At 34.5% G+C, this 115343-nt stretch carries 102 protein-coding genes and 2 other RNA genes (2 of these 104 cut by a window edge); 60 read left to right on the top strand and 44 right to left on the bottom strand.

Annotated elements, in window-relative coordinates:
- From E0F98_RS11020 to E0F98_RS10975, 10 genes are all read right to left on the bottom strand, one after another.
- Nucleotides 1-328: the 5' portion of a Crp/Fnr family transcriptional regulator gene (locus E0F98_RS11020; protein WP_132111395.1), read on the bottom strand. Its footprint begins 236 nt before the window's first position; the window shows 328 of its 564 coding nt (coding positions 1-328); it begins with the start codon at nucleotides 326-328; the stop codon falls past the left edge of the window.
- A 591-nt stretch (nucleotides 329-919) separates the two neighbouring features.
- Complete coding sequence (locus tag E0F98_RS11015) at nucleotides 920-1600, bottom strand: copper homeostasis protein CutC (protein ID WP_132111393.1); 681 nt, start codon at nucleotides 1598-1600, stop codon at nucleotides 920-922.
- 3 nt (nucleotides 1601-1603) lie between these two features.
- The gene (locus E0F98_RS11010) at nucleotides 1604-2602 is read right to left on the bottom strand and encodes an isoaspartyl peptidase/L-asparaginase family protein (protein WP_132111391.1); all 999 of its coding nucleotides are present in this window, start codon (nucleotides 2600-2602) and stop codon (nucleotides 1604-1606) included.
- Between the two features lie 313 nt (nucleotides 2603-2915).
- The gene (locus tag E0F98_RS11005) at nucleotides 2916-3770 is read right to left on the bottom strand and encodes a glycoside hydrolase family 16 protein (RefSeq protein ID WP_132111389.1); all 855 of its coding nucleotides are present in this window, start codon (nucleotides 3768-3770) and stop codon (nucleotides 2916-2918) included.
- A gap of 71 nt (nucleotides 3771-3841) precedes the next feature.
- Nucleotides 3842-4693, bottom strand: a complete 852-nt coding sequence (locus E0F98_RS11000; protein ID WP_132111387.1) for an endonuclease/exonuclease/phosphatase family protein — start codon at nucleotides 4691-4693, stop codon at nucleotides 3842-3844.
- Between the two features lie 135 nt (nucleotides 4694-4828).
- The gene (locus E0F98_RS10995; RefSeq protein WP_132111385.1) at nucleotides 4829-6826 is read right to left on the bottom strand and encodes a glycoside hydrolase family 2 protein; all 1998 of its coding nucleotides are present in this window, start codon (nucleotides 6824-6826) and stop codon (nucleotides 4829-4831) included.
- 95 nt (nucleotides 6827-6921) lie between these two features.
- Nucleotides 6922-7929, bottom strand: coding sequence for a LacI family DNA-binding transcriptional regulator (locus E0F98_RS10990; RefSeq protein WP_132111383.1), 1008 nt, complete (start codon nucleotides 7927-7929; stop codon nucleotides 6922-6924).
- Nucleotides 7930-8174: 245 nt separating this feature from the next.
- Nucleotides 8175-9143 (bottom strand): type I phosphomannose isomerase catalytic subunit, encoded by a 969-nt coding sequence (locus E0F98_RS10985; RefSeq protein ID WP_132111381.1) that lies wholly within the window; start codon nucleotides 9141-9143, stop codon nucleotides 8175-8177.
- A gap of 180 nt (nucleotides 9144-9323) precedes the next feature.
- Nucleotides 9324-10496 carry an acyl-CoA dehydrogenase family protein gene (locus E0F98_RS10980; RefSeq protein WP_132111379.1) on the bottom strand — a complete coding sequence of 391 codons (1173 nt, stop codon included), beginning with the start codon at nucleotides 10494-10496 and terminating at the stop codon, nucleotides 9324-9326.
- 66 nt (nucleotides 10497-10562) lie between these two features.
- Nucleotides 10563-10766 carry a hypothetical protein gene (locus E0F98_RS10975; RefSeq protein ID WP_132111377.1) on the bottom strand — a complete coding sequence of 68 codons (204 nt, stop codon included), beginning with the start codon at nucleotides 10764-10766 and terminating at the stop codon, nucleotides 10563-10565.
- Between the two features lie 336 nt (nucleotides 10767-11102).
- On the opposite strand from E0F98_RS10975, the gene nhaA reads away from it, so the two are divergent.
- On the top strand, nucleotides 11103-12404 hold the full coding sequence (gene nhaA / locus E0F98_RS10970) for a Na+/H+ antiporter NhaA (RefSeq protein WP_132111375.1): 1302 nt from the start codon (nucleotides 11103-11105) through the stop codon (nucleotides 12402-12404).
- A 71-nt stretch (nucleotides 12405-12475) separates the two neighbouring features.
- Here the strand turns inward: nhaA and E0F98_RS10965 are convergent, their stop codons facing one another.
- The gene (locus E0F98_RS10965) at nucleotides 12476-13297 is read right to left on the bottom strand and encodes an alpha/beta fold hydrolase (RefSeq protein ID WP_132111373.1); all 822 of its coding nucleotides are present in this window, start codon (nucleotides 13295-13297) and stop codon (nucleotides 12476-12478) included.
- 409 nt (nucleotides 13298-13706) lie between these two features.
- On the opposite strand from E0F98_RS10965, the gene E0F98_RS10960 reads away from it, so the two are divergent.
- From E0F98_RS10960 to E0F98_RS10890, 15 genes are all read left to right on the top strand, one after another.
- Nucleotides 13707-14366 (top strand): toxin-antitoxin system YwqK family antitoxin, encoded by a 660-nt coding sequence (locus E0F98_RS10960; RefSeq protein ID WP_132111371.1) that lies wholly within the window; start codon nucleotides 13707-13709, stop codon nucleotides 14364-14366.
- A 401-nt stretch (nucleotides 14367-14767) separates the two neighbouring features.
- Nucleotides 14768-15262 (top strand): rhodanese-like domain-containing protein, encoded by a 495-nt coding sequence (locus E0F98_RS10955; protein ID WP_132111369.1) that lies wholly within the window; start codon nucleotides 14768-14770, stop codon nucleotides 15260-15262.
- Nucleotides 15252-15860, top strand: coding sequence for a TIGR04282 family arsenosugar biosynthesis glycosyltransferase (locus E0F98_RS10950; protein ID WP_132111367.1), 609 nt, complete (start codon nucleotides 15252-15254; stop codon nucleotides 15858-15860). Before E0F98_RS10955 ends, E0F98_RS10950 begins: the two co-directional genes overlap by 11 nt.
- Nucleotides 15861-15882: 22 nt before the next feature.
- Nucleotides 15883-16755, top strand: coding sequence for a sterol desaturase family protein (locus E0F98_RS10945; RefSeq protein ID WP_132111365.1), 873 nt, complete (start codon nucleotides 15883-15885; stop codon nucleotides 16753-16755).
- Between the two features lie 66 nt (nucleotides 16756-16821).
- Nucleotides 16822-17583 carry a DUF547 domain-containing protein gene (locus E0F98_RS10940; protein ID WP_132111363.1) on the top strand — a complete coding sequence of 254 codons (762 nt, stop codon included), beginning with the start codon at nucleotides 16822-16824 and terminating at the stop codon, nucleotides 17581-17583.
- Nucleotides 17576-18268, top strand: a complete 693-nt coding sequence (locus E0F98_RS10935; protein ID WP_132111361.1) for a TIGR04283 family arsenosugar biosynthesis glycosyltransferase — start codon at nucleotides 17576-17578, stop codon at nucleotides 18266-18268. The genes E0F98_RS10940 and E0F98_RS10935 overlap by 8 nt, the downstream gene beginning before the upstream one ends.
- An 83-nt stretch (nucleotides 18269-18351) precedes the next feature.
- Nucleotides 18352-19107 (top strand): hypothetical protein, encoded by a 756-nt coding sequence (locus E0F98_RS10930; RefSeq protein ID WP_132111359.1) that lies wholly within the window; start codon nucleotides 18352-18354, stop codon nucleotides 19105-19107.
- 88 nt (nucleotides 19108-19195) lie between these two features.
- On the top strand, nucleotides 19196-20491 hold the full coding sequence (locus tag E0F98_RS10925; protein ID WP_132111357.1) for an NAD(P)/FAD-dependent oxidoreductase: 1296 nt from the start codon (nucleotides 19196-19198) through the stop codon (nucleotides 20489-20491).
- A 1-nt stretch (nucleotide 20492) separates the two neighbouring features.
- The gene (locus E0F98_RS10920; RefSeq protein WP_132111355.1) at nucleotides 20493-22085 is read left to right on the top strand and encodes a 4Fe-4S binding protein; all 1593 of its coding nucleotides are present in this window, start codon (nucleotides 20493-20495) and stop codon (nucleotides 22083-22085) included.
- 74 nt (nucleotides 22086-22159) lie between these two features.
- Nucleotides 22160-22849 carry a glycosyltransferase family 2 protein gene (locus E0F98_RS10915; protein ID WP_132111353.1) on the top strand — a complete coding sequence of 230 codons (690 nt, stop codon included), beginning with the start codon at nucleotides 22160-22162 and terminating at the stop codon, nucleotides 22847-22849.
- A 4-nt stretch (nucleotides 22850-22853) separates the two neighbouring features.
- On the top strand, nucleotides 22854-24335 hold the full coding sequence (locus tag E0F98_RS10910) for a cellulose synthase family protein (protein ID WP_132111351.1): 1482 nt from the start codon (nucleotides 22854-22856) through the stop codon (nucleotides 24333-24335).
- Nucleotides 24332-25672, top strand: a complete 1341-nt coding sequence (locus E0F98_RS10905; protein ID WP_132111349.1) for a glycosyltransferase 87 family protein — start codon at nucleotides 24332-24334, stop codon at nucleotides 25670-25672. The genes E0F98_RS10910 and E0F98_RS10905 overlap by 4 nt, the downstream gene beginning before the upstream one ends.
- Before the next feature lie 303 nt (nucleotides 25673-25975).
- A complete protein-coding gene (locus E0F98_RS10900) occupies nucleotides 25976-27040 on the top strand; it encodes a DUF2652 domain-containing protein (protein ID WP_132111347.1) in 1065 nt (354 codons plus the stop codon).
- A 122-nt stretch (nucleotides 27041-27162) separates the two neighbouring features.
- Nucleotides 27163-28191 (top strand): glycoside hydrolase family 113, encoded by a 1029-nt coding sequence (locus E0F98_RS10895; protein ID WP_132111345.1) that lies wholly within the window; start codon nucleotides 27163-27165, stop codon nucleotides 28189-28191.
- Between the two features lie 14 nt (nucleotides 28192-28205).
- Entirely contained in the window at nucleotides 28206-28895 is a 690-nt protein-coding gene (locus tag E0F98_RS10890) for a haloacid dehalogenase type II (RefSeq protein WP_132111343.1), read from the top strand.
- A gap of 81 nt (nucleotides 28896-28976) precedes the next feature.
- Here the strand turns inward: E0F98_RS10890 and msrB are convergent, their stop codons facing one another.
- From msrB to E0F98_RS10860, 6 genes are all read right to left on the bottom strand, one after another.
- Entirely contained in the window at nucleotides 28977-29519 is a 543-nt protein-coding gene (msrB, locus tag E0F98_RS10885; protein WP_243699233.1) for a peptide-methionine (R)-S-oxide reductase MsrB, read from the bottom strand.
- 5 nt (nucleotides 29520-29524) lie between these two features.
- On the bottom strand, nucleotides 29525-30163 hold the full coding sequence (gene msrA, locus E0F98_RS10880; protein ID WP_132111341.1) for a peptide-methionine (S)-S-oxide reductase MsrA: 639 nt from the start codon (nucleotides 30161-30163) through the stop codon (nucleotides 29525-29527).
- 132 nt (nucleotides 30164-30295) lie between these two features.
- Nucleotides 30296-31264 (bottom strand): arsenosugar biosynthesis arsenite methyltransferase ArsM, encoded by a 969-nt coding sequence (arsM, locus tag E0F98_RS10875; RefSeq protein ID WP_132111339.1) that lies wholly within the window; start codon nucleotides 31262-31264, stop codon nucleotides 30296-30298.
- Between the two features lie 26 nt (nucleotides 31265-31290).
- Nucleotides 31291-32109, bottom strand: a complete 819-nt coding sequence (locus E0F98_RS10870) for a purine-nucleoside phosphorylase (protein WP_132111337.1) — start codon at nucleotides 32107-32109, stop codon at nucleotides 31291-31293.
- Nucleotides 32110-32126: 17 nt separating this feature from the next.
- Nucleotides 32127-33182, bottom strand: a complete 1056-nt coding sequence (arsS, locus tag E0F98_RS10865; RefSeq protein ID WP_132111335.1) for an arsenosugar biosynthesis radical SAM (seleno)protein ArsS — start codon at nucleotides 33180-33182, stop codon at nucleotides 32127-32129.
- Nucleotides 33183-33206: 24 nt separating this feature from the next.
- Complete coding sequence (locus E0F98_RS10860) at nucleotides 33207-33542, bottom strand: arsenosugar biosynthesis-associated peroxidase-like protein (RefSeq protein WP_132111333.1); 336 nt, start codon at nucleotides 33540-33542, stop codon at nucleotides 33207-33209.
- A gap of 454 nt (nucleotides 33543-33996) precedes the next feature.
- Here E0F98_RS10860 and E0F98_RS10855 point away from each other — a divergent pair, with 454 nt between their 5' ends.
- Entirely contained in the window at nucleotides 33997-35100 is a 1104-nt protein-coding gene (locus tag E0F98_RS10855) for a DUF3667 domain-containing protein (protein ID WP_132111331.1), read from the top strand.
- Between the two features lie 63 nt (nucleotides 35101-35163).
- Here E0F98_RS10855 and E0F98_RS10850 read toward each other — a convergent pair whose 3' ends face one another.
- Entirely contained in the window at nucleotides 35164-35520 is a 357-nt protein-coding gene (locus E0F98_RS10850; protein WP_132111329.1) for a hypothetical protein, read from the bottom strand.
- 269 nt (nucleotides 35521-35789) lie between these two features.
- Here E0F98_RS10850 and E0F98_RS10845 point away from each other — a divergent pair, with 269 nt between their 5' ends.
- The 5 genes from E0F98_RS10845 (at nucleotide 35790) to arsB (ending at nucleotide 38749) form a co-directional block, all read left to right on the top strand.
- Complete coding sequence (locus tag E0F98_RS10845) at nucleotides 35790-36035, top strand: heavy-metal-associated domain-containing protein (RefSeq protein ID WP_132111327.1); 246 nt, start codon at nucleotides 35790-35792, stop codon at nucleotides 36033-36035.
- Between the two features lie 169 nt (nucleotides 36036-36204).
- Nucleotides 36205-36537, top strand: a complete 333-nt coding sequence (locus tag E0F98_RS10840) for an ArsR/SmtB family transcription factor (protein WP_132111325.1) — start codon at nucleotides 36205-36207, stop codon at nucleotides 36535-36537.
- Nucleotides 36538-36555: 18 nt separating this feature from the next.
- A complete protein-coding gene (locus tag E0F98_RS10835; RefSeq protein ID WP_132111323.1) occupies nucleotides 36556-37026 on the top strand; it encodes a DUF6428 family protein in 471 nt (156 codons plus the stop codon).
- Between the two features lie 18 nt (nucleotides 37027-37044).
- Complete coding sequence (locus tag E0F98_RS10830; protein ID WP_132111321.1) at nucleotides 37045-37677, top strand: arsenate-mycothiol transferase ArsC; 633 nt, start codon at nucleotides 37045-37047, stop codon at nucleotides 37675-37677.
- 1 nt (nucleotide 37678) lies between these two features.
- The gene (gene arsB, locus E0F98_RS10825) at nucleotides 37679-38749 is read left to right on the top strand and encodes an ACR3 family arsenite efflux transporter (RefSeq protein WP_132111319.1); all 1071 of its coding nucleotides are present in this window, start codon (nucleotides 37679-37681) and stop codon (nucleotides 38747-38749) included.
- Nucleotides 38750-38828: 79 nt separating this feature from the next.
- Here the strand turns inward: arsB and E0F98_RS10820 are convergent, their stop codons facing one another.
- Complete coding sequence (locus E0F98_RS10820; RefSeq protein WP_132111317.1) at nucleotides 38829-39203, bottom strand: hypothetical protein; 375 nt, start codon at nucleotides 39201-39203, stop codon at nucleotides 38829-38831.
- 230 nt (nucleotides 39204-39433) lie between these two features.
- Here E0F98_RS10820 and E0F98_RS10815 point away from each other — a divergent pair, with 230 nt between their 5' ends.
- From E0F98_RS10815 to E0F98_RS10775, 9 genes are all read left to right on the top strand, one after another.
- Complete coding sequence (locus tag E0F98_RS10815) at nucleotides 39434-40477, top strand: glycosyltransferase family 9 protein (protein WP_132111315.1); 1044 nt, start codon at nucleotides 39434-39436, stop codon at nucleotides 40475-40477.
- A 224-nt stretch (nucleotides 40478-40701) separates the two neighbouring features.
- A complete protein-coding gene (gene panB / locus E0F98_RS10810; protein WP_132111313.1) occupies nucleotides 40702-41520 on the top strand; it encodes a 3-methyl-2-oxobutanoate hydroxymethyltransferase in 819 nt (272 codons plus the stop codon).
- A gap of 99 nt (nucleotides 41521-41619) precedes the next feature.
- The gene (locus tag E0F98_RS10805) at nucleotides 41620-42309 is read left to right on the top strand and encodes an RluA family pseudouridine synthase (protein WP_132111311.1); all 690 of its coding nucleotides are present in this window, start codon (nucleotides 41620-41622) and stop codon (nucleotides 42307-42309) included.
- 73 nt (nucleotides 42310-42382) lie between these two features.
- A complete protein-coding gene (locus tag E0F98_RS10800; protein WP_132111309.1) occupies nucleotides 42383-43711 on the top strand; it encodes an aldehyde dehydrogenase in 1329 nt (442 codons plus the stop codon).
- The gene (locus tag E0F98_RS10795) at nucleotides 43702-44439 is read left to right on the top strand and encodes a nitroreductase family protein (RefSeq protein ID WP_132111307.1); all 738 of its coding nucleotides are present in this window, start codon (nucleotides 43702-43704) and stop codon (nucleotides 44437-44439) included. The genes E0F98_RS10800 and E0F98_RS10795 overlap by 10 nt, the downstream gene beginning before the upstream one ends.
- Nucleotides 44440-44481: 42 nt before the next feature.
- Nucleotides 44482-45252, top strand: a complete 771-nt coding sequence (locus tag E0F98_RS10790) for a hypothetical protein (protein WP_132111305.1) — start codon at nucleotides 44482-44484, stop codon at nucleotides 45250-45252.
- A 693-nt stretch (nucleotides 45253-45945) separates the two neighbouring features.
- Nucleotides 45946-49443, top strand: coding sequence for a PAS domain S-box protein (locus tag E0F98_RS10785; RefSeq protein ID WP_165929313.1), 3498 nt, complete (start codon nucleotides 45946-45948; stop codon nucleotides 49441-49443).
- An 89-nt stretch (nucleotides 49444-49532) separates the two neighbouring features.
- On the top strand, nucleotides 49533-50393 hold the full coding sequence (gene ypfJ / locus E0F98_RS10780; protein ID WP_132111301.1) for a KPN_02809 family neutral zinc metallopeptidase: 861 nt from the start codon (nucleotides 49533-49535) through the stop codon (nucleotides 50391-50393).
- A 279-nt stretch (nucleotides 50394-50672) separates the two neighbouring features.
- Entirely contained in the window at nucleotides 50673-51956 is a 1284-nt protein-coding gene (locus E0F98_RS10775) for a DEAD/DEAH box helicase (RefSeq protein ID WP_132111299.1), read from the top strand.
- Between the two features lie 219 nt (nucleotides 51957-52175).
- On the opposite strand, the gene E0F98_RS10770 is transcribed toward E0F98_RS10775, so the two are convergent.
- Nucleotides 52176-52724, bottom strand: coding sequence for an REP-associated tyrosine transposase (locus tag E0F98_RS10770; protein WP_132111297.1), 549 nt, complete (start codon nucleotides 52722-52724; stop codon nucleotides 52176-52178).
- Nucleotides 52725-52807: 83 nt separating this feature from the next.
- Nucleotides 52808-54343: a YifB family Mg chelatase-like AAA ATPase gene (locus E0F98_RS10765; protein ID WP_132111295.1), complete on the bottom strand. Its 1536-nt coding sequence runs from the start codon at nucleotides 54341-54343 to the stop codon at nucleotides 52808-52810.
- 172 nt (nucleotides 54344-54515) lie between these two features.
- Between E0F98_RS10765 and E0F98_RS10760 the strand changes: the two genes are divergently transcribed.
- The 9 genes from E0F98_RS10760 (at nucleotide 54516) to E0F98_RS10720 (ending at nucleotide 67457) form a co-directional block, all read left to right on the top strand.
- Nucleotides 54516-55718 (top strand): NAD(P)/FAD-dependent oxidoreductase, encoded by a 1203-nt coding sequence (locus tag E0F98_RS10760; RefSeq protein WP_132111293.1) that lies wholly within the window; start codon nucleotides 54516-54518, stop codon nucleotides 55716-55718.
- A 369-nt stretch (nucleotides 55719-56087) separates the two neighbouring features.
- A complete protein-coding gene (locus E0F98_RS10755) occupies nucleotides 56088-57563 on the top strand; it encodes a sodium:solute symporter family protein (RefSeq protein ID WP_132111291.1) in 1476 nt (491 codons plus the stop codon).
- Complete coding sequence (locus E0F98_RS10750; RefSeq protein ID WP_132111289.1) at nucleotides 57541-57975, top strand: GNAT family N-acetyltransferase; 435 nt, start codon at nucleotides 57541-57543, stop codon at nucleotides 57973-57975. Before E0F98_RS10755 ends, E0F98_RS10750 begins: the two co-directional genes overlap by 23 nt.
- A gap of 6 nt (nucleotides 57976-57981) precedes the next feature.
- Nucleotides 57982-59136: an amidohydrolase gene (locus tag E0F98_RS10745; protein WP_132111287.1), complete on the top strand. Its 1155-nt coding sequence runs from the start codon at nucleotides 57982-57984 to the stop codon at nucleotides 59134-59136.
- A complete protein-coding gene (gene alr, locus E0F98_RS10740) occupies nucleotides 59126-60277 on the top strand; it encodes an alanine racemase (RefSeq protein ID WP_132111285.1) in 1152 nt (383 codons plus the stop codon). The genes E0F98_RS10745 and alr overlap by 11 nt, the downstream gene beginning before the upstream one ends.
- The gene (locus tag E0F98_RS10735) at nucleotides 60277-61350 is read left to right on the top strand and encodes an alanine/ornithine racemase family PLP-dependent enzyme (protein WP_132111283.1); all 1074 of its coding nucleotides are present in this window, start codon (nucleotides 60277-60279) and stop codon (nucleotides 61348-61350) included. The genes alr and E0F98_RS10735 overlap by 1 nt, the downstream gene beginning before the upstream one ends.
- A 174-nt stretch (nucleotides 61351-61524) precedes the next feature.
- On the top strand, nucleotides 61525-64515 hold the full coding sequence (locus tag E0F98_RS10730) for an amidohydrolase family protein (RefSeq protein WP_132111281.1): 2991 nt from the start codon (nucleotides 61525-61527) through the stop codon (nucleotides 64513-64515).
- Between the two features lie 46 nt (nucleotides 64516-64561).
- Nucleotides 64562-65866: an amidohydrolase family protein gene (locus E0F98_RS10725; protein WP_132111279.1), complete on the top strand. Its 1305-nt coding sequence runs from the start codon at nucleotides 64562-64564 to the stop codon at nucleotides 65864-65866.
- 277 nt (nucleotides 65867-66143) lie between these two features.
- A complete protein-coding gene (locus E0F98_RS10720; RefSeq protein ID WP_132111277.1) occupies nucleotides 66144-67457 on the top strand; it encodes an ammonium transporter in 1314 nt (437 codons plus the stop codon).
- An 88-nt stretch (nucleotides 67458-67545) separates the two neighbouring features.
- Here E0F98_RS10720 and E0F98_RS10715 read toward each other — a convergent pair whose 3' ends face one another.
- The 3 genes from E0F98_RS10715 to E0F98_RS10705 are packed head-to-tail and all read right to left on the bottom strand — an operon-like array spanning nucleotide 67546 to nucleotide 72226.
- Entirely contained in the window at nucleotides 67546-69582 is a 2037-nt protein-coding gene (locus E0F98_RS10715) for a protein-disulfide reductase DsbD family protein (RefSeq protein ID WP_132111275.1), read from the bottom strand.
- On the bottom strand, nucleotides 69582-70892 hold the full coding sequence (gene tilS, locus E0F98_RS10710) for a tRNA lysidine(34) synthetase TilS (RefSeq protein ID WP_132111273.1): 1311 nt from the start codon (nucleotides 70890-70892) through the stop codon (nucleotides 69582-69584). The genes E0F98_RS10715 and tilS overlap by 1 nt, the downstream gene beginning before the upstream one ends.
- A gap of 47 nt (nucleotides 70893-70939) precedes the next feature.
- A complete protein-coding gene (locus E0F98_RS10705) occupies nucleotides 70940-72226 on the bottom strand; it encodes an anthranilate synthase component I family protein (protein WP_132111271.1) in 1287 nt (428 codons plus the stop codon).
- Between the two features lie 247 nt (nucleotides 72227-72473).
- Here E0F98_RS10705 and E0F98_RS10700 point away from each other — a divergent pair, with 247 nt between their 5' ends.
- Nucleotides 72474-72851 carry a DoxX family membrane protein gene (locus E0F98_RS10700; RefSeq protein ID WP_132111269.1) on the top strand — a complete coding sequence of 126 codons (378 nt, stop codon included), beginning with the start codon at nucleotides 72474-72476 and terminating at the stop codon, nucleotides 72849-72851.
- Nucleotides 72852-72937: 86 nt separating this feature from the next.
- On the opposite strand, the gene lpdA is transcribed toward E0F98_RS10700, so the two are convergent.
- Both lpdA and E0F98_RS10690 read right to left on the bottom strand, forming a co-directional pair.
- Nucleotides 72938-74341, bottom strand: a complete 1404-nt coding sequence (gene lpdA / locus E0F98_RS10695; protein WP_132111267.1) for a dihydrolipoyl dehydrogenase — start codon at nucleotides 74339-74341, stop codon at nucleotides 72938-72940.
- A 155-nt stretch (nucleotides 74342-74496) separates the two neighbouring features.
- Nucleotides 74497-74955: an Lrp/AsnC family transcriptional regulator gene (locus E0F98_RS10690; protein WP_132111265.1), complete on the bottom strand. Its 459-nt coding sequence runs from the start codon at nucleotides 74953-74955 to the stop codon at nucleotides 74497-74499.
- A gap of 285 nt (nucleotides 74956-75240) precedes the next feature.
- Between E0F98_RS10690 and E0F98_RS10680 the strand changes: the two genes are divergently transcribed.
- Entirely contained in the window at nucleotides 75241-76440 is a 1200-nt protein-coding gene (locus tag E0F98_RS10680) for an aminotransferase class I/II-fold pyridoxal phosphate-dependent enzyme (RefSeq protein WP_132111263.1), read from the top strand.
- Nucleotides 76441-76653: 213 nt separating this feature from the next.
- On the opposite strand, the gene wrbA is transcribed toward E0F98_RS10680, so the two are convergent.
- From wrbA to E0F98_RS10665, 3 genes are all read right to left on the bottom strand, one after another.
- Nucleotides 76654-77820: an NAD(P)H:quinone oxidoreductase gene (gene wrbA / locus E0F98_RS10675; protein ID WP_132111261.1), complete on the bottom strand. Its 1167-nt coding sequence runs from the start codon at nucleotides 77818-77820 to the stop codon at nucleotides 76654-76656.
- A 191-nt stretch (nucleotides 77821-78011) separates the two neighbouring features.
- Entirely contained in the window at nucleotides 78012-79052 is a 1041-nt protein-coding gene (locus E0F98_RS10670) for a PLP-dependent cysteine synthase family protein (protein ID WP_132111259.1), read from the bottom strand.
- Nucleotides 79053-79122: 70 nt separating this feature from the next.
- On the bottom strand, nucleotides 79123-81183 hold the full coding sequence (locus E0F98_RS10665) for a S9 family peptidase (protein WP_132111257.1): 2061 nt from the start codon (nucleotides 81181-81183) through the stop codon (nucleotides 79123-79125).
- A gap of 140 nt (nucleotides 81184-81323) precedes the next feature.
- On the opposite strand from E0F98_RS10665, the gene E0F98_RS10660 reads away from it, so the two are divergent.
- On the top strand, nucleotides 81324-81644 hold the full coding sequence (locus E0F98_RS10660) for a YbaB/EbfC family nucleoid-associated protein (RefSeq protein WP_132111255.1): 321 nt from the start codon (nucleotides 81324-81326) through the stop codon (nucleotides 81642-81644).
- A 65-nt stretch (nucleotides 81645-81709) separates the two neighbouring features.
- Here the strand turns inward: E0F98_RS10660 and E0F98_RS10655 are convergent, their stop codons facing one another.
- Nucleotides 81710-82729 carry a threonine aldolase family protein gene (locus E0F98_RS10655; RefSeq protein WP_132111253.1) on the bottom strand — a complete coding sequence of 340 codons (1020 nt, stop codon included), beginning with the start codon at nucleotides 82727-82729 and terminating at the stop codon, nucleotides 81710-81712.
- A 90-nt stretch (nucleotides 82730-82819) separates the two neighbouring features.
- Between E0F98_RS10655 and prfB the strand changes: the two genes are divergently transcribed.
- From prfB to E0F98_RS10615, 8 genes are all read left to right on the top strand, one after another.
- Nucleotides 82820-83921 (top strand): peptide chain release factor 2 gene (gene prfB / locus E0F98_RS10650; RefSeq protein WP_132111251.1). Its coding sequence is split into 2 segments (ribosomal slippage): nucleotides 82820-82882 and nucleotides 82884-83921, totalling 1101 coding nucleotides; the frame shifts between segments, so codons are not numbered across the junction.
- 95 nt (nucleotides 83922-84016) lie between these two features.
- Complete coding sequence (locus tag E0F98_RS10645; protein WP_132111249.1) at nucleotides 84017-84721, top strand: energy transducer TonB; 705 nt, start codon at nucleotides 84017-84019, stop codon at nucleotides 84719-84721.
- A gap of 492 nt (nucleotides 84722-85213) precedes the next feature.
- A complete protein-coding gene (lpxD, locus tag E0F98_RS10640; protein WP_132111247.1) occupies nucleotides 85214-86212 on the top strand; it encodes a UDP-3-O-(3-hydroxymyristoyl)glucosamine N-acyltransferase in 999 nt (332 codons plus the stop codon).
- Nucleotides 86213-86365: 153 nt separating this feature from the next.
- Nucleotides 86366-87994 carry an acyl-CoA carboxylase subunit beta gene (locus tag E0F98_RS10635; RefSeq protein WP_132111245.1) on the top strand — a complete coding sequence of 543 codons (1629 nt, stop codon included), beginning with the start codon at nucleotides 86366-86368 and terminating at the stop codon, nucleotides 87992-87994.
- A 907-nt stretch (nucleotides 87995-88901) separates the two neighbouring features.
- Entirely contained in the window at nucleotides 88902-89087 is a 186-nt protein-coding gene (locus tag E0F98_RS10630; protein WP_165929312.1) for a hypothetical protein, read from the top strand.
- A 93-nt stretch (nucleotides 89088-89180) separates the two neighbouring features.
- Nucleotides 89181-89693 (top strand): GNAT family N-acetyltransferase, encoded by a 513-nt coding sequence (locus tag E0F98_RS10625; protein WP_132111241.1) that lies wholly within the window; start codon nucleotides 89181-89183, stop codon nucleotides 89691-89693.
- Nucleotides 89694-89771: 78 nt separating this feature from the next.
- On the top strand, nucleotides 89772-91355 hold the full coding sequence (locus E0F98_RS10620; RefSeq protein WP_132111239.1) for a S41 family peptidase: 1584 nt from the start codon (nucleotides 89772-89774) through the stop codon (nucleotides 91353-91355).
- Between the two features lie 348 nt (nucleotides 91356-91703).
- A complete protein-coding gene (locus tag E0F98_RS10615) occupies nucleotides 91704-92129 on the top strand; it encodes a DoxX family protein (RefSeq protein ID WP_132111237.1) in 426 nt (141 codons plus the stop codon).
- 182 nt (nucleotides 92130-92311) lie between these two features.
- Here E0F98_RS10615 and E0F98_RS10610 read toward each other — a convergent pair whose 3' ends face one another.
- Nucleotides 92312-93358 (bottom strand): AMP-binding protein, encoded by a 1047-nt coding sequence (locus tag E0F98_RS10610; protein ID WP_132111235.1) that lies wholly within the window; start codon nucleotides 93356-93358, stop codon nucleotides 92312-92314.
- Nucleotides 93359-93389: 31 nt separating this feature from the next.
- A complete protein-coding gene (locus E0F98_RS10605; RefSeq protein WP_132111233.1) occupies nucleotides 93390-94310 on the bottom strand; it encodes a CPBP family intramembrane glutamic endopeptidase in 921 nt (306 codons plus the stop codon).
- Between the two features lie 114 nt (nucleotides 94311-94424).
- Between E0F98_RS10605 and arsC the strand changes: the two genes are divergently transcribed.
- Together arsC and E0F98_RS10595 are read left to right on the top strand one after the other, a co-directional pair.
- Nucleotides 94425-94766, top strand: a complete 342-nt coding sequence (gene arsC / locus E0F98_RS10600) for an arsenate reductase (glutaredoxin) (RefSeq protein WP_132111231.1) — start codon at nucleotides 94425-94427, stop codon at nucleotides 94764-94766.
- 98 nt (nucleotides 94767-94864) lie between these two features.
- Nucleotides 94865-97333, top strand: coding sequence for a TonB-dependent receptor domain-containing protein (locus tag E0F98_RS10595; protein ID WP_394345849.1), 2469 nt, complete (start codon nucleotides 94865-94867; stop codon nucleotides 97331-97333).
- 133 nt (nucleotides 97334-97466) lie between these two features.
- Here the strand turns inward: E0F98_RS10595 and E0F98_RS10590 are convergent, their stop codons facing one another.
- Nucleotides 97467-97634 carry a hypothetical protein gene (locus tag E0F98_RS10590; RefSeq protein ID WP_132111227.1) on the bottom strand — a complete coding sequence of 56 codons (168 nt, stop codon included), beginning with the start codon at nucleotides 97632-97634 and terminating at the stop codon, nucleotides 97467-97469.
- 255 nt (nucleotides 97635-97889) lie between these two features.
- Here E0F98_RS10590 and fumC point away from each other — a divergent pair, with 255 nt between their 5' ends.
- A complete protein-coding gene (gene fumC / locus E0F98_RS10585) occupies nucleotides 97890-99287 on the top strand; it encodes a class II fumarate hydratase (RefSeq protein ID WP_132111225.1) in 1398 nt (465 codons plus the stop codon).
- Between the two features lie 112 nt (nucleotides 99288-99399).
- On the opposite strand, the gene E0F98_RS10580 is transcribed toward fumC, so the two are convergent.
- Entirely contained in the window at nucleotides 99400-100602 is a 1203-nt protein-coding gene (locus E0F98_RS10580; RefSeq protein WP_132111223.1) for an NAD(P)-dependent oxidoreductase, read from the bottom strand.
- Nucleotides 100603-100847: 245 nt separating this feature from the next.
- Between E0F98_RS10580 and E0F98_RS10575 the strand changes: the two genes are divergently transcribed.
- Together E0F98_RS10575 and ssrA are read left to right on the top strand one after the other, a co-directional pair.
- Nucleotides 100848-102044 (top strand): serine hydrolase domain-containing protein, encoded by a 1197-nt coding sequence (locus tag E0F98_RS10575; RefSeq protein WP_132111221.1) that lies wholly within the window; start codon nucleotides 100848-100850, stop codon nucleotides 102042-102044.
- A 97-nt stretch (nucleotides 102045-102141) separates the two neighbouring features.
- Nucleotides 102142-102538, top strand: a transfer-messenger RNA (tmRNA) gene (gene ssrA, locus E0F98_RS10570).
- A gap of 103 nt (nucleotides 102539-102641) precedes the next feature.
- Here ssrA and E0F98_RS10565 read toward each other — a convergent pair.
- The 6 genes from E0F98_RS10565 to glyA all read right to left on the bottom strand — a co-directional run bounded on the left by E0F98_RS10565 (nucleotide 102642) and on the right by glyA (nucleotide 108317).
- Nucleotides 102642-103142: a GNAT family N-acetyltransferase gene (locus E0F98_RS10565; protein ID WP_132111219.1), complete on the bottom strand. Its 501-nt coding sequence runs from the start codon at nucleotides 103140-103142 to the stop codon at nucleotides 102642-102644.
- Nucleotides 103143-103271: 129 nt separating this feature from the next.
- Nucleotides 103272-105065 (bottom strand): ATP-binding protein, encoded by a 1794-nt coding sequence (locus E0F98_RS10560; protein WP_132111217.1) that lies wholly within the window; start codon nucleotides 105063-105065, stop codon nucleotides 103272-103274.
- Nucleotides 105066-105079: 14 nt separating this feature from the next.
- Nucleotides 105080-105532, bottom strand: coding sequence for a response regulator (locus E0F98_RS10555; RefSeq protein WP_243699232.1), 453 nt, complete (start codon nucleotides 105530-105532; stop codon nucleotides 105080-105082).
- Nucleotides 105533-105579: 47 nt separating this feature from the next.
- Entirely contained in the window at nucleotides 105580-106137 is a 558-nt protein-coding gene (locus E0F98_RS10550; RefSeq protein WP_132111215.1) for a helix-turn-helix domain-containing protein, read from the bottom strand.
- A 179-nt stretch (nucleotides 106138-106316) separates the two neighbouring features.
- Nucleotides 106317-106910 carry a tRNA-(ms[2]io[6]A)-hydroxylase gene (gene miaE / locus E0F98_RS10545; RefSeq protein ID WP_074722355.1) on the bottom strand — a complete coding sequence of 198 codons (594 nt, stop codon included), beginning with the start codon at nucleotides 106908-106910 and terminating at the stop codon, nucleotides 106317-106319.
- A gap of 132 nt (nucleotides 106911-107042) precedes the next feature.
- Nucleotides 107043-108317, bottom strand: a complete 1275-nt coding sequence (glyA, locus tag E0F98_RS10540) for a serine hydroxymethyltransferase (RefSeq protein ID WP_132111213.1) — start codon at nucleotides 108315-108317, stop codon at nucleotides 107043-107045.
- A gap of 107 nt (nucleotides 108318-108424) precedes the next feature.
- Here glyA and fahA point away from each other — a divergent pair, with 107 nt between their 5' ends.
- Entirely contained in the window at nucleotides 108425-109708 is a 1284-nt protein-coding gene (gene fahA / locus E0F98_RS10535; RefSeq protein WP_132111211.1) for a fumarylacetoacetase, read from the top strand.
- A gap of 107 nt (nucleotides 109709-109815) precedes the next feature.
- On the opposite strand, the gene fsa is transcribed toward fahA, so the two are convergent.
- From fsa to ffs, 3 genes are all read right to left on the bottom strand, one after another.
- Nucleotides 109816-110472, bottom strand: a complete 657-nt coding sequence (gene fsa / locus E0F98_RS10530) for a fructose-6-phosphate aldolase (RefSeq protein WP_132111209.1) — start codon at nucleotides 110470-110472, stop codon at nucleotides 109816-109818.
- A 160-nt stretch (nucleotides 110473-110632) separates the two neighbouring features.
- Nucleotides 110633-111436: an SDR family oxidoreductase gene (locus tag E0F98_RS10525; RefSeq protein WP_132111207.1), complete on the bottom strand. Its 804-nt coding sequence runs from the start codon at nucleotides 111434-111436 to the stop codon at nucleotides 110633-110635.
- Between the two features lie 124 nt (nucleotides 111437-111560).
- Nucleotides 111561-111658: signal recognition particle sRNA small type (gene ffs / locus E0F98_RS10520), an RNA gene on the bottom strand.
- 87 nt (nucleotides 111659-111745) lie between these two features.
- On the opposite strand from ffs, the gene E0F98_RS10515 reads away from it, so the two are divergent.
- Together E0F98_RS10515 and hutI are read left to right on the top strand one after the other, a co-directional pair.
- Nucleotides 111746-112819 carry a glutaminyl-peptide cyclotransferase gene (locus tag E0F98_RS10515; RefSeq protein ID WP_132111205.1) on the top strand — a complete coding sequence of 358 codons (1074 nt, stop codon included), beginning with the start codon at nucleotides 111746-111748 and terminating at the stop codon, nucleotides 112817-112819.
- 13 nt (nucleotides 112820-112832) lie between these two features.
- Entirely contained in the window at nucleotides 112833-114071 is a 1239-nt protein-coding gene (gene hutI, locus E0F98_RS10510; protein WP_132111203.1) for an imidazolonepropionase, read from the top strand.
- A gap of 51 nt (nucleotides 114072-114122) precedes the next feature.
- Here hutI and E0F98_RS10505 read toward each other — a convergent pair whose 3' ends face one another.
- On the bottom strand, nucleotides 114123-115007 hold the full coding sequence (locus tag E0F98_RS10505) for a hypothetical protein (protein ID WP_132111201.1): 885 nt from the start codon (nucleotides 115005-115007) through the stop codon (nucleotides 114123-114125).
- Between the two features lie 98 nt (nucleotides 115008-115105).
- Between E0F98_RS10505 and E0F98_RS10500 the strand changes: the two genes are divergently transcribed.
- A protein-coding gene (locus E0F98_RS10500) for a formimidoylglutamase (RefSeq protein WP_132111199.1) crosses the window boundary here: on the top strand, nucleotides 115106-115343 show its start. The gene runs 800 nt beyond the window's last position; only the first 238 of its 1038 coding nucleotides appear in the window; its start codon is at nucleotides 115106-115108; its stop codon lies off the right edge, out of view.

The raw sequence follows: 115343 nt of genomic DNA, 5'->3' as shown, positions 1-115343 counted from the left end.
TTTGTAAATTACTTATTTTCAATTCATATAGCTCGCAGTCTTCTAATAGTTCAATGTCTTCATATCCTTTTTGATTTTCAACATAACTTTTCATTGAGAGAATAGTATCACCTTCTTTTCCGAACCAAAAAGTTATCTCGTTGTCCCCTGTTTTAGAATAAGCCCTAACAATTCCTTTTTTTATAAAATAGATGCTATTTTCAATTTTGTCAGCTCGTAACAAAATATGCCCTTTAGGATAACTAACTTTTACAATACTTTGGTAGAGTTTTAGCTTTAAAGCGCCTGGGAGCAGATATACCTTATCAAGAATTTGTTCAATGTTCATTTAGTACGGTGTCTTTTCAGCATAGCACATAACATCAGTCTGTGGAAATACCTTTGTTACGTTCTTTCAAATATAATACATATTCCTTATACAAAAGCAAGAAAAGTTGTATCTTTAATAATGCAACACATTACTGGAATTCCTCGCAATCAGATGGTTTTTTTTCTAGTTTAGAAGAAACTATTTTAACAGAAAACCCCGTTCGTTTTGTAGACGCTTTTGTGGAATATATAAATTTTATAAAACTAGTTTTTTCAGTTCAAACACTTAAAAAGAAGGTTGCCCGAGTTATGATAGCAAAATATTTCTAAAAATCTATTATTAGGACGATCTCAAAGCCGAATGCAATTCCTGATAATAGCTTTAGAACAACTACTAGTAATTCGAGGTCAGGATTAAACAAAAAAAATAAATCTAAATCAATAATACACAAAATTATAGTTAAATATTTAAACATTAAAAAAAATTAGAACTACTATCTATTTCAATAAAAAATTCGTCCTAAAAACCGACTTCATTTACACGGAATCGATTTTTACAGACGAATTTTTACTTTTATTATCTTACTAATAATTTATCTTGAAAACTATCTTATATACATTCCAATTTCCTTTTTAAGGCTTTCACTTCATCTCCATTTGCGGTTTCTCCTGAATCAGTAACAGCAGAAGAATGGTAAAATACAGCCTTCGTTTTTTCTTGAAGTAAGCCAACATTCGTAGAGCGCAATCCGCCGCCTGGCATAATTGTTATTCTTCCATTAGCTTTAACAACTAATTCAGCTAACACCACAATACCTTCTACTACATTTTGCTCTTGCCCAGAAGTAAGTATTGTTTTAAATCCGCAGTCAATAACCGTTTCAAGCGATTGATATACATTATTTACCACGTCAAAAGCACGATGAAAAGTACATGGAGTTGGACTGGCTAGAGCCACTAATTCACTGTTCTGTTCTATATTAATATTACCTTCTTTATCTAAAATCCCGAAGACAAAACCATCTATATTTAATCTTTTAAATGCTATGATTTCTTCTTTCATTTGTTCGAATTCAGCATTCGTGTAAACAAAATCTCCACCACGCGGACGAATCATTACATTCAAATCAACAGAGAGTTCCTTTCTTGCTTGTTCTGTAATTCTAAAATCAGGAGTTGTTCCGCCCTCCTTCATACTAGCACACAATTCTACTCTGTCTGCACCATTCGTTTGCGCTATAATTGCAGATTCTAGATTAAAACATGCAATTTCTAATTTGTCGTTTTTCATTTATTATTTTAAAAAATATTCGGTATCAATTAATCTATTTCCTGTATCGTCATGAACGGCATAATTAAATCCTCCCTGAATACAGTAAGATCCATACTCTCCTTTTTTATTCAAGGCTATAAAACCTACCTGAATATCTTTTAATTCCTTGCCTCTGTTTCTAGTCAATTTTACGATTCGCGAGACTGCTTCTTCACAAGCTTTTTGGGGTGACTTCCCCTGACGCATTAACTCGACAACCAAATGGCAGCCAACAATACGAATCACTTCTTCACCGTGACCAGTAGCTGTCGCGGCACCAATTTCGTTATCTACAAACAAACCCGCGCCAATGATAGGAGAATCCCCCACTCGACCGTGCATTTTGTAGGCCATTCCACTAGTTGTACAAGCTCCTGAAAGATTCCCATCAGCATCTAACGCAATCATACCGATGGTATCGTGATTTTCAATATTGGCAATCGGTTTGTACTGACTGGTTTTCAGCCATTCTTTCCATTCTTTTTCAGATTCTTCGGTCAATAAATTCTCTTTTTTGAACCCTTGGGCTAATGCAAATTGTAAAGCGCCTTCTCCCACTAACATCACGTGTGGCGATTTTTCCATCACTCCTCTCGCAACAGATATAGGATGTTTGATGTGTTCTAAGCAAGCTACTGAACCTATATTCGAATATTCATCCATAATACAGGCGTCGAGCGTTACACGTCCTTCTCTATCCGGGCGTCCGCCAAAGCCTACACTGCGTTCTGTAGGATCTCCTTCAGGGATTTTTACTCCAGCTTCGACAGCATCGAGAGCGCGCCCTTTAATTTTCAATATTTCCCAAGCTGCTGCATTAGCTTCAATACCAAATCTCCAAGTAGAAAGAACTATAGGCTTTCTTCCTTTTTTTGATGCAACAATATTATTTTCTTCTTCGGGCTTCCCTACAAAAGAATTCAGTCCAACAGCCATCGTCGCCATTGCTGCCGTCTTTAAAAAATTTCTACGGTTACTCATCTTATTATTTTTATTTATCTATAATTCTGTACCAAAACTAAAAATAGGATTTCTAGCATTATTTGTATTTCTTATCTCAAAGATATTATTTTGAATTTTAAAATAGCACTATGAACTTATCAGTGGCTAAAATTCAACTTTGTTTTTTTTATTGGCCTAATTGTATTTTAAACTACCGCTAAAGTAACTATTCTCTTCTGCTGAACTTCTAGACGCCTGCTCTTTTTACAACTAAAAAAAGACTGTCTCTACATCTATATCTTAATTTCCTCAGTAAAAAAAACTGAGTTTTTAACTCTTCAATACTTCAAAATCATCTCTTTTCATAAACTCTTACGTAGTCTACTAAGAATTTTTGTGGCAAAATCGTATCGTCAATTGGTCCAGGCCAGTTCGCTCCCATTGCCAAATTCAGCAATAAATAAAATGGTTTACGAAAAGGATTATCATCACCCACTCCCGCTGAATCAACTGAAAAACTATGATACTTTTTATCATCAAAATAAACATCAATCGTTTGCTCATTCCACTCTATGGCATAAACATGAAAGTCAGCGTCTAAATTTTCGACAACTATCTTATTCCCATTCGATTTATTCCCTTTGCCTAGAGGATCAGGAAAATGCATCGTTCCATAGATTTCTTTGGGTTGATTTCCCACAAATTCCATAACATCAATCTCACCACATTTTGGCCAACCTATTTCAGATCTATTCGTTCCCATCATCCAGATCGCTGGCCATATTCCTGCGCCTTGAGGAAGCTTAGCTCTGACCTCGATTCTTCCATATTTCCAACCTACTTTCCCGAGAGTATTGATACTAGCGGAAGTATATTGGGCGGTAGGATTTTCGGTTTTCCAAGTCTTATCTTCTTTAGAATAGAACTCATTGGGATAGCTTTCCTTTCTGCCTGTAATAGCCAAAACTCCTTTACTTACCCACACATTTTCTTGTCTAGCATTTGTATAATATTGTTGCTCATTATTTCGAATGTGTCCTACTTCGTAACTCCATTTTGATGGATCTGGAAGTCCGGTATAATTAAATTCTTCTTTCCATACTAATTTCCATTTTTCCTTTTTTTGCGCGTTTAAAGAAGCGCTACCAATTAGTATTGCTACCAAAAACAATTTACTGAAAGCTGCTATTTTTTCATTCTTAATCATACTTTTTCATAATTTCATAAGTTGTACGCTTCTATTATTTTATAATTTACTCTACAAAAATCAACTAAATATCAAATAGAAACTACGATAAATACAGCAGAATGATCTGAAATGAACATCCCATTTGCTGTTTCAGAAAGAATATTGTGTTTCTTAACTTTTACATCTTTATTGACAAAAATATAATCTATAATTAGCCGCTGCTGAACAGGAACTTTTCCAAACCCGTTAAATGTCCAAGACTCCCCATACATCTTTGAAGTCCTAGAACGTGAATCAAAAATAGTTATAGCCTCAGCAGAGGAAAGCATTTGCTTTACAACACTTGATTCAGGTTCTGCATTAAAATCTCCCATAATAATTAGAGGTAAACCTTCACTTAAAAGCGCCACTTTCTCTTTTATTAATTTAACGCTCTCTTGCCTAGCAATCATTCCTTCGTGATCAAAATGGGTGTTAACTACAAATAACATTTTATTTGTTTTAATATCTTTTAACTGAGCCCAAGTTGCAATTCGCTCGCAAGCAGCATCCCATCCTTTTGACGGTTTCTCAGGTGTTTCACTCAACCAAAAATAGCCTGATTTGACTACCGTAAATTTATCCTTTTTATAAAATATTGGACTGAATTCACCTTTCTCCTTTCCATCTTCTCTTCCTACTCCAATTGCATTATAGTCGGGTAATTTCTCCGAGATGTCTTTCAATTGATTCGCTAAAACTTCTTGAGCTCCAAGAATATCAACTCCATTAGAACGAATCATTTTTGTTACTTCTTCTTTTCGATACTTCCAGTTATTTTTATTATCATCTGGGTTATCGTATCGAATATTAAAAGTCATAATCTTCAAGTCAAGATTAGATCTATCCATCGTACTTGACGATAGAGAAAAAAATAACACTAAATAAAATATGTTTTTCATATGTTGCTACTTTTTATTAGCGATGGTGAAATGAATTTGCTTCTACTATTCGATAAAACTTTGACTGAACAGCTATTCGCCGTTTCTCCTTTAATTATTTCGAATCTAAGTAATGTTAATAACAATTTATAATATTCAATTGTATCTATTAAGAACATCATACAAAGACGTTACACGAATAACTGGCTTCTCTAATCTACCTTCATATGAAATTTTCAGTTCTTTTCCAGCCTCTAAATCCACGTAGTTGTTACTTAATTTACCGGTGTAACCTTCAATTTCTACATAGACATACTTTGCTGCATTGGTCGCTTTTAATGTGATTTTATTGCCTCTTCTTTTCCAAGTTATATTTGGGTTTTCCAATTTCAAATCGATAGGACGAGTTAAGTCAATATCAGGAACAATATCATCGCGATAGGCTTCTCGAATGGCATACCAAGCCGCTTTAGGTTGGCGATTGTAATAATCAGTAACACTCCAGCTGGCTACAGGCCAACAATCATTTAACTGCCACACCAAAGTTCCCATATTATAAGGCGCCTTAGAACGATGAATTCCTATAATATTTTTTAGAGAATAATACTGCAAGCATTGCGTTAGATACGTATAATCCTTAAGTTCCATTTTCTCGACTTTAGTCGAATCAATAAAATACCGATTTAAATAAGAGTTCAGTTTCGTAAAACCTTTGCCCGCTTTTTGATGTGCTTTTAATACATCCGAAAATAAATGGCGGTCTTCAGCAGCAGTAAACTTTTCTATAGCTGAGTAGTTTGGCATCGCTAGCATACCGTATTCACTCACAAAACGACCAGTTTTATTCTGTACTGCTTCGATATCTGCTAGTCCCCACCAAGTTCCCCAATAGTGACTATCGCCCTCAGAATAACTCTTTTTTCTTCCCCAACCAAACAACGGTGAACTGCTAATATATGGTCTTGTAGGATCAACTTCCTTAACCCATTTTGGAATACTGTCTTGAAACAATCTTACATAATCTTTCCATAAACGAGTCGAATCCTGTTTGGACATTTTCATTTTTTTCTGCCAACCCCAGTTTTTAAAAGCTTCGTCAACTTCATTATTTCCACACCATAAAACGATGCTCTTATGGTGGCGTAAACGCTTCACCTGGTATTTTACTTCTTCTCTTACATTATCAAAAAAAGCTTCATCGCCAGGAACCATTGCTCCAGCAAACATAAAATCCTGCCAAACATTAATTCCGTATTTATCACATAATTCATAGAAATAATCATCTTCATAAATACCTCCGCCCCAAACACGAAGCATGTTCATATTGGCATCTTTGGCCATTTTAATCACTTTCTCGTATTCCTCTTTTGTTACTCTTGAAAGCAAAGCATCTGAAGGTATATAGTTAGCGCCTTTCATATAAACTGGCTTGCCATCGATTTTAAAGTAAAACGATTTCCCCAAACTGTCTGGCTGCTGTACTAATTCGACTTTTCGACTTGGCACATATTCTTTCTCCTTTGGATTTTTGTTGTAGGCCTCGAGTCTTACTTCTTTCCAAACGCCGCAAGTGGTTAATTTAGGTCCCCAATCCCAACCAAAATGATACTGGGCTTTTCGAACATAAGCACGTGGATTATCTGGAATTATAAATGGTAGCTCTTTTTTGGCCAATGAATCAACCACATTTTGTGCCGATTGAAATACAATCCTCAATTGATTTTCACCTAAACGCAAATGAGGCTTGACATCAACTCTCCATTGCCGAAACATATTATTAGCTTCTAGTACTAATTTGTCATTAAGGTAAACCGTAGCATAGGTATCCAGTCCGTCGAAAACTAATTCTATATGTTTTTGTTTTTGAGTTTTGGGAATTACTGAAAAGGAAGTTTTATATTCCCAGTTTTCTTTTTCAACCCATTGAACCTTCTTTTCGTTGTCGCGATAGTAAGGGTCTGGAATCATTTTGTTATTCAACAAATCAGAATGAACCTCACCAGGTACCGTTGCTGCATTCCAATTAGTAGCTCCCTGCTGACGAAATTCCCAACCACTTTTTAAAACCATCACGCTCTTTTGAGCATGCACTGCCAATGAAAAATTTGTCAAACAAATGATCACTAACCAATAAAAACCTTTTCTAAAATTCATTATAATGGCATTTTTAAACCTTTTGAAGTAAACTAGAGCAGCTAGATTTTTTTTTAAATTTTCCTTGAAAAAAAATTAATATTAGAAAATTTTAATCACACTGATTCTCTCACTATTATATTCCCTTTTAAAACAACTTTTTCGACCACAGCATGATCATTTATCATTTGATCCATAAGCAATTCAACAGCTTTTACTGCAATAGTATTTATTGGCTGTTCGACAACGGTGATCGTTGGTGAATGCAGTCTAAAACTATAATGATCATCATAACTAATTATAGCCAAGTCGTCAGGCAACTTTAAACCTATTTTTTGAAAAGCCTGAAGACCTGCGAGACCCATATAATTTGTTAAAAAAAGCACACCGTCAATTGTTTTATTATTTCTAAAAAAACTAATCAGCTCTTCTACTTTTTCCTCCTCGCTACTGTGGTAATCAAGGTGAAGAATCAATTTTTCATCGTAAATACCAGCTTTTTTCAATGCATCAACATATCCTTTTTCTCGCAATTGCATTTGAACCATGCCAGAATTATTGTTAATCAAAGCTATTTTACGTCGCCCCTTTTCGATTAAAAAATTTGTTGCTGAAAAAGCTCCTTCATAATTATCCATCACCACATGACTCACTTCTTGTCCTGGAAAATACCTATCGATTAAGACAACGGGTTTTTTCATTTTTAAAAGCTGATCAATACTTTTGTCGAGCTTCTCTGTTGGAGTAATAATAAAGCCATCCACATTTGCCTGAAGTAGACTTTGCACCAGCTCTGCCGACCTTTCCTCATCATTTCCTGTACTGCAGTAAAAAACTCTATACCCTTTCTTCTTCGCCTCTTCTTCAATTACTCTGGCAAGAGAAGAGAAAAACTGATTTGCAATATTTTCAACTATAAGTCCTATTGATTTTGTCTTTCCAGTCCTTAGACTAGTTGCGATCATATTAGGCCTGTAATTTAACTTAGCTGCGATGTCTTGAACTTTTTTTATGACCGCTGGACTAATGCCCATTTTCTCCCCTTTATCATTGAGTACAAAAGAAACCGTAGAGATAGAAACCTGAGCTTCTAAGGCAATATCTTTGATAGTAATCTTCTTCATCTAATAGGTTTATTTTCTCTTAATATTATCCCAAATATATATAAAAACTTCTACAAAAACGTTTTAGTAAATATTTACTTTGAATAATATGTTTTTTTTATTGTTAATAAACTATCAAAACAATAAGCAAAAACTTTGGAATCCGTCACTATCATAAAATTATGTAAATCAAAAAAAAAGTATAGAATCCGCTTTATGGCGAATTCTATACTTTTAATCTCTTTTAATTTATTCGAAAAAAACAATTATGAAATGTAAACTTCTAAAATGGAAGCCTTCCCTTTGAGTAGGTAATTTTTCATCGCTGCAGGAATTAAAATTGTATCCCCTTTTTTATAACTAAATGTCGAATTATGATATTCAATTTCAAAATCACCTTCGATACACATATACACTGTAAATGTTTCTCCGTTTTTATTCAAGATAATTTCTCCATTCAACGGAACGAAATTAGTAGTGAAATAAGGGCAATCAACAATAGAATTAGATTGATTTATCTCTTTTGTGTATTCCTTAAAAGTATCTACCTTATCATAGTTGATCGCATCAAGAGCTAAGTCAATATGTAGCTCTCTTGTATTTCCTTGAGCATCTTTCCTGTCAAAATCATAAAGACGATAAGTAATATCTGAAGTTTGCTGAATCTCAGCAACTACTAGTCCAGCTCCAATGGCGTGAACCGTTCCTGTTTCTAGAAAGAAAACATCGCCTGCTTTTACTTTTACATCATCGAGCAAATTCAATAATGTTTTATTTTCGAGGCTCTCGACATATTCCGCCTTGTTTGAATCTTCTTTGAAACCTACAATTATTCGCGCATCAATATCAGCTTGCATGATGTACCACATTTCTGTTTTACCAAAAGAGTTGTGGCGTTCTTTAGCCAATGCATCATTCGGGTGAACCTGAATCGACAAATCTTCGCGTGCATCTAAGTATTTAAAAAGCAATGGAAATTGTTTTCCAAATTTCGAATAAACTGCTGTTCCTAAAATTTCGTTTGGAAACTCCTCGATAATTGCTGTCAATGATTTTCCTTTCAAAACTCCATTTGCAATAGTACTTACATCGCCTTCTACAGTTGATAATTCCCAACTTTCTCCCGTTATTTTTGACTCAATTGGTTTATTAAGAACCGTTTTTAGCTTTTCACCGCCCCAGATTCTTTCTTTTAAAATTGGGTCAAATTGCAAAGGATATAATTCTGTATTCATTTATTTATGATTTTAATGGATATTGGCTAATGCAAATCTAAAATAGAATTAGTTAACATCATAATTTTGAAAATTAAGATATTCTAAAACGTTTTAGCAAATATATTAAAAAATCACTAGTATCAAAAAACAGCATTCAAGTTCGAGAAATGAAGTTCGATATTTAGGTTAAATACAAAATCATTCCAATTTTTCTTTAAACAGTCCTCGTGCAATTACTATTTTCATGATTTCATTTGTTCCTGCATAGATACGAGCAACACGATTGTCAGCATACATACGAGCTATTGGGTAATCCCACATATAACCATAACCGCCAAACAATTGCAAACACTCATCTACTACACTGCCACACATATCAGTAGCCGAATATTTAATCATCGAAGCGGTTTCAGTGGTTAATTTATGATCCACTAACAATTCAATACATCGATCTAAAAAAGCCTGATGTATTTGCAATTGGGTGGTACATTCCGCTAGTTTAAATTGGGTATTTTGAAAGCCGGAAATGGTGGTATTAAAAGCCGTTCTTTCGGTGGTGTAGGCGATTGTATTTTCGATAGCTCCTTGAGCAGTTGCAACTGCTGTAACACCAACCGTTAGCCTTTCCCGAGCTAATTCCTCCATCATTATCTTAAAACCCATTTTTTCATCACCTAATCTGTTTTCCTTTGGCACTTTCACTTTATCGAAAAACAATTCACAGGTATCCTGAGATTTCATCCCGATTTTTTTAAAGGGAACTCCTTTGCTAAATCCTTCCATCGAGGATTCCATAATAAGTAAGGTCACTCCTTCTTGATCAGTATTGACATTTGTTTTTACCGCTACAATTGCCATATCGCACATAAAGCCGTTAGTGATAAATGTTTTTTGTCCGTTTACTAAATAATGATCGCCTTTGTCTTCAGCTGTGGTTCGAAGGGCTTTCAAATCACTTCCGCAATTTGGTTCCGTCATCCCTATGGCGGTAATCATATCTCCTTTGGCCATTTGTGGTAAATACTTTTGCTTTTGTCCCTCCGTTCCATATTTTAATAGATAAGGAGCCACAATATCAGAATGCAAGGAGAAACCAGGGCCACTAATTCCTTTTTTAGCAAATTCTTCGATAAACAAAGCGTTAAAAGAAAAATCTAATCCGCCGCCACCATATTTTTCAGGCATATCTATACATAACAATCCTAATTCGCCAGCGCGTTTCCATATTTTGCGACTAACCATTCCTGCTTTTTCCCATTCCTCTAGCTGATCCATAATTTCATTCGAAATGAATTCCTTGATCATTTCTTTCATCATCTTATGTTCTTCCGATGCGTAAATCTTTCGTTCAATTAGTACTTTTTGTAGCATATTTTTACTGTTTAAGATTTTTAAAGTAGGCTTGAAATAGTAAAGATACAGAAACACAATTACTCTTTATGATGTTAAAATCAAAATACAGTAATACAATAGTTGAGCACAATGTCCTGACTGCAAATCAGTTTTGCAATGAATGTCAATTTTTTTGACTATTTCTTTTTCAAAACCATCATACTGATCCAAACTAAAGGCTATTGAAATCATAAAATCAATTTCGAGTAGAGATAATACCACAAGTGATACTGATGCATTACTTTCCATTTCTACCTTTATTTTAAACTTAGGCTCCTTTTTTCAACTTTCTACAAACCATAAGTGACCAATAATTCGTTTAGAAGAAAAAGTCTTCGCACAGACTCAATGTTAAACTTAAGTGAAACTTTAGCATTATTGGGTGTTTCAGCCTCCATCTACTTTTAATTTTTTTTTATTTTTCGTATGTTTGGAGATTAAGCACTCTGAATAGTATCCGATTAGAAAATATAAAGCTTCCTAAATTACAGCTAATAGCTTTATAAGTATACTATAAAAAATAATCTTCGTTTAAAGTCCGCGGTCTAAAGCCCTATTGGATTTTTCCAAAAATTAAAAACAACTATGATAAAAAAAGTACTCCTTACTCCTATTCAAAAATTTATTAAGATTGAAAGTTTTAGTGGAATTTTATTGCTCACCGCGACACTTACTGCACTTCTTTGGGCCAATTCCTCAGCTGGAGATTTATACCAGGATATTTTGCAGTATAAAGTTGGTTTTTCCATTCATAATTTCGAATTATATAAGCCTCTAATACTTTGGATCAATGACGGTTTAATGGCCGTATTCTTCTTTTTAATAGGATTAGAAATTAAACGAGAGTTCCTCATCGGCGAATTGAATTCAGCTAAAAAAATAGCATTTCCATTATTAGGAGCAATTGGAGGAATGGCGTTTCCAGTTTTGTTTTTTACTGTTCTAAATCAAAATCCTGAAACTCAAAGTGGCTGGGGAATACCTATGGCCACTGACATTGCCTTTTCGCTAGCCGTACTAAAGATTTTAGGAGATCGCATTCCGCTTAGTCTTAAAGTTTTTCTAACTGCTTTTGCAATTGTGGATGATTTGGGAGCGGTTTTAGTAATCGCATTATTTTACAGCGCTAATATTAACATCATGCTGTTAGTTGCGGCACTTGGGCTATTAGCTGTTTTATATATCGTCTCCTTTAAAGGGTATTATTCGAAAATAGTAATGATTCTTTTTGGGATTGTTATTTGGTTTTTATTTCTAAAATCAGGAATACATCCTACACTTGCGGGAATACTTTTAGCCTTTTCTGTACCGATCAGACAAAAAATTGATACTCCTGAATTTCTAGATAATTTAACTGCAATAACTGATAAAATTAAAGGAGCTGTAGTTCTTAAAAAACCAATTCTCTCAAAAGAACAACTGCAGCAAGTAGATAATTTAGGGGAATGGACTGGAAAGTATCAATCTCCGCTTCAAAATCTTGAACACAGCTTGCATGGCTGGGTCGCTTATTTTATTATTCCCGTTTTTGCCTTAGCAAATGCTGGTGTAATGATTAGCAGCGATATTGATCTGGATACTGATTTGATGAGAAATATAATTATAGCCTTGGTCTTTGGTAATAGTATCGGAATTACTTCTCTTGTTCTTATAGCAAAAAAGGCAAAACTTATTGAAGTGCCAAAAGATATTAGCAACCGCCAAATTGTGGGAGTTTCATTCTTAGCTGGTATCGGATTTACGATGGCGATTTTCATAGCAAGTTTAGCACTCGAAAGCAGTCCGCTTTTTCTTGACTCGGCTAAAATTGGAGTTCTAATCGGTTCTTTAATATCTGCTATTATAGGTTTATTAATTTTGAATTCCAAGCAAACAAAAACAACGTAACGGCTTTCGATAGGCTCGGATCTCTCGCTCTAATATTAATATTCTAAATAATCACAGTAGACCGTCGTTTCTTAACTTAATTCGTTTAGAAAATTACTCAGGTAATTATTGAACTCTGCCGGTTGTTCCAAATTGGATACATGTCCTGCGTTATCAATAACTTTCAGTTTAGAATTTTTAATTTTCCCATTCATAAATTCCGATTGCTCAAGCGGAGTTAGTTCATCTTCCCTTCCGCAAATAATTAGCGTAGGTATTGAAATTTGACCTAAAGTGCTACAGGTTTCAGAGCGTTCTGCCATGGCAATAAGTCCTCTAGTAATACTTGATTGGGAATTAGAAAAGACAACAGTACTTAGGTTTGCAACAATTTCCTTCTTGCTGCTTATTGAGTCTTTATGGAAAAGTTTTTTAATAAACCCTTCATAGAATTCGGTTAAACCACCATTTTCTATTTCATCAATAGCTTTGTAACGCTTTTCCTTTCCTTCTGCGGTGTCTGCGATACATTGGGTATCACACAAAATCAAAGCTTCAAAACGTTCTGGGTATTTGTGTATGGCATTTAGTGCTATGTATCCGCCCATCGAAAGTCCGCATATAATTGCTTTTTCGATGGCGAGTTTATCCATGAATTCGATTAAATCGGAAGTAAATAAATCAATGCTTAACGCTGTTTTTTCGTCATGCGATTTTCCAAATCCACGAAGATCAAAAGCGATTACCCGCCTTGATGATTGTAAACTTTCCAATTGACTTTTCCACGTTGATTTATTAAATGGAAAACCGTGAAGAAAAATTACAGGAATTGCGCCTTCACCTAAATCATCATATGAAATTGAAACATTTTTAAGGTCGATAGTTCTATTAAATCCGTTAGCAGCTGTTTTCATCTTAGTTTTTTAATTATTATCCTTGTCACAAAGTTGGCATATCTCATTATAGAAACTATTACATAAATTGTAAAAGGATTTATATAATTAACACTTTAGCCCTTAAAAAATTATACAATTACAAGCATCTGATGATAGATAAGTTCTAGAAGTAAATTTTTTTTTATACTTGTAATTGCTTAACAATGTTCAGATAAAAACACTTTGCACCCCAATCTTATATATTGTTTCGTTATCTAAAATTCAATTACGATTTGCTTTTCAAAAGTATATAAAGCGCACTAACCTTGGGTAAAACAATATTTATTTTACAAAGTGCGCTATTTTATTTATACTTTAGCTATTGTAATCTTCTATAAAGTTTGTCATTCACGCAAACAGTCAATATAACCCGTAGCGAAAAAGAATTATGAAAAATCTGTCCCTCTTAATTATAATATTTTTTTTGACATTCACTTCTTGTACCATACAGAAGGACTTCTATCAAAATGGAAATCTAGAAGCTAAGGGAAAAATTACCCAGGATATCAAACATGGAAAATGGAAGTATTTTTATAAGAACGGAAATTTACATCAAATTGGGAAGTACTCAAACGGAATGAAAACTGGCGAATGGAAAATGTTTCACACCAACGGGAACTTGGAAGCAATTGGGACTTTCATAGAAGGTGTTAGAGTTGGAGTATGGAAATCGTATCACAATAGCGGTACGATATATACCGAAAAGGAATGGGACAATGGAATGTTAACTAAAACTATCGCTTGCTATGATGAAGAAGGCTACAAAGTGAATAAAAACACTTTTAGCGGTAGTACAGAATCAAAGAAGGCATCGGATATTAGTAGTACTTTAAATTTCATTATTCACGGAATAGATAATAAGGTACCTCAAGAATATCTAAATTTCAAAACGAAATATGGAATTGGACTGATCATAGAGAATTGTGCCGTTGATCCTTTTTCCTTTAGCAGAGCATCTAAAAACAATCGCATGATTTCAGAATATTTAAATACAAAATATGGCAAAGCATGGCTAAATGAATTGTCATTAAAACCGTACGGAATATAATGAGCTTACAAAATCGTTTAAGAAGCAGTTGGATTTTATAATTATTTTCCTCAAAAATCCGCTCTTCTAAGAGATCTCATTTACAACGTCTACATCAAAATAGCTCTCTACGAGTTGTTTTTTGAAGTGCCGAATTTAAGTTTTTTCTGTAATATTCTGTTTCACGTATTAACGACCAGAAAAACTAATAGTGTGATTTAATCGTATGTTAATTTGTATGGGGTTTTCTTTATTTAAAGGGAAGTTTCCCAGTAAATAGTAGATTGAACTATTTTTTCATAGATCGAATAAGGGAGCCCGCATAAATAATTCGTCTACTGCTTGATAATTAAATTAACTTTTCTGTAAGGAAATTAGTTTTTAGACGTCTAATAAATTAAATACCTTTATAAAAAAATAATATGCGCCACTATATTTATTTTATTGCTTTCTTATTTTCAATAACGCTTCATGCGCAAAATAACATTGAGCAAGCATTGAAAAAATTCAATAAAGAAACGGTTCCATATATTAAAGTGAATGAACTGAAAGAGAAAAAAAACTTAGTTTTCTTAGACGCTAGAGAACCACAAGAATACAAAGTGAGTCACATTCAAAATGCTATTCCCGTAGGTTTCGATCACTTTAATTCCAAAAAAGTTACTGCAAACCTAAAAGATAAGAATGCCACTATCATTGTCTATTGTTCTATTGGTGTCCGAAGTGAACAAATAGGTGAAAAACTACAAAAACTAGGATACAAAAATGTCTACAATTTGTACGGAGGTATTTTCGAATATAAAAACAATGGCGAAAAAGTAGTAAACAATCAAAATAAAGTTACAGACAGCATACATACTTACAACAAAGCATGGAGTATTTATTTAAAAAAAGGAATTAAGGTTTATGAAAACTGATGCACTTATAATTTTTACCCGAAATCCTGAAATAGGAAAAGTAAAAACCCGATTGGCAAAAATCATTGGTGACGAAAAGGCCTTGACTGTTTATAACGATTTGCTATTGCATACTAGAAATGAAACCCAGGCTATCGACTGTGATAAATTTGTTTTTTATGATACTAATATTATCGAAGAGGACATTTGGTCTCTTGAGTTTTATCAAAAAAAGCTACAATCTGAAGGTGATTTAGGACAAAGAATGTATCAAGCTTTTGAGAGTCTTTTCAAAATGGGGTATCAAAACTGTATCATTGTAGGCAGTGATTTATTCGATCTGAAATCGATTATAATTGAAACAGCGTTTAAAAAACTTTTAAATCATGATGTGGTAATTGGTCCTGCTGAAGACGGTGGTTACTATTTATTAGGACTAAAAAAAGGAAATCCAGCGGTATTCAAAAATAAAGATTGGGGAACGGATTCGGTTTTTGCAGCTACGATGAGCGATTTTAAGCATCAGAAAGTAGGCGTTTTAGACATATTAAATGATATTGACACCTTTGAAGATTTAGAAAAAAGCCAGTATAATATAGCTGCCTTAAACCTGCTATAGTAAATAAAAAACATTACCAATAATGGAAAAATACATTGATATACTACTAAATTCTTACAGCGGTTATTTTAATTATCTGAAAAATGAAATTTTATACTGGAACTGGGACAACTACTTTTATGGATTAATTGCCATTTCTCTGGTTGTATGGTTCCTTGAACTTACTTTTCCTTGGAGAAAGCAACAAGCTATTTTTCGAAAAGATTTTTGGCTGGATTTATTCTATCTCTTTTTTAATTTTTTCTTGCTCAATTTAATTCTTCTCATAGCATTGTCTAATGTAACTGAACAGTTAATTAATGACGGACTCCATTTGTTTGGATTGGAATTAACGTCTATACAGCTGTTTTCTATCTCCGAATTACCAAAGCCTTTAGCTTTGTTTGTATTCTTCCTCATAAGCGATTTCCTGCAATGGAATGTTCATCGCTTATTGCACATGATTCCTTTTTTATGGAAAATTCACAAGACCCATCACAGCGTGAAGGAAATGGGTTTTGCGGCCCATTTTAGATACAACTGGATGGAACCTATCGTGTACAAATCAATTCTTTACATTCCTATAATTCTTATTGGTGGTGTAAATCTTGAAGATGTCTTTATTGTGCATTTCATCGCCATTGCAATAGGTCATCTAAACCACGCTAATATAGGTTGGGACTATGGTTTTCTAAAGTACATCTTTAACAATCCAAAAATGCATATTTGGCATCACAGTAAAAAAATACCCAATAAACACGGTGTCAACTTCGGAATCTCACTAAGTGTATGGGATTATCTATTCAAAACCAACTACATACCTACAGACGGAAGAGATATCGAACTTGGTTTTCACGATGAAACTGAGTTTCCAACAGATTTTATCAAGCAAGAAATATATCCTTTTAAAAAATAGTTTCTTTCTGCTATCAGGAACAACTTCTATGACTGTCTATTCCCTTATAATTTAATAAATGTACCCATGAAAAAATATTTTATAATACTCATTCTACTACCACTACTTTCATGTGGAAAAACCAAACACAATCCGGAAATTCCAACCACTGCAAATCAAACTAGTACTGCAACAGCAGATTTTCAAAGTATGAATCATGCTAAATGGAATGTATTATTACAAAAAAATGTTTCTAAAAACGGCAATGTAAATTATAAGGCCTTTCAAAAAGACAGCAAAGAACTTCAGGCGTATCTTAATGAATTATCGGGAAATGTTCCTACAAAATCATGGTCAAAGAATGCTACACTTGCCTACTGGATCAATGCCTACAATGCCTATACCGTTAAATTAATTTTAGACAATTATCCAACTAAAAGTATAAAGGAAATTAATGATCCGTGGGGTAAAAAGTTCATTTCATTAGGAAACAAGAAATACAATCTAGAAGAAATTGAGCACGAAATACTTCGTAAAATGGATGAACCAAGAATACATTTTGCCATAAACTGCGCTTCTTTCTCTTGCCCTAATTTACTAAATGAAGCTTACACTGAAACGAAATTAGAAAAGCAATTAGTAGCTGTTTCTAAAAGTTTTATTAACGATAAGACGAAGAACACTATCACTGCAAATAAAATCGAAATCTCAAAAATATTTGATTGGTTCTCCGGAGATTTTAAGAAAAAAAGTTCTGTAATTGATTTTTTAAACCAGTACAGTACTATCAAAATTAGTAGTAAAGCAAAAGTGAATTACAAAGACTACAATTGGAAATTGAATGAATAAAATTTCGATAATAATTCCTATTTTTAACGAGGTAAGTCGCATAAGTAAGCTATTATCGCATCTTGAAAATCATGCTTTTCAAAACCATAAAATCGAAATCATAGTCGTCGATGGCGGAAGTACGGATGGTTCTCAAGATACAGTAAGTACTAATTCAAAGATTAAATTAATTCAAGCTGCAAAGGGAAGAGCCAAACAAATGAATGTGGGAGCCAAAGCCGCTAGAGGAAACATTCTCTATTTTTTACATTGTGATAGTTTTCCGCCGACTAATTTTGACCGTATTATCAATGATGTAGTCCAAAAAGGGAATCAGGCAGGTTGTTTCAGAATAAAGTTTGATTACGAACATCCGGTTTTAATGGTTTCGCAGTGGTTCACGCGATTCAATCACATTTCCTGCCGTGGCGGCGATCAATCGTTATTTGTAACCAAAAGATTATTTGAGGAAATAAAGGGATTTGATGAGCAATTTATGATTTATGAGGATAATGAAATAATTTCTAGGCTTTACGCCAAAAAGCAATTTATCGTCATTCCAGACTATGTAATTACATCGGCCAGAAGATATCAACAGAATGGGGTTTGGCGTTTACAATACCATTTTAGTATCATTCATCTTAAACGCAAACTAGGACATTCTACTGAAAGTATGCTTGAGTACTATAAAAAAAACATCCTGTAAACGGATAATTATTTCGTGACAATAAATTAGATGGCATAAAAAACACAATAATAACAATCAATATAATAATTAAACAATTCATAATGAACAAAATTGCCCTCGTTTTAACCGCAATCCTTCTTACAGCAGTAGGATGTAAACCGAATGAAGAAAACTTAAAATTTACAGATAAAGTTGAAAATGCACATCACAAACAGGATTTTTTAGCTAAAGAAGCCGTGCAGTTTGATTTTAAATTAGAGTTTGGAGGAAAAGAAAGAATGGATGCTAAGTTCACTACGCTCACCAATTCTACTGAAGGCGTAATTGAATTTAAAAATGGTTCGAAAATAATATTCAATAAAGATAAAGTGTACTACTCCCCTACAATTCCTAGTGAGGAATCAGTTCGTTTTGATGCGTTCACCTGGAGTTATTTTTTCCTTTTCCCTTATAAATTATCTGATCCGGGAACGATATGGAATGCGTATGCTAATAAAGAAAAAGATTTTGAAAATTATAACACTGAAAAATTAACTTTCAAATCAGGAACCGGTGACGCACCAGATGATTGGTACGTAGTTTATGCTGATAAAACGACAAATTTACTAGAAAAAGCAGCTTATATTGTTAGCGTAAAATCGGGTAAAGAAGAAGCTGAAAAAGATCCTCACGCGATTCAATATTTAGATTATAAAATGGTCGATGGTATTCCTATGGCCACTAAATGGGTTTTCTGGGGATGGAAAGATGGAAACGGACTTACCAATGAGTTAGGACTTGCTACTTTATCTGACATAAAATTTGTTAAAGTAGATGCTGATTATTTCAAGCCTGGAGCCGACTTTAAAACGAAATAGAGTATTTATCCATAGGATTTAATTGCCTAACTTTAAAAGTCATTAGACCCTCTTTAGATTGAAAACATAACAAACAAATTCATTGTTTATGGAAAATATTGTCATTATAGGAAACGGAATTGCCGGCGTTACACTTGCGCGTCACATTCGAAAAAAATCGGATTCAAAAATTACTATTGTTTCTTCTGAAACTGAATTTTTCTTTTCGCGCACCGCTTTAATGTATGTATTCATGGGGCATATGAAGTTTGAACACACCCAATCCTATGAAAATGATTTTTGGAAAAAGAATAAAATTGATCTAGTTCAAGGAATGGTTACGGCGGTAGTGCCTAGCGCCAAAGAAATTGTCTTATCAAATAATGAAAAGATAAGCTATGACAAACTAGTACTAGCAACTGGATCAAAACCCAATAAATACGGATGGCCAGGACAAGATTTGCAGGGTGTAACTGGTCTTTATCACAAACAGGATTTAGAAGCTTTAGAGAATTGGGCACCTAGTACCAAACGTGCTGTAATTGTAGGTGGAGGTCTAATTGGTATCGAATTAGCCGAAATGCTTCGCTCCCGTGATATTCAAGTTACTTTTTTGGTTCGGGAACAAAGCTTCTGGAGTGGTGTTTTGCCTTTTGGCGAAAGCCAGATGATCAACCGCCATATTTTAGAACATCATATCGACTTAAGATTAGACACTAATTTGGTTGAAATTCTTTCGGATGAAAAAGGACACGCCAGAGCAGTCGTAACAGATAAAGGAGAGACTATTGCTTGCGAGATTGTAGGGTTGACGGCTGGTGTATCACCAAACATTGATTTCTTAAAAGATTCTGGCGTAGAATTAGGAAAAGGAGTGAAAGTGAACCGTTTCTTAGAAACGAATATAAAGGATATTTATGCCATTGGTGACTGTGCAGAACAGCATGAAGCCATTGATTTTCGAAGACCAATAGAAGCTGTGTGGTACACAGGTCGAATGATGGGCGAAGTTTTAGCTCAGACATTAACGGGAACACCTACTCCTTATAAACCGGGACATTGGTTTAATTCGGCTAAGTTTTTAGACATTGAATATCAAACCTACGGCTGGGTTTGGACAGTGCCAAAAGAAAATGAGGGCCATTTTTACTGGGAACATGCGTCGGGTAAAAAAGCAATTCGAATCTCATTTGACAAAACAAACCGAACTTTTTTAGGGATCAATACCTTTGGAATACGCATGCGTCATCAGTTTTTTGACACAGTGCTCACCAATAAAGAAACTGTTGATTATGTAATTGCTAATTTGAAAAAAGCCAACTTTGATCCAGAGTTTTATACTTCATACAACGCCGAAATCCAAAAACAATTTAGTAGCCAATTCGTTGCTGTAAAAACAATATAAGATGAGTAAATCAATCAAAAATATATCTATCGCGTCTCATGAAAACATGCAGATGGATGGCATCCAGAAATTAGGAATTGCACTTGGATTGCTTGGTCTTTTTATAATGATACTAGCCCTGTTTAATGTTTCTTTCCCAAACAAAGGAATTTGGCTCACAGGATCGATTGTAGCCATTTTTGCCGGAATTGTAGTCTATGCAAACAGAACGTACCTCAACCAGCCAAAGGGAATAAAAAATAACGGTGTATGGCATAGAGACTTTACTAACAAAGGAAGTTGGGCTTGGATGGTAGGTATTATTCTAACTGCTTTTTACATTGTTTTGTACTGGTTTCCGCAATACTTAGGTCTTAATGAAACTGGCGGTAATAGCACTGGAATAGTTGGCTTTTTTGATCCTTTAAGTTATATTTTAAATGGAAAAGCGGCTAGCCAATGGTTTGTATATGGAACACTTTATACCATTGCAATTCTGGGCCTTGGCTATAAGTTCATCTTAAAATACAGACACAATAAATACCAATTAGTACGCACCATTTCAGTGATGTTTTTCCAGTTGGGTTTTGCTTTTTTAATTCCGGAGATACTCGAAAAATTAAATCCGGAGAAAGCTTATTTCGCAAAGGATTTAAAAAACATGTGGCCACTAAATTATTATTTCTTCAATGACTGGCATTTAAAAGCGATGCTTGAAGGAGGCAATTTAGGAATGTTCATGCTCATTTTTGGGGTTGCGATGATTTTTATTATCTCCCCTATTCTAACCTATTTTTATGGTAAACGCTGGTATTGCTCTTGGGTTTGTGGTTGTGGAGGTTTGGCTGAAACAGCTGGAGATAGCTTTAGACACCTATCTAGTAAAACTGATATCGCTTGGAAAATTGAACGATGGATGATTCACTCCGTATTAGTATTTTCATTTGTAATGACCATTGCAGTTATCTTTACTTTCTTATCTAATAATCCCGAAATGAGCTTTATTACAAGAGACCAATTTATCTGGGGAATTATAGCTTTTCTAGTAGTTTTTACAGCGGCCTTGTACATCTTTAAACGAAAAGATTTAGATACTGACGCTGTTTACACAATGCTTTCATTAGTAGCCATTATCATCATTTCATTATTAATTAATTATTTTTCTGGGAATCAAAACATTCTTTTTATCGATAGTAATTCGCTAAGAGAATGGTATGGCTTTGCCATTGGTGCCGCTTTTAGTGGTGTTGTGGGTGTGGGGTTTTATCCTATCATGGGAAATCGAGTATGGTGTCGTTTTGGTTGTCCTATGGCGGCAATCTTAGGATTGCAACAACGCTTGTTTTCAAAATTCAGAATTACAACTAATGGCGGTCAGTGTATCTCATGCGGTAACTGTTCTACCTATTGCGAAATGGGGATTGATGTAAGAAGCTATGCCGAAAAAGGAGAAAACATTGTTCGCTCTTCCTGTGTGGGTTGTGGTATATGTGCCGCAGTATGTCCTAGAGGTGTATTGAAATTAGAAAATGACACTCCAGCAGGCCGAATCAATTCAAATGATATCTTATTAGGGAATGATGTTGATTTAATGGATTTAATTAACCAAAAATAGGCTAGACCTTTTTACAATTATCCCTATTTTCGCCCAAGCAATCAGTCTTTTTTTTAAAAGACTCAAAAAACACTATGAAAAACATTAAAGTAATTATTCCTGCTTATAACGAAGAAAAAGCTATTGCCAATGTTATTAAAGAAATTCCAAATTCTGTTAATGAGGTCATTGTCATCAGTAACAATTCGACAGATAATACCATTAAAGTAGCGACAGAAGCTGGCGCAACAGTACTTTCAGAAAGCAGAAAAGGGTATGGCTATGCGTGCCTAAAAGGAATGGAATACATTTCGACTCTAGAAATAAAACCTGATATTGTTGTATTTTTAGATGGCGATTATTCTGATTATCCTGAAGAATTGACTAAAATAATTGCTCCGATACTGGAGAATAATATAGATTTTGTTGTTGGCTCCCGTGTGGCATCGTTAAGAGAAAAACATTCGATGACGCCGCAGCAAATCTTCGGAAACTGGCTGGCGACGACTTTAATGAAAATTTTCTTCAAGGCAACATTTACAGATTTAGGCCCTTTTAGAGCCATTAAATATGAAAAGTTATTGACCTTAAAGATGGAAGATAAAACCTATGGATGGACTGTAGAAATGCAGCTTAAGGTTTTAAAACAAAAAATGTCTTACCTAGAAATTCCTGTTCGCTATAAAAATAGAATTGGAGTTTCAAAAGTCTCCGGAACTGTCAAAGGAAGCGTAATGGCTGGAGTAAAAATAATAGGATGGATTTTCAAATACACCTTTAAATAATAGCATGCTACAACTTTCATATATCATTGTAATTCTATACGGCGTCTCTATTTTACTGCTGTTTTTCTATAGTTTAGCTAATTTTAACTTACTACTGAATTATTTGAAAAGTAAAAAAAATACGGATAAATCTGTACAATTTGACCTTTCTAAACCAAGTGAAATTCCATTTGTCACCATACAACTTCCCATTTATAATGAGAAGTATGTGGTGGAGCGTTTATTGACTACAATCGCAGAAATGGAATATCCAAAAGATCGATTGGAAATCCAAGTTCTTGACGATAGTACTGATGAAAGTGTCGCAGAAACGGAAGCATTGATTCATAAAATTGCACAATCAGGACTAGACATAAAACATATTAGACGTAGCAATAGAACGGGCTTTAAAGCAGGCGCTTTGAAGGAAGGTTTGCTTAGCGCCAAAGGGGAATTCATCGCGATCTTTGATGCTGATTTTGTTCCACAAAAAGACTGGCTCTATAAAACGATTCCTTATTTTAAAAATCCAAAAATTGGAGTAGTTCAAACTCGATGGGGACATTTGAACCGCAATTATTCGATATTAACAAAAATTCAGGCTTTTGCTTTAGACGCCCACTTCACTTTAGAACAAGTAGGTCGGAATTCTAAATTGCATTTCATTAATTTTAATGGGACTGCCGGAGTATGGAGAAAGCAGTGCATCCTAGAAGCAGGAAATTGGGAAAGTGATACACTCACCGAAGATTTAGATTTGAGTTATCGCGCTCAGTTAAAAAACTGGGAATTTAAATATCTTGAAGGTGTGGTTACCCCTGCTGAATTGCCTGCAATAATTAGTGCCACGCGTTCTCAACAGTTTAGATGGAATAAAGGCGGTGCAGAAAATTTTAGCAAAAATGCCGCTCGAGTGTTACAGTCAGAATCTATTGGATTCAAGACAAAAGCGCATGGAATGTTGCATTTATTGAATAGCACCATGTTCTTGGCGATTTTTACAATGGCCGTTTTAAGTGTGCCAATGCTCTATATCAAGAATGAGTTTGCCGTATTTGAAAAAGTTTTTGATTTACTAATCTTTTTTGTAATTACTTCTATTCTCTTTTTTATAAGTTACTGGGCGACTTACAAAAGTATTCATGGCGGAGGTTTCAAGAACTTTCTAAAATACATGGCTTTATTTATCACCTTTTACACCATTGCAATGGGTTTTTCATTTCACAACACCATAGCGGTATTAGAAGGTTTATGGGGTAAGAAAAGTGAATTTGTGCGCACTCCAAAATTAAATATTGAAGGACTTAAGGAAAAATGGAAACAGAACACTTATCTTTCGAATACCATTTCAAAAAATACCATTGTTGAAGGAATATTAATCTTCTACTTCATTTTTGCGATGTATAGTGCTTTTCTATTGAATGACTACAGCTTGATCGCCTTGCATTTAATGCTTTTTGTCGGTTTTAGCTATGTATTTGTCAAATCAATACAAACTAATAGATGAGTTGGAACACTTCAAATAACCTGAAGTCCTATGGCTTTCTTATACTAAGCCTCTTTATTTATGCCTATATCGCTTATGTTTTAAATCGCACCGAATTTCTATTTTTAGTGACATCTTATAGTTTTTTGTTTGTCTCTTTTTACCAAATTATAAAACGACAAAAGGATAATCTTCCTTTTTTAATTGGAACAGCACTACTATTGCGATTGGTTTTTCTGGTGGCTTTACCCAATTTATCCCAAGATTATTTTCGGTTTATATGGGATGGAAACCTAATTCTTGAGAATATAAATCCTTATTTACAGTTACCAAAGGACTTAATCAAGCAAAGCAACTTTGTTATTCCAAATGCTACTGATTTATACAATGGAATGGGAAGTCTAAGCGCGAGGCATTATTCTAATTATCCTCCTGTTAACCAATTTTTATTTGCTGTTGCAGCATTTTTTAGTAATCAATCTATACTAGGGACTGTAATAGGAATGCGACTATTGATTATCGCGGCAGATTTTGGTACATTATATTTTGGTAGTAAATTACTTGTTCGTTTAGGTATGGAGAAGCACCGTATTTTCTGGTATATACTCAATCCCTTAGTACTTGTTGAGCTTACTGGAAATTTACATTTTGAAGGAATTATGCTTTTCTTTTTTGTTTGGGCAATGTATCTATTGGAACAAAATAAATGGAAATTAGCTGCTGTAGTTTTAGCATTATCCATCTCTGTCAAATTATTACCGTTATTACTACTACCGCTATTTTTTAAAAATTTAGGCTGGAGAAAAGCCGTTTTATTTTACATCATTGTTATTGGCGTAAATGTGTTACTCTTCCTCCCCTTTCTTTCGAATGAATTAATTCAGAATTATAGCGAAACTATCGGTTTGTGGTTTACAAATTTTGAGTTTAATGCTAGTATTTATTACATCATTCGTGAAATAGGTTTCTGGATTACTGGATACAATATCATTCATATCACCGGAAAAATTATTCCTGTATTCATTGTGCTTTTCATATTATATCAAACCTTTATTCCAAAAAATAAAACGACAATTGATTTGTTCCAAAGTTTTCTTGTTGTTCTAACCTTCTATTTTTTAAGTTCAACTACTGTTCATCCTTGGTATATAATTAACCTGATTCTTATTGGTGTTTTCACAAATTACAAATTCCCAATTGTATGGAGTTTCACAGTGATTTTGAGTTACAGCGCTTATATGAATCCTGAATTCAAAGAGAACTTCTGGCTCATCGCTTTAGAATATATAATAGTTTTCGCTTTTATAATTTATGAAAAACGAGGGTGTAAAAAAAGTCAATTTATTAGCATAGAATAAAGACTAGAATTAATTCATGCGAATAAAAAAAGAAGAAAAAAAAGCATTCGGCATTTGAGTTATGAAATTTAGCAATGAGCTGTACTTATGGGCTTTTTACACAACTTCTACTTAAAAAGCTACCGAAGATCTAGCTCCAGACGCTTAGCTGTCTGCTTATTAAATAATCGAAGGATTCGAAAATACACTTTAAAATAAAAAGCAATAAATGTTACCTTTTCCCTTCAACTATTTATCTAATAAAGCAAAAACGATTAAATAAAGTGTTAAATTACAACTACTTAACATAAAACAGAAATTATAATGGCTGAAGCACTGTATTTTATGCCAGATATAAGTGGCTTTTCAAAATTTGTAAATGATACAGAAATAGAGCACAGCATTCATATAATAGCCGAATTGCTAGAGCTTTTACTAGACAACAATATGCTCGAACTTCAACTAGTAGAAATTGAAGGCGATGCCTTATTCATGTTCACCACAAAGATTCCAACTTATAAAGAGTTGATGCAGCATACAAAAACGATGCTTGAAGAATTTCATAAACATACTAAAGAGTATGATTTCAAACGAATTTGTAGTTGTGGTTCTTGTAAGACTACCATCGATTTAAACCTTAAGTTTTTAGTGCATTACGGAGAACTAACGATGATTAAAGTCAAAAACATAATTAAACCTTATGGAATGGAAGTCATTCAAATCCATAGATTGCTGAAAAATCAAGTACCCGTTCAAGAATATGTTTTATTTACGGAGAGTCTGTCTGCGCTTTATCAAGACAATATGATCGAAAGTTGGACAAAAAATACCGAGATGTATGATTCCCGTAATTTAAATTATTACTACAAGGTTTTAGACAATATAAAACTCGAAGTACAAGCAACGGCAGAGCGAGAAGTAGATAAAAATGAGGATTTCACTGTTCCTAACGCAGTAATAAATAAAACATTTAATGCAAACATAGAAAAGATTTACCGATACTTAAGTGAATTAAAATACCGCCATATCTGGGATAAAGAAGTTATGAAAGTTGAATTTGATGAAAATGAAGTCAACCGAGTGGGCACAGAACACAATTGTGTTTTAAAATTAGGAACTTTAAAGTTTAAAACCATCAGCAGGCCATCAAAAGACAGCTTGATTTATGGTGAAACAACAGAGAGCATTATTTTTCTTAAAAATTTCTATTACCTCGTAAATTTACATACGCAAGATTTAAACACCACCGAAGTAAGTCTGAGCTTGTATCTTGAATACACCTTCCTAGGTAGTTTTATAAAACAAAGTATATTAAAACAAATTACAAAAATCTGGCGAAAAAAATTAGAATCCTTGCATCAAGTTACGCAGAGTGAAATCTTTCCATAGCACTATTTTAGTTCGCTAACCTACGAATGTGATAAGCTCATAATATTGCTTTAAAAGCAGAAAAAATATTAAATTTTTCATACAATTTAGTATTCTCTTTTTTAATAAGTAACTTTACTGTTATGAAAAAGACGTTTCTTATACTCGCCGCATTTTTACTCATAATCGGTAGTGGATATGCTTTTTATCATTTCAACACTACCTTCAAAACCGCTGCTGTAGCTAAATTAGAATACAAAGGCATGAACTTGGTCGCGCCTATCAAGGAATTAAAAAGCACGACGTTCGACGAATTAAAAGCGCATCATATCAACTCGGTTTCTTTAATTCCCTATGCTTTTGTGGATGTCGAAAATGCCTCTGTTCACTATAATAATAAAAGACAATGGTGGGGCGAAAGAACAGAAGGAATTATCGCCAGTAATCAACTAGCCCATGATTATAAAATGGCTGTAATGCTAAAACCTCATCTTTGGGTAAATCATAATTTCTACACCGGTGACTTGGATTTTTTAACTCATGCCGAGTGGGAAAAATGGGAAGCTGATTATGAGAAGTATATTCTTGATTTTGCCCAACTTGCGCAAAAAGAAAAAATAGAACTTTTTTGTTTTGGTACTGAATTAGGGAATGCTGTAGCAAAACGACCAGAATACTGGTCACAGCTAATCCAGAAAATCAAAAGAATCTATAGCGGAAAACTTACCTATGCCGCAAACTGGGATGATTTTGATAAATTTCCTTTTTGGAATGAGTTGGATTACATCGGGATTGACGCCTATTTCCCATTGTCTGATGCTACAACACCAGCAGTAGCCGATCTTAATGAAGCATGGCTGCAACACATTCTAAAAATGGAGAAGCTTCACGCCAAAACAAAGAAGAAGATACTGTTTACAGAGTTTGGTTACCGAAACTCAGACCAAGCAGCCAAAGAACCCTGGACTGAAAATCAAAAAAACATTAATAATTTAGCGCAAGCCAATGCCTATGAATCCCTATTTCAAACCTTAACAAAAAAAGCCTGGTTTGCCGGAGGTTTCGCCTGGAAATGGTATGCCGATGATTATCATAAGGAGAATAAAAATAGTGTAGATTACACACCGCAAGACAAACCTGCCCTGGAAACCATAAAAAAATGGTACCAATAATATAAAATTAAATAATGACAATACAGAAAATAAAACCCGTACTTGTTTTTGATGTAAACGAGACCTTACTCGATATGACTCCTCTGAAAAAAGCAGTTAATATACTTTTGAGCGAAGAGCAAGGATTCCGCATCTGGTTTGGGATGCTCTTACATTATTCCACAGTTTCAAACAGCATTAATGAATATCATAATTTCACTACTATTGCAGCTGCAACACTGGAAATGACAGCGACGTCAATGCATAAAAAAGTAACGGAAGAGAAAATTAAAGAAACTTTATCGGTTATTAAATCACTACAAACCTATCCTGATGTTATTAAAGGCTTGCAACTTTTAAAAGAAAATGGTTTCCGGATAATAACCCTAACTAACTCTCCAGAAAGTGCTTTAAATGAACAGTTAAAAAACTCTAATTTAACGACATATTTTGAGCAAGCCTTAAGTATTGACACTATAGGAAAATACAAGCCAGCCAAAGAAACTTATTTTTGGGCAGCAGAAAAACTAGCTGTAAAACCTGAAGAGATGCTAATGATTGCGGCACATGCTTGGGATCTAGCTGGTGCTTCACATGCTGGATTAGCAACTGGTTTTATAGCTCGTGAAGGACAAGCATTATACAGTTTATCCAAAAAGCCGGATTTTGTGGCTAATGATATTCTAGCAATGGCAGAGCAATTAGTTACGGCTTATACCGAATAATCCAGTTTGATAAAAACTAAAAAGGGCGTTAGTTTAAAATTAAACCAACGCCCTTTTTTTGAACAAATAATTAACCAACCATTATTTCGATTCTTTGAATAACATCGCTGCGGAATTCATACAGTATCTTAGTCCCGTGGGATTAGGTCCATCGTCAAAAAGGTGCCCTATATGTCCATCACAGCGTGCACATACAATTTCTCCACGCACCATCCCTAAACTTTTATCAACAACTTCTTTTACCCTATTTGGATTAATTACATCATAAAAACTTGGCCATCCAGTACCTGAATTAAATTTTGTTTTGGAGTCAAACAAAGGCAATTTACAAGCTGCACAAAAATAATGTCCCTTTTTATGATTGTTATTAAATTCATTTTGAAAAGGGCGCTCCGTACCTTTTTTTCTAAGAACATAATATTGATTCTCCGTCAAGATTTTCTTCCATTCAGCATCCGTTTTTACCACTTTTTTCAATGAAGTATCTGTCAGTGATAATATGGGTTGTTGTTGCGCAGTTGTTTCCATTGCAGTGACTGCTTTATCACTTTTACTTACTTGCATGCACGCCATAAAACTAATTGCAATAAATGGCAGTGCTAGCATTTGTTGGTATATTTTCATGATTTTTATGATTTAGGTTTTAATTTTCCTTTATATATTTTTTTGAATTTGTTGTATCTAGGTACAGAAACTCCTTTTACATAAGGTTGATTAGGGTTTAGTTTCACATAATTTTGGTGATATTCTTCTGCCTCATAAAAATCAGTTAAGGGTTTTACCTCTGTCACAATCGGATTTGCAAATACTTTATTGGCAGTAAGTTCTTTAATTTTATTCTCAATTATTTGCTTCTCTGCTGCATTTCGATAAAAAGCTATCGAACGGTACGAAGAGCCTTTATCTGGTCCCTGCTGATTGGGAGTTGTAGGGTCTTGAGACGCAAAAAATACATTTACTAATTCCTTGAAAGAAACAATTTTCGGATCGTAATAAACCGCTATTGATTCTGCATGACCCGTTCTGTTAGTTCCTACTTGTTCATAGGAAGGATTTTTTATAGATCCACCAGCGTAGCCAGAAACTGCTTCGTCAACTCCTACTACAGCTTCAAAAACGTGTTCAGTGCACCAAAAGCAGCCAGAAGCAAAAACTGCAATGGCTTTTCCTTTTTTAGGTTCTAACGCCAACTTCTTAGTTTGTGCATTAGAATTACAACTCACTATTGTAAATAAAACTAATACATACCCTGCTATTTTATTTTTCATAATCTTAATGGTTTTAAACTAATATACGACAGTTTAGCTGTTGTGGTTTTTAAACAATTCTTAAAAGTTTGTTAGTTTTTCAACTCATCTTTAAAAAATAAAATTCGGTAATCAATTCTTTCAAAATAATTATTAACAACAACCTCCACCGTTATAATGAAAAGTACTTTCGCTAATGTAAATATCCTTTCTTTCTAGACTAGCTAATGCTCCTGCCGTTTTATCACAAACTGCCAACGGCTGATTCTTTAACAAAAAATGCCCCTTTTGGTCATCAAAATGGTCTTCTTTTCCAAAATAAATAGCGGCTTTACCTGTAAATACACAGGGACCATCAGCCGGCATTGGGTCTTTGATAGCGCATACTTCTATACTCTCTATAAAAATAAGTTCCTCTGTAGAATAGTTTTCTGGATCTAATATTCTGTACGGTCTACGACCACGAATTTCAATTGTTCCAAAACCTACATCTGTCAATGCTTTGATATATTCTGCAATTGGAATACTTCCGCTTAAACACAAGGCTCTTAAATGATCATCATTTCGCAAGGTTTCATTCATTTCTTGCTCACATGTAGGGTCACTCATAACCAAACGGCCATGTGGCTTTAATACACGATACATTTCTTTTAGTGCTTTGTTTAAATCTTCGGATTTAAAGATGTTAAAAAGACAATTTTGTGCGGCTACATCGATAGTTTCGTCATCAATTGGTAGATTTAAAGCATCCCCTTTTTTTAGCTCTACAAACTCACTTTTAAACCAATCGTTTTGCTCTTCAGCAAGGATGAAATTCTTACGAGAGGCTTCCAGCATTTCATCAACTACATCCACTCCTATTACTCCTCCTTTTTGTCTAGAAAAATAAGAAAATTGTAATAACTCCATTCCACCGCCAACACCTACGTAAAGAATTTTAGGGTTATTAATTAAGTCTTGAGCTGATATGGTACTTCCGCAGCCATAGTTCATTTCTTGCATAATCATTGGAATCTCCAAACCTGGGAATTTCCAAATTGGTGTTGTTGTGCAGCAAAGTCCTACATCAGGAGTTAAGGCTGCATTTTTATATAAATCGTTAGTAGCATCTAAGTAGCTCATAGTTTATGGTATTTTTTAATAAACAATTAATCCAGCTTTTGTATCAAAGTCTTAAAAAGGGTAATCATCTTGGGCTCAGCCTTTCCTGCAATCGCAATAATTTCCGGAATATTTACTGGTTTTAAATTATCAGGATCGCATTCGTCCGTTAAAACCGAAACCGCGATAACTGGCAAACTCAAATGATTAGCAACGATAACTTCTGGAACGGTGCTCATCCCAACGGCATCCGCACCTATCACTTTTAAATATCGGTATTCCGCTCGGGTTTCTAATTGTGGTCCCACCACTGCGGCATAGACTCCTTTGTGAAGCGTTATCGTATTTTCTTTGGCTACAGCCAAAATTTTAGCATTTAAATCTTCATCATAGGGCGCGCACATATCTGTGAATCTGTCTCCAAAATCAGCTACCGTTGCAAATGCCAAAGGTGAACCTCCTTGTAAATTGATATGATCGTCCAGCAGCATTAAATCTCCTTTTTTATAATTTAAATTGATCGCACCTGCCGCATTCGAAATAAATAATTTGGTAATTCCCAAGCCATTTAAAACTCTTATTGGAAAGGTGATTTCTTGCAAGGTATAGCCTTCATACAAATGAAAACGCCCTTGCATTACTACTACTTTTTTATTTTCTATTGTTCCAAACAGCAATTTTCCGGAGTGAAATTCAACTGTCGAAACTGGAAAATTTGGAATATCACTATAATTAATCTCCGCTTCAATATTGATATGACTTACTAATTGTCCTAAACCTGTTCCTAATACAATCCCTATTTCTGGCGATAAAAATCCTTTTCCCTTTAAAAAATCTACTGTGGTATCTATTGTTTCTATATTCATATTTGTAAAAAAGTATATTATGTAACGGTGCCCTGACAACTACTGCCCGCACCTGCTGTACAGCCATAACAATGCTGTGAGATTAATATGGTTCTATTGGTTAAGCGCTGTTCGTTAAAAAGAGAAATATGATTTTCTTTGGAAGCCACTTTTAGCCCTAACATTTGATTGAAGTCGCAGTCATAAAGCCAGCCGTCATAACTTACCGAAATGGTATTGGTACACATCACATTAGCCACCGCATCAGGATTAAAAGCCTCTACTAAAGCATACATATAATCTTCATAATTATCAGATGCTATTAAATAATCTAAAAATCGACTGATAGGTAAGTTTGTAATGGCAAAAAGTGAATGGAAATCAATATCGAAATCTTCTTTTAATGCTTTCTTAAAATCGTGTTCCAGCGCTTTTTGATCTGTTGGTAAAAAAGCTCCCGAAGGGTTGTAAACCAAATCCAATTTCAAGTTGCTATTTGGTTTTCCGTAGCCAACTTCATTTAACATTTGTAATGCCGTAATCGATTTATCAAAAACACCATCACCACGCTGTTTATCAGTCTTCTCTCTTTTGTAAAAAGGTAAAGAGGAAATCACATGGATGTTGTGTTTAGCAAAAAACTCTGGCAAATCATGGTATTTCTTATTGGCTAAAATAATCGTCAAATTAGAACGCACTATAAAATCCTGAACTCCTAGTTTTGAAGCTTCTTCTACAAACCATCTAAAATTTGGATTCATTTCTGGTGCTCCGCCTGTTAAGTCTAAAGTATGAACGCCGGTATTTTTTATGACATCAAGGCACTGTTGCATGGTTTCAACAGTCATAATCTCTTTACGGTCCGGACCTGCATCAACATGGCAATGCGCACAAACTTGGTTGCACATATAGCCTACATTAAGTTGCAGAATCTCAATTTTTTTTGGTCGTATAGGGAATTGATTTGATGATTTTATCTTTTCAGAAAAAGTAGGCAAACTACCATCTTCAAAAATACCTGTCGAAAGAATTTCTAATTGTTTTTCTGTTTTAGAAAGTGCACTTTTTATACCGTGAAGTGATTTTAAGGTCATTGTATTTCAGTTAAAACTATTTAATTACATCGATAATTTATCGTACTTATTCATCATTTGAACACTGTGAACAAGTGTTGCTCCACCTCTTATTGCTGCAGCTACATGCACAGCTTCCATCATTTCTTCTTTGGTAATTCCTCTTTTTAATCCGTCTCCAGTGTAAGCATCAATACAATAAGGGCATTGAACGGTATGAGAAACGGCTAAAGCAATCAGTGATTTTTCACGGGCTGACAGACTTCCTTCTTCGAAAACTTTTCCGTAATAATCAAAGAATTTACTTCCTAGTTCTTCATTCCAATCACTTATTTTACCAAATTTTTTAAGGTCAGCGGGGTCGTAATATGTTTTTTCCATTATGTCATTTTTTTAGATTGTTATCAAAAATACAATCTTGAATTGAAGATTACTATTTCCCTTACATTAAAATTGTCTTTTTTGGCTACAGCCAAAAACCAAAGTGTACATTGATCTGTCTTAAACCTAAAGCTATTAACAGTGAAAAATAATTCATCAGGCAATTCACGGTTAAAATGACGGAGCAAAATCGGTTTGCTGACAATAAAATTCCTGATTCTCAAATAATTTAAAAACAGCTTTAAGCCCTGATTCAGGAAACTTTAACTGCAGCTGCATTAAGCTTTTAAACTAAAACGCAATTTTCAGACAAAGTATCGTAAATATAAACTACCAATCAAGTTATAGTGCGAGTTTTTACTTATAGAGCATGTTAAATCTTATAGAAATAATAAAAAAACAAACCCAAAATACAATAAATTTACAAACTTGAACTGTTCCCCACTAAATACCTATGTCAAAAGTAAAACTACGTTTAGATAAAACCTGCCTCAATTGCAATCATGTTGTCGATCAACGATATTGTCCTAATTGCGGACAGGAAAACACCCTAAGTCGTAAATCTTTTCATCATATCTTTATTCATTTTTTCGAAGATTTAACCCATTATGACAATGCGTTTTGGCGAACAATTATTTATTTATTTTTCAAACCAGCCGCCTTGACTAAAGCCTATATGTCAGGAAAGCGTTTGTCTTTTTTAGCTCCAATACGACTCTATATATTCATCAGTTTTGTTACTTTTTTGTTGATTTCTTTGTTTCCTGATCATCCAGAAGAAGTAGTCTTAGAACCTACAGCAATAAAGGAGCAAGTAGTAATTCCCACCATAGATTCTTTACATATCGAAGAGAAAAGCGTCGATGGATTAACAAAAGTGGGCTTGCTGTCGCAACAGAATAATGACACCATAAAAAAAATCTTAAAACAAACCACGAGCATTATTAAAATCGATAGTACTCCTACAACTGATTCCGTTATTAAGAAAGAAGTAGCGGATTTTGGCTATAAATCCTTGACGGAATTAGACTCTATCCAAAAACATGGTAGCGCCGAAGTAAAAGTAAGCGACACTGAATATTGGTTTCTTAGAAAGTGGCTGGCCGTAAAACAAGAAAACACAAATGAGGAAATCGTAGAAAAGTTCACAAACTCATTTGCCTATAATTTACCCAAGTTATTATTTATGTATATGCCTGTTTTTGCTTTAGTTTTATGGCTTTTTCACGATAAGAAAAAGTGGTTTTACTTTGACAGTGGTATCTTTACTTTACATTATTTCTCCTTTCTACTTTTACTAATCTTAACCCTATTTTTTATTGATAAATTACTACCTTTATTTGGAAAAAGCCCAGCAGTCGAATGGATTCATTTTACTTTAAGAACTGTAGGGATATTTTGGATGATTTATTATTTTTTTCCAGCACATCGTCGTTTTTATGGAGAAAAATTCCTCGTTTCCTTGTTTAAAAGTAGTATTATAATCCTTATCAATTTAATTGCAATTACGTTGATATTAATACTTTTTGCATTGTATACTTATAGCAACATTCATTAAAAAAAGATCATTATTTGCTTTAAGCAATGCTTATAGTCCAGATTAGGTGAAATAAAAAAGTAGCTATCCATTGTCTTCTTCCAAATTATTGTGGTTATCACCGCCAATGCTGTAATGGTTATTTTCTTCATCTTCACTCCCTACTTCCTCCTGTGCATCGTCTAACTCTGCACCGGGAATGTCTAAATCTCCGCCCGCCATGTCTTCCTCAAAATCTTTCTGATTTAGTTCGCTTCGATTATTAATTTCAACCGGAATCTTATTTTTAGTAATATCAGCTGGATTGATATCAATCTCTTTGTGTAATTGATTGTAAATATCTTCGCTTGGTGGATAGTTTAAAGAATCTGCTATTTCATCTTTATTTACTTGTTCTGCTTTAGAAGATTTAGTGTCTGAATTTTTATCTTGCTTTTTCATCTTTTCAAAGGATTTAACTAATTAATAAACAACACACTAAGTTACTGTTTTTTTTTATTCAAACCCTGATGATTAAGCAATTCAATCGCTCTAAATTTTTTATTCTAAAGATTTAACTCCGTTCATCTATTCAAATAATTATTAGAGATGAAAATAAAAAAGTGTTCCTCCTTTTAAAGTTTATATCCAAATAAATGACTAAATTTAAACTACACAAAACGTGTTTAATTATCATGTGTTTTTTATATTAATCTTAAAATTGTAAAATCATGAGCTTACTAACAGAAAATGTAATTCCAGGAATTCACGGTAAAGTTTTTGGGACTAATGCGATGAAAGAAAACGAGCTAATCGAAATTAAAACTAGACTACTTAAACTAGAGGGAATTAATGATATTGTCTTGAACATCGAAATATTTCCAAGAGAGTTTACGATATACACTAATAAAATCGTTTCAATAAAAGACATTGAGAATGCAGTAAAATCTGTGGGCTTTCATGCTATCCCAAAATAAGCCTTTAAGCTATAGTCCTTAATTCGATAAAAAAATACGGCTACGTTCTGCCAATTTCATTTGCGCGTTACTCTACCTCATACTAGTTTCATTGATTTGTAAAAATAATTACGCTAACATTAGTTTTTTATTTCAGTATATCGTAATATTGCAATATAAATATATCACAATGGGAATTACTAAAACAGAACATTTTACCGAAGATCAAAATGAGTTGGCAATCTTAGCTAAAGCTATTGGACATCCTGCTCGTATTGCTATTATACAGCACCTCATAAAAGTAAACAGCTGTGTTTGTGGTGACATTGTAAACGAATTACCACTGGCACAACCTACGGTATCCCAGCATTTGAAGGAATTAAAAAACGCTGGACTCATAAAAGGTAGTTTTGAAGGAAATGCTATTTGCTATTGCCTTGACGAAGTGGGCTTCAATAAAATAAGAGGCTTTCTTCAACATGTAGATACTTATTTAGAAAACAGAAAAAATCAATGTTGTTAATTATTAAATTATAAGAATATGAAATTATCAGAAATTAAAAAACAACTCAGCACATTAGAAAATGTAACTTTTCAGTTACCAAACGGCGCTTATGTTCCAGAACATTTTCACGTGACTGAAGTAGGTTTAATTACCAAAAACTTCATCGACTGCGGTGGAAAAGTACGAAATGAAACTGTTGTAAACTTCCAGTTGTGGGATGCCAATGATTTTGAACACCGTTTAAAACCAAAGAAACTATTGGATATTATCACACTTTCTGAAAAAGTTTTAGGCATTGAAGATTACGAAATTGAAGTAGAATACCAAGCAGAAACGATTGGGAAATACGATTTAGGTTTTAAAGGAAAGGATTTTGTTTTAGTAAACAAACAAACGGCCTGTTTAGCAGAAGATGCCTGTGGAATCCCGCAGGAAAAGCAAAAAATAAAGCTGTCTGAAATTCCAAATCAATCAAGTAGCTGCACTCCTGGAGGAGGCTGTTGTTAACTAAAATCCACTCTACAAATGATCCAATCAAATGCTGGGATATTCCCTTCGATAGTAAATGAAATTCGTGCCTTTCAATTTGAAACTATTTCGCCCGAGCGTAAAGCTATACTACTACCACTTATCAATTTTATACAAGAGAAAGTAAATAAGGAGCAAGAAATCCGACTCAACTTTATATGTACCCACAATTCAAGAAGAAGCCATTTATCTCAAGTTTGGGCACAAACAGCAGCGGCACATTTCAATGTGAAAAATGTTTTTTGCTATTCGGGAGGAACTGAAGCTACTGCATTGTTTCCTGTGGTTGCAAAAACATTAAAGCAAACAGGGTTTCAAGTTGCAACTCTTTCTGAAGGAACGAATCCGGTTTACAGCATAAAATATGCAGCTAATGAACATCCAATTATCTGTTTTTCTAAAACCTATGATGATTATTTCAACCCGCTTTCCGATTTTGCAGCGATATTGACTTGCTCACAAGCAGATGGTGGTTGTCCTTTTATTGCTGGTGCCGAAAAACGAATCGCAATCACCTTCGAAGATCCAAAGGCATTTGACAACACTCCACAACAGGAAGAAAAATACAAAGAAAGAAGCACTCAAATTGCTACAGCGCTTTTTTACGTCTTCTCACAAATAAATTTATAATATGTCTGCCAATAATTGCACTCCCGCATTAAACCGAAAAAAACTGGGATTTCTAGATAGTTATTTAACCCTTTGGATATTCCTTGCCATGGCAATAGGCGTTGCTATTGGAAACTTCATTCCTTCAAGCTCAAATTTCATCAATTCGTTTTCCTCTGGAACCACCAATATTCCTTTGGCAATTGGGCTTATCCTGATGATGTATCCGCCCTTAGCAAAAGTGAAATACGAACAAATGGGCGAAGTCTTTAAAAATACAAAAGTTTTAGGCGCTTCCTTATTCCTGAATTGGGTTCTTGGTCCAATTTTAATGTTTGTCCTAGCACTACTTTTTTTGAAGGACTATCCTGAATACATGGTTGGTGTCATTCTTATTGGCTTAGCGCGTTGCATTGCTATGGTAGTCGTTTGGAATGATCTTGCCGATGGAAATCGGGAATACGCAGCCGGACTAATTGCCTTAAACAGTATTTTTCAAGTGGTATTGTATAGTGTTTATGCCTATGTTTTTATTACGGTGCTTCCACCCTATTTTGGTTTTACTGCTTTTGATATCAATATTAGTATTGCTCAAATCGCAGAAAGCGTCGGAATCTATTTAGGAATTCCATTTGCATTGGGAATCATAAGTAGATATGCTTTAATACATTTAAAAGGAGAAGAATGGTTCCAGAATAAGTACGTGCCTTTTATCTCACCCATTACTCTTATCGCTTTGTTATTCACGATTGTAATCATGTTTAGTTTAAAAGGAGAATTGATTGTTCAAATTCCGATGGATGTGGTTCGAATCGCCATTCCTCTAGTAATCTACTTCACTATGATGTTTGTGCTGAGTTTTATGGTTGGGAAATACTTCGGTGCCGATTATTCTAAAAGTACTGCAATTGCATTTACCGCAACGGGGAACAACTTTGAGTTAGCGATTGCGGTTGCCATCGGCGTATTTGGAATCAACAGCGGCCAGGCTTTTGCTGGCGTTATAGGACCGTTAGTAGAAGTTCCAGCATTAATTGCTTTGGTAAATGTTGCTTTTTGGTTTCGAAAAAAATATTATCCAGCGACTGTATAAAGAATTAATATATCGTCTAAATATAAAAACCATCCTTTTATCGTCAAATAAGCGGATGGTTTGTTTTTTTTAGGAGTTATTACAACTTAGTTGATTTACCCACAGTCAAATAAATATGGTTGTTGGGATATAAGAACTCCATCTTCGTGTTCTGATTGTTAATTTTCATATCAACAGTGCCTTTCTCATTTTGCAAGGAATAAAGCATGTAATTAGGATCTGGAGCATAGACCACAGACTTTATAATTTTATATTTCAATTTCATATTGGTAAAAAAGAAAACCACATCATTCTTTTTTCTATCGAGAAACACAAAGGAATATTCATTTCCCGAAACATCACATTCCCCAGTCCTAAAAGGAGCTTCGTCAACACAATAGCGTTGCACATTAAAAACCTGTTCTTGAGAATAGATAGCACCAGACAACAACAACATTGAGACAATATACTTCATGGTTTTTGTTTTTTACAATTGTAGCACAGTAATACAATCTGCTCGATTGATACAATTCTCATGCCATTTAAAACAAGCGATAGCGTAGCTCGATGTATTTTTGTCTAAAGAAACGTCATACTACTATCGGATTTAAAAAAAAATCGTTCCTTTGAAAACAGTTTTGCAAAAGTTAAGCAAAAATTTGAAGTTGAATTAAAATACAGATCAAAATAAATTCTATATAAATCATGAGTTTGAAAACAAATATTAACGCGTTAAGACGTCAATTAATGCGTAAGCTTACTAAAAACGTTGGTACTTCACAATTTGATAAAAACGTTGATTTGTCAAAAGTGAAGTTTAAAAAAATTCTAATTTGCAGACCAAACCCCCGATTAGGAAACCAATTGTTGATCACTCCGCTCGTGCAAGACGTTATTGCCACTTTTCCAGATTGTGAAATAGACTTATTCGTGAACGGTGGTTTAGCCCCTATTATATTCGAAAATTATACAAACATAAACCGAATAATTAGACTTCCTCGAAAGCCCTTTAAAGAGATTACAAAATACGTAAAAGGATGGTTGTCTCTAAAGAAGTATAGTTATGACATTGTCATTAATGTAGTCGAAAACTCTTCGTCTGGAAGATTATCTGCTCAATTTGTGAATTCAAAATACAAGTTTTTTGGCGATGATGTTGATGCTATTCAACAAAAACACAACGATTATGAGCACATTGCTAAATATCCAGTCTATAATTTCAGACACTATTTGACTAAACTTGGATTTAAGGAAAACAACAGCGCTGTTCCTAACTTAGACTTAAAACTAAGCGATTCAGAACTTGCTGAAGCCAAAAAGATATTGCAGAGCATTGTACCAAACGACAAAAAGACCATTGCCATCTTTACTTTTGCAACTGCAGACAAATGCTATTCAGAAGCATGGTGGGCACCGTTTTATGATCTATTGCTAGCAGAATATCCAGATTACAATATTATTGAAGTTTTACCTGTTGAGAATGTATCGCAAATAGGTTTCAAAGCACCAACATTTTATAGTAAAGACGTTCGAGAAATAGGAGCGTTAATCGCAAATACCGAAGTGTTTATAGGTGCAGACAGTGGAATTATGCATCTTGCTAGTGCATCAAAAACGCCTACAGTGGGACTTTTTTCTCGTGACAATATAAAAATGTATCAGCCCTATAACGACAAGAGCGTGGCGATAGATACCAATACCGAGTCTGTTGAAGATTTCATTACAGCAATTAATAAAATTCTTAGATAGTACTGAAGTTTAGAAAGTTGAAGCAGTTACCATCGTCTCTGATAATTTAGAAAATGCAATCGAAAACTTCTATCGTAATTGCATTTTAGACGTCTTTTACAGATCTAAAAACACTATTTCACTCAATACAAATTTTTGAAAAATGGATTCGATGAAAGTCGAATCCATTTTTTTATTGGGTATGCATTTGTTTTATTACTTTTACAACTCATAAAAACATAACTATGTCTGTCGCAAAAAAAGATTACAAAAGAATTACCACTAAGTCATTGATCGAAATGAAAGCTAATGGGGAAAAAATCTCTATGCTTACCGCTTATGATTTCACCATGGCCAAAATTGTGGACCAAGCCGGTATTGATGTTATTCTTGTAGGTGATTCTGCTTCCAATGTGATGGCTGGTCATGAAACAACGCTGCCTATTACTTTAGACCAAATGATATATCACGCTTCTTCCGTTGTTAGAGCAATAGAAAGAGCCTTAGTTGTGGTAGATTTACCTTTTGGAAGTTATCAGTCTGACCCAAAAGAAGCCTTACGATCTTCGATCAGAATCATGAAGGAAAGCGGTGGACATGCCGTAAAACTAGAAGGCGGAAAAGAAATTAAAGAGTCAATAAAAAAAATATTAAACGCCGGTATTCCAGTAATGGGACATTTGGGTTTAACACCGCAATCAATTTATAAATTTGGGACCTATACTGTTCGTGCCAAAGAAGAAGAAGAAGCAGACAAATTAGTTGAAGATGCTCAATTGCTGGAAAGGCTAGGTTGTTTTGCTTTGGTATTAGAAAAAATACCAGCACATTTAGCTGAAAAAGTAGCCAAAAGTATTTCGATCCCAGTAATAGGAATTGGTGCTGGAGGTGGCGTTGACGGGCAAGTACTTGTTATTCATGACATGTTAGGGATGAACAATGAATTTAGTCCTCGCTTCTTAAGGAGGTACATGAATTTATATGAAGGAATGACAACCGCGATTGGTCAGTACGTTGCCGATGTAAAATCAAGTGACTTCCCTAACGAAAAGGAACAATATTAAGAACTAGAAAGAAAATTTTAAGTAGTAACAGCGTATAGCTGGCAACCAATTTTAAAAATTCCTTTTTTTTGTATTCCAATGAAGGAACAGCATTAGCTAATGAAAGAAATATCAAACAAGAATAACCTTCAAGTTCTTCATGAAGACAACCATATTATTGTGGTAAACAAGCGTGTGGGCGACATCGTTCAAGGAGATAAAACAGGAGACAAGCCACTTTCTGAAGTCGTAAAAGAATATATCAAAGAAAAATACAACAAGCCCGCTGAAGTTTTCCTAGGTGTGGTACACCGTTTAGACAGACCCACAACTGGAATTGTAGTTTTTGCTCGAACAAGTAAAGCATTAACTCGTTTGAATGAATTATTCAAAAACAGAGAAACGCAAAAAACCTATTGGGCAATTGTAAAAAACAAACCAGCGAACTCGACAGATAAATTAGTTCATTATATTAAACGAAACGAGAAAAATAATACTTCAAAAGCGCATATAAAAGAAGTTCCTGACAGTAAATTAGCGAGCTTGGATTATACCATTTTTAAAGAATTAAACAATTATTTCGCTTTAGAAATCAATCTACATACTGGAAGACACCATCAAATTAGAGCGCAATTATCGGCAATAGGTTCTCCAATAAAAGGAGATTTAAAATACGGTTTTGATCGCAGTAATCCTGATGGCGGTATTCACTTGCATGCTCGGAAATTAGTATTTATTCACCCAGTCACTAAAGATGTATTATCGATAACTGCCCCAGTACCAAATGAAGTAATCTGGAATGCACTATAAATTAAGTTGAATAAAGAATCATTTTTAGAATTTAAGAATTAACTTGCATGTAATTTATTTATCCAAATTTATAATGAACTATAAAACTAATATTGATTTTAGAAAAGAGACTTTAATAAAGCTACTCAATACCATTATAGTTCATGAAGATGAGATTATTAAAGCACTTTATGATGATTTTAAGAAGCCCGCTTTTGAAGCGGTGCTCACAGAAACCAACTATGTTATTTCGGAATTAAAAGACACAATCAAGAATTTGAGTTCGTGGGCAAAGCCAAAGAAAGTTTTTCCATCCTTACTTAATTTTCCCTCCACAGATTATATTTATAAAGAACCTTATGGTAAAGTTCTGATAATTGCTCCTTGGAATTATCCGTTTCAATTGGCTCTTTGCCCTTTGGTATCGGCAGTGGCTGCAGGAAATCAAGTGGTACTTAAACCGTCTGAGTTAACACCAAATACTTCAACAATTATTGCAAAAATAATTGCAATGACATTCCAAGTCAATCATGTAGAAGTTGTTCAAGGCGGTGTGGATGTGTCCAAAAATTTACTTTCGCAACGCTGGGATTATATCTTTTTTACGGGAAGTGTCCCTGTTGGAAAAATAGTAGCAAAGGCAGCAGCAGAACATCTTACTCCAGTTACATTAGAACTTGGTGGTAAAAATCCATGTATTGTTGACGAAACCGCCAATTTAAAACTCGCTGCTAAAAGAATAGTTTGGGGGAAATTTATAAATGCAGGGCAAACGTGTATTGCTCCTGACTATATCTTGGTTCAAAAGGATATGAAAACTAAGTTTATTGGCTATTTAAAAGAGGAAATAACCGCTGCCTATAGCGATAAACCAGAACAATCTCCTGATTATGCCAGAATTGTCAATACTAAAAATTGGCAACGCTTAACAGAAATGATTGACCATGAAAAAGTCATTTTTGGTGGTCAAACAAATGAGTCAGACTGTTATATCGCTCCAACACTTATTGACGAGTCAGATATCGACAGCCTGATTATGAAAGATGAAATATTTGGTCCATTGTTACCCATTCTCGAATATTCGAGTGATGCCGACTTGCAGACCGTGATTTCAAAATATGAAAAGCCATTGTCTCTGTATATATTTACAGATAATACTGCATTTGCAAAACAAATTATTCAAGATTACTCTTTTGGAGGAGGTTGTATAAATGATACTGTAGTTCATTTTTCGAATAAAAGACTGCCTTTTGGCGGCGTGGGTCATAGTGGGATTGGTGCTTATCATGGTTCCCTAAGTTTTGATGTTTTTTCACATAAGAAATCAATTGTAAAAAAAGCAAATTGGCTAGATTTACCCATGCGTTACGCTCCTTACAAAGACAAATTAGCCACAATCAAGAAATTATTGAAATGGATATAGTTAACGAGAGATCAGTCAGCGAAGCCATAAAATATAGGCGCTCTGTGCGTGTTTTTAAAAGCGAAGCTCTCGATGATGATAAAGTAAAAGAATGCATCCGCTTAGCTACACTCGCACCAACGAGTAGTAATATGCAACTTTGGGAATTCTATCAAATTACTACTCCTAAAGTTTTAGAACAAATTACAACGGCTAGTTTTAATCAAAATGCGGCAAAAACCGCAAGCCAAATGGTGATTGTTGTCGCTAGAAAAGATTTATGGAAGAAAAGAGTAGAATCAAATATTGCTTTCTTAAAATCGCAGTTTGGTGATAAATCAACTGCAGATTATTCGAAAAGGGAAAAATTTGCCTTAAACTATTATCAAAAGATTGTACCTACTCTCTATTTTGATTTCATAGGAATTCTGGGCGCACTAAAGTTTCTTGCTTTTCAAATCATTGGAATATTCAAACCCATATATAGAGAAGCCAGACTAAGTGATATGCGAATTGTTGCGCAAAAAAGCGCTGCACTAGCCGCACAAAATTTTATGATAAGTATGGCAGCCATAAATTATGATACCTGCCCAATGGAAGGTTTTGATTCCTTAAGAATAAAAAAAATATTAAATTTGCCGCCTGCAGCTGAAATTAACATGATCATTGGTTGCGGAATACGAGAAGAATCTGGCGTTTATGGAGAACGATTTAGAGTTCCATTTGAAGAAGTCTTCTTTAAAATATAATCAATTAATACTATTTTAACCAAAAATTAAAACCAATAAAAAATGAGCTTGAAGCAAAACCGATTAGAGGAATTAGTACGCAATGGATATCAGTTAGATTTTGCTGATGTATTTAACAAAGCATTTGAAAATTACAAAAAAATAGCGCTCTATGCTGGACTTTTGATATTTGTATTTGCCGTTATTGCTTTTATTGTGATAGCGAGTGTGGGAATCGCATTTGTAGGAGTGGCGTCCCTTTCTCAAGAATCAATAGAGGGCTTAGGTCGCAGTTTAGAAACCCTTAATGGAACGTCATTACTAATCTACGTGGGAGTATCGATTTTGTTTTCTAGTTTACTTAGTCCCTTACAAGCTGGCTTAATAAAGATGGCTTATTGTGCTGAAAGAGATGAAGAATTTCATGTTTCAACTGTTTTTAGCTATTATAACACAAAATATTTTGCCCAAATTTTCATTGCTACATTTCTTATTCTTGTATTGAGTAATGCCATATCAATGGGATTAAACTATACAGGTATTATTCTCTTGGGACCTATGATTTCTCTTGCCATATCTTTCTTCACTATATTGACTATTCCACTAATCATTTTTAGTGATTTGACAGCAGTAGATGCTATAAAATATACCTTTTCGATTGTATTAAAACAGCCACTTATTTTACTTGCTCTTATAGTTGTTGCGATAATTGGGTCAATGGTTGGATTTATAGGATGTTGTATTGGCGTTTTTTTTACACTACCTTTTATTTATTCGATGTACTATGCCATGTATAGCGAAATTATTGGGTTTGATCAAGATTTAGAAATCTAAAATTGTCATTATAAAAAAAGCCTTAATTTATCGAATTAGGGCTTTTTTTATCTGAAATAAAGTCTTAATTTTCTCTTGATTTTTAATAGAACTAGATTTCCCAAATCAACTCCCTTAACCTAAGTACTTTTTATGCTATTAAATAATGGTATTCAAATAGATTATTACTCCAGTTTAAATAGTTTTGTCTACTATGCCAGTTATTTGGGTACAACATCAAATCAATTACTTGATCGCATTTCTTTTAATCAAAATCTATTTAGTTCCATAATTCCTTTTATTTATTTTTTTATTTTTTTATTGATTTTTAGGTTTCACCGAATCAAATACAATCTAAGCAGCAAGTTTATAGAAAGTTATGCTAGTAAAAAATCCAGAAATAAAGAATGCCAACTCTATTTTTTATTTATTGGAGCTATAATGTTAATCTTGGAAATCACATTCGAGATTTTCAAAGTAAGACCCAAAAGTTTATTTATAAACAATATTGTTATTGCAACAGTTCTAATTGCGATACATTTTCTAAGTAAAAAATCGTCCTTTGTATTTAAGCATCTAGAACTAATATTTCGTTTTGTATATCTGAGCACTTTTATCTATGTAACTCGAAACTTAGTTTTTTCACCTTCAGATGGCATACCCATCATCACCTTTCTGTTGTTCATTTTCTTTTCCTACAATGTATTAAAACCAGTGAAAATATATTGGCTTTTTATTGCTACTGCTTTTATCTTCCTGACTTCGCTTATTCTATTTCAATTAGTTCCTCGACAGTCAATCCTATTAGTATTCAATTATTCGTTAATTGTTGTCGGCATTAACTATGTGAGACACGTTTCTTCAATAGATATCAATGACAAATTTCATTTTTACAACCAGATTATCCATAAAGGGAATTCATTAGTAATGGCTATTAATAAAAATCAAGAAATTGTATTTTGTAGCGAAAACATTGAGTCTGTTTTAGGATATTCAGTTGATGAGGTCATGGGATTGGGCTATTTGAAATTTACGGATGAGCTCCAAACTGTACCGGAAGAACTGAAATGGAACCTTCAAAATAATAATACGTTTACTCGAAAAGTACATTGTAAAAACGGAGAGGAAAAGATTATTCGATGGAATAACAAAAAATATTCAGATAATTTAATTATCGGGATTGGACAGGATATTACTAACGAAATTCAAATTCACAATCAGTACAAAAATTTGATTGAAACTGCTGCTGATTTAATTTATGAAATTGATTTTGATGGCAAACTAAAATTTGCTAATACTTTTTTATTAAAAACGCTAGGATACAATGAAAGCGAAATTCAAGATAAACATTATTCTTTTTTTATACGAAAAGATTATATTGACAAAATAATTCCTTTTTACAAAAATTTTAAAGAAATTGCTTTTGAATTCCCCTTAGTTGAAATTCCAATATTAAAAAAGAACAGAGAAACAATCTGGATTTCGCAAAAACTAACTATTAATAGAAATGATTCCGGCAAAATAGTTAGTTACTCCGCAATTGGTAGAGACATTACTTATTTGAAAAATATTGAAAAAGAAGAAAGCGAAAGACAGCTAAAAAATTTAAAATACAACGCTACTCTTAAAGGATTTACAGTTAAGAGTTATTCTAACAATGAAGGATTAGAATCTAAGTTAAAATCTATCTTAGAGATAACTACTAGAACAATTGGCGTAGACCGAGCGAGTTACTGGGATTATTTCGAAAATAAGTTGCATTGTGTACAACAATATGATTTAACAAATAATGAATTCACAAACAATCAAGAGCTCTTAAAAAGTTCCTTTCCAAAATATTTTTCAGCAGTTGAAAATAAAAATCAAATTGTAGCATCTAATGTTCATAACAATGAAATCACCAAAGAATTAGGTGCTATTTACATCAATGCTAATAGAATTGTTTCTCTTCTCGATACTCCCGTTTTTATAAATGGTAGTTTAAAGGGTATTATATGCCTTGAAGCTACAGCAGAAGGAAAACAATGGGATAGTGAAGATATCAATTTTTCAAGGTCAATTTCTGATATTATTGCAATCGCTTTCGAATCAGAAATGCGTATGGAAATCGAAAAAAAATTACAATATAAGAGTGAACTTTTATCGGCTATGACATTGTGCACCGAAAAATTCTTGAGTAGTAAAGATATAAACGCTATTTTCTCAGATGTACTTATAATCATGGGAAAAACAACTAAATCGAAACGAGTTTACTATTATGAAAACAATCCAGACACCGAGCTAATCAGCCAAAAATACAGATGGATTTTTGGTAACGAAACCCTAACTGCAATAAATCCCAATCTTCAAAACATATCCTATGATTACTTTGAAGAGTTATTACATCCTTTATTAAATAACGAAATCTATATTGCCAAAGTAGGCGAAATTGAGAATGACTCTTTGAAAAATAAGCTTGTAAATTTAGAAGTCAAATCCTTAATTCTTTTTCCTGTTTTTGTCAAAAATAAATTTCATGGCTTTTTAGGATTTGATGATTCAACTGAACAAAGAAATTGGTCAGAGGACGAAATCAATATTTTACAAACCTTAGCACGTAACATTGCTACCACCATAGAACGGCTTATAAATGAAACTGCCATTTATGATAGTGAAGAAAAGTTCCGCTTTTTAGCAAATAACATCCCCGGCACAGTCTATTTGGCTAAATATGATGCAGCTGCCACGAAAATTTATATCAATGATGAAATTGAAAAATTAACAGGATATTCAAAATCTGACTTTCTTTCTAATAAATTACGATTTATAGACTTAATTGTTCCTGAAGACAGGGACGAAATTGTACGAGACCAATTCAAGACTATTGAAAATGGCAAGCCTCTCCATTCAATTTATAAAATTATAAGAAAAAACAACGAAATTGCTTGGGTCGAAGAATTTGCCGAAGCGATATTTAAAGACGGAAGCATCGCCTACATCGAAGGAATCTACATCGATATTACGGAGAAAAAACAAGCAGAAAATGCTTTAAAAGACCTTGAATACGCAGAAGCAGCCAATAAAGCAAAATCAGAATTTTTGGCTAATATGAGTCACGAAATCAGAACTCCTTTGAATGGAATAATTGGATTTACAGATCTATTAATGAAAACTAAACTTGAAGAAACTCAAGAGAAGCATATGATTACCGTTAATCAATCAGCACATTCTTTACTAGGAATTATAAATGACATCCTTGATTTTTCTAAAATTGAAGCAGGAAAACTTGATTTACTTATCGAAAAGCAACCGATTAGAGACATTTTAAACCAAATTATTGATTTAATCCATTTCGAATCCAATCAAAAGAAACTTCAATTAGATCTTATAATCGCTCCCGAAATACCAACGTACTTATGGGTAGATAGTATCCGTTTAAAACAAATCCTGATAAATCTTCTAGCTAATGCAGTGAAATTTACAGAAAAAGGTTTTGTAAAACTGGAAGTTTCAATGATCAGTACTACCCATTGCACAAGTGGAATTCGTTTTGCCGTAATCGATTCCGGAATTGGAATTTTAAAGGAAAATCAAACGAAGATTTTTAAAGCCTTCTCCCAAGAAGACAACTCCACAACTAAAAAATTTGGAGGTACTGGATTAGGTCTCACGATATCTGACAAGTTGTTAGCACTTATGGACAGCCAATTAAAACTCAATACTGAGATAGGAATTGGTAGTACTTTCTATTTCGATTTAGAATTAAAAACTACTAACGAACCCGAAGAAGAAACAATTCTTTTAAATAGTAATGCTATTGTTATCGAAGATGTAGCTCTCAACACAGCTGACTATTCGAAAGCAGTAAAAATAATGATCGTCGAGGATAACAAAATCAATATGCTACTACTCAAAACAATTATAAAAAACATTCTTCCTAAAGCTGTTTTTTATGAAATCGTTAATGGATTAGAGGCTGTCAATCAGTTTGAATATATATATCCTGACCTCATTTTTATGGACATACAAATGCCACTAATGAATGGCTATGAAGCGACAAAAGCAATTAGAAAATTACATTTAGGGGCATCAATGCCTATAATCGCAATAACGGCAGGAACTGGCATCGAAATTCTTGACAAATGTATTGCTGCAGGAATGAATGACTATATTTCAAAACCAATTGTAAAGACGGTAATCGAAGATGCCTTAATTAAATGGGCTATTTCGTAGACCATTTAAATGTGTATCTTCTAATTAAAAAATTGCTTATCTTAGGTACCTATTTTTAGAAGCAAAAAAGAATCCAAAATTGAAATCATATGAGATGGAAAGGACGTAGACAAAGCGACAACGTAGAAGACAGACGAGGAATGTCTTCTGGCGGTAAAACAATTGTAGGTGGAGGAATTATAGGCGTTATTATATTACTGATAAATGTTTTTGGAGGCGAAAATGCCCAAATTGTGGGTAATATCTTAGAACAAACTCAAGGCAACCAACCTACACAAACAGAAGAAAGAGCATTAACAGCTAACGAACTTGAAGAGCAAGCCTTCATCAAAACAGTATTAGCCGATAATGAAGATGTTTGGACAAAAATTTTCAGTGAAAATAATCTAGAGTACAGAAAGCCAAATATTGTATTATTCAGTGGCGCAGTGCAAACGCGATGTGGTAATGCCACCTCTGATTCTGGCCCTTTCTATTGCCCAGCAGACCAAAAGGTATACATGGATTTAGCTTTTTTCGAAGAATTAAAAACTCGATTTGGAGCTCAAGGTGGAGATTTTGCAACCGCTTATGTAATTGCACATGAAATAGGGCATCATGTTCAAACTTTATTAGGAACATCTGATAAAATGCGTCAGATGCAACAAGGTAAAAGCAAGTCTGAAGCCAATAAATTATCTGTGGCTCTGGAATTGCAAGCCGATTTTTATGCCGGAGTTTGGACGCATTACAACCAGCAAATGAATAATATTTTAGAAGCTGGCGATCTTGATGAAGCTTTAAGCGCCGCACATGCGGTAGGCGACGATGCAATTCAATCTAAAATGCAGGGTCATATTGTCCCAGAATCATTTACTCACGGCACATCCGAACAACGAAAGTACTGGTTCTTGAAAGGCTATAAAACTGGAGATATCACTCAAGGAAATACTTTTGACGAAATCAGATAAAAAGTAAAGACATACAACCATTAAAATCGGGAAATTTCCCGATTATTTTTGTTCCCAACTTTTCTAATTTGAGCTTCTCCGTTCAAAATTTCTTATCTGTGTTTTATTCGAAATAAACAGTAAACTATCCATCATTTAGCTGTGTCTGATTAAAAATGAAGCCGCATATTTATTCAAACAAAGTTAATTATTAAAAAACAAAGGAAAAATAAGCAGTATCTTCGCGTCAAATTAAAGAAGTGCACTAAACAAAAGGTGTTTACTTCATAAACACATTTTATGTCATTTAACTCATTAGGCTTATCTGATGCTTTATTAAAAGCCATCAGCAAAAAAGGGTACACAACCCCTTCTCCAATTCAACAAAAAGCAATTCCACCTATTTTAGAAGGTAAAGATGTGTTAGCATCTGCTCAAACAGGAACAGGAAAAACAGCCGGTTTCACGCTACCAATATTACAAACATTATCGCAAGGAAAACACTTAAGCCACAGACCTATTCGTGCCTTAATATTAACCCCAACACGAGAATTAGCAGCTCAAATACTAGCTAATATAAAAGAATACAGTGAGTTTTTAGATATACGATCTGCCGTAATTTTTGGAGGTGTAAATCAAAAACCACAAGTGGCTCAACTGCGACAAGGTGTCGATATTTTAGTTGCAACGCCCGGTCGATTAATCGATTTACAAAATCAAGGTTTACTAACATTATCTAAAGTAGAAATCTTAGTATTAGATGAAGCGGACAGAATGTTAGACATGGGTTTTTTAAGAGACATTGAGCGTATACTGAAAGTATTACCTGCAAAAAGACAAAACTTATTATTTTCGGCGACGTTCTCAAAAGATATTAAAAATTTGGCAATGGGTATTTTGCATAAACCAGTTCAGGTTGAAGCAACACCAGAAAACACTACCGTTGATGCTATTACTCAAAAAGTATATCCAGTTGCAAAAGAGAAAAAAACAGAATTGATTATCAAATTGATTACGGAAGGAAACTGGAAACAGATTTTGGTATTTACTCGAACAAAGCAAGGTGCAAATAAGCTTACTGAAAGTATGATTAGCGCTGGCATTCAGGCAGCAGCAATTCACGGAAATAAAGGACAAGGCGCACGTACAAAAGCCTTAGCCGGTTTTAAAAGCGGAAGCATAACCGCTTTAGTAGCTACAGATATTGCGGCTCGTGGACTAGACATTCCATTATTACCTCATGTTGTCAATTTTGAGTTGCCTAATATTCCTGAAGATTATGTTCACCGCATAGGTAGAACAGGAAGAGCTGGAGCAAATGGAGAAGCAATTTCTTTATTTAGTCCAGACGAAACTACATTTTTACGCGACATAGAAAAGTTAATTGGTCTTAAAATAGCAACCGAAAACATTGCTGGTTTTGAGCCGGATCCAAAAGCATCTACTCAACCTATTAAGCAAGGACAAGGAAGACCACAGCGTAATTCGACACCTAGAAAACCAAAAACTGAAACTACTGCTAGAGCAAGTAATAGTTTTGGACCGAGACGTCCGAATTCTAATAACGACAGACGTTCTAACTAATAAATTATAGTTTCTTTTTAGGAGCAGAATGATTTCGTTTTTTTAGAAGTCATCTCCAGCTCCCGACGCTTCGGGACATTACAATCCTTGTGCGGGCTAAACGCTAGCCCACACAAGGATTTTCATTTATATCGGGGCTATCATTCACGACTATTTTTCTTGAAACCATTTTTCACCTCGCCGCTGGCGAGAGCGTCCCGCTCGTGCGCTCAGTCTAAGTCAATTTATATCTATCTCTAAAACAGTCTGGTCATCATTACCATAATTTCTTGCCGAGCTATATTTCCAATCTATAGGGTCGGTTACAAAACCAGATTCAACTGGATTATTATGTATATAATTTAGCTTTTGTTCAAAGACTTTTAAGGACCAAATCTCGATTGGATGATTGTCCTGTTGCCAAAATTGTCGGTTTTTAATATTACTATTCTTCTTACCCGCTCGCTCCATCATCCAAAGCATCCATTCTCTTCTACTCTCCTGAGCATTTTCTTCAATTGTTTTAAGCATTTTTTTTGAAGTAAATCCTTTGAAATCTCTGATCAATCCTGATGGATCTGCATTTGCAGATCTAAATAGTAAATGAATATGACTGGGCATAATACAATATCCATATATTTCCATACCCTTATTTTTTCTACAAAAATCCAATGATTCTATAATAATCACGAAATAGTCGTCCCTAGTAAAAACATCAATCCAATTTACAGTTGCGAAGCTCACAAAATAAGCTCCTGTTTTCTCTCCAAATTTGTATTTAGTACTCATTAAATATTTTATCACATATTACGATTCTTTATGAACACGAGCGGGACGCTCGCGCAAGCTGTGGGCTCATCCTTAACTCTAAATTACCCCAACCAGCCATCACGATCCAAACTTCTATACTGAATCGCTTCGGCAATATGAGAGGATATTACTGTAGGAGCTGCATCAAGATCAGCTATCGTTCTTGCTACTTTCAAAATCCTGTCGTAAGCTCGGGCAGAAAGATTTAGTCGTTCCATAGCCGTTTTTAACAACTGTTTCGAAACATCGTCAAGCGCACAGTATTCTCTAATATGCTTGGTATTCATTTGGGCATTGTAATGGATGTTTTCCATCAATTCAAATCGTCCCGACTGGATTTCACGCGCTGCTGTCACTCTTTTTCTGATATCAACACTACTTTCTGCCTTATGATCATCTGATAATTTTTCGAAAGGAACCGGAGTAACTTCGATGTGAATGTCTATTCGGTCCAACAATGGTCCAGATATTTTACTCAGATACCGTTGCATTTCGTGTGGTGAAGAAGTTTGAGGAGAATCAGGATCGTTAAAAAAACCACTCGGACTCGGGTTCATACTCGCAACTAACATAAACGACGACGGATAAGTAACCGTAAACTTGGCTCTTGATATCGTAACTTCTCGATCTTCTAAGGGTTGGCGCATTACTTCTAGTACATCACGTTTAAATTCTGGTAATTCATCTAGAAACAAAACTCCATTGTGCGCCATCGAAATTTCACCCGGTTGCGGGTAACTCCCACCACCGACAAGAGCCACATTTGAAATTGTATGATGGGGACTTCTAAACGGTCTTTGGTTCATCAGACCCACTTCTTTCAGTTTTCCTGCAACACTATGAATTTTAGTAGTTTCTAGCGCTTCACGCAAAGTCATGGGCGGCAAAATACTCGGTAATCGTTTGGCTAACATCGTTTTTCCAGCTCCTGGCGGACCTATTAGAATAATATTATGACCACCAGCGGCGGCAATTTCCATACATCTTTTTATAGACTCCTGCCCTTTAACATCTGAAAAATCAAATTCTGGAAAATCTAAATCTTTATAAAACTCGGCTCTGGTATCAATAGTTGTGGGTTCTAAATTTCCTTTTTCTTCCAAGAAATCAATAACTTCCTGAACATTTTCTACACCATACACCTCTAATCCTGCAACAATAGCTGCTTCTTTCACATTTTGTTTTGGCAGAAAGAAACCTTTAAAACCCTCCTCTTTGGCTTTTATGGCTATAGGTAATGCTCCTCTAATGGGTTGTAAACTTCCATCTAGTGAAAGCTCGCCCATAATAATATATTTGTCGATATCAGTAGCTTGAATTTGTTGGGATGCAACAAGAATTCCGATCGTTAAAGTTAAATCGTAAGCAGAACCTTCTTTGCGTAAATCAGCAGGAGCCATATTGATCGTAATCTTTTTTCCAGGCATAGTATAGCCGTTATTCTTGAGAGCAGCCGCAATACGATAACTACTTTCTTTGATGGCGTTATCAGGCAAGCCCACTAAATGATATCCAATTCCCTTATCAATATTCACTTCTACGGTGATAGTAGTTGCTTCTACTCCAAAAACGGCACTTCCAAAAACTTTAACTAGCATATCGGATAATTTTATTAAAAATAATGATTTTTAACATACCAAAATTAAATTTAGTACAACTTCTATCCTAAACGATTAGTTGTCAATTTTATAACATTAAACCAATATTACAAAATAAGGGTTTCCTACTATTCATTATTTTTATAAATGCTAAACTAAAACAGATAAAATCATGGATTTAAAATCAGGATTACCATTTTGGCTTATAAAGAATGGGCTTAACAAAGATTACTTGACTTTAGATGATAATATTGAAACCGAGGTTTTAATAATAGGTTCTGGAATTACAGGAGCACTATGCGCGCATTTTTTATGTGAAGCTAAAGTGAAATGTATTATCGTAGACAAAAGAATGGCTTCGACAGGAAGTACCACAGCAAGTACGGCCCAACTTCAATATGAAATTGATGTTTTTCTTTTTGATCTAATTGAAAAAGTAGGCGAAGCAAATGCCGTTAAAGCCTATAGAAAGTGCTTGGATTCCATTTACACCTTAGAGAAAATTATAAAAAAACTAAAGATTAATGGAGACTTTGATTGGCGTTCTAGTTTATACCTTGCTTCAAATGCAGCCGGTTTAAAGGATTTAAAAAAGGAATTTGACGTTCGGAAAAAGCATCAATTACCAGTAACTTTATTGACCCAAAAACAACTGAAGAGCAAATTCAATATTGATAAGAAAGGTGCATTATATAATGACTGTTCGGCTCAGATAGACACTTTTAAACTCTGCAATGCAATATTAGATTATCACAAAAAGCATTCGGACTTATTGGTTTACAGTCATACCGATGTGGTTAAGATTGCGAATAAAAAAGACCACATAATTGCGTATACGGCAAATAAAAATACGATCAAAGCAAAGAAAATAGTTGCGGCTCCCGGTTTTGAGTCTCAAAATTTATTGAAAGAGAAAGTGATGCAACTTAACTCTACCTATGTCCTGGTCAGCAAACCAATGAAGCCTACCGATTTTTGGAAAGAGAAATGCCTAATTTGGGAGACAGCGAGACCGTATATTTATATTAGAACTACTGAAGACAACAGAATAATGGTAGGTGGTTTTGATGAGCCTTTTCAAGACCCTGAGCGAAGAGACAAATTGATGGAGAAAAAGAACGAAGCCATTCTAAAAAGATTTAAAAAATTATTCCCCGATAGTAAAATCGAAATTGACTTTTATTGGTGCGGGACTTTTGGAGAAACTAAAGATGGACTGCCGTTTATTGGCGAACATAAAGACCATCCAAATATGTATTTTGCACTTGGTTATGGAGGAAATGGAATCACATTTAGCGTCATTGCCGCCGAAATGATAAAAGACCTTTATATTGGAAAACCCACAGATTCAGACTTATTTTCATTTGATAGATAGTGATTTTAAAACCAAACAACCATCCTCAATAAGAGAACTAAACTGAAGGTTTTACAAATAATATGACCTATAAAAACATTCTTTTACACCTAACAAAACAATGTAAAAACACAGCACTTGACAGAGTAAACTGCCCTAAATCATTGCATTTTTATGTGTTATCGGATATATTTTCTTATATTTGCCGCTAATTATTTGCTTTTTCAGGGTTAAAACCGAATTTTTTTCAATAATTCGAACAACCCAATCTCCGATTTCACATTCCTGAAATCAACTTGAAAATACAAACCTTTATTGCAGTTCGCTGCATCTATTGCCTTTTGGAAAAATTCCATTTACAGGCTACTAAATAATCAAAAATAGGAACAAATGCACATAATAGATTATGTAATATTTGTGGTTTACATGCTGGCTATGTTAGGTGTCGGTCTTTATTTTTTTAACAAAAACAAAACTGCCGAGGATTTTTATGTTAGCGGTAGAAACATGAGCAGTTGGCATATCGGATTATCGGTAGTGGCTACTGATGTTGGTGGTGGATTCTCAATAGGATTAGGAGGACTTGGTTTTACAATGGGACTTTCCGGTTCTTGGATGCTCTTTACAGGACTACTGGGTGCTTGGCTAAGTGCGGTTTTCCTAATTCCGAAAGTAAGTCATCTGGGACACAAGTATAAATTTTTCACTTTCCCGCAAATTTTCGGTCATTTCTATAATGGAAAAGTGGCCCTCCTTGCTGGAATTATTTCTGCAATTGGCTACATAGGTTTCACCAGTTCTCAGGTTTTGGCAGGAGCCAAATTAGCTTCGGCAACTATTGACGGACTAAATATCCAAACCGCCTTAATTGTCATGGGGGTTATTGCTGTTGCTTATACCACCATTGGCGGTTTAAAAGCGGTCATCTACACAGATACGATTCAATGGTTAATCCTTATTGGTGGTTTAGTTTTTATAGGAATACCTGTTGCCTACAATGCTGTAGGTGGTTGGGAAGCCATCAAAGAAACCTTAGATCCAAAATATTTATCGCTGACCAATGTTACTTGGTACCAAATATTAAATTGGTCCGTAACCATTATTCCTATTTGGTTTGTTGGAATGACCTTATACCAGCGAATTTATGCCAGTAAAGGAGAAAAAGAAGCGAAAAAAGCCTGGATAATTGCAGGAGTTTTTGAATGGCCCATAATGGCTTTTATGGGAGTTGTTCTCGGAATGCTTGCCAAAGTTGCGGCAACCAAAGGCATGTTTGACGGAATTACAAATGCTGCGTCAATGGACAGCGAGATGGGATTACCCATTTTATTAGCTACCGTTTTACCAATTGGTTTAATGGGATTAATGCTTTCCTCTTATTTTTCGGCAATTCTTTCTACCGCTGACAGCTGTTTAATGGCTGCATCGGGAAATATCGTAACTGATATTATTGCTAAATTCTCGAAAAAAGAACTAACTCATAAGAAGGAACTTAGGCTATCACAAATCATAACGCTACTAGTTGGGATTTTCGCAATCTTATTGGCTTCCCAAATGCAAAACGTGTTGGAACTCATGCTATACTCCTACGCTTTTATGGTTTCCGGTTTATTTATTCCCGTCCTTGGTGCTTTATTTTGGAAAAAAAGCCATCCTAAAGCTGCTTTCTGGAGTATGCTCTTTGGCGGAGCAACCACAATTTTACTTATAATTACCGAAAATAAGTTACCTTTAGGAATAAAATTACCTGAACATTTAGACGCAAATATTTATGGAATAACTATTTCACTTCTATTATTCGTTACAATATCACTTTATCATAATAACAAACAAGAAAATCAAAATGGAATTCAAAATAACCAATAGTGCTTCAGGAGAAGACAAAACACATACAAACCAAATCATCGCTCAGTTTCTACATACTCATTTAGAAGAATACGGAGATAAGGTAGAAGACATTCTAAAATGTATCGCTTATGTTATGAATCCTGACAAAGGAGGAAATATAGTGGTAGGTCTAGACGAGAATAAAATTGTAGGTGTTGTAATTTTAAATAACACAGGAATGAAAGATTTTATCCCTGAGAATATTTTAGTTTATATTGCTGTAGACAATAGCCAACGTGGGAAAGGCTACGGGAAACAATTAATGCAAAAAGCAATATCGATCGCCGAAGGAAACATAGCTCTTCACGTAGAGCCAGGCAATCCCGCTAAAGGTTTATATGAAAAATTAGGTTTTACCAATAAATACCTAGAAATGCGTCTTATCAAATAGTCCAAAATGGAGAATTTAAACCAACGCATGGAAACACTTGTTCTACTGCGAAAGGAACTACATAAATATCCGGAAGTTTCTGGAAAAGAAGTGAAAACTGCAAAAAAAATTATCTCTTTTCTAGAAAATTATCCAGCTGATGAAGTTATAACTACTATTGGAGGAACTGGAATTATTGCCATTTATAAAGGCGAAAAGCCAGGAAAAACGGTTTTGTTTAGATGCGAGTTGGACGCCCTACCCATTGAAGAAATCAATACGTTTGAACATCGTTCGCTCACTGATGACGCTTCGCATAAATGCGGACATGACGGTCATATGGCTATTCTATGTGGACTAGCCACCCAATTATACCACCACAAACCAGAAACGGGAAGTGTGATGCTATTATTTCAACCTGCGGAAGAAGATGGTAGCGGTGCGCAAAAAGTATTTTCAGATCCAAAATTTGAAAGATTTAAACCCGATTACGTTTTTGCCCTACACAATTTACCTGGATATCCAAAAAACCAGATTGTAGTTAAAAACGGTACATTTACTTGTGCCGTAAATAGCATGATAATAAAATTGGACGGAATAACAGCACATGCTGGAGAACCTGAAAAAGGAATCAATCCTGCCTTAGCGATAGCTTCGATTATTACCCAGTTTAACACTTTTATTCAAGCTGACATTTCGAAAGAAAATTATTGCCTGATCACTCCTATTTATACTAAAATGGGCAAAAAAGCCTATGGTGTTTCGGCGGGAGCTGGAGAAATTCATTTTACGGTGAGAAGTGATAGCAATTCTCAGATGAGAAAAGTAGAAACTACTTTAGAAAATATAGCAAATACTGCTGCAGATGAATATCGATTGAAATGCAATATCAAATGGACGCAAGGTTTCCAAGCCAATGAAAATAATGAAAAAGCAGTCAACTTTATTAGAGTAGCTGCTAACGAAAATTATTTTGAACTATTGGAAAAAGAAAGCCCTTTTACTTGGGGAGAAGATTTCGGATTGTTTACCCAGCACTATCAAGGTGCGATGTTTGGACTGGGATCAGGAACAGAAACGCCCGCCTTACACAATCCAGACTACGATTTTCCAGACGAAATAATTACGACTGGAGTATCTATTTTTCATCACATTAGCAAACAGATTACAAATGCACACTAATTCAACAATAGAACTTAATACGACTGCCTACAAGAATAATCTGTCTTTTCTCCGCACTACTTTTGGAAAAAAAGTACAAATATCATGCGTTGTAAAAGGCAATGCTTATGGACATGGAGTCAGGGAAATTGTTTCGATGGCATATAAAAACGGAATTACACATTTCTCGGTTTTTGATGTACAGGAAGCAAAGGATATAATAGAAGAATTGCAAGACAAAGCCACCGTTATGGTCATGGGACTCGTTCAGGACGAAGACATGGAATGGGTGGTCGATAATAATGTCGAATTTTTTGTTTTTGATAAAGGCCGGTTGACAAAAGCTGTAAAAACATCAAAAAAACTTAATAAAAAAGCAATTGTTCACATCGAAGTAGAGACTGGAATGAACCGCACAGGTTTTGAAAAGAACGCCCTAAATAGCATTATTCCTTATCTAAAAAAAGAAAAAGAATACGTCTATTTTAAAGGACTTTGCACCCATTATGCGGGTGCCGAAAGTATCGCAAACTATTACAGAGTGGACAAGCAAATAAAGCGATTCGAAGAGATTTATCAATATCTTTGTAAGAATGACCTGAAACCAGAAATCAAACATTCAGCTTGTTCAGCAGCATCTATCATGTTTCCTGAAACCAGAATGGATATGGTACGTATAGGGATTCTTCAATATGGCTTATGGCCAAGTCCTGAAGTTTTTGTTAATTATTTGAGTACCAAAAAGAGTAAAATTGATCCGCTACAAAGAGTTATTACTTGGAAAAGTCAAATAATGAGCGTTAAAAAGGTGAAAATTGGAGAGTTTATAGGATATGGAACCAGTTTTCTGGCAGAAAGAAAAATGAAAGTCGCCGTAATTCCCATTGGTTATTCCCACGGTTACAGCCGTTCGCTTAGCAATCAAGGAAGAGTGCTTATTCATGGACAGCAATGTATTGTCGTAGGCTCTGTAAACATGAATATGATGACAGTCGATGTAACAAACCTAGAATCAGTAAAGAAAGACGATGAAGTAGTACTAATAGGTTCTCAAAATGACATCGCACTAACTATAGCTTCTTTTAGCGATTATAGTAACCAATTGAATTATGAATTATTAACCAGAATTTCCAAAACGATTCCACGTAAAATTATAGAATAATGGCTTTTATAAAACTATTCCGAAAAAAATTAGAAGAGAATTATGCCTACTTGAATACTATTTTCGAATCCAGAAATATAGAATGGGGAGTTGTAACCAAACTACTTTGTGGAAATAAAATATATTTAAAGGAAATTATCGCTTTGGGAGTGAGAGAAATGCACGACTCCCGAATTAGTAATTTAAAAAAAATTAAAGCCTTAGATCCTACTATTCAAACCGTCTATATCAAACCACCTGCAAAACGAAGTATTGAAAGTATTGTTCGCTATGCAGATGTAAGTTTTAATACTGAAATTGATACCATAAAAATGCTTTCGAAAGAAGCGCAAAATCAAAATAAAATCCATAAAATCATCATTATGATTGAGATGGGCGATCTACGTGAAGGTGTGATGGGCGAGGAATTAGTTGATTTTTATGGTAGTATTCTAAGTTTACCAAATATCGAAATTCGAGGCATTGGAACAAATCTAAATTGCCTGAGCGGAATAATGCCTACTCAAGACAAGCTAATTCAGCTGAGTCTTTACAAACAATTGATTGAAGCTAAATTTAATATTAAAATATCATGGGTTTCCGGAGGAACCTCTGTAGCAATTCCGTTAATTCTAAAAAATGCACGTCCTATGGCGGTGAATCATTTCAGAATTGGAGAAGCATTATTCTTTGGTAAAGACTTATTCACTGGTGAAACTATTAAAGACATGCACAATGATGTCTTTAAATTGTACTCGGAGATTATAGAAATTACCGAAAAACCAGATGCTCCTACAGGTGAGTTAGGCGAAAGTGGCGTTGGAAACACTTATGTCATGGAGGACAATACCGACTTAGGAGTTACTTCATTGCGTGCAATTCTGGATATTGGACTGTTAGACATGCAACCACAATATATTGAAGCAGAAGATACTGATATTACCATCGTCGACGCTAGTTCTGATATGTTAGTCATTGATATTTCTCATTCGAAAAAAGACTATAAAATAGGTGATTTAGTCTCATTTAAGATTCAATATATGGGAGCACTCTATCTTTTAAATTCAGATTACATCGAAAAAACGATTGGCTAGAAAAGTGTCAATAATAAATCACAAAAGGGAATATAAAAATTATTTATGTTCCCTTTTTTTTTCGAAAAAAACACAAGCTCCTACTTAAAGTCAGAAAACAGATGTTAATTATTTTATTTTGCAAAAAATATCATACTTATTCTCTATTTTTACCCAAAAACTAACAAAAAAACTATGAAAAGAATAATTACCCTTCTTTTTTTATTAATTTTTATACCAAAAATTAATGCTCAAGAATACTTCCCTAACAACGAAAGTGTTCAAAATAAAAACAACAATTATACTGCTTTTACCAATGCCAAGATATTTGTAACTCCCACGCAGATAATCGAAAAAGGTACTTTACTTATTCAAAATGGAAAAGTAATTGCAGCAGGAACATCGGTAAACATTCCAAAAAATACTATTACAATAAACTTAGAAGGAAAATCTATTTACCCTTCTTTTATTGATATGTACACGAGTTTTGGTATGGACAAACCTAAAAGAACAGAAGGTAATCGCCAAAGTCAATCCTATGATACGAAGCGCGAAGGTTACTACTGGAATGAGCATATTCGCTCAGAAGTGAATGCGTATGATAATTTTAAATACGACCAAGCTAAAGCCGAAGAATTATTGAAAGCTGGATTTGGTGTAGTGGGAACTCATCTACACGACGGTATTGCCAGAGGTACAGGTTCTTTAATCGCATTAAATAATAATGAAAAAAGCAACCGATTAATAACTGCTAAAGCATCTAATCATTTTGGTTTTACCAGAAGCGTTACCTCAAACCAAGCTTATCCAAGCTCATTAATGGGAATGACAGCCTTGTTAAAACAAGTTAATCATGATTTGAAGTGGTATAAAAATGGGAATGCTGAAAATAAGGATTTATCATTATCTGCCCTGGCCGAAAACGAAAAACTTGTTCAAATATTTGCTACAGAAGACAAACTAAATAGCATGCGAGCTTCAAAAATCGCTAAGGAATTCGGTTTGAAATATGTGATGAAAGGAATAGGAAACGAATTCGAAAGAATTGAAGAAATTAAGAAAACTAATGCTCAATTTATTATTCCAATAAATTTCCCTGAAGCTTATAATGTGTCCGACCCTAATCAGGCCAACCAAATGGAATTGAAAGATTTACGTTTTTGGAATCAAGCGCCTACTAATCTAAAAGTGCTAACAGACAATGGGATTGTTTTTGCATTGACTACTGATAAATTGAAAAAAACAGAAGATTTTAGAACAAATCTGCTGAGAGCTATAAAATATGGTTTTGATAAAACAAAAGCATTAGAGGCATTAACAACTGTACCTGCTTCAATCTTAGGAAAAAGTAATGAAATTGGAAGTTTGAAGAACGGGAATTATGCAAACTTCATAATTACTAGCGGTGAGATATTCGATGATCAAACTAAAATTTATGAAAACTGGGTTCAAGGATCTAAGTATGTTGTAAATGACATCACCACTAAGGACATTAGAGGAGAATATGACTTGACAATCGCCGATAAAAAATATACGTGGAAAATTACTGGTGAAATAGAGTCTCCAAAATCGGAAGTAAATACAGCTAATTCTCAAAAATTAAGCTCTAAACTTTCAATTTCGAATAATTGGATTTCGAATGTTTTAAAATCAACAGATTCTACACAAACGACATTCACTCGATTGATTGGATATATAGATGATGTTCAAGTTCTTTCAGGAAAAGCAATTTTATTTAATGGTAACGAAGTGAAATGGTCAGCCAATAAAATCGCTCCATATGTAAAACCGGTGGATTCACTAAAAATACAAAAGAACAATATCATTATGCCTACAACATTCCCTAATGTTGCTTTTGGTAATACAAAAAAACTTACTGCTGAAACATTACTCTTTAAAAATGCAACGGTTTGGACAAATGAGAAAGAAGGTATTGTTGAGGAAACAGACGTTTTAGTTAAGAATGGTAAAATCGCTGCAATTGGTAAAAATCTATCTGATGCAGGAGCAACTGTAATTGATGCAAAAGGAAAACACTTAACCAGCGGAATTATTGACGAACATTCTCATATCGCAATTTCCAGCGGAGTTAATGAAGGTGGACACAATTCTAGTGCTGAAGTTTCAATTCAAGATGTTGTAAACTCTGAAGATATTAATATCTATAGGGAGCTTGCTGGTGGCGTAACTACCTCTCAATTATTACATGGTTCTGCAAATCCTATCGGTGGACAATCTGCCATCGTAAAATGGAAATGGGGACAAGATGCAGATGAGATGCTTTATAAAAACCAACCTAAATTCATCAAATTTGCTTTGGGTGAAAATGTAAAACAGTCTAACTGGGGCAATATAAACCCAACTCGTTTTCCGCAAACAAGAATGGGTGTAGAACAAGTTTTTACAGATTATTTTCAACGTGCAAAAGAATATGATTTAGCATGGAAAAACTATAATTCGAAAAAAGGAAAAGGAGTTGCTCCAAGAGTAGATTTAGATTTACAAACAGTAGCTGAGATTATTAACAAAGAGCGTTTCATCAGTTGTCACTCTTATGTTCAATCAGAAATATTAATGTTGATGAAGGTGGCTGAAAAATTTAATTTTAGAGTCAACACCTTCACTCATATTCTTGAAGGGTATAAGGTAGCCGACAAAATGAAAGAACATGGTGCTGGAGCTTCTACATTTGCTGACTGGTGGGCTTATAAGTTTGAGGTAAATGATGCAATCCCTTACAATGGGCCAATAATGCATAATGCTGGAGTAATAGTAGCCTATAATTCTGACGATGCTGAAATGTCTAGAAGGTTAAATCAAGAAGCTGCAAAAGCGGTTAAATACGGTGATGTTTCGGAAGAAGAGGCTTGGAAATTTGTGACACTGAATCCTGCTAAATTGTTGCATATCGACGACAAAGTAGGAAGTATAAAAGTGGGAAAAGATGCTGATATTGTACTTTGGAACAACAACCCTCTTTCTATTTATGCTAAAGCCGAAAAAACTTTAATTGAAGGTGTAGTTTACTATGATGTGCAAAAAGATGAGCTTCAAAGAGCGGCTATTGCCAAAGAAAGAAACGAGCTAATTGGTCAATTACTACAAGAGAAAAACCAAGGTGCACCAACTCAAGAACCAAAAAGAAAAGAAAAAGTAGAATACCACTGTGATACTATGGAACATTAATAAATTGAACCTTAAAAGTTATTATCACCTAATAAATTAGAGACAAATGAATAAAAACATATATATTTTAGTATTGGCATTGAGTGTGTCATTATTTACAAATGCACAACAAACGCCGGCTCCCAAACAATCAAAATCCATATTGATTTTAAATGCCAAAGCACATATCGGGAACGGACAAGTTATCGAAAATAGCGCCTTAGGTTTTAAAGATGGAAAAATCACTATGATTGCTGACGCTACTACAATTCGAATAGACAAAAGCGCTTATGATATGACTATTGATGCTAGTGGCAAAGAAGTTTATCCGGGTTTTATAGCTCCAAACTCTACATTAGGATTAGTTGAAATCGATGCTATTAAATCATCTGATGACGAAAATGAAATTGGACAGCTAAATCCTCATGTGAGAAGTATCATAGCCTACAACTCAGAATCAAAAGTCATCGAAACTGTGAGACCAAATGGGGTATTAATAGCTCAAATCACACCTCGTGGCGGAAGAATATCAGGTACTTCCTCCATCGTTCAACTAGACGCTTGGACTTGGGAAGATGCTCTTATAAAAGAAAATGATGGTATCCACCTTCATTTCCCATCCAGCTACAAGAGAAGCGGATCTTGGTTTGAACCAGGAAGTATCGAAGAAAACAAAGATTACAAAACTCAAATAAATGAGATTCTTACATTTTTGTCGAATGCAAAAGCATATCAAGTTGACAATGCAAAAGAAAGAAATCTAACTTTTGAAGCTACAAAAGGACTGTTTGATGGTTCTCAAACATTATTCATTAATGCTAATGAAGAAAAACAGATTATCGATGCAGTGCAATTAGCTAAAAATAATGGCATTAAAAAAATGGTGATTGTAGGAGGTTATGAAGCTTATAAAACTGCAGAATTACTACAAAAAAATAACGTAGCTGTACTTTTAAAAAGAGTTCATGATATGCCAGAACACGAAGATGACGATGTTAACTTACCTTATAAAGTCGCAAAATTATTAACTGACAAAGGAGTTTTAGTCGGTTTAGAAAATAGTGGTGACATGGAACGTATGAATACCAGAAACCTACCTTTTCTAGCTGGTACATGTGCAGCCTACGGAATGGATAAAGAACAAGCATTGCAATTAATCACTTCTAATACAGCCAAAATATTAGGAATAGACGCTCAATGTGGTACGCTAGAAATAGGGAAAGACGCCACTTTATTCCTTTCTGCTGGTGATGCCTTAGATATGAGAACTAATAAAATATCACATGCTTTTATTCAAGGTCGAATGATTAGTCTTGACACGCATCAATCTCTATTAAATAAGAGATATAAGGAAAAATTCAATCAAAACTAGATTTATTTCACACGATAGAAAGTTAACTTCTTAAAACAGACAATTTACTCGCTAGTAAATTGTCTGTTTTTTTTGAAATAGACCAAAAAAAGGAAATTATACTATTTTAATTCACTAACATCTTAATAAATCCTTATTTCGAACAATATATTTCCATATACCCGTAAAAAAATAGGGGTCATTATGATTATTTAGTAAAAATAACCCCTACCTATTCATTTTTAAAGGGGTGTTTTATATTATTTTATATTTTTGTTGAAATCTAAATCAACACAAAATGAGAAAAATTGTATTAAGCATATTGCTGGTTTCCCTTTTAGTACTAAGTTTGTTTTCCACTTCGATTTTATCGGCACATCCAATTCCGATAGAAGAAATAGCATTTGATACTGGAGATACCGCATGGATGATAGTTGCTACAGCACTTGTTCTTATTATGACTCCCGGTTTAGGATTCTTTTATGGCGGAATGGTAGGCAAAAAAAATGTGATCAGCACCATGTTACAAAGTTTCATGGCTATGATCATTGTAACTGTACTCTGGATCGTAATTGGATTTAGCCTGTCTTTTGGCCCTACAATTGGAGGAATAATCGGTAATCCTATTCCCTTTCTGTTCTTTCAAGGAGTTGGTATTCACACCGCTTGGCAGGCAGCTCCCACTATCCCGTTTCTATTATTTGCTTTATTTCAGGCCAAATTTGCAATAATTACACCCGCTTTAATTACAGGTGCTTTTGCGGAGAGAATTCGTTTTTGGGCTTATTTGTTATTCATGGTTCTCTTTATCATCTTAATTTATGCGCCTTTATGTCATATGACATGGCATCCAGAAGGATTGCTATTTAAATTAGGAGTGTTGGATTTTGCCGGTGGAACAGTAGTTCATATGAGTGCAGGATGGGCAGCATTAGCAGGCGCTATGTTTTTAGGAAAAAGAAAAGCTCAAAAGTCAAATCCCGCACGTATTACTTATGTATTACTAGGAACTGGGTTACTATGGTTTGGATGGTTTGGGTTTAATGCTGGTTCTGCTTTAGGTGCAAATGGAATAGCGGTACAAGCACTTGGAACAACAACTATAGCCGCCGCAGCCGCCGGAATGGCGTGGGTATTCTTAGATAAAATTCTGGGTCATAAACTATCCGCAATGGGAGCTTGTATTGGTACTGTAGTAGGATTAGTAGCTATTACTCCAGCCGCAGGATTCGTAAGCATGCCGCATGCCATATTCATAGGAATATTTAGTAGTATTGTCAGCAACCTAGCGGTAAGCGCATTTCATAAAGGTAAAATCGACGATGCCTTAGATGTATTTGCTTGTCATGGTGTAGGTGGTATGACTGGAATGTTATTGACAGGAGTTTTTGCCTCTAAAGCAGTAAATCCTGCAGTTACAGATCAAGGACTTATATTTGGTGAAACTACCTTATTTTTTAACCAATTAATCGCTTTGGTAGGAGTATCGATTTTTGCCTTTTTATCCTCGTATTTCTTATTCTACGTTGTCAATAAAATCACACCATTAAGAGTGAGTGAAGACAAAGAAGAGTTAGGTTTAGACCTCTCCCAACACGGAGAGTTTTTATAAAAGTATTTATAAAAATTGTGTAGTAAACTAAACCTAACACAAAAAAAAAAAAATCCCGATCTAAATATTCAGATCGGGATTTTTTGTATTATTTTTCGAAATTAGAAATTCCAGCTTTCAACCAGCTCTCATATTCACCTACTCCTACATAACTTATTGTTGGCTTCACTTTATTCAAATTATTACCTTCTAAATCTGTTAAAACATACAACGGTTGCGTATTTGTCTTGTACTTCGATATCATAAAATCAGTCCACTTATCCCCTACTGTTTCAATTTCAGAACCGGTAGTTTTTGAAATAAATTGTTCGCTTTTTGGCAACTCTCTTTTGTCATCAACATACAATGAAATCAATACTACTTCATTATTTAAAATAGGTAGAATAGCATTGTCTGACCAAACATTGTTTTCCATTTTTCTACAATTTACACAAGCATATCCAGTAAAATCAAGCATAATTGGCTTATTTACTGTTTTGGCGTAAGCCAATCCTTTTTCATAATCATCAAATAGCACTATCCCGTGAGGTCCGCTTTTAGCGCCTTCCGGTAAAACTTCATTTGTCGCACTACTTCCTGAGCCTCCCAGACCTTTAGGGCTTTCGCTGTATTCTAACGTTGGAGGGAAAGCGCTAATGATTTTTAAGGGTGCTCCCCAAAGTCCCGGAATCATATAGATGGTGAAAGTTAAAACTAACAATCCCATCATTAATCTTCCTACCGAGATATGTGTCGTGGGACTGTCATGTGGTAAGGTGATTTTCCCGAATAGATAAAAAGCCAACGTTCCAAAAATAGCTATCCAAATCGCTAGGAACACTTCTCTTTCTAACAAATGCAATTGCAGTACCAAGTCGGCATTCGATAAGAATTTAAAGGCTAGAGCCAATTCTAGAAATCCTAACACAACTTTTACCGTATTCAACCATCCGCCTGATTTTGGTAAGGTATTTAACCATCCTGGAAACATTGCGAAAAGCATAAATGGTAAGGCTAAGGCCAATGAAAAACCAAACATTCCAATGATAGGAGCAATCCCTCCTTTGGAAGCTGCTTCTACTAATAGCGTACCAACAATTGGTCCTGTACAAGAGAATGATACAATTGCAAGTGCCAGAGCCATAAATAAAATCCCAATTATTCCGCCTCTGTCTGCTTGACTATCGACCTTGTTTGCCCAAGAATTAGGTAACATAATTTCGAATGCTCCCAAGAACGAAGCTGCAAAAACTACTAATAAGACAAAGAATATTATGTTAAACCACACATTTGTTGATAAAGCATTCAATGCATCAGCACCAAAAATCCAAGTCACTAAAAATCCAAGTAATACGTAGATAACAATAATCGAAACCCCGTAGATAATCGCATTTCTAATCCCAGTCGCTCTTGTTTTACTTTGCTTTGTAAAAAAACTTACCGTCATAGGGATCATTGGAAATACACAAGGCGTAAGCAAGGCTGCAAATCCTGATAAAAACGCAATAAAAAAGATAGACCACAAGCCTCTTTGCGTATCTGATTTGGTTTCCTCCACTACTACTTTTTCAGTTGGAGCAACCACCATATTAGTTTCACCAATACTTGGCGCTAATGAATCTATTTTTACGCTATCAGTTTCAACAACAGCATCAACTTCTGCGGTCGCTTCTTTTGAGACTGCAACCACTGTGGAACCTGCGGCTATAGAAAACGTAAATTTCTTCTCTACATTAATACATACTTCTTTACAAACCTGATAATTCAGTTCGACTTCAATTGAAAAAGCCTTTGGATTTGTAATTTGAACGAGCTGCTGGATTTGCGCTTTTTTCTCGAAGAAGGTTTCGTTAACTTCAAAAATGTCATTGAAAGCCGTTCTGGTCTTACTTTCTTTAGCTTTACCTACAAGGGTGTAATTCCCTTTTGCGTTCTTAAAATTAACTTCCAGTGGCAGCGGACCACCATCTGGAGTAAACTGAGAATACAAATGCCAGTCTTTTTCTATTATTGCATCAAACGTTAACAAATAAGTATTGTCTGATTTTTTTTCGATTTTTGTTGTCCATTTTGCTGGATCAAGGATTTGGGCGTTTACATTGGCGAAAGCCAAAAAAGTGATAAGGATAAATACTAATTTCTTCATTACTGTAATTCTATTTTTAATATATTGCTCGTGTTGTTATCGACTTTGAATCTTTCATCTTGTCTAAGACCAACTATCCAAACTATTTTAGTTCCTGACCATAAGACCCAGATATTTTCTTTTTCTAACAATGATAATTTTTCATCTTTAAAAAGTTTACTCACTTTTTTAGACTTGCCTTCCATACCAAAAGGCTGAAAATTATCTCCGTCATTCCATCTGCGTAAAACTAGCGGAAACTCTAATTTTTCTTGATCGACAAATATAGTCCTAATTGTAGGAATAAAAATGGCATCTACTTTCTCAAAGCTAAGATTTAAGGGAACATTAACGTCTTGAAACTCTTCTTCAATAAAATACTCTTGCTGATCATTAGCGAAGTCAATTGGCGTTAGAATTAAGGTTTCTCTATCTTTTAATAAACGAAACTCGGCAGACAAAACCTGTTTACCTGATTGACTTTCGACCAAATTATAAATATCATCCCAAGCGCTAAATCCAAAATCACGCAACCACTGGTATAAATAACTGCTGTAATTGGGTAATTTCTTTAATTGATGTAAATCAAAATAGAATGCGTCTTCCTCTTGTTTCACTACCTGCTGGTAGACCATAATCGAAGCGTCTTCGACCATGGCTTGTGATTCCTGTAAATGAGATTGCGTTTTTTGAAATGAAGTTAGAAAATGTGGGTTCAATTCTTTTAATAAAGGAACTAAGTCATGCCGAATCTTATTGCGTAAATACTTATCGGAAGCATTGCTGCTGTCTTCGCGCCATTCTATCTTATTTTCATGGGCATAGTTTGCAATTTCCTCTCTCGAGAAAGGCAATAAAGGACGTATAATCTTGTCATTCTGAGCCGGTATTCCCACCAAACCTTCCAGTCCAGTTCCTCTGCTTAGATTAATTAAAAACGTTTCTATATTATCATCAGCATGATGCGCGGTAAGGATATAATCGAATTTTTCTGTTTCTAAAAGCTCGTAGAACCAGTTGTAACGTAAGTCACGTGCCGCAACTTGAGTCGAAAGCTTATAATCTTTGGCGAAAGCCTCTGTATCAAATTGAGTTATAAAAACAGGAATGTCATTTGCTAAAGCAAAATCCTGGACAAAATTTTGATCTGCAAAACTCTCTAATCCACGCAATTGAAAATTACAATGTGCCAATGCGATTGTATAGTTTAATTGCTTAAACAAATGAGCCATAACGATACTATCCAGACCACCACTGGTGGCCAAAAAAAGCTTTTTATTTTCTAAAAAAGGGAAGTTTTGAGCAATATTATTTTTGAGTCTATCTAACATAGCTCAAAAATAAAGATTAAAATTCAATTTTAAATTATGAAAGACAATTATTGCAATACTTCGCGCATTGCCTTTGCTTTAAGCAAGCACTCTTCGTATTCATTTTCGGCAATTGACAATGCAGTTATTGCGCTACCTACAGAAAAAGAAGCGTATTGATTCTTCTGATTGTATAAAATACTTCTAATAATCACATTGAAATCGAAATCTCCCTCTGGCGTAAAATAACCCACTGCTCCACTGTACAAACCTCTTTTAGTCTCTTCTAAGTCTTCAATGATTTTCATAGCTGAAATCTTTGGCGCACCAGTCATACTTCCCATTGGGAAAGACTTCTTAATAGCATCGACGGCGCTATATTGATAGTCGAGTTTAGAAGTTATTGTAGAAATCATTTGGTGCACCTGCATAAAAGAATAAATCTCGCATAACTCAGTTACTTGTACAGATCCTTTTTGGGCAGTATGCGACAAATCATTGCGCACTAAATCAGTTATCATAATATTTTCGGCGCGCTCCTTTGGGTCTGCTGCTAGTTTATTCTTCGATTCTTCATCTAAAATAGGATCTAAAAATCGTTTTGAAGTTCCTTTTATAGGCTGCGAAATAAGAAGCTCTCCTTCTTTCTTTAAATACCGTTCTGGTGATGCCGAAAGCAAAAACTGAGTGTTATTTTTGAAAAAGACAGCAAATGGAGGTTGCGAAATTTCGTTGAGTTTAAAAAATTTATCCAATGGATTTAAAACTGCATTTTCTGCAAAAAATTCCATACAAAAATTGGCTTCATATATATCTCCCTGATGAATATGAGTAAGCATTGTCGCAACCTTTTCTAGATAGTTTTCTTTCGAAATTCTTTGTTGAATTTCTAAAACTGAGGTCTGTAGTTCAACTTGTTTGGTATGCAAATTTATATCTGTAAAATCCTCCTCAACCTCATCGTCACACATATTTAGATATTGAATTTCCAATTCATTGCCTTTCAACAAAAATATTTTCTTGGGTTGGAAGAAAAACAAATCAGGAAAATCTAAACCATCAAAATTGTTCGATTGTAAATCCTCTACATCATTTTTTAAGTCATAAGACAAATAGCCAAATAGCCAATCCTTAGTAATTTGCTGGTATTGTTTTAAGTCCTCAAAAGCATTATGTTGGTCCGTTTTAATCGAAGTAAAAGCATCGACCGCCAGGACGCAATCAAAACTTGAATACTGCTGCGGATAATCGTTACTGTCCAAAAAAATGACTTCGCGAAATTGTTGTGACCAAATTAGAAGTTGTTCTTTAAACAATTTTGGATCTGAAATGAGCTTGTAAATTGATGTTCTCAAGAAAATTTGTCTTTAAAATTCAAAATTACGATAAAAAAAAAGCTTTAATATGTGGTTATCAGAAAAATCCGTTGCTTTTTTTTCGTAAATTTACAGTAACACACTAATATTAAAACACTTAATCGATTTGTGATTGTTTGTTTTTTTCTGATATAGACGGTAATCAAAGGGAGAAAGATACTATTAAAATAAATGAGCTTTACCGCATCAGTACATTTTTAATTTTTAACCAATAAACCTTAATATTATGAAAATCGCTACCATTATTATTCGAACTATACTTGGACTTCTATTTCTCTATACTTCTATCAGTTATTTTTTACACCTAAGTCCTGAGCCTGTATCAACAGGGGATTTTAAAGCATTTCAACTTGGTTTAGTAGCTTCTATGTATTTACTTCCTCTTGCAAAAGGTGTCGAACTGTTGTGTGGATTAGCATTTGTAACAGGGAAATTCACAACCTTGGCTAATCTAGTCATTCTCCCAGTTACACTAAATATTTTATTAATCAATTATTTCTTAACTCCAGAAAACCTACCGCTCGCTATTTTTGTATTTGCGGGCAACATTTTCCTGATATTCACTCACTGGGAAAACTACAAAGGTTTATTCAAAATGGATTAATTTATAGTACAAATACAAAAAAAGGAAACCCGCTCAATGAACGGGTTTCCTTTTTTTTGGTAAACAAAACAGTAAATTTTGAATTTCTATACGTGTAATGCTCTATTATCTGTAGCCGCTAGAGCTGCTTCTTTGATCGCTTCCGCAAAAGTAGGATGCGCGTGTGACATTCTTGATATATCTTCGGCTGAAGCTTTAAATTCCATCGCAACGACTGCTTCGGCAATTAAATCAGCACAACGAGCTCCAATCATGTGAACTCCTAGAACCTCATCTGTTTTTGCATCTGCAAGAATTTTTACAAATCCATCCAAATCTCCACTTGCTCTAGCGCGACCTAATGCTTTGAACGGGAAACTTCCAGATTTGAATTCCACTCCAGAAGCTTTTAATTGCTCTTCTGTTTGCCCTACTGCAGCCACCTCTGGCCATGTATAAACAACACCTGGAATCAAATTATAATTGATATGTGGTTTTTGACCTGCTAATATTTCAGCAACCATAGCACCTTCTTCTTCCGCTTTGTGCGCTAACATCGCTCCACGAACAACATCACCAATAGCGTATATGTTAGATACATTAGTCTGTAAATGATCGTTTACTTCAACCATTCCTCTATCAGAAATTTTCACTCCTGCTTTGTCAGCGTTTAATCCGTCTGTGTAAGGACGACGACCAACAGAAACTAGAGAATAATCTCCTTGTAAAGTGATTGTTTCTCCTTTAGCATTATCAGCTTGAACAGTCACGGCATCGCCGTTTCTTTCTACCGATTTCACTTTATGAGAAACGTAAAATTTCATTCCTTGTTTCTTCAATACTTTAGTCAATTCTTTAGACAATGAAGCATCCATTCCAGGAATGATTCGGTCCATGTATTCTACAACCGAAACTTGTGCTCCTAAACGTAAATATACTTGACCTAATTCGATACCAATAACACCACCACCAATGATGATAAGATGTTTAGGCACTTCTTTTAATTTTAATGCTTCAGTAGATGTAATAATTCTTTCTTTATCAATTTTGATAAAAGGCAAATTAGAAGGTTTAGAACCCGTTGCAATAATAATATTTTTAGCTTCTACTGTTTCACTAGTTCCGTCTGCTTTTGCAATTGCAACATGAGTTGCATCTACAAAAGAACCTAATCCTTCAAGAACAGTGATTTTATTCTTATCCATTAAATATTTCACACCACCAGAAGTCTGGTCAACAATTGCTTGTTTGCGTCCAATCATTTTTTCTAGGTTCACTTTCACTTCTCCAGAAACTTCAATTCCGTGATCAGCAAAATGTGCTAATTCAGCATAATGATGTGAGGAAGAAAGCAATGCTTTTGAAGGAATACATCCTACGTTAAGGCAAGTTCCACCAAGAGTTGAATACTTTTCGATAATTGCTGTTTTGAAACCAAGTTGTGCACAACGAATTGCTGATACATATCCGCCTGGGCCAGAACCAATAATGACTACGTCAAATGAATTCATAGTATATTTATTTTTGTTGTTTTTTTATAAAATGTCGCACAAAATTAAGGAATTAAGTTTTGTTTAAAGTTCAATATTAAATATATTTTTCTAAGATTTTACACATCATCTTATTTAATATCCCACAAACAATTCAGTATTTGCGATAACAAGTACTAAACTTCAACTACAGTTGTGTTTTTAACTTCACTAATCATAAAGGTACTCTGCGTACTGCCAATATGCTGAAGAGTCGTTAACTTGGTGACCAAAAATTCTCTGTAAGCCTCCATGTCTTTGACTACAATCTTAAGGATATAGTCGTAATCACCACTTACATGATAACATTCTAACACCTCCTTTAATTGAACTACCTCACTTTCGAACGTAGTTAAAAATCCTTTAGTATGCTGAATAAGTTTCAAATGACAAAAAACCACAAACCCCTTCTCAATCTTGGCCTTATCGAGCAATACCACGTATCTGTCAATAATACCCTCTCGCTCTAATTTTTTTATGCGTTCATAAACGGCCGTTACAGATAAATTTAACTTCAAAGACAATTCTTTTGTTGTCTTTTTACTATCTGTTTGTAATAAGAAGAGTAGTTTTTTATCGATTGCGTCTAAAGTCATATTGTAGTTTTTTTGGCGAAAGCGTAAATTTTTCGATAAAAATAGAAATAAAATCTACATAATTTAATATTTACCGTTTTAAAAACTGACTTTAAACCTTATTATTGAATATAAAAACTATAAAAACGTACTTTACATTATAAATAGTACTGTTTTAATGGATGACTTAATCACTTTTGGCTTGTTGTGCCTCACCTCTTTCTTCACCATAATCAATCCGTTAGGGACAATGCCTATTTTTTTGACTATCAACAAAGTACAATAACTAATTAAAAAATAACCAATATGAAATTCAATCCCGCAGACAACATTCAAGACTTACAGTATTTTGGCGAATTCGGTGGTGTAAACCCATCGATTTCTGATTCTTCGACTTACACCTTCCTTTCGGCAAAAACAATGTTTGATACTTTCGAAGGAAACATGGAAGGCTGTTATCTATATTCCCGTCATTCCTCTCCTAGCAATTTATACCTCGACAAAGCACTAGCTGCAATGGAAGGCACTGAAACAGCAAACGTATCTGCTTCTGGAATGGGAGCTATTACACCTACTTTTTTGCAGTTGTGCGGATCTGGAGACCACATTGTTTCTAGCAGAACGATTTATGGAGGAACTTATGCGTTTCTTAAAAACTTTGCACCAAGACTCGGAATCACAACTACATTTGTAGATATTACAAAACTTGAAGCCGTTGAAGCAGCGATTACTGCAGATACGAAAGTATTGTATTGCGAAACAGTAAGTAATCCGTTATTGGAAGTTGCTGACATCGCCGGTTTATCAAAAATTGCTAAAAAACACAATTTGAAATTGGTTGTAGATAATACTTTCTCGCCGCTATCTGTTTCTCCGGTTAAATTAGGAGCTGATATCGTAATTCACAGTTTGACAAAATACATCAACGGAAGCAGTGATACTGTAGGAGGTGTTACTTGTGCTTCACAAGACTTTATTAATCAACTAAAAGACGTAAACAGTGGCGCTAGTATGTTACTAGGCCCAACAATGGATAGCATGCGCTCAGCAAGTGTTATGAAAAACCTTCGTACACTTCACCTGAGAATCAAACAACACAGTCATAATGCTGCGTACCTAGCTGAACATTTTGAAAAAGACGGAATAAAAACGGTATATCCTGGCTTAAAAAGTCATCCGAGTCATGACTTATATGCCTCAATGATCAATCCAGAATACGGTTTTGGTGGTATGCTGACTTTAGACGTAGGTACCTTGGCGAAAGCCAATGCTTTAATGGAACTAATGCAATCACGTAACTTAGGATATCTAGCTGTAAGTTTAGGCTTCTACAAAACGTTGTTTAGTGCTCCCGGAACTTCAACTTCAAGCGAAATTCCCTTAGAAGAACAAGCTGAAATGGGGCTAACTGAAGGTCTGATCCGTTTTTCAATTGGTCTAGACAATGACATTGCAAGAACATACGAAATGATGAAAGCTTGTATGCAAGAATTGGATATTCTATAACCCAATACTAACAAGTATTTTTTAATTTGTTTATTTCTTTTCCAAATCTGCTTAAAAGCCATTTTAAGCAGATTTTTTTGTTTTTTGAAAGATCGCTTTTTCGAAATTTTTTGGATGAAAAACTGAAATTTTAAAAGCTGTTGCCTTTTTGACAAAAACAAAAAACTCCAGATTTCTCTGGAGTTTACTATAATAACAAGAAGTCTAAAATAATTATTCTATTTCAAAAACAGCCTGTATTTCCACAGAAGCATTTATAGGTAATGAAACCGCTCCAATTGTTGCGCGAGCATGTTTACCTTTATCTCCAAATATAGCTACAGCTAAATCTGAAGCAGTATTCATAATTGCGGCATGTTGTGTATAATTAGGGGAAGTATTAAAATAACCAGTTAGCTGAACCACTCTTTTAACTCTATTTAAGTCACCACCAGACGCTTCTTTTAAAACGGAAACTACATTTAAGAACGCTTGCTTTGTAGCTTCTTTGGCCTGTTCCTCGGTAATTTCATTAGTTCCTATTTTTCCAGGATAAAGAATTTTACCGTCTTTTAAAGCAACTTGATTAATATAAACCATATTATTTGAAATTACATACGGAACATAATTTCCTACTGGATTTGGCGCTTTTGGAATAACAATTCCTAATTTAACAAGCGTTTGGTTTACATCCCATTCCTTTTCCGTACTTAAAACATTTTCACTTATTTTAGATGTATTGAAAATTTTCAACGCACTAGCTGTTTTAGCCAAAGCTCTTCCTTGTTCCTTTGCTAAAGCCAATTCACTTTCGGAAGGTCTTGGTCCCGTAGCTCCAGTTATCGAAGTAGCACCAAAAGGAGTGTTTCCCTGAGCTATCGTTTTATCTAACGTATCACTTGCCATAATACCAGTAGGGATAATAACCATACCATGTAAAGCCACTGTACTCCAAAAAGATTGTATAGCAACCTCATTTCCTGAACCTGAACCCGAAGACATAAACACTGTTGCAGGCTTCCCTTCTAAAGCTCTAGTAGTCCAAAGAGGAATACTTCTAGCAAAAAAAGCAGCCATATCAGCACTTATGTTACCAAAATGTACAGGACTTCCAAAAGCGATACCATCGTAAATGGCTAGCTCTTCAATTGTCGCAATTGGAAGTTTTTGTACATCCGAACTTAAAACCACTTTAGTATCTAATGAGGGCACTCTCTTTATCACTACTTTAGTATTGGGGTATAAAAGTATTCCTTGTGCTATTCCCTGAGCTAATTTAAGCGTCGATCCATTTTGTGAATGAAGTAAAATTAATAAGTTTGTTTCTTTATCTTTCCCAAAAGAGGTTTGAGACAGCAGCATTAAAAAGAATAAAGAGAATAAAAATGTGTTTTTTTTCATAGTAGAATTAATACAATTATTAATAGATTTCGGCAATGCGCCAGCCTACAAATCTATAGGTTTACTAATTTAAAAATCTTATAATTATCCTAAAGTATTTTATTAAAATATCAATGAAACATAGCGCTAAGCGACTAAAACAAAAAACTCCAGATTTCTCTGGAGTTTCTCTATTTAAACATTGTAATTTTCTATTTTATAAGTTCAATTTTCTGAACCTCTTCTTGATTAACGCTATCAAAAAAGCCTTGTTCGTTCATCCAATCATCACTGTAAACTTTACTCATGTAACGAGAACCATGATCTGGGAAAATTGCGATTACATTACTGTTTTCGTCAAATTCACCTTCTTCAGCATATTGCCTAATCGCTTGCAAAACTGCACCCGAAGTATAACCTACAAATAAACCTTCTGTTCTGGTAATCTCTCTTGCACAGTGTGCGCTTTCTTCATCAGTAACTTTTACAAACTTATCGATAGTATCAAAATCTGTAGCTGAAGGAATTAAATTTTTCCCTAAACCTTCAATTCTGTATGGATAAATTTCATCATTATCAAATTCTTTTGTTTCATGGTATTTCTTCAACACCGATCCAAAAGCATCAACTGCAAGAACTTTAATGTTAGGATTTTGTTCTTTTAAAAACTTTGCAGTTCCTGAAATCGTTCCTCCTGTACCACTACAAGCAACAAGATGGGTGATTTTACCATTAGTTTGTTTCCAAATTTCTGGTCCTGTAGAGTTATAATGCGCATCAATATTCAACTGATTGAAATATTGGTTGATATAAACAGATCCTTTAGTTTCTTCGTGCAGTCTTTTGGCAACATTGTAATAAGAGCGCTCATCATCTGCAGAAACATGTGCTGGGCAAACATAGACTTTAGCGCCTAAACTGCGTAGCATATCAATTTTATCTTTGGATGATTTTGAACTTACAGCAAGAATACAGTTATACCCCTTGATGATACTAACCATTGCAATACTAAAACCCGTGTTACCAGATGTCGTTTCAATGATGGTATCTCCTGGAGATAATATTCCTTTTCTTTCTGCTTCTTCAATGATATATAATGCGATTCTGTCTTTCGAGGAATGGCCTGGATTAAAAGCTTCTACTTTGGCATAGAAATTACCTTCTAACTTTTCTGTGACTTTATTTAGTTTAATAAGAGGTGTATTACCAATTAAATCTAAAACACTATTGTAAGCTTGTATTTCTTCTTTCATAAAAAAATAGTTAGTCGAGGTGAATTTTATTAGACCTCATAACGTGGCAAATTTAACAAATTTTTTTGAATTACTTTTTAATTTTCTCTAAATCTAACAAAAAACTAAATTCCTTCGCTAATTCTCTAATGGCTTCAAACCTTCCCGACGCTCCACCGTGACCTGCGTCCATGTTCGTATCTAAAAACAAAAGATTGCTGTTAGTTTTTAATGTTCTCAGCTTAGCAACCCACTTTGCGGGCTCCCAATATTGCACTTGTGAATCATGTAATCCCGTTGAAATATACATATTAGGATAAGCTTGGGCTTTTACATTATCATAAGGAGAATAGGACTTCATGTACTTATAATACCTTTTAACGTTTGGATTTCCCCATTCATCATATTCCCCCGTTGTAAGCGGAATTGTTTCATCTAGCATTGTAGTAGTAACATCTACAAAAGGGACTTGAGCGATTACACCATTGTATAGTTTTGGCGCCATGTTTAAAATAACTCCCATCAGTAATCCGCCGGCAGAACCACCTTCAGCATATAAATGTTTACGAGAAGTATATTTTTGCTCTATTACAAACTTCGAACAATCTATAAAATCCTTAAAAGTATTTTTCTTTTTTAATAATTTCCCGCCTTCATACCATTGTCTTCCTAAATCTTCTCCGCCGCGAATGTGCGCTATAGCATAAACAAAGCCTCTATCTAGTAAGGATAATCTTGTAGATGAAAAATAAGCATCCATAGAATGTCCGTAAGAACCGTATGCATAAAGAAGCAATGGATTTTTACCATCTTTTTTCAATCCTTTTCTATAAACCATAGAAATAGGAATTTGAGTTCCATCTTTAGCCGTTGCCCAAACACGTTCTTCAATATAATTATCCTTATCGAAGTTCCCGCCTAATACCTCTTGTTCTTTCTTGACTTCCTTTTCTTTGGTCTTCATATTGAAATCAATAATCGAAGCCGGTGTCGCCATAGATTGAAATGCATATCTTAAAATATCAGTTTCAAAATCAACGTTTGCCGTCGCATGAGCAGTATAAGTTTCGCTTTCAAAAGGCAAATAGTACTCTTCTGCTCCATCCCAAGGCATGATTCTTATTTGAGTTAAACCATTACTACGCTCTGTTACTACCAAAAAGTCCTTGAAAATATCAATGTCCTCAAGTAGAACCTCTTCTCTATGTTCAATAACATCTTCCCAATTATCCAACGAAGTCTTAGACTCAGGCGTTTTCATTAATTTGAAATTAGTTGCCTTGTCCTTATTAGTAAGGACATAAAAATGATCTCCAAAATGAGAAATACTATATTCCAATCCTCTTTTTCTTTTTTGGAAAACTTTAAATTTCCCCTTCGGATTGTCTGCTAATAAAGTTCTGAATTCGGTTGTTAGCGTGCTTGATGAACTAATCAAAATGTATTTTTTTGATTTCTCTTTTCCAACAGCTACATCAAAAGTGTCATCTTTTTCGAAATAAACTATTTCATCTACTGCAGAATCTGTTCCTAATTTATGCTTTCGAACAGTATCCGAACGTAAAGTATTTGCATCCTGAGTAGTATAGAAAATCGTTTTATTGTCGTTTGCCCAAGTCGAATTTCCAGTAGTATTTTCTATTCTGTCACTTAAGATTTCGCCCGTTGTGAGATTTTTTATTTCTAAAGTATAAATTCTTCTTCCCACTAAATCTATGGCATAAGTTGCTAATTGATTGTCATTACTGATGCTCAATCCACTCAATTTGAAATATTTTTTGCCTTTTGCTAGTTCATTGCAATCCAGCATGATTTCTTCTTTTGCCGAAAGGCTTTCCTTTTTTCGAGAATAAATAGGATAATCTTTACCTGTTTCAAAACGGGTGATATAGTAGTAACCATTATACAGGTAAGGAACCGACTCGTCATCTTCCTTGATTCTAGCTTTCATTTCCTCAAATAAATCCTTTTGAAACTCCTGAGTATGAGCCGTCATTTTTTGATAGTATTCGTTTTCTTTATTTAGATAGTCAATAACTTCAGGGTTTTCGCGGTCCTTTAGCCAAAAATAATTATCAACTCTTACGTCGTCAAATTTTTCTAATAGTGTAGGTATAATTTTAGCAACTGGTGGCTGTATGTTTTCTGTCATTATTTGAGTTTCATATTTATAAAGCAGCTGCAAAAATAAACAAAGCCGATCTATAACGCATCCGTTTTTCATCTAATTTAACATCCTTATTCATTCAAAATTCGTAATTTCGTATTTCAATAATTTTTAAATTATAAAAAATGGATTTAATGGGAATGATGGGTAAACTTAAAGAAACCCAACAAAAAATGGAAGACACTAAAAAACGCCTGGATACAGTTCTTGTTGATGAGCAAAGTACAGACGGTTTATTGAAAGTTACAATAACTGCTAACAGAAAGATAAAATCAGTAACTATTGCCGATGAATTATTAGAAGACAAAGAGCAACTAGAAGACTATATGATTTTAGTAATGAATAAAGCAATCGAGAAAGCAACTAAGGTAAATGAAGCTGAACTTGATGCTGTTGCAAAAATGGATATGCCAATGATTCCAGGCATGGACAACTTGTTTAAGTAAAACAAACACTTTATGAAGTATGAATTATGAGTCAACATAGTAACTCATAATTCATAACTCATAATTTACAGCCTAGCCAAGGTTTCTAAAACGTAAGTATGCATCACTTCTCTATAATCTAGATGTGTTACCATTCTCAATTTCCCCTGCCCCATTGAGCTAATGGATATATTTTTCTGTTTTAGCTTTTCGATAAAATTCTTCTCACTATAATTACTTTTCAAAGTAAAAATCAAGATGTTTGTTTCAACTGGCTCCACTCTGGCAACCCAATCTCTAGTGCTTAATACCGAAGCCAATTCCTTTGCTCTTCTATGATCTTCTGCAAGGCGACTGATATTATTGTCCAAAGCATATAATCCGGCTGCCGCCAAATACCCCACTTGACGCATTCCGCCTCCTAATATTTTTCGAATGCGCAACGCACGATGGATTGTCGCTTTATCTCCTAATAATACAGAACCTATTGGCGCACCCATTCCTTTGGATAAACAAACCGAAATAGTGTCAAACAAACGTCCAAAGGCTTTCGGATCTTGCTTTTTGGCAATTAAGGCATTCCAAATTCGGGCACCATCAAGATGGAACTTCAAATTATTAGCAACACATACTTCTTTTATCTTTTTTAATTCGTCCAACTCATAACAAGCACCACCGCCTTTGTTAGTCGTGTTTTCCACACAAACTAAACTCGTTAACGGACTGTGGTAAAATTCGGGATCATTTATGGCGCCAGCTACTTGCTCGGCAGTAATCATTCCGCGATCACCATCCAATAATGCAAAAGAAACACCACTATTAAATGAAGCACCGCCACCTTCATACAGGTAAACATGTGCATATTTATCGGCAATAATTTGCTCTCCTGGATTTGTATGAAGTTTTAAAGCCGTTTGATTAGCCATTGTTCCCGACGGGAAAAACAGCCCTGCTTCCATCCCAAAGATTTGTGCTATAGTATCTTCTAATTCTATTACTGTTGGATCTTGTTTGTACACATCATCACCTACTTCGGCATTGAACATATACTGCAACATTTCAATTGAAGGCTTAGTAATTGTATCGCTAATTAAATTTATTTCCATTGATTTATTTTATATTTTCGAAAGGAAAAGCCATGACTTCTCCCCAAGTAAAAAATTTTCTTATTTTTGTCGCACAAAATTACATAATTTATGACAACTACCGAACAAATTAAAGGTATTGTAGAGCGCCTTGGTGCGTTGAGGAGGTATCTTTGACGTTGATGCCAAACTAATTGAAATTTCTAACGAAGAAGAAAAGACTTTTGCTCCAGATTTCTGGAATAACGCAAAAGAAGCCGAACTAATTGTAAGAAATCTTCGAAATAAGAAAAAATGGATTGAAGACTACGATAAAGCAGTCGAAATGACTGATGAATTACAGTTAGCCTATGAATTTTATAGAGAGGGAGAACTCACTACAGAAGAATTAGATGAGCAATATGCACTCATAGCCAATCATATCGAAGCCATAGAATTCAAGAATATGCTTTCTGACGAAGGCGATTCACTAAGTGCTGTTGTTCAGATTACTGCAGGCGCTGGAGGTACTGAAAGTTGCGACTGGGCCGAAATGCTTATGCGCATGTACATGATGTGGGGCGAAAAATACGGCTACAAAATAAAAGAGCTGAATTTCCAAAAAGGAGATGCCGCTGGTATAAAAACCGTTACACTTGAATTTGAAGGTGATTATTCCTTTGGATATTTAAAAGGAGAGAATGGAGTTCACCGCTTAGTGCGTATTTCTCCATTTGACAGTAATGCGAAAAGGCACACTTCATTTGCGTCTGTATATGTATATCCGCTTGTAGATGACAGTATCGAGATTGATATCAATCCCGCCGATATTGAAATTACGACTTCTCGATCTAGTGGTGCCGGTGGTCAAAATGTAAACAAAGTAGAGACTAAAGTGCAACTTTTTCACAAACCTACAGGCATTCAAATTCAATGTTCAGAAACTCGTTCACAGCAAGACAACAGACAACGTGCGATGCAAATGCTTCGTTCACAGTTGTACGAAATCGAACTAAAGAAACAATTAGCGCAGCGCGCTGACATTGAAGCTGGAAAAATGAAAATAGAATGGGGCTCACAAATTCGCAATTATGTGATGCAGCCCTATAAATTAGTAAAAGACGTGCGTACCGGTTATGAAACCAGCAACGTCGACGGTGTGATGAATGGTGAAATCGACGAATTCTTGAAGGCCTATCTAATGATGATGGGACAAAGGGACGAGGAAGAATAATGATATTTTATCACTAAATATAATCCTACAGAGAAACCAAACCTTCTTTGTAGGATTTTTTGTTTATTTTAGCCAAAAATAAAAGTGTAGCACTTATGAAAAAATCTGTTTTATTTTTCTTATTTCTAATTTCGAGTACTTTTTATAGTCAAGAAAAGGTCTATTTTACAGAAGATTTCAAGGAATTACCTACCGCAGAAAAAGCTGTATATTACAGTACTTACGAAGAGTTAGAAAAAGGCACACAAAGAACTACGTACTTTATCGATGGTACAAAGCGAAACAGTGATTTTTTCTCAAACTACCGCAAGAGAGTTAAAGAGGGATCTTCAATTGAATGGCATAAAAACGGAAATAAAGCAAGAGATTTATTTTACATAAAAAACAAGATTGAAGGAGTTTCAAATTCGTATTATGAAAACGGGCAAATCAAACGTACTGAGCACTTTAAAAATGGTTTATTTGTGAGCGGTAAGTGTTTTGATGAAAATGGAAGTGAAATCGCATATTTTCCTTATCAAAAAGACCCCGAATTTCCTGGAGGCATCAAATTATTTTATGTTTATGTAGCAAAAAATTTTAAAGCCCCAAATAGCGGACAAGGTCAAATAGTTATTGGATTTTCTGTTGAATTAGATGGTACTTTAAATCACTTTGAAGTTATTAAGAGCATCAACAAAGAGATGGATTTAGCAGCTATAAAAGTATTAGTGAATGGTCCCAAATGGACTCCTGGTCAAATCGATGGTAAAGACGCCGTAGTAAAACTAAAAATTCCAATTACCATAAAATACAATTAAAAAAGATATTTCACTAAATGTCAATTGTGTACCAAACGATTATCCTTTCCTTTTAAAGCATTTTAAAGCTATATAACGTACACTTCTCCCTTCTATAAAAGATCAAATTTTTGAAAAAATAATTTTTCTAATAGTTAACTCATAAAAGTAAACTAGCGCTTTCTTTAAAATCTTTTGATTAAAGGCAGGGTGAAAAGAAAAGAAATAGCATACAATAAAAATAACTGTTTTTACTAGCAAGCAGATAATTATCAAACCCGACAGGATTATACTACGTCGGTTTTTTTACTATTTCACCATCCTTCGAGAATAATAGTTACATAATAATCCCACCAAAAGGAGAGTAACTATAAATCGTAAAATCTTCACAATAAATAAATTTAATAACTATTTTTAGTTAATGTTACGTTCACTATTCATAAAGGATTTGGAAAACTAGTTACTATTTACTTTATTTGAATTCGAATTAAAGTATTTAGCACCTTACCACTTATGAAATCTTATACAGTCCAAGAAATAAATGAAATTCTAAACGGAGTTATCTTAGGAAATACCTCACAAACTATTACAGCACCTGAACAACTTGAGGTTGCTACCGATTCTGAAATATCATTTATTGGAAATAAAAAATATGAAAAATTATGGGCTTCTTCTAAAGCTTGTGTTGCGGTAGTAAACGAAGATATTTCGATAGAACCAGGTGAAAATAGAGCGTTCATCAAAGTGAAAAATGCTGACTTAGCGATGTCTCAGGTTTTAGAACTTTTTGCTCCTCCTGCACCCGAATTTTACATCGACATTCACCCAACGGCAGTTGTTTCTAAATCAGCTACCATCGGTCTTGGAACAAAAATAGGTGCTGGATGTTATGTGGGACCCAATGTGACAATTGGCGAAAACGCAATCATTTATCCTAATGTTACCATTCTTGATGAATCTACCATTGGTAAAAACACAATCTTATGGTCTGGAGCGGTGGTTAGAGAGCGTTGCCATATTGGTAATGATTGTATAATTCACCCAAATGCGACTATTGGAGCAGATGGATTTGGATTTCGTCCTTGCCCACAAAGAGGTTTGGTGAAAATTCCTCAAATAGGAAATGTAGTTATAGGAAATAATGTCGAAATAGGCGCCAACTCTTGCGTGGATCGTGGAAAATTTAGTTCAACGGTTTTAGGAGATGGCTGTAAAATTGATAATCTAGTACAAATTGGTCACAACAGTAAATTGGGACGTTTTTGTATTATGGCTGGACACAGTGGAGTCGCGGGGTCGGTAACCTTAGGTGATGGCGTTATCATTGGCGGAAGCGCCTCCATAAAAGACCATGCCACTCTAGGTAGCGGAGCAATCGTAGGAGCTGGATCTGGAGTTACCGGTGACGTACCTGCTGGAAAAACAGTTTTGGGCTATCCTGCAGTTGAAGCACGAGATGCCTTAAAACAATGGGCAATATTAAAAAGACTCGTTAACGAATCTAAGAAATAAACAAGTAGATTTTATCATATTCATAAAAAAACAGGAGTTCGCTTCTGTTTTTTTGATTTTATCTCGAAATTATTTACAAACGAACCAAAATAATAAATTTTATTTCGTTCGATTTTGTATTTTAGCAGCAACTATTTATAACACAATTACAACATGGATTTAAACTTCAATAAAAACGAAGATCACAATAAACTTTTATTGTCTCAATTAAAACAAAATCTCTCGAAAGTAAAATTGGGAGGAGGCGAAAAGAGAATTCAAAAACTGCATGCCGAAGGAAAAATGACAGCGCGTGAACGCATTGATTATCTACTAGATCCTAAGGCGAAATGTATTGAAATTGGAGCTTTTGTTGGTGAAGGAATGTATGCTGAACATGGCGGTTGTCCTTCTGGAGGTGTTGTAGTCAAAATAGGTTATATCGGCGGAAAGCAATGTATTGTTGTAGCTAATGACGCCACCGTAAAAGCGGGTGCTTGGTTCCCTATTACAGCCAAGAAAAACTTGCGTGCACAAGAAATCGCGATGGAAAATCGCCTACCTATTATCTACTTAGTAGATAGTGCAGGAGTTTATTTACCAATGCAAGATGAAATTTTCCCAGACAAAGAGCATTTCGGACGTATTTTTAGGAATAACGCCCAAATGAGTAGTATGGGAATTACCCAGATTTCGGCTATCATGGGAAGCTGTGTTGCCGGAGGTGCTTATCTACCTATAATGAGTGATGAAGCGATCATTGTTGAAGGAACAGGTAGTATCTTCCTTGCGGGTAGTTATCTAGTAAAAGCAGCTATTGGAGAAAGTATTGACAATGAAACTTTGGGAGGTGCAACCACACATTGTGAAATTTCGGGGGTAACAGATTACAAAGCCAAAGACGACAAAGACGCCTTAGACAAAATAAAAAATATAGTTGATAAAATAGGTGATTTTGATAAAGCCGGTTACAGCCGTGTGAAGTCAGAAAAACCGGCCTTAGACGAAAAAGAACTCTACGGCGTTTTACCAAAAGCAAGAAATGAGCAATACGACATGATGGAGATCATCAACCGTCTTGTGGATAACTCTGAATTTGAAGCCTATAAAGAGGGCTATGGCCAAACAATAATTACTGGTTACGCTAGAATCGACGGTTGGGCTGTAGGAATTGTAGCTAACCAACGAAAAGTGGTGAAAACTAAAAAAGGGGAAATGCAATTTGGCGGTGTTATCTACTCTGACAGTGCCGACAAAGCGACTCGTTTTATAGCAAATTGCAATCAGAAGAAAATTCCTTTAGTTTTTGTTCAAGATGTTACCGGTTTTATGGTGGGATCTAAATCAGAACAAGGCGGAATCATAAAAGATGGCGCCAAAATGGTTAATGCAGTAAGCAATTCTGTAGTACCTAAATTTACAGTTATTGTGGGGAACTCTTACGGTGCTGGAAATTACGCAATGTGCGGAAAAGCATACGACCCAAGATTGATTTTCGCATGGCCGAGTGCCGAACTAGCCGTTATGGGCGGAACACAAGCAGCAAAAGTATTGGCACAAATCGAAGCATCTTCCTTGAAGAAAAGCGGCGAGATCGTCGACGAAGAGAAAGAAAAAGGACTTTTTGACAAAATAAAAGCAAGATACGACGAGCAGGTTTCTCCTTATTATGCTGCTTCCAGATTATGGACAGATGCGATTATCGACCCTCTTGACACACGAACATGGATATCTATGGGTATCGAAGCGGCGAATCACTCCCCTATCGAGAAACAATTTAACTTGGGAGTAATTCAAGTTTAACTTACTTTAATTTATGTTTAGGAGCAGAACTACTTCGTTTTCATAAGAAGTTCACTCCCGCTATCCGCTGTATTCCCGCCAAAAAAGGCGGGAGATGCCGCTGCTATCGGGGCTAAAGAGATCGTATATTTATCTCGATAGCATCAAGATGAATTATTTAGAAAAAATTCCTGCTGGCGCGCATATTTTCCACACAAAGGATAGCGCGGATTTGTAATCCGTGCACACAAAGAAATTCAAATAACACAAAAACTACAACTGTAAAAAGTTGTAGTTTTGTTTTTTAACGCTATTATAAAATGTTAACAAAACACAAAATCTTGATTGCTCAGATTTATATAATAAATTAGAAGTTGTTTTGATGTATATTGGGGCACGGATTGCAAACCCTGATCACGCGCATATTTTCCACACAAAGGATAGCGCGGATTTGTAATCCGTGCACGCAAAGAAATTCAAACAACACAAAAACTACAACTGTAAAAAGTTGTAGTTTTGTTTTTTAACGCCATTTTAAAATGTCGACAAAATACAAAATATTGGTAGCTCAGATTTATAGAGTAAATTAGAAGTTGTTTTGATGTAGATTGTGGGCACGGATTACAAATCCGCGCTATCGGGTAAAAGTATGAATAAGAGAGTTCTTTTTATATCACTTTTAGGACTGTTCATTATATTGAATTTAGTCCCAACTTACTTGTGGTTGTGGGGAATGTCATTTATTGACCTCGAAAGACCGAAATTTTCATATATAAATGTTAACACAAGGGATTTTTTGTATTCACTTTCAAGATTTGTTCTATTTGTTGGACTTTGGTTGCCGATACTGCTAATAATATTGATGAGAAAATGGAAAATAAAAGCATTAACAGTTCCAACTCTGTTAAGTCTATTACTATTCCTTATAATGATTAAATCCCAAGAAGTATATCCTGACGAAGAATCACATTTCACTGAAAATGGCTATCAACATAAAATTGAAAAATGGAATCAACAGAATCATGTGAAGGTAGAGCATTGGAAAAGCCAAGACTCTTCAAAAAAGTACATTACACACCGACACATTGAATGGAAATTAATAAAAGAAGAATAAAAAACTAATCCACGCTAGTGCGAGCGTACCGCTTGTGCCCACAAATAAAAGTCCTCAAAACAATCGCAAGAATTAAATACCTATCTTAAACCAATGAACTACGAATTTAGAAAAGCCACGACTGCAGAAATCCCGCAAATATGGGACATATTACAACAAGCAATCGCACGTAGAAAGAAAGACGGCAGTAATCAATGGCAAGACGGTTACCCTAATCCAGAAGTGATAAAAAACGACATCGATAAAAATGCAGGTTTTGTTTTGACTGAAGGAGAAACTATCATTGGATACACTGCGCTACTAATCAGTGATGAACCCGAATATGAAAAGATAGTTGGAAAATGGCTTACGAATAATGATTTTGTTGTTTTCCATCGCGTCGCTATTTCAGAGGATCATTTAGGGAAAGGTTTAGCTACAAAATTAGTTGGTTTCATTGAAGATTTTGCGATAAGCAACAATATCTACAGCATCAAAGCAGATACTAATTTTGACAACTTTGCTATGATGAAAGTTTTTGATAAATTAGGTTACGTTTATTGTGGCGAAGTATATTTTAGAGGTAGCGCCAGAAAAGCTTATGAGAAGATTATCACCAAAAAATAAAATAGTTAAATTCGAACTAACATCCTAAATTACTGTTCATTTGCAGAACACAAAATGACCAACTCTTTTTCAGAACACATGAGGAAAATAATTTTATACGTTTTTACGCTGCTTTTCTTTTCTCAATGTAGTTCTGTAAAAAAACACAATAGGCATTTAACTGAACTAATTCCTATAGCGCAGTTAAAATCGGATGTTGATTTTACTTATAAAAAACTACAAAAATTACACCCTAATCTTTATTGGTACATAAGTAAGCCCGTCTTAGATTCTAAATTTGACAGTCTAAAGTCTACTATCACTCAACCTATTGCTCCTCTTGCATTCTATAAAAAACTGAGTCCTGTTGTTGCCGCAGTAAGGCAAGGCCACACCTATGTTTATCCTGCTTCACCACAAATGACGAAAAAGGAAACGAAAGCACTTATTAAAAAAGGAACAGGCCCATTTTCACAATTTGATTTTGATTATTTTGACAATAAACTATACGTCGTAAACAATAAATCCTACAACAAGAGCATAAAACCAGGAGCTGAAGTTATTGCGGTGAATGACGTAAAACCTATGGATTTGATTCGGGAATACAACAATTACTACAGTTCTGATGGATACAACTCCACATTAAAAACTAGCAAATCAGGCAAACGATTTTCTTCCTATTTTACTGCTGAAAAAGGCATTAAAGACAGCTTAATCTATACTCTAAAATACAACGACAGTATCCAACAAATTACAATTAGACGATACAAGGAGGATTCGATTAAGAAGAAAGAGCAAAAAACTAAGAAAATAGTAACCGCGACTGACAGAGTAAAATCTAGAGAACTCAGAAGGAAGAAAAGAGTGAATGGCTACAATGCCGATTCGAAAAACTACAACAGAAACCTGCATTTTCTAGAAAAAGACAGCAGTGTCGCCATCATGAAAATTAGAAGTTTCAGCAAAGGGAATTTTCGACCTTTTTATAAAGAAAGCTTCCGCGAAATTGACAACTATAAATCCAATACTCTAATTCTTGATTTACGAGACAATGGCGGCGGTAGATTATCTGAAATTGTAGATTTGTACTCCTACCTATCCGACTCTACTTTTGTGTTTTTGGACAAGTCGGAAGTCGTCTCAAAATCAAGTTTAATGCGAGCTGCTTATTTTAATGGAGGTTCTCTTGGCTTAAAAATTCTAAAAGCGATTTACGCACCCATAATTTATTCCTACTTATTGCTGACAGTTCATAAAGCAAGCGACGGTAAAAATTATTACGCTACACATACAAGACCGCATAGAGTGAAGGATCTCGCTTTTAAAGGAAAAATTTATGTATTAATAAACGGAGGGAGCTTTTCGGCTTCCAGTCTTATTTCAGCTAATTTAAAGAGTTCTAAAAGGGTGACTTTTATAGGTGAAGAAACCGGTGGCGCCTTTAATGGAACTGTATCGGGCTTTATGCCTGTTCTAGAATTACCACATTCTGAATTAAAAATTAGAATTGGCTTAATGGCTATGGTACCAAGTAATAAAACCGAAATAATAGGACGCGGAATTTTTCCTGATAAGGAAATTACTCCTACTCTTGAAGACAAATTAAAAGGAAACGACCCGGAACTCAATTGGATTTTAAATAATAGTAAAGCTTCCATTGATTTGCTCTCAAAAGAAAAGTAAATTTAATCTAAGAAGAAAGCGGCTATGACCTTTCTAGCAAAAATAGCGGCATTAGCTCTCGTTTTACATCCGCATATCAACGGAGCATAAAGTTTGGCTCTTGTTTTTGCACATATCATGGTAAAACTTATAAAATGGACAAAACCATAATAAAGGTGAAACACCATTAACACTATTTCTTTCCATAGCGAAAGCTCATACATAAAATTAATTGCGTTAAATTTAATTACTAATTTAAAAATTTTTCCACAAGAATAGAACGGTAAAAAACTCCTATTATTTTTATAAAAAATCAATTAATACTCTAAAAATCATTAACTTAGTAGTACAATTCTAAATAATATCAAGATGAGCACTACTGTAAAAGATTTAAATAAGTGGGCAAATGCACATACTTATTTCACTTTAGATTTACTACGAATTGCACTTGGAGTATTTTTGTTTTTTAAGGGAATTACCTTTATTACGAATATCCAATATTTGGTAGATTTGATATCTCCCATCGATAAAATTGGTGGTGGAATGTTTCTTATTCATTACATTGCGCCTGCACATATGATTGGGGGTATAATGATCGTTTTCGGCTTGCTTACTAGATGGGCAATAATCTCACAATTACCAATATTAATTGGCGCTGTAATAGTGAATTTTATGGGGGAACTGCACACACAAAATTTAATTATAGCATTTCTTACCTTGTCACTATGTGTTTTTTTCCTTTTTTACGGCAGTGGAAAACATTCGGCAGATTACTTTTTCAAAATGCAAAGGTAATTTAACATTATTAGAATTTAAACTAAGATTTTCAGAGATTAAATTCTAGTAGTCATTGAAAGCCAAGGAAAAAACTACTTAGAATATAAATAGTCTAAAAGTAAAAATTTTAACGATTTTTACAATCAATAAAAAAGCATCATGACTACTGCCATGATGCTTGTATTGTATTCGAAAGAAATTTAGAAACTTGCTAGCATTTCTTTTCTCTTTATTTTTCCGCTTTCCGTTTCCATGAATTTACTGAGATAAAATACTTCCTTGGGCTTTTCATACTTGTCTAATGCATTATAAATCGCTTCATCTATTAGTTGCTTCTCCCCTTCGATGACTAAAACTAATTTTTCTCCCAATATAGCATCTGCTACTCCGCCCACAAAAAATCGAGAATGGATTCCATGTGATAGTTTCTCTTCAATTTGCTCGGGTATCAGTTTAATTCCGCCGCTATTAACAACATTATCAGCTCTACCTAAAAAAACAAATTGATGATCGTTTATTAATTCTACTAAATCATTAGTGACAATAGGTTCAGCAGTAATCTTTGGCGCACTGATTACAAGACAATTTTTATCATTTTGTGAAATTTGGATATTAGGCAAAATAGAAAATGACTTCTCTCCTATTTTCTTGGCGGCAATATGTGTTATGGTTTCCGTCATACCATACGTTTCATACACTTCGGTTTTTACTTTCAGTAGGCTTTTTTCAAGAGATTTACTCATACTTGCACCTCCAACAATCATTTTTTTAACATTTTTCAAACCTGTTAATGAATTTTCAGCCTGTAAAGGTACCATGGCTACAAAATCATACACAGTTTCATTTTTAGTTAATGGATGTGAACTTGGCGCAACAAAATCGATATCTAATCCCAGAACAAAACTGCGAACCAGCATCATTTTTCCTGCAATAAATTTAGTTGGCAAACAGTACAAAGCTTTATCCCCAGGGCTTAAATTAAAAAAGTCACCTGTAGCCAAGGCAGAGTTTACCATTGTTTGTTTGTTTGTTCTAATTACTTTCGGCGGCCCTGTCGTTCCTGAAGTCTGTAAATCGATATAGGAATTTTCGTCAAACCAGTCCAATAAAAAATCTCCTATCGACTTCTCAAACTCATCCCCTTCCTTGATCAAACTGTAGGACACTCTACATAAATCTTCTTTATCTAGATGAAATCCATTCAATTTAAAACGATTGTGTACATTTTTATAAGTTACTTCTTTCATTACTAGCGTATTGTTTTTAAATTGCGTTGTTTTATTCTGTTTTTATTTTACCAACTAATCTTTCTTTCCAGTCAGTCCATTGGTATTTATTACTAAAGATATATAAAAGTATCGGGTATATAACCAAAACAGGTAAGATTACATCTAAACCAGCCTTAGGTTCTGCGATGTCTTTAAATATAGAATGTGTTTGAAAAGCCGACCAATCTGAAGTGACTAATAAGGCACTTACCAAATTATTAGCAGCATGAAAACCTAATGCCAACTCCATCCCATCATCCATCAATGTAATTACACCTAGAAACAATCCGGTCCCAATATAATAGATAAATATGATATTACCCATTTTTGAAACTTCGGGATTGAAAAGGTGCATACTTCCAAATATAATGGAAGTCATTAGCAATGGGAACCATTTGTTTTTGGCCAAATTAGCAAAACCTTGCATCAGATAACCTCGAAAAACATATTCTTCAGTACTTGTCTGTATCGGAATTAAAAACACTCCAATAACTACTAATATTGCAAATGGAACAGGTTTAAAATTCAACACAAAATCCGCTGGACTTGTGTAATAATAAATTAAAGTAGAAACAATCGTAAAAACTGCCCATAAAGAAAAAGAGAATAAAACTCTGTCCCAATCGACTTTTGCCCGAGCTGTAGTAATAGAACGTAATGTTTGATTGTGAACATAACGCACGACAAAATAGATTCCACCCAAGGTAAAAACAAACGAAATCAAAAGCAGAAACAAGGTTAAATTTGGATCAAAAAAGTGCATCATCTCTGAATTACTAGAGGGATAAGGTACGTCATTTGCAAACGATTCATAAATAACGCCCAATAACAAGGGAATTTGTCCAATAAAAGAGGTTGCAATGATTATTCCTGACCCAATTAAATATTTCCAAAACTTGTTCTCTGAATTTACTCCTTGTTCTACAAACATCTATTTTTTTTTATAATTATATATGATGAGTTAGACTATCAAAGCCTATTTTTGTTTCGTCTAAAATACTTTTTTTTTATTTCAATTAATTTTTACTCTACAAAAAACAACAAAATGATACAAATATACCATAATCCACGTTGCGGAAAATCGAGAAAATGCCTTACTTTCATAGAAACAAAAGGAAAAGAATATGAAATCATTCGGTATCTTGAGAATCCACCTACTACAGACGAACTTCAGTTACTCCTCAAAAAACTGAACATGAAACCATTAGAATTAGTTCGACAAAAAGAAAAAATTTGGATAGAGAATTTTAAAAATAAAGAAATGACCGACCAAGATATCATAAAAGCAATGGTCGAAAACCCCATTCTTATAGAACGACCTATTGTTATAAATGGAGACAAGGCTATCATTGGCAGAGAGTTAGATAAACTTAACAGTTTTGTATAATTCGCACTAGCTATATTTAACAATTTTTTAAGGTTTAGTGATTAAACCAAATGCGTTTTTTGCATTCCAACGACGAATATCAAATCTAAATTATAATGATGAATCGATTAAAACAGATTTTTACGCTTACTTTATTTCTTTCCTTTTTTATGAGTTTTGCTCAAGAAAGAGGTCCAATGGCAGAAAAAATTAAGATAACAGGAAATGTTATTGAAAAAACAACTCAACAAGCGCTTGAATATGCAACGGTTAGTTTTATCAACTCCAAAACTGCAAAAGTAGTAGCAGGAGGAATTACAAATCCGAAAGGAGAGTTCAATATTGATGTAACGCCAGGAATCTACACTATTAAAATTGAATTTATTTCATTTAAATCTGTAGAAATAACTCAAAAAAATCTAAAAGAAAGCACAACTTTAGGAACGATTTCATTAGTAGAGGATGCGGCACAACTAAACGAAGTGATTATTCGTGCTGAAAAATCTACTGTAGAGATTAAACTTGATAAAAAAGTTTACAATGTAGGTCAAGATATGTTAGTTAAAGGTGGAACTGTAAGTGATGTTTTAGAAAACGTACCTTCTGTTTCTGTTGATATTGAAGGAAACGTAAGTTTAAGAGGAAGTGACAATGTGCGTGTCTTCATTGATGGCCGTCCTTCAAATGCATTAAATATGGCCGAAGCTTTGCGTCAAATTCCTGCAGATGCAATTGACAAAGTAGAGGTGATTACAAACCCATCAGCTCGTTACGATGCTGAAGGTGGTGCTGGTATATTAAATATCATCTTGAAGAAAGGAAAAAACCAAGGATTTAATGGTTCATTTATTGCATCTGCTGGTATTCCTGAAACTTATGGTTTGAGCGCCAACTTAAATTACAAAACTGAAAAACTAAATTTCTTTACTTCTACTGGATATAGCTATAGAACCAATGAAGGCGGAGGATTCACAAACTCAGAATATTTTAACCCTGACGGTTCTACTAATAAATTTATTTATGAAAATAGAAATACCGAGAGAACTAGAGACGGAATTAACACAAAGTCTGGTGTAGAATGGACAGTAGCTCCCAATACTTTCTGGACAAACTCTATTAGTTACAGTGAAAATGGCGGGAAAAATAGAGATAGAGTAAATTATAATGCTTTCGATAGTAATCAAGATTTTGATTCAAATAGCTACCGTTTAAATAATGGAAATGACCAAGGAAAAAACTTTGAATACTCCTCTAATTTAATTAAAAACTTTAATGACGAAGGTCACAAATTAACCGTTGATGGATCCTTTTCTAGAAGTACAGATAAAGATGATTCAACAATTGATGGAGTTAATGTCACCTTCCCAGACAGATCTACTACGAATACAACTCAAAACGAAAAACTTCAAAAAGAGTATTTACTTCAGGCAGATTACGTTTTACCTCTTGGAAAAGGAAGTCAGTTTGAAGCTGGATACAAAGGAAATTTCAATAATCTAAATAAAGACTACGATATTTTCTCTAGCGATAACGGAAATAATGTTGGTGATTTTCTATCCAATACATTAGAATACAAAGAAAAAATCAATGCACTTTATACACAGTACGGATTTAAAGTAAACAAATTCTCGTATTTATTTGGTTTACGTTGGGAAGACACAAACATCGATGTTAACTTATTGGATACACAAGAGTACAACAACAAGAAATACAATAAGTTTTTTCCAAGTGCTTTTGCTAATTATGAAATTTCAGACATGAGTAGCGTCTCATTAAGTTATAGCAAGCGTTTATCGAGACCCAGAGGTCGCTTTTTAGATCCTACTCCTAACATCTCGAGTAACATCAATATCTTTAGAGGTAATCCTGATTTAGACCCTTCCCTAACAGATAAGTTTGACATTGGATACATTAAACGTTGGGATAAAGTAACATTTAACACCTCTATGTATTTTGAAAACACAACTGATGTGTTCTCTTTTGTGCGTTATGAAAGTGGTGAATTTGTTGATGGCACTCCAGTAATCCTTAGTACGCCTATCAATATTGGAAAAGAACAAAAATTTGGATTTGAATTCACTCTAAATTATTCTCCAATAAAAAAATGGAAATTAAACGGTAGTTTCAACTTGTATAACACAAAAACAACTGGAGATTTCATGTATACTAATTCACAGAACGAAATAGTTGTTCAAAACCTAGATAACGAAGCTTTTTCATGGTTTTCCCGTGTGAACTCACGTTTAACTTTGCCGTACCAAATTGAGTGGCAAGCTAGCGGAATGTACTTTGGGCCAAGCAACACCGCACAAGGTAGAAGTTTAGGTATGTATATGGTGAACACTGCGTTTAGCAAAGACATCCTAAAAGACAAAGCGACGATCGCTTTTAACGTAAGTGATATCTTCAATTCTAGAAAAATGAGATCAGAAACTAATTTACCAAGTGTAAGTTCTGACAGTGAATTTCAATGGAGAAAAAGACAATTTAACTTGTCATTTACGTACCGAATCAACAAAAAGAAAACCGATAGAGATAAAAATGCGCCAAAAAACACTGAAGAAGAGGGCGGTGGATTTCCTGGATAATAAATGATTTAATTTAGTTAATTATTTCAATAAGTACGGGTTCGTTTCAATACGGGCCCGTATTTTTTTCTTAAAAAAAAGGCATAAAAAAAAGGACTCGTATAAACGGGTCCTTTTTTAGGTGTCAATCAAACTAAACTGATTGCTCTTTCTTTGCTTTTCTTTTCTCTTTATATGCTTCCCAAGATGCTCCTCCTACCCAATAGGATACGAAACCAACTAAAAAAAACATTAACCAAAATCCCATTGTAAGGATGGTTAAAAAAAGTAAAAAGCCTAAATACTGTGAAAATTCAAACATGTTTTCCGGAATTTTTGAATGTAAGTACAAATGTATGTTTATTATTTTTTCTTAGCAATAAAATTCCAATTCAATTTTCATAAAATAGTATTTATCCGTATTTTTGAGCTCAATTTAGGAGCTATTCCCGCTATCCATTGCAATCTTATATCCCAAACCCTGGCATATAAGGATTTTCACTACTATCGGGGCTAGAGAACCAGATATGATACAACAAGTCAATTATTAAAATAACACATACAAATCAACAATAAAATGAAATTCAGAATAGAAAAAGACACCATGGGTGAAGTGCAAGTTCCCGCTGACAATTATTGGGGAGCACAAACAGAACGTTCTAGAAACAATTTTAAAATAGGTTCTTCGGCTTCTATGCCAAAAGAGATTATTGAAGGTTTTGCTTATCTAAAAAAAGCCGCTGCTTATGCTAACTGCGATTTAGGTGTTTTAGCTACTGAGAAACGTGATGCAATAGCAGCTGTTTGTGACGAAATCCTAGCTGGTAAATTAGACGATCAATTTCCACTTGTAATTTGGCAAACTGGTTCCGGTACACAAAGTAACATGAACGTAAATGAAGTAGTTGCAAACCGTGCTCAAGTTCTAAAAGGATTTGAAATTGGCGAAGGCGAACAGTTCATAAAAGCAAATGATGATGTCAACAAGTCACAATCATCTAACGATACTTTCCCAACAGGAATGCACATTGCCGCTTACAAAGCAGTAGTAGAAGTTACGATTCCAGGTGTTGAAAAATTAAGAGACACATTACATGCAAAAGCAACCGAATTCAAAAACGTTGTAAAAATAGGACGTACCCATCTTATGGATGCTACACCACTAACTGTTGGTCAAGAGCTTTCAGGTTATGTAGCACAATTGAACTATGGTTTAAAAGCAGTAAAAAACACCCTAGCACATTTATCTGAAGTTGCATTAGGTGGAACTGCAGTAGGAACTGGTTTAAATACGCCCGCTGGTTATGATGTACTAGTGGCAAAATACATTGCTGAATTCACAGGACATCCTTTCGTAACTGCCGAAAATAAATTTGAAGCACTTGCTGCTCACGATGCTATTGTAGAATCGCATGGCGCCTTAAAGCAATTAGCCGTTTCATTAAACAAAATTGCAAATGATATCCGTATGCTAGCTTCAGGACCACGTTCAGGAATTGGTGAGTTAATCATCCCAGAAAATGAGCCAGGTTCTTCTATCATGCCAGGAAAAGTAAATCCTACGCAATGCGAAGCGATAACAATGGTATGTGCTCAAGTAATGGGTAACGATGTTGCAATCACAGTAGGCGGAATGCAAGGACACTACGAGTTGAACGTTTTCAAACCCGTAATGGCTGCAAACTTTTTACAGTCGGCACGTTTATTAGGTGATGCTTGTATGTCGTTTGACGAGCACTGTGCTCAAGGTATCGAACCTAACTACAAACGCATTAAAGAACTAGTAGACAATTCATTGATGTTAGTTACCGCTTTAAACACTAAAATTGGCTACTACAAATCAGCTGAAATTGCTCAAACAGCACACAAAAACGGAACAACGCTAAAAGAAGAAGCGGTTCGTTTAGGTTATGTCACGCCAGAAGACTTTGACGAATGGGTAAAACCAGAAGATATGGTCGGAAGCCTTAAATAATCGAGCTTAAAATATATAAATTAAAAACCCTGCAACGTTTTACATTGCAGGGTTTTTCAATTTAATAGCTATTTCTTAGAAGTTTTTTAACTAACAATCCAACATTCTTTATTTATTTGCCGTCTACAAAATCTTGTAAATAACTGAATCTTGGTGTCAATTTTCCTTTTTCGGTCATTTTGGCTCTAGCCAAAATTCCATCTTTATCATCATTAAAAAACGCAGGAATAACGTACTCCATAAACATGGCGCCAAAACCTTCACTAGCATCTTTTGGTAATTCGCAAGGAAGATTATCAACCGCCATCACAACAATCGAGGCTGGATGAAATACATCTACTTCTTTATGTTCAGATGCTAAATAACCATAAAATGGCTCTGCGATTGTCGATGATCTAAGCGTACTTGCAATGGGACCATTAATGTCACATGAAACGTCACCTATTACTTTTATTTTACAATCTTTAGATTGCAACATTCCTCGGCTAAGAATATCCGGCGCATCGTTTCCATGAAAATGTCCAGTAATAACGATATCCGATACCTTTGTAAATCGTTCGAAATCCCCAACATACTCCATTGGGTTTTGATAGAAATCCATACAATCCAGGACTTTTCCATCAATTCTTTTATTATAATCTAATACATCAATCTGTGTGTATACTGGCTGAGCATAGTTTTTAGTTAAATAATTATCAACAGAAACTTCTTTGATTTTCATGGCATCTAGAATTTCCTTGATACCACCTCCTACTTTACCTGATCCTGTAATAACAAACTTTAATGGCGGCAAAACCAATCGTTTTAAGTGACTGATCAACTCCTCTTTTCCTGATAATGTTTCTGCTTTAGCTAACTTGAACAACCCAAACTTTATTCCGAAAGCACGAATCGTATTATAAGCCCCAACAATTCCTGCATATCGTCCAAAACCAATTAATCTGCGGTTATTAGCGTCGACTATCGTTTCATGATCATATAAATCGATATTTTTTTCAAGAATAGCTAGTAGTAAATGTCTATTATAAGGTTGCTTTTTTAAGGTATGTGAAAAAAAGAAATAAGACTTATCTGGAATTAACGAATCAATAGGAACTTCTTTCACTCCAAATAAAACATCACAATCACTTATATCATTTGAAATTTCAATCCCCAACTCTTTATATTGTTCATCAGTAAAAATTCGAATATCAGAACTTTCTACTTTAACTATAGCTTCTGGGTAAAGTTCCTTCAATTGCACTAGTGCTTCAGGTGAAAAAACAACTCTTCTATCTGGTGGATTCTTTCTCTCTTTTAAAATTCCGAACTTCATATCTTTCTAACGGTTTTATTTTGAATTAATATAACTTTATCAATCCTATTTGTTTCAAATATAACAAATTAATATTATTATAGTTTTATTTTATAAAAAAAAATCAAAGAATAACACATTACTTACTGAAGCCCAAAATAATAGAAATATCAGCTCGAAACTTAATAAAATACTGTTAAGTTTTGGAAAAAACATAAACAAAACAGATTGATTCTATATATTTGTTTTTCTAGCACTACAAAGAAATGATTTTTATAAAAAAGGCAAATATACTACAAATACTCCTGCTATTATTGGTTTTGAGTTCTTGTAAACAAAAGAATTCATCAGATAAAGAAACTTCGGAAAAGGCAAAAAATGATACAATTCTCCAGATAAAACAAGGTCCTGAACTTACATCGGCCTACATCGCTTCTAAAAGCAAATCTATCGAACATTTTTACAATAAAAACTGGCCAAATAAAACTGCTAATGGAGGTTTTCTTGTGGCAAAAAACGGTCAGATTATTTTCGAAAAATACGAAGGTTTGGCCAACTATAAAGAAAAGTCCGAAATGACTAGCACGACGCCTCTTCATGTTGCTTCAGTAAGTAAAATTATCACTGCTACTGTCGTACTGAAATTAATCAGCGAAAATAAATTAGAATTAGACCAAAAAGTCAACACAATTTTAAAAGAATTTCCTTACCCTGATGTAACGGTAAGAACTTTATTAAACCATAGAACAGGACTGCGCAACTATGCTTATTTTACAGAAAAAAAAGGGATTTGGGACCGACACAAAATCTTAACTAATCAGGACATTTTGACAATTATGGCCACAAAGGGTATTGATCTTGAATTTAGAACTGATTCTAGATTTAGTTATTGCAATACAAACTATGCCATGTTAGCCTTAATTATCGAAAAAGTAACTGGCTTAACCTACAAAGATGCGATGACCAAAATGGTATTTAAACCATTAGGAATGACAAATACCTTTGTTTTCGAATATGAAAAAGACAAATTAACAGCCACACCCTCTTACAAAAGAAATTTCGCTAAAGTGAATTTGGATTACTTAGATGCGGTTTACGGTGATAAAAATATTTATTCTACACCACGAGATTTATTAAAATTTGATATGGGAAGAAATTCTTCGGCTTTCTTGGATTCAAAACTATTAAAGGAGGCCAATGTTCCTTATAGTAATGAGTACAAAGGCACTAAAAATTACGGTTTGGGAATCCGAATGATAAATTGGCCAACAGGAAAAAACTTCTATTTTCACAATGGATGGTGGCATGGAAATACAGCCGCCTTCATCACACTGCCAGATGAAAGTGTCACTATTATCTCATTATCGAATAAATATGACAAGAAAGTTTATAAAGTTAAGAATCTGGCAGCACTATTTGGCGATTATCCCTTCAAGTTAAGCGATGATGAAAAAGAGGAATGATATTTGAATACTAATATTTTGAATTCAAATGGCAGATTTCAGTTAAAATAGAATACATTTGCACACTCAAATAAATTATTTGAGTTAGAATAAAAAAGGGGTCGACTGGTTTTGACAGCAAGTCGAATTGAAATGTAAGCACGTGGAGAACTGGGACAATTCTCGTTAATAAAAGGTTCCAAAACACTTACACGGCGAAGGAAACTACGCTCTTGCTGCATAATCTGAATCATAGTAAGATTAGCCTAGTTCCTATCAGATAGGAAAGCAGGATTTACCTCGAAAGCTTTGGTTTATAGCGGTCGATAAAGGTGAATCGTAAATTTAAACCTAGATTTCCATAAGCTTCGGGTGGACTTCGAAATAAAGAAGATAAGTCTTGTGCGACTGTTTCTGGTCAAACACAAGGTCGAAAATTCAATCAGGAAATAAACGTGTAGAAAGCTTTTTAGTTGCTTGTTTGGACCCGGGTTCGATTCCCGGCGACTCCACAAAAAAACCGTAATAAACTTATTTTTTTTTAAGTTATTACGGTTTTTTTATTTCTATTCTCTAGCGGAGAAAAATCAAAACTTATCTGCAATTTTAGTAATTTGACTAGCGCAACTGCTTTTCCATCATATAATCTTCCATTAAATAACCATGCTCTAAAACAATATCTTCTTCACCGACGATTTCGAAGCCTAGTTTTTCATAAAAGCTTAATGCACTATTAAACCGGTTTACGTTTAACGAAATAACGGTTGAACCATTCAATTTCGCATAATTTGCAACAGCATCAACTAGAAGCTTGCCTGCACCTTTTCCCTGCGCCTCTGGAAGCAAATATATTTTATGCAAACGCGTCACTTTTTGGCCCAAATAATGATGTTGAAACGAGGCAAAACCTAGACAAAGATCTCCCTCACTACCCAAAATAAAATGATGGCCTTTATTAACTGTATTATCCCTTAAGGTTTCAACCGAATAAAACGCCTCTAACATATACTGTAATTGAGCAGTAGAAAGTATTTCTCCATAAACAACAGGCCACGTTTTATAGGCGATATCCTGAATTGTCCCAAAATCGTCAGCAGTAGCTTCGGTAATAGTAATCATTTAAATGAATTTAAGCCGTTAAAATCTAGTAAGCTGAACTAGTTATTCTCTGGAGTAGTAATAGTAATTTTCTTTGTGTTTTTTATAACTAGGCGGCTCTAGAATAATTAGAACCAATACCCAAATGAACTAAACCACTTTTGGTAAAAAAATAGAAAATGTAGTACCAATATTAGGTTCAGATTGAGCCTTAATATAACCTTTATGGCTATCAACTATTTTTTTACAAATAGCTAAACCTACACCTGTTCCACTATATTTAGAATCTGTTTCTAAACGCTGAAACAATACAAATATTTTTTCAGCATATTCTTGTTTAAATCCAATTCCGTTATCCTTAATTACGATTTTATAATAGTCATGGTCCAAAATTAGTTTACCTTCAAAAACTTCATCTGGACCAATGTCTTCCCTATTAATACTTATTTCGGGAGGAATATCATCTTTACTGTATTTCAAAGCATTAACTATCAAATTAACCAAAAGTTGTTCTATTTGAAAAGAGACTCCATTAATTTCTGGTAAAACCCCTGCTGTTATTACTGCTTTTTCCTCTTCTATATTAGAAGATAGATCTTCAAGCACTTGATTTACAACATCATTTAAGTTAATGATTTGTTTCACCTCTTTATCTCCTTTTATCGCTCGAGAATAGTCAACTAAGTCAATAAGTAAGGACTGCATTTTATTAGCCGAAATACGAATCTTGGATAAATATATTTTTCCTTGCTCTGAAATAGTTTCATTATTAGTATCTACTATTCTAGATATAAACATTTGAATTTTACGCAACGGTTCTTGCAAATCATGACTTACAATATTGTTGAAAGACTCTAACTCTTCATTAATACTTTTCAATTCAAAATTGTTCTCTTCTAATTTCAGTGTTTTTTTATATACTTCTGTCAAGTCGTGACTCACTCCAGTCTTAACCACTTCTCCTTTACTGTTTTGCGTAAAACTTCCTACAGAGTCGATGTATCTCGTTTCTCCGTTGTCTAATATTATACGATACGTAATTACTGTCGAATCGTGTGAGATTAATGAACCTTTATGCGATTTGATTACATAATCTAAATCATCTGGATGAATGAATTTCGCAACATTATCAAATGTAGGCTCAAAAGCATTAGGCTCTACTCCAAAAAGGCGATAAAAATTATCTGAGAATGTATATACACCTGTTACTGTATTTACTTTCCAATGCCCAAACCCTGCTATTTTTTCAGCTTTATTAAATGATAAGTATAAAAATTGCAACTCATCATTCGTTTTCTTCAGCTCGATAACATCTACATTAATTTTATTAAATGATAGAAGTAAGATTAATAGAGAAAGTAAAACCAATAAAAAAGCACTAATAATAGAGTCTCTTAAATCAAATTGATGATTAAGATTATGAGCTTTTATTTTAGCGCCTTCCGTATTTATAGTTTTATATACAAAATCTTTCATGGCCATTGTAAATTCGCTGCTCTGCTTAATCTTAGCATTAAATGTAGCAGTGTCAGCTTTATTACTTTTGGCCATTAACAAAGTCTCTCTAAATAAATTAAATCGACGATCTACTAAGGTATTTAACAAATCAACATCCTCGATTAAACTTGGATTATTGGCTACTAAAATTTTAATCTTTTTAATATTTTCATCAATTTCACCGCGTCGCAAAAACCTATCTTTGAGATATGCCTCGTCTTTAGTAATGTAATATCCTCTTAGATTACTTTCATACATTGTAATAATCGAAAGTATCTTCTCTAATTCTAATTGGGTTTTCGTAGAATTTGTAATTAACTCCACTGAAGAATCAAGATTTTTCATCTGACCGTAAAAAACCGAAGCAATATAACCCACCACTACAATTGCTATGATTAAAGCAATTTTAAATATCTCAGGACTTTTATATAGTTTCAATAACTTCATAAGCAGTTATTACTTTAGATACTAAAGAAAAAAGTTTCTTTATTTAGTCCCGAAGAATGGAACTGCCAGTTAATATTAACAACTTCTTTAATCACTTTTTTTAAATTACTGAAATCATTTGGTTTCTTAATATAAATATTAGCACCTTCCACAAATGTATCTTCAATGTCTTTTTCAGACGAAGAGGTTGAGTAGATTGCAATCGAAACATCTTTAAATCTATCATCGGCTCTAATCTCTTTGAGACATTCGAATCCTGACATATAAGGCATATTTAAATCTAAAAACAATATATGCGGCATTACAATATCAGGGCATGATAAATAATCCATTAAATCTTTACCGTCGTTAAACAATGTCAACTTATTATTCATTTTAAGTTCCATCATTGCTTCACTAAAAAAAGTGCGGTCATCTTCATCGTCATCTGCGATTAAAATATGCATAGAATCATTATGTGAAATCATATTTACTGGTATTATTTATTTTTAAATTTCTAAAAATTAGGCGTCGGCTATTTGCTTGATAAACTTCGTCTCTTATCGACAATTCTCTTAAACGCTGAAGGTGTTAATCCAGTAACTTTTTTAAACTGACTTGATAAATAAGCTACACTACTGTAATTCAATTTATACGAAACCTCTGTTAAAGTTAATTGATCTTCTAGTATTAATTTCTTCGCCCTTTCTATTTTTTGAATAATAATAAAATTCTCAATAGAGGAGTAGGTGTTTTCGGTAAAAACATTAGTTATATAGCCGTAACTTAAATTAAGTTTTTCAGATAAATATTGAGAAATGGTAATCGCAGGAAGTTTATCATGCTCATATATCATTTCTACAATAGTATCTTTTATTCTTTGAATAAGTTGGGCTTTTTCATTGTTTACAATATATATAGCATATTTATTCAAAGACGCTTGAAGTTCAGCGAAATCAGAATCCGAAACAGTATTACTTATTTCAATCTCTCCTAATTCTAAAAGTCTATGTTTAATATTTAATCTTTCTAACTGTTCTTGTAAAATTACTCTACAAGCAACAATTCCATCACATTTTATATAGAGTCTCATTTATAAAAATTATAATTGTTTCACATTTTTCGGATATAAATATATACTAATTTTGTTAATCAATGAAATAAATAAAACTTCTGAATTCATAATAGCTGACAGAAACAGAAGTAAATTCTTATATATTACTGATATATAATCTTTTATATTAAACCACAGCAGCTGTAAGAATAAATAATTTATCCGTGAATAGTTTCGTTTTTACCATAATTTTCGATAATCGATGCTTCAAAATCAATCCATTCGCGCCAGCGTTTCTCTACATCAATTCCAGTTCCGTATTTTCGGGCATAAGTAATAAAAGTAGTATAATGTCCTGCTTCACTTTCCATCAAATCTCTATAAAAAACGGCTAATTCTTCGTCCTGAATATTTTCGGACAGCACTTTAAAACGCTCACAACTTCTGGCTTCAATCATTGCCGAAAAAAGCAATCGCTCTACCAAACTAGAAACTCTACTTCCATTTCCGTTCTTTTTCATATACAAATACAACTCATTTACATAGTCGTCTTTGCGCTCGCGACCTAGCTTCAATCCGCGCTTGATAATAATATTATGTACTTGCTCAAAATGATCGATTTCTTCCTTGGCTAAAGCCAAAAGATCCTTTACCAAATCCTGATGTTCTGAATTATTAGTAATTATGGTAATCGCATTTGTAGCTGCCTTTTGTTCACACCAAGCGTGATCTGTCAAAATTTCCTCAATATTTTTTTCGACAATATTGACCCATCTTGGATCTGTTGGTAACTGTAATCTTAGTACACCCATTATAATAGTATTAAAGTTGATAAAAGTTTAAAGTTTGAACTCAAAAAAAAAGTTTAAAGTTTAAAACCTGCGATACCTTTTCGTAAACACAATCTTTTAAACTTTAAACCTAAAACTTTAAACACTAGTTTATTAGAAAACAAAAATAGCTCTTTCGCTCATCATTTCGTTCACTTCATTTGCTACTTGCTCGATGATTTCATCATTTGTATGATTCATCAATACTCTGTCGATTAATTCTACGATAGTTTCCATGTCTTCTTCAACTAATCCACGAGTGGTGATAGCAGGAGTTCCTACACGAATACCAGAAGTTACAAACGGTGATTTATCATCAAATGGCACCATATTTTTATTGACAGTGATTTCTGCTTTTACTAATGCATTTTCAGCTTCTTTACCAGAAATTCCTTTGTTTCTCAAGTCGATCAACATCATGTGATTATCTGTACCTCCAGAAATAATATTGTAACCTCTTTTTACGAAAGCATCTGCCATTGCGTTAGCATTTTTCTGCAATTGTAAAGCGTATGTAAAGAATTCATCTTTTAAAGCCTCACCAAAAGCAACTGCTTTAGCAGCGATGATATGCATTAAAGGTCCGCCTTGATTTCCAGGGAAAACAGCTAAATCTAATAAAGATGACATCATTCTGATTTCACCTTTTGGAGTAGTTAAACCAAATGGATTTGGAAAATCTTTCCCCATCATAATTAATCCTCCACGAGGTCCACGCAATGTTTTGTGTGTCGTAGTCGAAACAATATGACAATGAGGAATTGGGTCATTCAGCAATCCTTTAGCAATTAATCCGGCAGGATGTGAAATATCAGCAAATAAAATTGCTCCTACACTGTCTGCAATTACTCTAAAACGTTCAAAATCCATATCACGAGAATATGCCGAAGCTCCTGCGATGATCAATTTTGGTTGCTCCTTTGTTGCTATTTCTTGAATTTTATCATAATCTAAAAGTCCTGTTTCAGCATCTACACCATAGAAAACGGGGCTATACAAACGTCCTGAGAAATTCACAGGAGAACCGTGTGTTAAATGTCCACCGTGAGACAAATCAAAACCAAGAATCTTATCTCCGGGCTTCAAGCAAGCAAAGAAAACGGCTGTATTTGCTTGTGAACCTGAATGTGGTTGCACATTAGCATATTCTGCTCCAAATAATTCTTTAGCTCTATCAATCGCAATTTGCTCTACGACATCCACTACTTCGCAACCTCCGTAGTATCTTTTTCCAGGATATCCTTCTGCATATTTGTTAGTCAACACAGAACCAGCTGCTTCCATCACATCGTCACTTACAAAGTTCTCTGAAGCAATTAATTCTAATCCGTGTATTTGTCTTTCTTGTTCTTCTAAAATAAGGTCGAAAATTTGTTTGTCGCGTTGCATTTCTTTGTTTTTAGTTAATTTGAAGCAAAAATACAAAAAAACGTTTGTGAAACTGCTAGATTATAATATATTTGAGGTATTATTTTCAACAAAACAATTAACAAATTATGCCAATATCAGCCAACGATACCAAAAGAAAATCATGGGTAGAAGTACCAGAAAACAGTGATTTTCCAATTCAAAACATTCCTTTTGGAGTTTTCCTAACTAAAGAGTATGTGGTGACTGTAGGAACTAGAATTGGCGATTCTGCTATAGATTTGGGCGCCTTACAGCAATTAAATTACTTTGAAGGTATTGAATTAACTGACGATATGTTCATGCAAGACACGCTAAATGATTTTATCTCAGATGGTAAAAAAACATGGCGCTTAGTAAGAAATCGTATTGCTGAAATATTTGATAAAAACAATCCTAAATTAAGAGACAACGCCAAACATAGAGATATCGTCATTTTTAAAATGGACGAAGTAGAAATGCAGCTGCCTGTTCTTATTGGTGACTATACAGACTTCTATTCGAGTAAAGAGCACGCTACTAATGTAGGAAAGATGTTCCGCGATCCAGAAAATGCTTTATTACCAAACTGGCTTCACATCCCTGTAGGATATCACGGAAGAAGTTCTACCATTATCCCTTCAGGAATTCCGGTTCACAGACCCATTGGTCAAACATTACCTGCGGGCGAAAACACACCCGTTTTTGGTCCTAGTCGTTTAATTGATTTCGAACTAGAAACTGCTTTTATAACTACTGATGCTAATGTAATGGGCGAAATGATTCCTATCAACGAAGCCGAAGATTATATTTTTGGAATGGTGTTATTAAATGACTGGAGCGCTAGAGACATTCAAAAATGGGAATATGTACCCCTTGGCCCCTTCTTAGCTAAGAGTTTTGCATCCTCAATATCACCTTGGATTGTAACTATGGATGCTTTGGAACCATTTAGAGTAGCTAGCCCAAAACAAGATCCTAGTCCGCTACCTTATTTACAGCAAAAAGGAAAACATTCATTTGACATCCATTTAGAAGTTGCAATTCAACCAGAAAATGAAAAACCTACAGTTATAGGAAATTCCAATTTCAAATATATGTATTGGACTATGAGCCAACAATTAACGCACCATACCTCAAACGGTTGTCGAGTAAATTCTGGCGATATGATGGGATCAGGAACTATTTCTGGACCTACTCCAAATAGTTATGGTTCGATGTTAGAATTGACTTGGGGTGGGAAAAACCCTATAAAATTAAATGACGGTACAGAGCGTAAGTTTATAAATGATAACGATACTGTGATCATGAAAGGCTTCTGTCAGAACGGACAAGTACGTCTTGGTTTTGGTGAAGTATCTTCTAAACTGCTACCTCCTTTTGTAAGAAAGTAATTTGATATTAAATAGTAATCATAAAAAAGTCCTATTTACAGTTGCAAATAGGACTTTTTATATTGAGCGACATTCTGTGGCTGATTACTGAATATTGCTATTTTCTTTTACTTGTTTCCTTTTTCGAAATCAGCAACAAATTGCGCTAAACCGATATCCGTTAATGGGTGTTTCAACAATCCGTAAATTGCAGAAAGTGGTCCTGTCATAACATCAGCGCCAATTTTAGCACAGTTTACAATATGCATTGTGTGACGTACTGAAGCAGCTAGAATTTCTGTTTCGTAACCATAGTTATCATAAATCAATCTAATTTCTTCGATCAATGCTAATCCATCAGTTGAAACATCATCTAAACGACCGATAAATGGAGAAACATAAGTAGCACCCGCCTTAGCAGCTAGTAAAGCTTGACCTGCAGAGAATACTAAAGTTACATTCGTTTTAACACCTTTATCAGAAAAGTATTTAGCCGCCATAACACCTTCTTTGGTCATTGGCAATTTTACAACAATTTGCTCATGTAAATCAGCTAATTCTTCACCTTCTTTAATCATTCCGTCATAATCAACCGCATTTACTTCCGCACTTACATCACCGTCAACAAGATTACAAATGTCAACATAATGCTTCAAAATGCTGTTTTTTCCAGTAATTCCCTCTTTAGCCATCAAGGATGGATTTGTAGTAACTCCGTCTAAAACACCTAATGCTTGCGCTTCCTTAATTTGAGCTAAATTAGCCGTGTCAATAAAAAACTTCATAATATATGTTTATTTAATTGTGTGTTTGTGTTTTGGGCGTGCCCCTTCAGATCGCTTCGTCGTTCCTCCTAGCAACTTCGGGTCGAGCTTTTCGCTACAATCTTTTCCTAAAAAGAAAAAAGATTTTCACTTCAATCTCTCACGCAAATTCGCTGCAAAATTACAATTTATAATGGTTCATTAGCATTTTTTCGTAAACTTTATCAGGAAGTATTCGTTTTAATACAATAGAAAACTTCTGCATAAAAGCTCCTACTTTATAATGTACTTTTGGCTCTTTAGTCTGGATGATTTTATAAACCGCTTCTGCCATCTCGTTTGGATTACTACCACCATCGACATGCTCATCCATGGTACGCAAAGATTCTCCGTAAGAAGCCTCATAAGCAGACCCAGTAATAACTGGTGCATGATAACGTCCCGAAGCAATATTAGTAGCAAAGTCTCCTGGAGCAACATTAGTAATATGAATCCCGAACGACTTCACTTCCATACGCAATGCTTCCGTCACAAGCTCTAAAGCTCCTTTTGAAGCAGAGTAAATGGAACGATAAGGCAAACCCATATATCCGGCAATAGAAGTAACATTGATAATTAAGCCTGATTTTTGTGCACGCATTTGTGGTAACGCAGCCTTCATTACTTCTATAGGACCGAAGAAATTAGTATCAAAATTATTTTTAATTTCTTCGGAAGGGATTTCTTCCAAAGGTCCAGTAATCCCAACACCTGCATTATTAATCACAATATCTAATTTTCCAGACTTCGCAATAATATTTGCCACAGCAGCTCGAATCGATTCTGAATTTCGTACATCTAAAGCCACTAATGGAAAAACCGAATTTAAAACACGTTGTGGGTTTCTACTCGTTCCATAAACAACAAAACCTTTATGATGTAAAAACTCTCCAATTGACTTCCCTATTCCTGAGGAACCTCCTGTAATCAAAACTACTTTACTCATGGTGCTTTTATTGGTTGGGCCAAAAATAAAAAAATCCTCCCGAAGGAAGACTACTTTTGTATAAATTCTATAAAAGATTTTTGAGAATCTGAAATATCCCGATACTTCGGGACAGATTAAAAAAAAATGGCAAGCGACCTACATCGCACCGCTCAACCACGTACCCTTGCTATGTTCCCATCCTGGGGGAGTCTGCAGGAGCTGGTCGTGTAGGACTTGCCGGTGCAAATATACAATCTTTTTATATTTTTGCAAGCGCTTTGCTCCCTTAAAATAACATTGTATATTGGTGTATTCAAAAAATTAATCATGAAAAATTATAACTTCCTATCAGTCATTTTATTAGCAATGACACTTTCTAATTGTGGAGATCCAAAAAAAGGAGAAAATACTATATTTAATTTCGATACTTCAAAATTTGCAGCTAAATACACCCCAGAAGACGCTCTAAATTTAGAAATTCTGAACTCAGAATCGAAAACTGTGGACAGCACTATCTATTATGTAAACGATATTAAGGTGCAAACTACAAAAGGACTTGAAAAATTAAATTTCGAATTAAAAGACCAAAAACTAGGCTATCAAAACCTAAAAGCGTTGGTATATTATGAAGGTCAAAATTCAGAAGCGACCGCGAGAATAGAGCTAGTGTCAAGCGTACAGCCAAAATTATTGAAATATAAAATTGTAAATACCTACCCGCACGATATTGAGGCTTACACCCAAGGTTTAGAGTTTTATCGCGACACTCTTTACGAAGGAACTGGAAACGGAAGCGGTCCTACTGGAAAAAAAGGTATTTCAAGCCTAAGAAAAACAGATTATAAAACTGGAAAGACTTTTAAAAAAGTTGAATTAGCAGACCAATATTTTGGCGAGGGAATTACGATACTAAACAACAAAGTTTATCAACTGACTTGGCAAAATAACGAAGGCTATATCTACAATTCAGATACTTTCGAAAAAGAAAAAACATTCCCGTATTTCAAAAACATTGAAGGTTGGGGACTTACAAATGACGGATCCTATTTGTACCAATCAGATGGGACAGAGAAAATTTGGAAAATAGATCCAAAAACCATGAAAGAAGTCGACTATATTAATGTCTATTCTTACGAATCGAAAATAAAATCCGTAAATGAGCTGGAATGGATTGATGGAAAAATCTACGGAAACATCTATCAAAAAGATGCAATCGCTATTATAAATCCAAAAAATGGTGCTGTTGAAGGAATTATTAATCTTGTCGAATTGAAAAGTAAAATCACACAATTACCGGATACCGATGTTTTAAACGGAATCGCATACAACCCAAAAACGAAAACCATTTTTGTAACTGGAAAAAATTGGGACAAACTGTTTGAAATCGCCATTTCTGAGTAACAAAAAAACAAAAATGACAACATTAATTATAAACATTAAAGAATTAGTCCAAATACGTGAAGCTGGAATAACCAAAGTTTCGGGTGCAGCAATGGCCGTTCTTCCTACCGTTAAAAATGCGTATTTAATTCTAGAAGACAATTTAATCGCTGATTTTGGCTCTATGGATAATTTACCAAAAACAAACGCAGATCAAACGATCGATGCAACAGGAAAAATGATTTTGCCTGCCTGGTGTGACAGTCATACTCACATTGTTTATGCTGGCAATCGCGAACAGGAATTTGTGGATCGAATCAATGGACTTAGCTATGAAGAAATAGCCAATCGCGGTGGCGGAATACTTAATTCGGCTAAAAAGCTAAACGATGCAACTGAAGAAGAAATTTACATGCAGTCGAAAGAACGATTAGAAGAAGTCATGCGTCTAGGAACTGGAGCTGTCGAAATTAAGTCGGGTTATGGATTAACAATAGAAGGCGAATTAAAAATGCTCCGGGTAATTAAACAACTGGCTAAAAACTATCCACTAGCAATAAAAGCAACATTTTTAGGTGCTCATGCTATTCCTGCAGCCTACAAAGACGATCGGAAAGGCTATATCGATATTCTAATAAACAAGATGCTTCCAGAAATATCCAAAGACAATCTTGCTGAATATGTAGATGTTTTTTGTGAAACTGGTTACTTTACAGTTGAAGAAACCGAACAAATTATGAATGCTGGAATACAATTTGGCCTAAAGCCAAAAATTCACGTTAACCAGTTTAATTCAATTGGCGGAGTTCAAGCAGGCATAAAGTACAATGCGCTTTCTGTGGATCATCTTGAAGTAATGACAACTTCAGACATCGAAGCTTTAAAAAATACCGATACAATGCCAGTTGCCTTACCCTCTTGTTCTTACTTTTTGAGTATTCCTTATACTCCAGCACGCGAAATGATTGCAGCTGGACTTCCGCTTGCTCTCGCTACAGATTATAACCCGGGTTCTACTCCATCAGGAAACATGAATTTTGTTGTGGCAACAGCCTGCATCAAAATGAAAATGACTCCTGAGGAAGCTATAAATGCCGCCACCATCAATGGCGCTTATGCAATGGGGCTTTCGGACACTCATGGAAGCATAACCGCGGGCAAAAAGGCTAATCTAATTATTACAAAACCGATTCATTCCTATTATCAATTGCCTTATGCCTTTGGTAGTAATTTAATAGATACCGTAATTATTGAAGGAAAAGTTATTGCATAAAAAAAGAGGAGCTATTAGGCTCCTCTTTTTTTTTAAAAATAAAGTTTTATCTTATTTCAAAGTAAAACTAGTTTTTGAAACGTTTTCGTTATTATCAAAAACATTTACATAATAAACACCTTTTGGAAAATCTTTACCTGGTAAGTTTTCTGTAACCTGAACTGTTTTATTTTCGTAATTTACATTAGTTATAAAACTATACGTCAAAGTTTGATCACCAAAATTGACTGTTTTTTTATCTCCTAAAACATTGTTTTTACTATCGATAACTTGAACATAATATGCTTTTTCTCCCGATTTTGCAATTTGATTTGCAGCAATTGTAAAGCTAATTTTAAGCATATCTGCTCTGCTGGCTTTATCAGTAACTATTTGTTTTCCTGAACTTCTTACTTTAAAAGCTGTACCACTTGTGTTCAAAATAGTTAGTTTTGCAGCTTTTTCAACCGTTTTTGATAATTCTTCATTTTGTCCTACTAAAGTTTCATTGTATTTTTGAGACTCTCCAAGAACTACCACAGTGCTATCGCGTTGTGAAGTCACTATTTTATTTTCCTTTTTCAAACCTTCATTTTCAGCCATTAAAGCTTTCATGTTATTTTGAAGCGCAAAAAATTGTTTTTTGTATTTAGCCATTGACGACACATCTCCTTTAGATTTGCTCAAATCTGCCATTAAACTTACCACTTTGTCTCTTTCTTGAATCAACTCATCAGACATTGAAGTATTCTCCGAAATTGCTGCGTCATAGGTAGCTTTTAACTCTTGTAAATCCGTCATAACTGATTCTTTTTCAGTCATTGTACTTTTCAACTCTGTTTGCACCGTTTTCACATCAGAAGTCACCTTAAAAATATAAATTAAGCTACCTACTAATAAAACTGCTAATACAGCAATAACCGCCTTCAGACTTGAACTACTTTTTTGATTTTCCATTTTTAAAATTTTTATTTTATCAAATTTAACAATATATATTCAATGCATAACGTAAGTTAACACAATTATATTATTTTTGGAAAAATATTTTTCTTTTTATGGAAAAGCTTCTGCCTTTTACAACGAACGACCTAGCCAAAATCACCAACCATAGAAGTGGTGAAATCAAATTTGGAGAAAAAATGATTACGGTCCCTAAAGGAGTTGATCCTATTACATTTTTACAAACCGCTGAAGCAAAATATGTTCTGGTAGGAATTCCAGAAGACATAGGTATAAGAGCTAATTTTGGCAGACCAGGTGCAGCATCAGCATGGGACACGGCTATTAAAAACA

Source organism: Flavobacterium hiemivividum (assembly GCF_004349145.1).
Classification (GTDB): domain Bacteria; phylum Bacteroidota; class Bacteroidia; order Flavobacteriales; family Flavobacteriaceae; genus Flavobacterium; species Flavobacterium hiemivividum.
This window is presented reverse-complemented; position numbering and strand designations above follow the sequence as displayed.

Excerpts from the sequence above, each read along its gene's own strand:
- E0F98_RS11000 (WP_132111387.1), bottom strand. The coding sequence starts at position 4,693 with ATGAAAAACATATTTTATTTAGTGTTATTTTTTTCTCTATCGTCAAGT.
- E0F98_RS10950 (WP_132111367.1), top strand. The coding sequence starts at position 15,252 with ATGAAAACTGATGCACTTATAATTTTTACCCGAAATCCTGAAATAGGA.
- E0F98_RS10850 (WP_132111329.1), bottom strand. The coding sequence starts at position 35,520 with ATGAAAAAGCAAGATAAAAATTCAGACACTAAATCTTCTAAAGCAGAA.
- E0F98_RS10945 (WP_132111365.1), top strand. The coding sequence starts at position 15,883 with ATGGAAAAATACATTGATATACTACTAAATTCTTACAGCGGTTATTTT.
- E0F98_RS10860 (WP_132111333.1), bottom strand. The coding sequence starts at position 33,542 with ATGGAAAAAACATATTACGACCCCGCTGACCTTAAAAAATTTGGTAAA.
- E0F98_RS10870 (WP_132111337.1), bottom strand. The coding sequence starts at position 32,109 with ATGAATATAGAAACAATAGATACCACAGTAGATTTTTTAAAGGGAAAA.
- E0F98_RS10625 (WP_132111241.1), top strand. The coding sequence starts at position 89,181 with ATGAACTACGAATTTAGAAAAGCCACGACTGCAGAAATCCCGCAAATA.
- E0F98_RS10985 (WP_132111381.1), bottom strand. The coding sequence starts at position 9,143 with ATGAATACAGAATTATATCCTTTGCAATTTGACCCAATTTTAAAAGAA.
- alr (WP_132111285.1), top strand. The coding sequence starts at position 59,126 with ATGCACACTAATTCAACAATAGAACTTAATACGACTGCCTACAAGAAT.
- E0F98_RS10800 (WP_132111309.1), top strand. The coding sequence starts at position 42,383 with ATGAACTATAAAACTAATATTGATTTTAGAAAAGAGACTTTAATAAAG.
- E0F98_RS10560 (WP_132111217.1), bottom strand. The coding sequence starts at position 105,065 with ATGAAGTTATTGAAACTATATAAAAGTCCTGAGATATTTAAAATTGCT.
- E0F98_RS10775 (WP_132111299.1), top strand. The coding sequence starts at position 50,673 with ATGTCATTTAACTCATTAGGCTTATCTGATGCTTTATTAAAAGCCATC.
- E0F98_RS10680 (WP_132111263.1), top strand. The coding sequence starts at position 75,241 with ATGAAATTCAATCCCGCAGACAACATTCAAGACTTACAGTATTTTGGC.
- E0F98_RS10720 (WP_132111277.1), top strand. The coding sequence starts at position 66,144 with ATGAGAAAAATTGTATTAAGCATATTGCTGGTTTCCCTTTTAGTACTA.
- E0F98_RS10840 (WP_132111325.1), top strand. The coding sequence starts at position 36,205 with ATGGGAATTACTAAAACAGAACATTTTACCGAAGATCAAAATGAGTTG.
- E0F98_RS10670 (WP_132111259.1), bottom strand. The coding sequence starts at position 79,052 with ATGAAAGAAGAAATACAAGCTTACAATAGTGTTTTAGATTTAATTGGT.
- arsS (WP_132111335.1), bottom strand. The coding sequence starts at position 33,182 with ATGACCTTAAAATCACTTCACGGTATAAAAAGTGCACTTTCTAAAACA.
- E0F98_RS10935 (WP_132111361.1), top strand. The coding sequence starts at position 17,576 with ATGAATAAAATTTCGATAATAATTCCTATTTTTAACGAGGTAAGTCGC.
- E0F98_RS10620 (WP_132111239.1), top strand. The coding sequence starts at position 89,772 with ATGAGGAAAATAATTTTATACGTTTTTACGCTGCTTTTCTTTTCTCAA.
- E0F98_RS10630 (WP_165929312.1), top strand. The coding sequence starts at position 88,902 with ATGATTAAATCCCAAGAAGTATATCCTGACGAAGAATCACATTTCACT.
- E0F98_RS10515 (WP_132111205.1), top strand. The coding sequence starts at position 111,746 with ATGAAAAATTATAACTTCCTATCAGTCATTTTATTAGCAATGACACTT.
- E0F98_RS11005 (WP_132111389.1), bottom strand. The coding sequence starts at position 3,770 with ATGATTAAGAATGAAAAAATAGCAGCTTTCAGTAAATTGTTTTTGGTA.
- nhaA (WP_132111375.1), top strand. The coding sequence starts at position 11,103 with ATGATAAAAAAAGTACTCCTTACTCCTATTCAAAAATTTATTAAGATT.
- glyA (WP_132111213.1), bottom strand. The coding sequence starts at position 108,317 with ATGCAACGCGACAAACAAATTTTCGACCTTATTTTAGAAGAACAAGAA.
- E0F98_RS10995 (WP_132111385.1), bottom strand. The coding sequence starts at position 6,826 with ATGAATTTTAGAAAAGGTTTTTATTGGTTAGTGATCATTTGTTTGACA.
- E0F98_RS10715 (WP_132111275.1), bottom strand. The coding sequence starts at position 69,582 with ATGAAGAAATTAGTATTTATCCTTATCACTTTTTTGGCTTTCGCCAAT.
- msrB (WP_243699233.1), bottom strand. The coding sequence starts at position 29,519 with ATGAAAATATACCAACAAATGCTAGCACTGCCATTTATTGCAATTAGT.
- E0F98_RS10910 (WP_132111351.1), top strand. The coding sequence starts at position 22,854 with ATGCTACAACTTTCATATATCATTGTAATTCTATACGGCGTCTCTATT.
- E0F98_RS10940 (WP_132111363.1), top strand. The coding sequence starts at position 16,822 with ATGAAAAAATATTTTATAATACTCATTCTACTACCACTACTTTCATGT.
- panB (WP_132111313.1), top strand. The coding sequence starts at position 40,702 with ATGTCTGTCGCAAAAAAAGATTACAAAAGAATTACCACTAAGTCATTG.
- E0F98_RS10820 (WP_132111317.1), bottom strand. The coding sequence starts at position 39,203 with ATGAAGTATATTGTCTCAATGTTGTTGTTGTCTGGTGCTATCTATTCT.
- msrA (WP_132111341.1), bottom strand. The coding sequence starts at position 30,163 with ATGAAAAATAAAATAGCAGGGTATGTATTAGTTTTATTTACAATAGTG.
- E0F98_RS10555 (WP_243699232.1), bottom strand. The coding sequence starts at position 105,532 with ATGATTTCACATAATGATTCTATGCATATTTTAATCGCAGATGACGAT.
- E0F98_RS10735 (WP_132111283.1), top strand. The coding sequence starts at position 60,277 with ATGGCTTTTATAAAACTATTCCGAAAAAAATTAGAAGAGAATTATGCC.
- lpxD (WP_132111247.1), top strand. The coding sequence starts at position 85,214 with ATGAAATCTTATACAGTCCAAGAAATAAATGAAATTCTAAACGGAGTT.
- E0F98_RS10920 (WP_132111355.1), top strand. The coding sequence starts at position 20,493 with ATGAGTAAATCAATCAAAAATATATCTATCGCGTCTCATGAAAACATG.
- E0F98_RS10900 (WP_132111347.1), top strand. The coding sequence starts at position 25,976 with ATGGCTGAAGCACTGTATTTTATGCCAGATATAAGTGGCTTTTCAAAA.
- hutI (WP_132111203.1), top strand. The coding sequence starts at position 112,833 with ATGACAACATTAATTATAAACATTAAAGAATTAGTCCAAATACGTGAA.
- tilS (WP_132111273.1), bottom strand. The coding sequence starts at position 70,892 with ATGTTAGATAGACTCAAAAATAATATTGCTCAAAACTTCCCTTTTTTA.
- lpdA (WP_132111267.1), bottom strand. The coding sequence starts at position 74,341 with ATGAATTCATTTGACGTAGTCATTATTGGTTCTGGCCCAGGCGGATAT.
- E0F98_RS10765 (WP_132111295.1), bottom strand. The coding sequence starts at position 54,343 with ATGCTAGTTAAAGTTTTTGGAAGTGCCGTTTTTGGAGTAGAAGCAACT.
- E0F98_RS10795 (WP_132111307.1), top strand. The coding sequence starts at position 43,702 with ATGGATATAGTTAACGAGAGATCAGTCAGCGAAGCCATAAAATATAGG.
- E0F98_RS10980 (WP_132111379.1), bottom strand. The coding sequence starts at position 10,496 with ATGCTACAAAAAGTACTAATTGAACGAAAGATTTACGCATCGGAAGAA.
- E0F98_RS10915 (WP_132111353.1), top strand. The coding sequence starts at position 22,160 with ATGAAAAACATTAAAGTAATTATTCCTGCTTATAACGAAGAAAAAGCT.
- ypfJ (WP_132111301.1), top strand. The coding sequence starts at position 49,533 with ATGAGATGGAAAGGACGTAGACAAAGCGACAACGTAGAAGACAGACGA.
- E0F98_RS10660 (WP_132111255.1), top strand. The coding sequence starts at position 81,324 with ATGGATTTAATGGGAATGATGGGTAAACTTAAAGAAACCCAACAAAAA.
- E0F98_RS10790 (WP_132111305.1), top strand. The coding sequence starts at position 44,482 with ATGAGCTTGAAGCAAAACCGATTAGAGGAATTAGTACGCAATGGATAT.
- E0F98_RS10525 (WP_132111207.1), bottom strand. The coding sequence starts at position 111,436 with ATGAGTAAAGTAGTTTTGATTACAGGAGGTTCCTCAGGAATAGGGAAG.
- E0F98_RS10690 (WP_132111265.1), bottom strand. The coding sequence starts at position 74,955 with ATGACTTTAGACGCAATCGATAAAAAACTACTCTTCTTATTACAAACA.
- E0F98_RS10755 (WP_132111291.1), top strand. The coding sequence starts at position 56,088 with ATGCACATAATAGATTATGTAATATTTGTGGTTTACATGCTGGCTATG.
- wrbA (WP_132111261.1), bottom strand. The coding sequence starts at position 77,820 with ATGAAAAAAAACACATTTTTATTCTCTTTATTCTTTTTAATGCTGCTG.
- E0F98_RS10580 (WP_132111223.1), bottom strand. The coding sequence starts at position 100,602 with ATGAAGTTCGGAATTTTAAAAGAGAGAAAGAATCCACCAGATAGAAGA.
- E0F98_RS10605 (WP_132111233.1), bottom strand. The coding sequence starts at position 94,310 with ATGTTTGTAGAACAAGGAGTAAATTCAGAGAACAAGTTTTGGAAATAT.
- E0F98_RS10575 (WP_132111221.1), top strand. The coding sequence starts at position 100,848 with ATGATTTTTATAAAAAAGGCAAATATACTACAAATACTCCTGCTATTA.
- E0F98_RS10505 (WP_132111201.1), bottom strand. The coding sequence starts at position 115,007 with ATGGAAAATCAAAAAAGTAGTTCAAGTCTGAAGGCGGTTATTGCTGTA.
- E0F98_RS10845 (WP_132111327.1), top strand. The coding sequence starts at position 35,790 with ATGAGCTTACTAACAGAAAATGTAATTCCAGGAATTCACGGTAAAGTT.
- E0F98_RS10930 (WP_132111359.1), top strand. The coding sequence starts at position 18,352 with ATGAACAAAATTGCCCTCGTTTTAACCGCAATCCTTCTTACAGCAGTA.
- fahA (WP_132111211.1), top strand. The coding sequence starts at position 108,425 with ATGCCAATATCAGCCAACGATACCAAAAGAAAATCATGGGTAGAAGTA.
- E0F98_RS10730 (WP_132111281.1), top strand. The coding sequence starts at position 61,525 with ATGAAAAGAATAATTACCCTTCTTTTTTTATTAATTTTTATACCAAAA.
- E0F98_RS10905 (WP_132111349.1), top strand. The coding sequence starts at position 24,332 with ATGAGTTGGAACACTTCAAATAACCTGAAGTCCTATGGCTTTCTTATA.
- fsa (WP_132111209.1), bottom strand. The coding sequence starts at position 110,472 with ATGAAGTTTTTTATTGACACGGCTAATTTAGCTCAAATTAAGGAAGCG.
- arsB (WP_132111319.1), top strand. The coding sequence starts at position 37,679 with ATGTCTGCCAATAATTGCACTCCCGCATTAAACCGAAAAAAACTGGGA.
- E0F98_RS10595 (WP_394345849.1), top strand. The coding sequence starts at position 94,865 with ATGAATCGATTAAAACAGATTTTTACGCTTACTTTATTTCTTTCCTTT.
- E0F98_RS10635 (WP_132111245.1), top strand. The coding sequence starts at position 86,366 with ATGGATTTAAACTTCAATAAAAACGAAGATCACAATAAACTTTTATTG.
- E0F98_RS10665 (WP_132111257.1), bottom strand. The coding sequence starts at position 81,183 with ATGACAGAAAACATACAGCCACCAGTTGCTAAAATTATACCTACACTA.
- E0F98_RS11015 (WP_132111393.1), bottom strand. The coding sequence starts at position 1,600 with ATGAAAAACGACAAATTAGAAATTGCATGTTTTAATCTAGAATCTGCA.
- E0F98_RS10805 (WP_132111311.1), top strand. The coding sequence starts at position 41,620 with ATGAAAGAAATATCAAACAAGAATAACCTTCAAGTTCTTCATGAAGAC.
- E0F98_RS10760 (WP_132111293.1), top strand. The coding sequence starts at position 54,516 with ATGGATTTAAAATCAGGATTACCATTTTGGCTTATAAAGAATGGGCTT.
- E0F98_RS10965 (WP_132111373.1), bottom strand. The coding sequence starts at position 13,297 with ATGAAAACAGCTGCTAACGGATTTAATAGAACTATCGACCTTAAAAAT.
- E0F98_RS10745 (WP_132111287.1), top strand. The coding sequence starts at position 57,982 with ATGGAGAATTTAAACCAACGCATGGAAACACTTGTTCTACTGCGAAAG.
- E0F98_RS10770 (WP_132111297.1), bottom strand. The coding sequence starts at position 52,724 with ATGAGTACTAAATACAAATTTGGAGAGAAAACAGGAGCTTATTTTGTG.
- E0F98_RS10590 (WP_132111227.1), bottom strand. The coding sequence starts at position 97,634 with ATGTTTGAATTTTCACAGTATTTAGGCTTTTTACTTTTTTTAACCATC.
- E0F98_RS10975 (WP_132111377.1), bottom strand. The coding sequence starts at position 10,766 with ATGGAAAGTAATGCATCAGTATCACTTGTGGTATTATCTCTACTCGAA.
- E0F98_RS10855 (WP_132111331.1), top strand. The coding sequence starts at position 33,997 with ATGTCAAAAGTAAAACTACGTTTAGATAAAACCTGCCTCAATTGCAAT.
- E0F98_RS10890 (WP_132111343.1), top strand. The coding sequence starts at position 28,206 with ATGACAATACAGAAAATAAAACCCGTACTTGTTTTTGATGTAAACGAG.
- miaE (WP_074722355.1), bottom strand. The coding sequence starts at position 106,910 with ATGGGTGTACTAAGATTACAGTTACCAACAGATCCAAGATGGGTCAAT.
- E0F98_RS10645 (WP_132111249.1), top strand. The coding sequence starts at position 84,017 with ATGAAAAAATCTGTTTTATTTTTCTTATTTCTAATTTCGAGTACTTTT.
- E0F98_RS10700 (WP_132111269.1), top strand. The coding sequence starts at position 72,474 with ATGAAAATCGCTACCATTATTATTCGAACTATACTTGGACTTCTATTT.
- E0F98_RS10610 (WP_132111235.1), bottom strand. The coding sequence starts at position 93,358 with ATGAAAGAAGTAACTTATAAAAATGTACACAATCGTTTTAAATTGAAT.
- fumC (WP_132111225.1), top strand. The coding sequence starts at position 97,890 with ATGAAATTCAGAATAGAAAAAGACACCATGGGTGAAGTGCAAGTTCCC.
- E0F98_RS10830 (WP_132111321.1), top strand. The coding sequence starts at position 37,045 with ATGATCCAATCAAATGCTGGGATATTCCCTTCGATAGTAAATGAAATT.
- E0F98_RS10925 (WP_132111357.1), top strand. The coding sequence starts at position 19,196 with ATGGAAAATATTGTCATTATAGGAAACGGAATTGCCGGCGTTACACTT.
- E0F98_RS10725 (WP_132111279.1), top strand. The coding sequence starts at position 64,562 with ATGAATAAAAACATATATATTTTAGTATTGGCATTGAGTGTGTCATTA.
- E0F98_RS10960 (WP_132111371.1), top strand. The coding sequence starts at position 13,707 with ATGAAAAATCTGTCCCTCTTAATTATAATATTTTTTTTGACATTCACT.
- E0F98_RS10750 (WP_132111289.1), top strand. The coding sequence starts at position 57,541 with ATGGAATTCAAAATAACCAATAGTGCTTCAGGAGAAGACAAAACACAT.
- E0F98_RS10990 (WP_132111383.1), bottom strand. The coding sequence starts at position 7,929 with ATGAAGAAGATTACTATCAAAGATATTGCCTTAGAAGCTCAGGTTTCT.
- E0F98_RS11010 (WP_132111391.1), bottom strand. The coding sequence starts at position 2,602 with ATGAGTAACCGTAGAAATTTTTTAAAGACGGCAGCAATGGCGACGATG.
- E0F98_RS10615 (WP_132111237.1), top strand. The coding sequence starts at position 91,704 with ATGAGCACTACTGTAAAAGATTTAAATAAGTGGGCAAATGCACATACT.
- E0F98_RS10835 (WP_132111323.1), top strand. The coding sequence starts at position 36,556 with ATGAAATTATCAGAAATTAAAAAACAACTCAGCACATTAGAAAATGTA.
- E0F98_RS10550 (WP_132111215.1), bottom strand. The coding sequence starts at position 106,137 with ATGAGACTCTATATAAAATGTGATGGAATTGTTGCTTGTAGAGTAATT.
- E0F98_RS10815 (WP_132111315.1), top strand. The coding sequence starts at position 39,434 with ATGAGTTTGAAAACAAATATTAACGCGTTAAGACGTCAATTAATGCGT.
- arsC (WP_132111231.1), top strand. The coding sequence starts at position 94,425 with ATGATACAAATATACCATAATCCACGTTGCGGAAAATCGAGAAAATGC.
- E0F98_RS10655 (WP_132111253.1), bottom strand. The coding sequence starts at position 82,729 with ATGGAAATAAATTTAATTAGCGATACAATTACTAAGCCTTCAATTGAA.
- E0F98_RS10565 (WP_132111219.1), bottom strand. The coding sequence starts at position 103,142 with ATGATTACTATTACCGAAGCTACTGCTGACGATTTTGGGACAATTCAG.
- E0F98_RS10955 (WP_132111369.1), top strand. The coding sequence starts at position 14,768 with ATGCGCCACTATATTTATTTTATTGCTTTCTTATTTTCAATAACGCTT.
- arsM (WP_132111339.1), bottom strand. The coding sequence starts at position 31,264 with ATGAGCTACTTAGATGCTACTAACGATTTATATAAAAATGCAGCCTTA.
- E0F98_RS10895 (WP_132111345.1), top strand. The coding sequence starts at position 27,163 with ATGAAAAAGACGTTTCTTATACTCGCCGCATTTTTACTCATAATCGGT.